This window comes from Actinospica sp. (assembly GCF_035552695.1).
Lineage (GTDB): Bacteria > Actinomycetota > Actinomycetes > Streptomycetales > Catenulisporaceae > Actinospica.
In genome coordinates, this window is the sequence record NZ_DASZKT010000029.1 from 1 (window position 1) to 111,351 (window position 111,351).

111 protein-coding genes and 1 pseudogene (1 of these 112 only partly in view) are annotated in these 111,351 nt (G+C 70.6%); 49 read left to right on the forward strand and 63 right to left on the reverse strand.

Annotation, left to right across the window (positions count from 1 at the left end):
• Positions 1-717 (reverse strand): glycosyl hydrolase family 18 protein (locus tag VG296_RS04625; protein WP_325563398.1); only part of this gene is annotated, 717 nt, incomplete at its 3' end.
• Between the two features lie 140 nt (positions 718-857).
• Here VG296_RS04625 and VG296_RS04630 point away from each other — a divergent pair.
• Positions 858-1,961: a LacI family DNA-binding transcriptional regulator gene (locus VG296_RS04630; RefSeq protein ID WP_325563400.1), complete on the forward strand. Its 1,104-nt coding sequence runs from the start codon at positions 858-860 to the stop codon at positions 1,959-1,961.
• Positions 1,962-2,000: 39 nt separating this feature from the next.
• Here VG296_RS04630 and VG296_RS04635 read toward each other — a convergent pair whose 3' ends face one another.
• A complete protein-coding gene (locus tag VG296_RS04635; RefSeq protein ID WP_349259461.1) occupies positions 2,001-2,456 on the reverse strand; it encodes a carboxymuconolactone decarboxylase family protein in 456 nt (151 codons plus the stop codon).
• Positions 2,457-2,620: 164 nt separating this feature from the next.
• On the opposite strand from VG296_RS04635, the gene panD reads away from it, so the two are divergent.
• Complete coding sequence (gene panD, locus VG296_RS04640) at positions 2,621-3,034, forward strand: aspartate 1-decarboxylase (RefSeq protein ID WP_325563404.1); 414 nt, start codon at positions 2,621-2,623, stop codon at positions 3,032-3,034.
• Between the two features lie 26 nt (positions 3,035-3,060).
• Here the strand turns inward: panD and VG296_RS04645 are convergent, their stop codons facing one another.
• Genes VG296_RS04645 through VG296_RS04655 form a run of 3 tightly spaced genes read right to left on the reverse strand, consistent with a single transcriptional unit; the run spans position 3,061 to position 9,320 of the window.
• Positions 3,061-3,843 (reverse strand): hypothetical protein, encoded by a 783-nt coding sequence (locus tag VG296_RS04645; RefSeq protein WP_325563406.1) that lies wholly within the window; start codon positions 3,841-3,843, stop codon positions 3,061-3,063.
• A gap of 54 nt (positions 3,844-3,897) precedes the next feature.
• Positions 3,898-5,223, reverse strand: a complete 1,326-nt coding sequence (locus VG296_RS04650) for a M1 family metallopeptidase (RefSeq protein ID WP_325563408.1) — start codon at positions 5,221-5,223, stop codon at positions 3,898-3,900.
• An 11-nt stretch (positions 5,224-5,234) separates the two neighbouring features.
• A complete protein-coding gene (locus VG296_RS04655) occupies positions 5,235-9,320 on the reverse strand; it encodes a Pls/PosA family non-ribosomal peptide synthetase (RefSeq protein ID WP_325563410.1) in 4,086 nt (1,361 codons plus the stop codon).
• A gap of 188 nt (positions 9,321-9,508) precedes the next feature.
• Here VG296_RS04655 and ppk2 point away from each other — a divergent pair, with 188 nt between their 5' ends.
• Positions 9,509-10,483: a polyphosphate kinase 2 gene (gene ppk2, locus VG296_RS04660; protein ID WP_325563412.1), complete on the forward strand. Its 975-nt coding sequence runs from the start codon at positions 9,509-9,511 to the stop codon at positions 10,481-10,483.
• A 31-nt stretch (positions 10,484-10,514) separates the two neighbouring features.
• Here the strand turns inward: ppk2 and VG296_RS04665 are convergent, their stop codons facing one another.
• From VG296_RS04665 to VG296_RS04680, 4 genes are all read right to left on the reverse strand, one after another.
• Entirely contained in the window at positions 10,515-12,308 is a 1,794-nt protein-coding gene (locus VG296_RS04665; RefSeq protein ID WP_325563414.1) for an alpha-amylase family glycosyl hydrolase, read from the reverse strand.
• Positions 12,309-12,503: 195 nt separating this feature from the next.
• Positions 12,504-12,668, reverse strand: coding sequence for a helix-turn-helix domain-containing protein (locus tag VG296_RS04670; protein ID WP_325563671.1), 165 nt, complete (start codon positions 12,666-12,668; stop codon positions 12,504-12,506).
• Positions 12,669-12,845: 177 nt separating this feature from the next.
• Complete coding sequence (locus tag VG296_RS04675) at positions 12,846-13,757, reverse strand: AAA family ATPase (RefSeq protein WP_325563416.1); 912 nt, start codon at positions 13,755-13,757, stop codon at positions 12,846-12,848.
• Positions 13,678-14,325 carry an AfsR/SARP family transcriptional regulator gene (locus VG296_RS04680; protein ID WP_325563418.1) on the reverse strand — a complete coding sequence of 216 codons (648 nt, stop codon included), beginning with the start codon at positions 14,323-14,325 and terminating at the stop codon, positions 13,678-13,680. The genes VG296_RS04675 and VG296_RS04680 overlap by 80 nt, the downstream gene beginning before the upstream one ends.
• On the opposite strand from VG296_RS04680, the gene VG296_RS04685 reads away from it, so the two are divergent.
• Positions 14,302-14,451, forward strand: coding sequence for a hypothetical protein (locus VG296_RS04685; protein WP_325563420.1), 150 nt, complete (start codon positions 14,302-14,304; stop codon positions 14,449-14,451). The two genes, VG296_RS04680 and VG296_RS04685, sit on opposite strands and share 24 nt — an antisense overlap.
• A 218-nt stretch (positions 14,452-14,669) precedes the next feature.
• On the opposite strand, the gene VG296_RS04690 is transcribed toward VG296_RS04685, so the two are convergent.
• Together VG296_RS04690 and VG296_RS04695 are read right to left on the reverse strand one after the other, a co-directional pair.
• On the reverse strand, positions 14,670-15,239 hold the full coding sequence (locus VG296_RS04690; RefSeq protein ID WP_325563422.1) for a phosphoribosyltransferase family protein: 570 nt from the start codon (positions 15,237-15,239) through the stop codon (positions 14,670-14,672).
• A gap of 111 nt (positions 15,240-15,350) precedes the next feature.
• On the reverse strand, positions 15,351-15,875 hold the full coding sequence (locus VG296_RS04695) for an NUDIX hydrolase (RefSeq protein WP_325563424.1): 525 nt from the start codon (positions 15,873-15,875) through the stop codon (positions 15,351-15,353).
• A 49-nt stretch (positions 15,876-15,924) separates the two neighbouring features.
• Here VG296_RS04695 and VG296_RS04700 point away from each other — a divergent pair, with 49 nt between their 5' ends.
• The gene (locus VG296_RS04700) at positions 15,925-16,566 is read left to right on the forward strand and encodes a hypothetical protein (RefSeq protein ID WP_325563426.1); all 642 of its coding nucleotides are present in this window, start codon (positions 15,925-15,927) and stop codon (positions 16,564-16,566) included.
• A 48-nt stretch (positions 16,567-16,614) separates the two neighbouring features.
• Here the strand turns inward: VG296_RS04700 and VG296_RS04705 are convergent, their stop codons facing one another.
• The 4 genes from VG296_RS04705 to VG296_RS04720 all read right to left on the reverse strand — a co-directional run bounded on the left by VG296_RS04705 (position 16,615) and on the right by VG296_RS04720 (position 20,117).
• On the reverse strand, positions 16,615-17,385 hold the full coding sequence (locus VG296_RS04705) for a PIG-L deacetylase family protein (RefSeq protein WP_325563428.1): 771 nt from the start codon (positions 17,383-17,385) through the stop codon (positions 16,615-16,617).
• Between the two features lie 147 nt (positions 17,386-17,532).
• The gene (locus VG296_RS04710) at positions 17,533-18,240 is read right to left on the reverse strand and encodes a VOC family protein (protein WP_325563430.1); all 708 of its coding nucleotides are present in this window, start codon (positions 18,238-18,240) and stop codon (positions 17,533-17,535) included.
• Positions 18,224-19,459 (reverse strand): MFS transporter, encoded by a 1,236-nt coding sequence (locus VG296_RS04715; RefSeq protein WP_325563432.1) that lies wholly within the window; start codon positions 19,457-19,459, stop codon positions 18,224-18,226. Before VG296_RS04715 ends, VG296_RS04710 begins: the two co-directional genes overlap by 17 nt.
• 115 nt (positions 19,460-19,574) lie before the next feature.
• Positions 19,575-20,117 (reverse strand): TetR/AcrR family transcriptional regulator, encoded by a 543-nt coding sequence (locus VG296_RS04720; protein ID WP_325563434.1) that lies wholly within the window; start codon positions 20,115-20,117, stop codon positions 19,575-19,577.
• Positions 20,118-20,189: 72 nt separating this feature from the next.
• Here VG296_RS04720 and VG296_RS04725 point away from each other — a divergent pair, with 72 nt between their 5' ends.
• Together VG296_RS04725 and VG296_RS04730 are read left to right on the forward strand one after the other, a co-directional pair.
• On the forward strand, positions 20,190-21,125 hold the full coding sequence (locus tag VG296_RS04725) for a TIGR03619 family F420-dependent LLM class oxidoreductase (RefSeq protein WP_325563435.1): 936 nt from the start codon (positions 20,190-20,192) through the stop codon (positions 21,123-21,125).
• Between the two features lie 73 nt (positions 21,126-21,198).
• Positions 21,199-21,321, forward strand: a complete 123-nt coding sequence (locus tag VG296_RS04730) for a hypothetical protein (protein WP_325563436.1) — start codon at positions 21,199-21,201, stop codon at positions 21,319-21,321.
• A 51-nt stretch (positions 21,322-21,372) separates the two neighbouring features.
• Here VG296_RS04730 and VG296_RS04735 read toward each other — a convergent pair whose 3' ends face one another.
• The 5 genes from VG296_RS04735 to VG296_RS04755 all read right to left on the reverse strand — a co-directional run bounded on the left by VG296_RS04735 (position 21,373) and on the right by VG296_RS04755 (position 25,958).
• On the reverse strand, positions 21,373-21,855 hold the full coding sequence (locus VG296_RS04735) for an SRPBCC family protein (RefSeq protein ID WP_325563673.1): 483 nt from the start codon (positions 21,853-21,855) through the stop codon (positions 21,373-21,375).
• 5 nt (positions 21,856-21,860) lie between these two features.
• Positions 21,861-22,205 carry a metalloregulator ArsR/SmtB family transcription factor gene (locus VG296_RS04740; RefSeq protein ID WP_325563437.1) on the reverse strand — a complete coding sequence of 115 codons (345 nt, stop codon included), beginning with the start codon at positions 22,203-22,205 and terminating at the stop codon, positions 21,861-21,863.
• 69 nt (positions 22,206-22,274) lie between these two features.
• Entirely contained in the window at positions 22,275-23,693 is a 1,419-nt protein-coding gene (locus VG296_RS04745; RefSeq protein ID WP_325563439.1) for a long-chain fatty acid--CoA ligase, read from the reverse strand.
• Positions 23,694-23,724: 31 nt separating this feature from the next.
• Complete coding sequence (locus VG296_RS04750; RefSeq protein ID WP_325563441.1) at positions 23,725-24,936, reverse strand: acyl-CoA dehydrogenase family protein; 1,212 nt, start codon at positions 24,934-24,936, stop codon at positions 23,725-23,727.
• Between the two features lie 5 nt (positions 24,937-24,941).
• On the reverse strand, positions 24,942-25,958 hold the full coding sequence (locus VG296_RS04755) for a phosphotransferase family protein (RefSeq protein ID WP_325563443.1): 1,017 nt from the start codon (positions 25,956-25,958) through the stop codon (positions 24,942-24,944).
• 152 nt (positions 25,959-26,110) lie between these two features.
• Here VG296_RS04755 and VG296_RS04760 point away from each other — a divergent pair, with 152 nt between their 5' ends.
• Complete coding sequence (locus VG296_RS04760) at positions 26,111-26,725, forward strand: TetR/AcrR family transcriptional regulator (protein WP_349259463.1); 615 nt, start codon at positions 26,111-26,113, stop codon at positions 26,723-26,725.
• Here the strand turns inward: VG296_RS04760 and VG296_RS04765 are convergent.
• A complete protein-coding gene (locus VG296_RS04765) occupies positions 26,714-27,469 on the reverse strand; it encodes an SDR family oxidoreductase (RefSeq protein WP_325563445.1) in 756 nt (251 codons plus the stop codon). The genes VG296_RS04760 and VG296_RS04765 overlap by 12 nt on opposite strands.
• A 158-nt stretch (positions 27,470-27,627) precedes the next feature.
• On the opposite strand from VG296_RS04765, the gene VG296_RS04770 reads away from it, so the two are divergent.
• Positions 27,628-28,398: an SDR family oxidoreductase gene (locus VG296_RS04770; RefSeq protein ID WP_325563447.1), complete on the forward strand. Its 771-nt coding sequence runs from the start codon at positions 27,628-27,630 to the stop codon at positions 28,396-28,398.
• 71 nt (positions 28,399-28,469) lie between these two features.
• Here the strand turns inward: VG296_RS04770 and VG296_RS04775 are convergent, their stop codons facing one another.
• The 8 genes from VG296_RS04775 to VG296_RS04810 form a co-directional block, all read right to left on the reverse strand.
• Positions 28,470-30,221: a sialidase family protein gene (locus tag VG296_RS04775; protein WP_325563449.1), complete on the reverse strand. Its 1,752-nt coding sequence runs from the start codon at positions 30,219-30,221 to the stop codon at positions 28,470-28,472.
• Between the two features lie 712 nt (positions 30,222-30,933).
• Complete coding sequence (locus VG296_RS04780) at positions 30,934-32,118, reverse strand: 4-hydroxybenzoate 3-monooxygenase (protein WP_325563451.1); 1,185 nt, start codon at positions 32,116-32,118, stop codon at positions 30,934-30,936.
• On the reverse strand, positions 32,115-33,296 hold the full coding sequence (gene pcaC / locus VG296_RS04785) for a 4-carboxymuconolactone decarboxylase (protein WP_325563452.1): 1,182 nt from the start codon (positions 33,294-33,296) through the stop codon (positions 32,115-32,117). The genes VG296_RS04780 and pcaC overlap by 4 nt, the downstream gene beginning before the upstream one ends.
• Before the next feature lie 11 nt (positions 33,297-33,307).
• Positions 33,308-34,699, reverse strand: a complete 1,392-nt coding sequence (gene pcaB / locus VG296_RS04790) for a 3-carboxy-cis,cis-muconate cycloisomerase (RefSeq protein ID WP_325563454.1) — start codon at positions 34,697-34,699, stop codon at positions 33,308-33,310.
• Entirely contained in the window at positions 34,686-35,264 is a 579-nt protein-coding gene (gene pcaG, locus VG296_RS04795; protein WP_325563456.1) for a protocatechuate 3,4-dioxygenase subunit alpha, read from the reverse strand. Before pcaG ends, pcaB begins: the two co-directional genes overlap by 14 nt.
• Positions 35,261-36,001, reverse strand: a complete 741-nt coding sequence (pcaH, locus tag VG296_RS04800) for a protocatechuate 3,4-dioxygenase subunit beta (protein ID WP_325563458.1) — start codon at positions 35,999-36,001, stop codon at positions 35,261-35,263. The genes pcaG and pcaH overlap by 4 nt, the downstream gene beginning before the upstream one ends.
• Before the next feature lie 6 nt (positions 36,002-36,007).
• Positions 36,008-36,655 (reverse strand): CoA transferase subunit B, encoded by a 648-nt coding sequence (locus VG296_RS04805; protein WP_325563460.1) that lies wholly within the window; start codon positions 36,653-36,655, stop codon positions 36,008-36,010.
• On the reverse strand, positions 36,655-37,458 hold the full coding sequence (locus VG296_RS04810; protein WP_325563462.1) for a CoA transferase subunit A: 804 nt from the start codon (positions 37,456-37,458) through the stop codon (positions 36,655-36,657). The genes VG296_RS04805 and VG296_RS04810 overlap by 1 nt, the downstream gene beginning before the upstream one ends.
• 141 nt (positions 37,459-37,599) lie before the next feature.
• Here VG296_RS04810 and VG296_RS04815 point away from each other — a divergent pair, with 141 nt between their 5' ends.
• Both VG296_RS04815 and VG296_RS04820 read left to right on the forward strand, forming a co-directional pair.
• Entirely contained in the window at positions 37,600-39,312 is a 1,713-nt protein-coding gene (locus VG296_RS04815) for an IclR family transcriptional regulator domain-containing protein (protein ID WP_325563464.1), read from the forward strand.
• Between the two features lie 155 nt (positions 39,313-39,467).
• On the forward strand, positions 39,468-40,190 hold the full coding sequence (locus VG296_RS04820; RefSeq protein WP_325563466.1) for a hypothetical protein: 723 nt from the start codon (positions 39,468-39,470) through the stop codon (positions 40,188-40,190).
• Between the two features lie 40 nt (positions 40,191-40,230).
• On the opposite strand, the gene VG296_RS04825 is transcribed toward VG296_RS04820, so the two are convergent.
• Positions 40,231-40,626, reverse strand: a complete 396-nt coding sequence (locus tag VG296_RS04825) for a hypothetical protein (protein WP_325563468.1) — start codon at positions 40,624-40,626, stop codon at positions 40,231-40,233.
• A gap of 10 nt (positions 40,627-40,636) precedes the next feature.
• Here VG296_RS04825 and VG296_RS04830 point away from each other — a divergent pair, with 10 nt between their 5' ends.
• From VG296_RS04830 to VG296_RS04840, 3 genes are all read left to right on the forward strand, one after another.
• Complete coding sequence (locus tag VG296_RS04830; protein ID WP_325563470.1) at positions 40,637-40,969, forward strand: hypothetical protein; 333 nt, start codon at positions 40,637-40,639, stop codon at positions 40,967-40,969.
• Positions 40,970-41,014: 45 nt separating this feature from the next.
• The gene (locus VG296_RS04835) at positions 41,015-41,707 is read left to right on the forward strand and encodes a TetR/AcrR family transcriptional regulator (protein WP_325563472.1); all 693 of its coding nucleotides are present in this window, start codon (positions 41,015-41,017) and stop codon (positions 41,705-41,707) included.
• Positions 41,708-41,813: 106 nt separating this feature from the next.
• Positions 41,814-42,995, forward strand: a complete 1,182-nt coding sequence (locus VG296_RS04840; RefSeq protein ID WP_325563675.1) for an NAD(P)/FAD-dependent oxidoreductase — start codon at positions 41,814-41,816, stop codon at positions 42,993-42,995.
• A 73-nt stretch (positions 42,996-43,068) separates the two neighbouring features.
• Here the strand turns inward: VG296_RS04840 and VG296_RS04845 are convergent, their stop codons facing one another.
• Positions 43,069-44,001, reverse strand: a complete 933-nt coding sequence (locus VG296_RS04845) for an aminoglycoside phosphotransferase family protein (protein WP_325563474.1) — start codon at positions 43,999-44,001, stop codon at positions 43,069-43,071.
• A 23-nt stretch (positions 44,002-44,024) separates the two neighbouring features.
• Entirely contained in the window at positions 44,025-46,265 is a 2,241-nt protein-coding gene (locus VG296_RS04850; protein WP_325563476.1) for a transglycosylase domain-containing protein, read from the reverse strand.
• A gap of 200 nt (positions 46,266-46,465) precedes the next feature.
• Here VG296_RS04850 and VG296_RS04855 point away from each other — a divergent pair, with 200 nt between their 5' ends.
• Positions 46,466-47,869: an NAD(P)/FAD-dependent oxidoreductase gene (locus tag VG296_RS04855; RefSeq protein ID WP_349259464.1), complete on the forward strand. Its 1,404-nt coding sequence runs from the start codon at positions 46,466-46,468 to the stop codon at positions 47,867-47,869.
• Positions 47,870-48,025: 156 nt separating this feature from the next.
• Positions 48,026-49,213 (forward strand): response regulator, encoded by a 1,188-nt coding sequence (locus VG296_RS04860; RefSeq protein WP_325563480.1) that lies wholly within the window; start codon positions 48,026-48,028, stop codon positions 49,211-49,213.
• A gap of 33 nt (positions 49,214-49,246) precedes the next feature.
• Here the strand turns inward: VG296_RS04860 and VG296_RS04865 are convergent, their stop codons facing one another.
• The 3 genes from VG296_RS04865 to VG296_RS04875 form a co-directional block, all read right to left on the reverse strand.
• On the reverse strand, positions 49,247-49,756 hold the full coding sequence (locus VG296_RS04865; RefSeq protein WP_325563482.1) for a hypothetical protein: 510 nt from the start codon (positions 49,754-49,756) through the stop codon (positions 49,247-49,249).
• A 242-nt stretch (positions 49,757-49,998) separates the two neighbouring features.
• Positions 49,999-50,832, reverse strand: coding sequence for a SigB/SigF/SigG family RNA polymerase sigma factor (locus tag VG296_RS04870; protein ID WP_325563484.1), 834 nt, complete (start codon positions 50,830-50,832; stop codon positions 49,999-50,001).
• A gap of 51 nt (positions 50,833-50,883) precedes the next feature.
• Complete coding sequence (locus VG296_RS04875; protein ID WP_325563485.1) at positions 50,884-51,213, reverse strand: hypothetical protein; 330 nt, start codon at positions 51,211-51,213, stop codon at positions 50,884-50,886.
• Between the two features lie 121 nt (positions 51,214-51,334).
• Between VG296_RS04875 and VG296_RS04880 the strand changes: the two genes are divergently transcribed.
• Positions 51,335-51,676 carry an STAS domain-containing protein gene (locus tag VG296_RS04880; protein ID WP_325563489.1) on the forward strand — a complete coding sequence of 114 codons (342 nt, stop codon included), beginning with the start codon at positions 51,335-51,337 and terminating at the stop codon, positions 51,674-51,676.
• A 55-nt stretch (positions 51,677-51,731) separates the two neighbouring features.
• On the opposite strand, the gene VG296_RS04885 is transcribed toward VG296_RS04880, so the two are convergent.
• The 4 genes from VG296_RS04885 to VG296_RS04900 all read right to left on the reverse strand — a co-directional run bounded on the left by VG296_RS04885 (position 51,732) and on the right by VG296_RS04900 (position 56,736).
• Positions 51,732-52,166, reverse strand: coding sequence for an ATP-binding protein (locus VG296_RS04885; RefSeq protein WP_325563490.1), 435 nt, complete (start codon positions 52,164-52,166; stop codon positions 51,732-51,734).
• 178 nt (positions 52,167-52,344) lie between these two features.
• A complete protein-coding gene (locus VG296_RS04890) occupies positions 52,345-54,018 on the reverse strand; it encodes an acyl-CoA dehydrogenase family protein (RefSeq protein WP_325563492.1) in 1,674 nt (557 codons plus the stop codon).
• 79 nt (positions 54,019-54,097) lie between these two features.
• Entirely contained in the window at positions 54,098-56,080 is a 1,983-nt protein-coding gene (locus VG296_RS04895; RefSeq protein ID WP_325563494.1) for a serine/threonine-protein kinase, read from the reverse strand.
• A gap of 83 nt (positions 56,081-56,163) precedes the next feature.
• Positions 56,164-56,736 carry a DUF5655 domain-containing protein gene (locus tag VG296_RS04900; protein WP_325563496.1) on the reverse strand — a complete coding sequence of 191 codons (573 nt, stop codon included), beginning with the start codon at positions 56,734-56,736 and terminating at the stop codon, positions 56,164-56,166.
• A gap of 84 nt (positions 56,737-56,820) precedes the next feature.
• On the opposite strand from VG296_RS04900, the gene VG296_RS04905 reads away from it, so the two are divergent.
• Genes VG296_RS04905 through VG296_RS04925 form a run of 5 tightly spaced genes read left to right on the forward strand, consistent with a single transcriptional unit; the run spans position 56,821 to position 61,988 of the window.
• Positions 56,821-58,224 (forward strand): efflux RND transporter periplasmic adaptor subunit, encoded by a 1,404-nt coding sequence (locus tag VG296_RS04905; protein ID WP_325563498.1) that lies wholly within the window; start codon positions 56,821-56,823, stop codon positions 58,222-58,224.
• Positions 58,221-58,949 carry an ABC transporter ATP-binding protein gene (locus VG296_RS04910; protein WP_325563500.1) on the forward strand — a complete coding sequence of 243 codons (729 nt, stop codon included), beginning with the start codon at positions 58,221-58,223 and terminating at the stop codon, positions 58,947-58,949. Before VG296_RS04905 ends, VG296_RS04910 begins: the two co-directional genes overlap by 4 nt.
• Positions 58,946-60,130: an ABC transporter permease gene (locus VG296_RS04915; RefSeq protein ID WP_325563502.1), complete on the forward strand. Its 1,185-nt coding sequence runs from the start codon at positions 58,946-58,948 to the stop codon at positions 60,128-60,130. Before VG296_RS04910 ends, VG296_RS04915 begins: the two co-directional genes overlap by 4 nt.
• 11 nt (positions 60,131-60,141) lie before the next feature.
• Positions 60,142-60,930: a DeoR/GlpR family DNA-binding transcription regulator gene (locus VG296_RS04920; protein WP_325563504.1), complete on the forward strand. Its 789-nt coding sequence runs from the start codon at positions 60,142-60,144 to the stop codon at positions 60,928-60,930.
• A gap of 26 nt (positions 60,931-60,956) precedes the next feature.
• Entirely contained in the window at positions 60,957-61,988 is a 1,032-nt protein-coding gene (locus VG296_RS04925; protein ID WP_325563506.1) for a magnesium transporter CorA family protein, read from the forward strand.
• Between the two features lie 412 nt (positions 61,989-62,400).
• Here VG296_RS04925 and VG296_RS04930 read toward each other — a convergent pair.
• Positions 62,401-62,640, reverse strand: a pseudogene (locus tag VG296_RS04930) (ATP-binding cassette domain-containing protein); the annotation flags it as partial.
• A 62-nt stretch (positions 62,641-62,702) separates the two neighbouring features.
• Here VG296_RS04930 and VG296_RS04935 point away from each other — a divergent pair.
• Complete coding sequence (locus VG296_RS04935; RefSeq protein ID WP_325563508.1) at positions 62,703-63,194, forward strand: GbsR/MarR family transcriptional regulator; 492 nt, start codon at positions 62,703-62,705, stop codon at positions 63,192-63,194.
• 7 nt (positions 63,195-63,201) lie between these two features.
• On the opposite strand, the gene VG296_RS04940 is transcribed toward VG296_RS04935, so the two are convergent.
• The gene (locus VG296_RS04940) at positions 63,202-64,008 is read right to left on the reverse strand and encodes an SDR family NAD(P)-dependent oxidoreductase (protein WP_325563510.1); all 807 of its coding nucleotides are present in this window, start codon (positions 64,006-64,008) and stop codon (positions 63,202-63,204) included.
• A gap of 64 nt (positions 64,009-64,072) precedes the next feature.
• Here VG296_RS04940 and VG296_RS04945 point away from each other — a divergent pair, with 64 nt between their 5' ends.
• Together VG296_RS04945 and VG296_RS04950 are read left to right on the forward strand one after the other, a co-directional pair.
• Positions 64,073-64,921, forward strand: coding sequence for an MOSC domain-containing protein (locus VG296_RS04945; protein ID WP_325563512.1), 849 nt, complete (start codon positions 64,073-64,075; stop codon positions 64,919-64,921).
• A 20-nt stretch (positions 64,922-64,941) separates the two neighbouring features.
• Entirely contained in the window at positions 64,942-65,325 is a 384-nt protein-coding gene (locus VG296_RS04950) for a DUF488 domain-containing protein (protein ID WP_325563514.1), read from the forward strand.
• Positions 65,326-66,066: 741 nt separating this feature from the next.
• On the opposite strand, the gene VG296_RS04955 is transcribed toward VG296_RS04950, so the two are convergent.
• Positions 66,067-66,927 carry a helix-turn-helix transcriptional regulator gene (locus tag VG296_RS04955; RefSeq protein ID WP_325563516.1) on the reverse strand — a complete coding sequence of 287 codons (861 nt, stop codon included), beginning with the start codon at positions 66,925-66,927 and terminating at the stop codon, positions 66,067-66,069.
• A gap of 127 nt (positions 66,928-67,054) precedes the next feature.
• Here VG296_RS04955 and VG296_RS04960 point away from each other — a divergent pair, with 127 nt between their 5' ends.
• The 3 genes from VG296_RS04960 (at position 67,055) to VG296_RS04970 (ending at position 69,450) form a co-directional block, all read left to right on the forward strand.
• Positions 67,055-67,942 carry an NAD-dependent epimerase/dehydratase family protein gene (locus VG296_RS04960; RefSeq protein ID WP_325563518.1) on the forward strand — a complete coding sequence of 296 codons (888 nt, stop codon included), beginning with the start codon at positions 67,055-67,057 and terminating at the stop codon, positions 67,940-67,942.
• 89 nt (positions 67,943-68,031) lie between these two features.
• Entirely contained in the window at positions 68,032-68,598 is a 567-nt protein-coding gene (locus VG296_RS04965; RefSeq protein WP_325563520.1) for a YceI family protein, read from the forward strand.
• Positions 68,599-68,658: 60 nt separating this feature from the next.
• Positions 68,659-69,450, forward strand: a complete 792-nt coding sequence (locus tag VG296_RS04970) for a nuclease-related domain-containing protein (protein ID WP_325563522.1) — start codon at positions 68,659-68,661, stop codon at positions 69,448-69,450.
• A 61-nt stretch (positions 69,451-69,511) separates the two neighbouring features.
• On the opposite strand, the gene VG296_RS04975 is transcribed toward VG296_RS04970, so the two are convergent.
• Complete coding sequence (locus VG296_RS04975; RefSeq protein WP_325563524.1) at positions 69,512-70,303, reverse strand: isocitrate lyase/phosphoenolpyruvate mutase family protein; 792 nt, start codon at positions 70,301-70,303, stop codon at positions 69,512-69,514.
• Positions 70,304-70,350: 47 nt separating this feature from the next.
• Positions 70,351-70,986 carry a class I SAM-dependent methyltransferase gene (locus VG296_RS04980; RefSeq protein WP_325563526.1) on the reverse strand — a complete coding sequence of 212 codons (636 nt, stop codon included), beginning with the start codon at positions 70,984-70,986 and terminating at the stop codon, positions 70,351-70,353.
• Between the two features lie 287 nt (positions 70,987-71,273).
• Here VG296_RS04980 and VG296_RS04985 point away from each other — a divergent pair, with 287 nt between their 5' ends.
• Positions 71,274-71,888 carry an alkaline phosphatase family protein gene (locus VG296_RS04985; protein WP_325563528.1) on the forward strand — a complete coding sequence of 205 codons (615 nt, stop codon included), beginning with the start codon at positions 71,274-71,276 and terminating at the stop codon, positions 71,886-71,888.
• A 37-nt stretch (positions 71,889-71,925) separates the two neighbouring features.
• Here VG296_RS04985 and VG296_RS04990 read toward each other — a convergent pair whose 3' ends face one another.
• Positions 71,926-72,903 (reverse strand): pirin family protein, encoded by a 978-nt coding sequence (locus VG296_RS04990; protein WP_325563530.1) that lies wholly within the window; start codon positions 72,901-72,903, stop codon positions 71,926-71,928.
• Between the two features lie 91 nt (positions 72,904-72,994).
• On the opposite strand from VG296_RS04990, the gene VG296_RS04995 reads away from it, so the two are divergent.
• On the forward strand, positions 72,995-73,321 hold the full coding sequence (locus tag VG296_RS04995; protein ID WP_325563532.1) for a GNAT family N-acetyltransferase: 327 nt from the start codon (positions 72,995-72,997) through the stop codon (positions 73,319-73,321).
• A gap of 98 nt (positions 73,322-73,419) precedes the next feature.
• On the opposite strand, the gene VG296_RS05000 is transcribed toward VG296_RS04995, so the two are convergent.
• Positions 73,420-74,160 (reverse strand): GntR family transcriptional regulator, encoded by a 741-nt coding sequence (locus VG296_RS05000; RefSeq protein ID WP_325563534.1) that lies wholly within the window; start codon positions 74,158-74,160, stop codon positions 73,420-73,422.
• Between the two features lie 332 nt (positions 74,161-74,492).
• On the opposite strand from VG296_RS05000, the gene VG296_RS05005 reads away from it, so the two are divergent.
• Positions 74,493-75,056 (forward strand): ATP-binding protein, encoded by a 564-nt coding sequence (locus VG296_RS05005; RefSeq protein ID WP_325563678.1) that lies wholly within the window; start codon positions 74,493-74,495, stop codon positions 75,054-75,056.
• Between the two features lie 7 nt (positions 75,057-75,063).
• Here VG296_RS05005 and VG296_RS05010 read toward each other — a convergent pair whose 3' ends face one another.
• The 3 genes from VG296_RS05010 to VG296_RS05020 are packed head-to-tail and all read right to left on the reverse strand — an operon-like array spanning position 75,064 to position 77,367.
• Positions 75,064-75,894, reverse strand: a complete 831-nt coding sequence (locus VG296_RS05010; RefSeq protein WP_325563536.1) for a nucleotidyltransferase family protein — start codon at positions 75,892-75,894, stop codon at positions 75,064-75,066.
• A 19-nt stretch (positions 75,895-75,913) separates the two neighbouring features.
• Entirely contained in the window at positions 75,914-76,261 is a 348-nt protein-coding gene (locus tag VG296_RS05015; protein ID WP_325563538.1) for a MoaD/ThiS family protein, read from the reverse strand.
• 20 nt (positions 76,262-76,281) lie between these two features.
• Complete coding sequence (locus VG296_RS05020) at positions 76,282-77,367, reverse strand: hypothetical protein (RefSeq protein WP_325563540.1); 1,086 nt, start codon at positions 77,365-77,367, stop codon at positions 76,282-76,284.
• 119 nt (positions 77,368-77,486) lie between these two features.
• Between VG296_RS05020 and VG296_RS05025 the strand changes: the two genes are divergently transcribed.
• Positions 77,487-78,365 carry an alkaline phosphatase family protein gene (locus tag VG296_RS05025; RefSeq protein ID WP_325563542.1) on the forward strand — a complete coding sequence of 293 codons (879 nt, stop codon included), beginning with the start codon at positions 77,487-77,489 and terminating at the stop codon, positions 78,363-78,365.
• A 55-nt stretch (positions 78,366-78,420) separates the two neighbouring features.
• Entirely contained in the window at positions 78,421-79,548 is a 1,128-nt protein-coding gene (locus tag VG296_RS05030; protein ID WP_325563544.1) for an MFS transporter, read from the forward strand.
• Here the strand turns inward: VG296_RS05030 and VG296_RS05035 are convergent.
• Positions 79,534-80,052 (reverse strand): MarR family winged helix-turn-helix transcriptional regulator, encoded by a 519-nt coding sequence (locus VG296_RS05035; protein WP_325563546.1) that lies wholly within the window; start codon positions 80,050-80,052, stop codon positions 79,534-79,536. The genes VG296_RS05030 and VG296_RS05035 overlap by 15 nt on opposite strands.
• Positions 80,053-80,133: 81 nt before the next feature.
• Between VG296_RS05035 and VG296_RS05040 the strand changes: the two genes are divergently transcribed.
• The 3 genes from VG296_RS05040 (at position 80,134) to VG296_RS05050 (ending at position 82,247) form a co-directional block, all read left to right on the forward strand.
• Positions 80,134-80,640 carry a YceI family protein gene (locus VG296_RS05040; RefSeq protein ID WP_325563548.1) on the forward strand — a complete coding sequence of 169 codons (507 nt, stop codon included), beginning with the start codon at positions 80,134-80,136 and terminating at the stop codon, positions 80,638-80,640.
• Between the two features lie 78 nt (positions 80,641-80,718).
• The gene (locus VG296_RS05045; protein WP_325563550.1) at positions 80,719-81,498 is read left to right on the forward strand and encodes an alpha/beta hydrolase; all 780 of its coding nucleotides are present in this window, start codon (positions 80,719-80,721) and stop codon (positions 81,496-81,498) included.
• A gap of 95 nt (positions 81,499-81,593) precedes the next feature.
• The gene (locus VG296_RS05050; protein WP_325563552.1) at positions 81,594-82,247 is read left to right on the forward strand and encodes a class E sortase; all 654 of its coding nucleotides are present in this window, start codon (positions 81,594-81,596) and stop codon (positions 82,245-82,247) included.
• 54 nt (positions 82,248-82,301) lie between these two features.
• Here the strand turns inward: VG296_RS05050 and VG296_RS05055 are convergent, their stop codons facing one another.
• The 5 genes from VG296_RS05055 to VG296_RS05075 form a co-directional block, all read right to left on the reverse strand.
• Complete coding sequence (locus VG296_RS05055; protein WP_325563554.1) at positions 82,302-82,850, reverse strand: hypothetical protein; 549 nt, start codon at positions 82,848-82,850, stop codon at positions 82,302-82,304.
• Positions 82,851-82,994: 144 nt separating this feature from the next.
• Entirely contained in the window at positions 82,995-83,633 is a 639-nt protein-coding gene (locus VG296_RS05060; protein ID WP_325563556.1) for a TetR/AcrR family transcriptional regulator, read from the reverse strand.
• A 10-nt stretch (positions 83,634-83,643) separates the two neighbouring features.
• Entirely contained in the window at positions 83,644-83,865 is a 222-nt protein-coding gene (locus tag VG296_RS05065) for a DUF2277 family protein (protein ID WP_325563558.1), read from the reverse strand.
• Positions 83,866-83,912: 47 nt separating this feature from the next.
• Positions 83,913-84,386: a GNAT family N-acetyltransferase gene (locus VG296_RS05070; protein WP_325563560.1), complete on the reverse strand. Its 474-nt coding sequence runs from the start codon at positions 84,384-84,386 to the stop codon at positions 83,913-83,915.
• A gap of 37 nt (positions 84,387-84,423) precedes the next feature.
• Entirely contained in the window at positions 84,424-85,188 is a 765-nt protein-coding gene (locus VG296_RS05075; RefSeq protein WP_325563562.1) for an alpha/beta hydrolase family protein, read from the reverse strand.
• A gap of 78 nt (positions 85,189-85,266) precedes the next feature.
• On the opposite strand from VG296_RS05075, the gene VG296_RS05080 reads away from it, so the two are divergent.
• Positions 85,267-86,313 carry a hypothetical protein gene (locus VG296_RS05080; RefSeq protein ID WP_325563564.1) on the forward strand — a complete coding sequence of 349 codons (1,047 nt, stop codon included), beginning with the start codon at positions 85,267-85,269 and terminating at the stop codon, positions 86,311-86,313.
• Here the strand turns inward: VG296_RS05080 and VG296_RS05085 are convergent.
• Entirely contained in the window at positions 86,298-87,593 is a 1,296-nt protein-coding gene (locus VG296_RS05085; protein ID WP_325563566.1) for an MFS transporter, read from the reverse strand. The genes VG296_RS05080 and VG296_RS05085 overlap by 16 nt on opposite strands.
• A gap of 74 nt (positions 87,594-87,667) precedes the next feature.
• Between VG296_RS05085 and VG296_RS05090 the strand changes: the two genes are divergently transcribed.
• Positions 87,668-89,425, forward strand: a complete 1,758-nt coding sequence (locus tag VG296_RS05090; protein WP_414641051.1) for an MFS transporter — start codon at positions 87,668-87,670, stop codon at positions 89,423-89,425.
• On the opposite strand, the gene VG296_RS05095 is transcribed toward VG296_RS05090, so the two are convergent.
• Complete coding sequence (locus tag VG296_RS05095) at positions 89,383-90,489, reverse strand: ABC transporter ATP-binding protein (protein ID WP_325563572.1); 1,107 nt, start codon at positions 90,487-90,489, stop codon at positions 89,383-89,385. The two genes, VG296_RS05090 and VG296_RS05095, sit on opposite strands and share 43 nt — an antisense overlap.
• Before the next feature lie 284 nt (positions 90,490-90,773).
• On the opposite strand from VG296_RS05095, the gene VG296_RS05100 reads away from it, so the two are divergent.
• Both VG296_RS05100 and treS read left to right on the forward strand, forming a co-directional pair.
• A complete protein-coding gene (locus VG296_RS05100) occupies positions 90,774-91,979 on the forward strand; it encodes an ROK family transcriptional regulator (RefSeq protein ID WP_325563574.1) in 1,206 nt (401 codons plus the stop codon).
• A 117-nt stretch (positions 91,980-92,096) separates the two neighbouring features.
• Entirely contained in the window at positions 92,097-93,815 is a 1,719-nt protein-coding gene (gene treS / locus VG296_RS05105) for a maltose alpha-D-glucosyltransferase (protein ID WP_414641053.1), read from the forward strand.
• 66 nt (positions 93,816-93,881) lie between these two features.
• On the opposite strand, the gene VG296_RS05110 is transcribed toward treS, so the two are convergent.
• Genes VG296_RS05110 through VG296_RS05125 form a run of 4 tightly spaced genes read right to left on the reverse strand, consistent with a single transcriptional unit; the run spans position 93,882 to position 98,351 of the window.
• A complete protein-coding gene (locus tag VG296_RS05110) occupies positions 93,882-95,174 on the reverse strand; it encodes an MFS transporter (protein WP_325563578.1) in 1,293 nt (430 codons plus the stop codon).
• Between the two features lie 41 nt (positions 95,175-95,215).
• Entirely contained in the window at positions 95,216-96,103 is an 888-nt protein-coding gene (locus tag VG296_RS05115; RefSeq protein WP_325563580.1) for a carbohydrate ABC transporter permease, read from the reverse strand.
• Complete coding sequence (locus VG296_RS05120) at positions 96,100-97,065, reverse strand: sugar ABC transporter permease (RefSeq protein WP_325563582.1); 966 nt, start codon at positions 97,063-97,065, stop codon at positions 96,100-96,102. Before VG296_RS05120 ends, VG296_RS05115 begins: the two co-directional genes overlap by 4 nt.
• Positions 97,065-98,351, reverse strand: coding sequence for an extracellular solute-binding protein (locus VG296_RS05125; protein WP_325563584.1), 1,287 nt, complete (start codon positions 98,349-98,351; stop codon positions 97,065-97,067). Before VG296_RS05125 ends, VG296_RS05120 begins: the two co-directional genes overlap by 1 nt.
• A 470-nt stretch (positions 98,352-98,821) precedes the next feature.
• On the opposite strand from VG296_RS05125, the gene VG296_RS05130 reads away from it, so the two are divergent.
• From VG296_RS05130 to VG296_RS05165, 8 genes are all read left to right on the forward strand, one after another.
• The gene (locus VG296_RS05130) at positions 98,822-99,916 is read left to right on the forward strand and encodes a hypothetical protein (RefSeq protein ID WP_325563586.1); all 1,095 of its coding nucleotides are present in this window, start codon (positions 98,822-98,824) and stop codon (positions 99,914-99,916) included.
• A gap of 111 nt (positions 99,917-100,027) precedes the next feature.
• Positions 100,028-102,247 carry an ArnT family glycosyltransferase gene (locus VG296_RS05135; protein ID WP_325563590.1) on the forward strand — a complete coding sequence of 740 codons (2,220 nt, stop codon included), beginning with the start codon at positions 100,028-100,030 and terminating at the stop codon, positions 102,245-102,247.
• A gap of 116 nt (positions 102,248-102,363) precedes the next feature.
• Positions 102,364-102,570 carry a DUF5302 domain-containing protein gene (locus VG296_RS05140; protein WP_325563592.1) on the forward strand — a complete coding sequence of 69 codons (207 nt, stop codon included), beginning with the start codon at positions 102,364-102,366 and terminating at the stop codon, positions 102,568-102,570.
• 70 nt (positions 102,571-102,640) lie between these two features.
• Complete coding sequence (locus VG296_RS05145; RefSeq protein WP_325563594.1) at positions 102,641-103,156, forward strand: PH domain-containing protein; 516 nt, start codon at positions 102,641-102,643, stop codon at positions 103,154-103,156.
• On the forward strand, positions 103,153-104,748 hold the full coding sequence (locus VG296_RS05150) for a PH domain-containing protein (RefSeq protein ID WP_325563596.1): 1,596 nt from the start codon (positions 103,153-103,155) through the stop codon (positions 104,746-104,748). The genes VG296_RS05145 and VG296_RS05150 overlap by 4 nt, the downstream gene beginning before the upstream one ends.
• Before the next feature lie 18 nt (positions 104,749-104,766).
• Positions 104,767-105,339: a YdeI/OmpD-associated family protein gene (locus VG296_RS05155; RefSeq protein WP_325563598.1), complete on the forward strand. Its 573-nt coding sequence runs from the start codon at positions 104,767-104,769 to the stop codon at positions 105,337-105,339.
• 41 nt (positions 105,340-105,380) lie between these two features.
• A complete protein-coding gene (locus VG296_RS05160; protein WP_325563600.1) occupies positions 105,381-106,220 on the forward strand; it encodes a class I SAM-dependent methyltransferase in 840 nt (279 codons plus the stop codon).
• Positions 106,221-106,298: 78 nt separating this feature from the next.
• Positions 106,299-107,078 (forward strand): VOC family protein, encoded by a 780-nt coding sequence (locus VG296_RS05165; RefSeq protein ID WP_325563602.1) that lies wholly within the window; start codon positions 106,299-106,301, stop codon positions 107,076-107,078.
• Positions 107,079-107,097: 19 nt separating this feature from the next.
• On the opposite strand, the gene VG296_RS05170 is transcribed toward VG296_RS05165, so the two are convergent.
• On the reverse strand, positions 107,098-108,231 hold the full coding sequence (locus VG296_RS05170) for an LLM class flavin-dependent oxidoreductase (protein ID WP_325563604.1): 1,134 nt from the start codon (positions 108,229-108,231) through the stop codon (positions 107,098-107,100).
• Between the two features lie 256 nt (positions 108,232-108,487).
• The gene (locus tag VG296_RS05175) at positions 108,488-110,623 is read right to left on the reverse strand and encodes an alpha-galactosidase (RefSeq protein ID WP_325563606.1); all 2,136 of its coding nucleotides are present in this window, start codon (positions 110,621-110,623) and stop codon (positions 108,488-108,490) included.
• Positions 110,624-110,739: 116 nt separating this feature from the next.
• Between VG296_RS05175 and VG296_RS05180 the strand changes: the two genes are divergently transcribed.
• Positions 110,740-111,351, forward strand: partial view of a hypothetical protein gene (locus VG296_RS05180; RefSeq protein ID WP_325563608.1) — the 5' portion only. Its footprint extends 375 nt past the window's final position; the window shows 612 of its 987 coding nt (coding positions 1-612); its start codon is at positions 110,740-110,742; the stop codon falls past the right edge of the window.

Consider the following 111,351-nt stretch of genomic DNA (forward strand, 5'->3'; position numbering starts at 1 on the left):
GGCGTCGCTGAGCACGGGCTGACCATCGTAGAAGTCCATCGTCATGATGTTGACCACGGACACCTTCACACCGTTGTTCTTCGCGTCCTGCAGCAGCGCGTACTCCGAGCCGCTGCCGGTCGGCAGCCCGTTCGACGCGACCGCGAGAGTGAAGTCCACCTGCACCGCCGGATCCTCAGCCTGCAGAGCGGCCAGCGCCTGATCGCGGCGCGTTGTGGCGGCGGTGTCGGACAGGACGCTGCCCTCGATGTCGAAGTCGAGGCGGGTGACACCGTAGGTGTTGACCACGTTCAGATAGGCGGCGGTCAGCGAGGAGACGCTGGTGCACGTCTGCGCGATCTCGTTCGGCGTGCTGCCGTTGGGCTCACCGCCGAAGGAGATGATGACGTTGCCGCCGCCGCTCTGGATCGAGCCGACCTGCGAGGTGAAGGCGTTCATCGCCTCGCCGCCGTCCTCCCACTGCGGGGTGCAGCCGGACTGCGGGGTGAGGAAGGCGAGCGTGTAGTACTTCAGGCCGGTCGCGGACTTGTCGGCGGACATGTCCCCGACGTCGGAGCCGTTGACCTGCAGGTAGGGCGCCGCGTAGTGGGCGGGTAAGGCGGCTCCGGCGGCGGTGGCAGGGGCCGCCGCGACGAGCCCGAGGCCGCCCGCGGCAAGCAGCGCGGCGGCGGCCAGCGACAGGGCGCCGGCTGTTCGGGGTCTTATCCTGATCTTCATCGTGTGTGGGTGATCCCTTCGATTGCGACTGAAACAACATCGAAACAACCGCGATCGCGATTGCAGCAGTACACTCGGCCGGGGGTCAATCACCTGCAGGACAATTGGTCCATACCACAGAGGATTGTTATGGGGAAGCGATGAAACAAGACTCTGTTTCAGGCATAGGTTCCGGGAGAGGAGGTTCCGGAACCATCGGCGCGAGCGCGGGCCGGGTCACCGTGCGGGCGATCGCGGCGGAGACCGGGCTGTCGATCGCGACCGTCTCGCGGGTGATCAACGGTGGTGACAACGTGGCGGCCGACACCCGCGAACGGGTGCTGGAGGTCGTCGACCGGCTCGGCGATCGGGCGCCGGAGCCGCGGAAGCAGCGGGCGCGGCTGCAGATAGTACGCCCCCCGGTGTTCGTGCGCTGCCCCTACCTGCTGACGGATTATTTCGGGCACATAGTCACGTCGATCGCGGAGACGCTGGCGCTGCACGGCCAGGAGATGGTGCTCAGCGCGGGCGACGCGGCCGCGCGCTCGACGTCGTTGCGCGAACTGCCGCAGCGGCGGGACGCGCGCGGCGCGGTGCTGATCCTGCCGCCGGAGCCGCGCGCGGACCTGGAGGCGCTGGCCGCGCGCAGTTACCCCTTCGTGGTCGTGGACCCGCGGATAGACGTGCCGCGCGGCACGGTCTCGATCTCGGCGGCGCACTTCTCCGGGGCCCGGGCCGTCACCCGGCACCTCGTGGACCTGGGGCATCGGCGGATCGGCGTGATCACGGGGCCGACGTACTGGCACACCCGCGACGACCGGGTCGGCGGGCATCTCGCCGCGCTCTCCGAGGTCGGCGTGCTCGGCGATCCCGAGCTGATGCGGCACGGCGAACCCGCGACGAACACGGGCCTGCGCGCGGGCGGCGAACTGCTGGACCTGCGGCCGCGGCCGACGGCGGTCGTCTGTTTCAACGACAAGGTCGCGATCGGCGTGCTGGCGGCGGCGAGCGCGCGCGGGCTGCGCGTGCCGGAGGACCTGTCGGTGACCGGTTTCGACGACATCGACGTGAGCCGGGCCTCGACGCCGCGGCTGACGACCGTGCGGCAGCCGCTGCAGGAGATGGGCCGGACCGCCGTCACCATGTTGATGCGCCAGCTCGACGGTCACGCGCACGAGGCGCTCAGCATGGAGCTGGCGACGCAGCTGATCGTGCGGGAGAGCACCGGACCGGCGCCGGCCCCTGGAACAACTGGAACAGACTGAGTGGAGGGCCTGCCGCGGCAGGCCCTCCCGCCGGGCAGCTCAGCCCCAGTTGCCCGGAATCTGCCGAGTCGTCGCGTTGATCCGGTTGAACATGTTCGTCATCGCGATCGTCAGCACGATCCCGGCGAGCTGCTTCTCGTCGAAGTGCTCGGCCGCCTCGTCCCACACCGCGTCCGGCACCGGGTCGGACTTGTCGGCCAGCCGCGTCGCGTGCTCGGCCAGGTTCAGCGCGGCACGCTCGGCGTCGGTGAAATACGGCGCCTCCCGCCAGGCCGCGATCAGCGCCATCCGCTCGTCCGTCTCGCCGGCCTTGCGCAGACCCTGCAGTCCGTAGGTCACGCAGACGCTGCACCCGTTGATCTGGCTGGCCCGCATGTGCACCAGCTGCACGATCAGCTCGGGCACGCCCGAGGCCGCGGTCTGCGCGTTGATCTCCTGGATCGGCTTCATGACGCCGGGCAGCAGGACTGCGGGGTTCTTCATCCGGGCTTCCATCGTGGTTCCTTCCGTCGTTCGGCTCTCACCCTGATGACGGATGCCGAAGGGGAAGTGTGACGAACGGCCGGGATGACTCTGATTACATGTCCCCGATTACTATGTCCCCGGCCACTGAATCGTCCGGTACCCGCGAGGGACTGGAACGGACCCGGGAGCGACCGATGTACCGCACCATGCTCAAATCCAAGATCCACCGCGCCACGGTGACGCACGCCGACCTGGACTACGTCGGCTCGGTGACCGTGGACCGCGACCTGATGGACGCCGCCGACCTGCTGCCCGGCGAACTCGTCGCCATCGTGGACGTGACGAACGGCGCTCGGCTCGAGACGTACGTCATCGAGGGCGAACGCGGCTCCGGGGTCATCGGGATCAACGGAGCCGCCGCGCACCTCGTGCACCCCGGCGATCTCGTGATCCTGATCAGCTACCTGCAGGTCGCGTACGGGCAGGAGCAGGAGTATCAGCCGCGCATCGTGCACGTGGACGCGGCGAACCGCATAGTCGAGCTCGGCGCGGACGCGTCGTCACCGGTGCCCGGCAGCAGCCAGGTGCGGGCGCCGCTGGCCGTCTAGACTCGCCTGACTCGCCTGCTCGCCTGCTATCCCGCGAAGGCCGGAGCGGGCAGGGTGAGCACGACGTAGGGGGCGCCGAGGACGGGCTGCGAGACGTTGTAGACGGGGACGCCGCCGAGGGTGCGGGCGACGTGCGTGCCGCGGCGCGCCATGGCGTGCACGGCCACGTCGGCGCCGGCCGCGTCGATGCTGCTGCCGAGAATCTGGTTGCCGAGGTTCGCGCGGATGGTCTCGCGCTCGCCCTTGAGGGTGCCGGGGGCGGGCGAGTAGTGCGTGAGCGCGACGCGGAAATCAGCGCCCTGTTCCGCGAGCTCGGCGAGGGCGTTGCCGAAGCGCGCGTTGCTGACCTGCTCGCGGTCGGCCTGCCGGTGCTCGCGGACCACGGACCAGAGCTGGTAGTCGATGCCGAAACCGCCCGGGAAGCCGGTGGTGCCCGCGACGCCGAGGCGCATGCCGCCCATGTCGAGCACCACCGAACTGGCCTCGAGTACCGTCCAGCCCATCGAGGTGAGCGCGCCGCGCATCAGCGACTCCTGGCCCACCTCGTGGTCGCGGGCGCCCAGGACGGCGACGATCGGGATGCCGATGCCGTCGAGCTCGTCGGCGAGCGTCTCGGCCTCGGAGACCAGGCCCGAGGCGGTCAGGCCGCCAGCGAGCAGCAGCACGTCGGCGGACTCGACGACGGACGCGTACCGGGGACGCAGCGCGCCGCGCTGCTCGACGGCCATGCGCAGGTCGCCCACTGCGGCGAGGCGGATCGTGCCCGCGTCGCCGGAACCGTTCCCACCGTCTTCATCGCGCTTGGGCACGAACCGCAGCGTAGCACCGGTGTATCGCTGTTCGTATTCACTTGTGCCCGCATGTCACACGGGCGGCAGCGGAGGCAGCTTCGGCGATTCGAGCCAGCGTTCGAAGAAGACCTCCGGACGGGTCATCACAGGGGTCTCACTCGCCGTCACGAGCTTCACGAAGTCCGCCGTGCGCACGCCGCCGAGCCGGTGGGCGGCCGTCCACTGACGCATGGTCCTGAGGAAGGCCACGTCGCCGATGGTCAGCCGCAGCGCGTGCAGGGTGAGGGCGCCGCGCTTGTACACGCGGTCGTCGAACATGTCCGCCGGGCCGGGATCGCCGAGCACCAGGTTCTGCGGCCGCTTCGTCAGCCGCTGGTGCCAGCGGCGCGCGTGCTCGTCGGCCGAGCGCTGGCCGGAGACCTCGGACCAGAGCCACTCCGAGTACGCGGCGAACCCCTCGTGCAGCCATATGTCGCGCCAGTCGAGGATCGTCAGGCTGTTGCCGAACCACTGGTGGGACAGCTCGTGCGCGATCAGCCGCTCGTTCTCCCAGGCCGCCGCGAGGTGGTTCACGCCGAAGATCGACATGCCCTGCGCCTCGATCGGGATCTCCAGGTCGTCGTCCGCGACCACGGCCGTGTATCCGCCTTCGAAGGGATACGGACCGTAGAACCTTTCGAAGACCTCGATCATCCGCGGCTGGTTGGCGAACGCCGTCTTCGCGCGGCTGACGAAGCGCGGCGGGACGACCAGGCGCTGCTGTACGCCGCGATTCGACAGTTCGACGCTGCGGTACTTGCCGATCTGCACGCTCGCCAGGTAGGTCGCCATCGGCTCGTCCTGCCGGTACGTCCAGGTCGTGTTCGAGCCGCCGCCCACGCGGCTGACCAGCACGCCGTTGGCCACGACGTGGTACGCCGACTGCGTGGTCACCGTGATCCGATACGAGGCCTTGCGGTCCGGGCGGTCGTCGCACGGGAACCAGGAGGGCGCGCCGATCGGCTGGCTGGCCACGAGCACGCCGTCGGTCAGCTGCTCCCAGCCGAGCGTGCCGAAGCGGCTGTTCATCGGCTTGGGCGTGCCGCTGTACCTGATCTCTATCTTGAACGTGTGCCCGGCGGCCAGCGGCTCGGCCGGCGTGACGCGCAGCTTGTCGGCACGCTGGGTGTGCCGGGCGCGGGTGACCCGGTGCTCGCTGTCGATGGCGACGCGGTCCACGCGCAGCGCGCTCGACAGGTCGAGGACGAGCTCGCGCAGCGGCTCGGGGCCGGTCGCCGTGGCGGTGAGCACCGCGCCGCCGTCCAGCCGGTTCGACGAGACGCGGTAAACGAGCCCCAGTTCGTAGCGGGTGATCAGATAGCCCTCGTTGCCGCGCTGTGGGAAGTACGGTTCAGCCATCGCTCTGTGTGTCAGTTCTCTTCGTCGCCGGCGTGCTCGGTCCAGGGCGCGATCGGGTTCCCGGCCCAGCGGGTGCGGGCCGGCACCCCCTCGCCGCGCATCACCAGCGAGGCCGGACCGACGGTCGCCGCGGCGCCGATGCTCGCGGCGGGCAGGATGACGCACTGCGGTCCGAGCGTGGCGCCCGCATGCAGGGTCACGACGTCCATGCTCATCACGCGGTCGTGGAACAGGTGGGTCTGCACGACGCAGCCGCGGTTCACGGTCGCGCCGTCCTCGAGCACGATCAGGTCGGCCTCGGGCAGCCAGTACGTGTCGCACCACACGCCGCGGCCGATCTTCGAGCCGAGTGAACGCAGCCACAGGTTGAGCGGCGCGGTGCCGAGCCAGGACTCCGCGAACCAGGGCGCGGCGATCAGCTCGATGAAGTTGTCGGCGAGTTCGTTACGCCAGACGAATGAACTCCACAGCGGCTGGTCCTCGGCCTTGATCCGGCCGACGAGCGCCCACTTGGCCGCCGAGGACAGCGCGGCGGCGAGCGCCCCGACGCCGAGGATCACCGGTCCGCCGAGCACCGTGGCGACGACGAGTCCGGCATTCGCGGCGAGCTCGACCTCGATCGCGGCGGCGAGCAGCAGCAGCGCGGCCGTGCACGCGGCCGGGATCACCCGGCACACTTCGACGGCGGCACGCGCGGCCTTGAGCTTGCGCGGCGGGTCGTAGGTGAGCGAACTGTCGGTGTCCTGATTCGCGCGACGCAGCCGTTCGGGTGGCATGCCGAGGTAGGACTTCCCTCGTTTGGCCTTACGCGGCGCGGCGGAGAGCACCCCGACGAGGCTGCCCTTGGGCAGCTTGCGGCCATGCCCGACCATGCCGGAGTTGCCGACGAACACACGCTTGCCGATGCGCACCGTGCCGACGCTCAGCCGTCCGTCGGACAGCTCGTAGGGCGCGATCATCGTGTCGTCGGCGAGGAAGGCGCCGTTGTCCACGCTCGTCATCGCGGGCACGGCGAGCACCGTGGACAGCTCCACGTCGCGCCCGACCTTCATGCCGAGCAGGCGCAGCCAGGTCGGCGTCGCGATGGACGCGTAGAGCGGGTACAGCCAGACGCGGGCCATTCCCATCAGCTGCGTCGTCGTCCAGACGCGCCACGCCGCGGGGCTGTGCAGCGGGTAGTCGCCGGGCCGCATGCCGATACTCAGGGCCCGTACTCCGAGGAGAAGGAGCAGTCCGAAGACCAGGAAGAACACGAGGACGGCCGGAAGCACGCCCGGAATCGCGTCGCCGAGCGCCGCCCACGCGCTGCCGCTGCCGCTCGTGAAGGAGCCGAGGACGGCGAGCGCCGGGACGGCCGCCGCGAGCGGGATCAGGCCCAGCAGCGACGCGGTGAGGCCGTAGACGACGGTCCAGTGCCGCGTGTACGGCGCACGCACGACTCCGCGCTCGCTCTTGCTGAGCTTGCCGACGCGCTTCGCGGGCGATCCGGCCCAGTGCTGGCCGCCGGGCACCTCGCCGTCGACCGCCGAACCGGGGGCGACGCGCGCGTGCCGGCCGATGCGGGCGCCGGGCAGCAGTGTGGAGCGGGCGCCGACCGAGGCGTTCGCGTCGACGCGGATCTCGCCGACCCGCACCGTGCCGCCGTCGATCCAGTGTCCGGACAGGTCCACCTCGGGCTCGATCGCGGCACCTTCAGCCAATCGGAGCATTCCGGTGACCGGCGGGGGCGAATGCAGTACCGCGTCCTTGTGAATGCGGGCGCCGAGCGCGCGGGCATAGAGCGGTATCCACGGCCCGCTCGCGATGCTCACGACCGCCGTGTGCAGGGAAAGCTGTTCGGCCGCCCACAGGCGCAGGTGGACGCCGCCGCCGCGCGGGTACTCCCCCGGCTGCAGGTCGCGCAGCAGGGCGCGGGTGCCCAGCGCGGTGACGGCGATTCGCCCGGGCGGAGTAACGAAGAGCACGAATCCGACGGCGATCCAGGCCCACGCGACGTGCGGCGCCCAGGTCGGCGCGAGGATGTCGGCGAGCGCGGCCAGCACCGTCAGCCAGCGCATCGAACCGATGATGCTCAGCGGAATCATGGCGCCGACCTGCGCCCACTGGAACCAGCGCGGAACCGGCGTGACGACCACGTCGTTCTGCGGCTGGGCCGTGGTGGCGGTCTTCGTCGGCGTCAGCTCGGTGAGCCGAGCCGACAGTCCGCCGAACGAGGGATTGTCGTACACGTCGCGCACGGTCACGGTCGGGTGTTGCGCGCGGAGCACGGACACGAAGCGCGCGGCCGCGAGGCTGCCGCCGCCGGCGTCGAAGAAGTCGGCGGCGAGGGACGGCGGGCGCTCGCCGAGGACCGCCGCCCACTGCTCGGCCAGCGCTTCCTGCCGCGGCGTCAGCTCGACGGCTTCCGTGGCTTCGATCTCGATACCGGAATCCGGCAGCGGCCAGGGCAGCGCGTTCCGGTCGACCTTGCCCGAGGTGCGCGTGGGCAGCGCGTCGACGATCGCGATCCGCGGCACGAGCGCGGCCGGAAGCTTCGCGATCAGCAGGGAACGTGCCTCGACCGCGTCGAACGGGATCGGCCCGAAGTCCGCGCTCTCGTCCAGCGAGTCCGGGACGGGCTCGCTGGGCACCACGTACCCGATCAGCACCTGCCCGCCCGCCGGACCCCTCACCGCGGCCGCGGCCGCCGCGACACCCGGCAGCGCCTGCAGCGCGGCGTCGATCTCGCCGAGCTCGATGCGGCGGCCGCCGAGCTTGATCTGCTCATCCGCGCGGCCGAGGAAGACCAGGCCCTCCGGATCCGCGCGGACCAGGTCGCCGCTGCGGTACGCGCGGTCCCAGCCGACCGAGGGCAGCGGCGCGTACTTCGCCGCGTCCTTCTCGGGGTCCAGGTAGCGGGCCATGCCGGCGCCCGCGATCACCAGCTCGCCGGACTGGCCGGACGCCACCGGCCGGCCCTGCGGGTCGATGACGGCGAGCTCCCAACCGTCCAGCGGCAGGCCGATGCGCACCGGGCCCTCGCCGGTGAGCGGCGCGGCGGTGGCGACGACGGTGGCCTCGGTCGGGCCGTAGGTGTTCCACACCTCGCGGCCGTCCACCGCGAGCCGCTCGGCGAGCTCGGGCGGGCAGACCTCGCCGCCGAAGATCAGCAGCCTGACGTGGTCCAGGGCCTCGACGGGCCAGAGCGAGGCGAGCGTCGGGACCGTGGACACGGCCGTGATGCCGTGCTCGACCAGCCACGGCCCGAGGTCCACGCCGCTGCGCACCAGCGAGCGCGGCGCCGGGACCAGGCAAGCGCCGTGCCGCCAGGCGAGCCACATCTCCTCGCAGGACGCGTCGAACGCGACCGAGAGGCCGGCGAGCACGCGGTCGCCGAGGCCGAGCGGCGCGTTGCGCAGGAAGATGCGGGCCTCGGCGTCCACGAACGCGGCGGCGCCGCGGTGGGTGACCGCCACGCCCTTCGGGGTGCCGGTCGAACCGGAGGTGAAGATGATCCACGCGTCGTCGCCCGGCTCGGGCGCCGCGGCGTTGGACTCAGCGGCGGTGGACTCAGCGGCGTTCGGCTCAGCGGCGGGTTCGTGGTCGCCGGGCTCGGTCGCGGGCGCCGACGGCGCTACGTCCAGGGCCAGGTCCAGGGCCACGTCCGACGACACGTCCAGGTACACGTCCGACAACACGTCCACGGCCGCCTCGCCGCGCAGCTCGATGCTCAGCCCCTCGCCGATCACGGCCCGCACCGCCGCCTCGCCGAACACGAGCCTGGCCCGCTCCTCGGGGTCGTCCACGTCGACCGGGACGTACGCGGCTCCGGCCGCGAGGACTGCCAAGATCGCTATATAGAGGTCCGCACTTCCGGACGGAATGCGCACGCCGACGCGGTCGCCGCGGCGGACTCCGGTCCGCGCGAAGCGTTCGGCCAGTTCGGTGACCTCCGCGCGGAGCGTCGCGTAATCCAGTCGGCGGACACCGTCGTCCAGGGCCGGCGACTGCGGGTGCAACGCGACCGTGGCGTCGAGGATCGACAGCAGCGTGCGGGCGGGTGGCGCGGCGGCGGCGGAGCCGTAGCGCGCGGCGCCGGCGAGCAGCTGTTCGGGCATGGGGATGCCTGGATCCTTGACGGTCGACGGTGGCTGGATGCGTGAGGAAAGTACCGATCAGCGTAACAGACGTGTCCCGCATCAGCCGATTCCGTGCTATATGCTTTGATATTCGATATAGATCGTCCGACTGGGAGTCATCGGCCACGACGACGTCGTGGCCTGCGGCGGAAGGAGCCGGAGTCGGTATGCACGAGGAGCACCCTCGACTGGATCCGCGCGAGGTCCGCTACCCGCTGGTCGATCTGGAGACGATCGACGGACATTTGAGCGACTGGGTGCGGGAATACCGTACGCACGCGGATCTCCGAGTGGAGTACCCCGACGGCTACGACCCGATCCTGATCCGCCCGGACGGCCGCGAGGTGGACACCTGGCGGCAGGACTACCCGTATGACAGCCTGCTGCGACGTATCGAGTACGACCCGACGAAGCGCGCTCTGCAGATCGAACTGCTGAAGCTGCAGACGTGGGCGAAGAACACCGGCGCCCGGCTCGTCGTCGTATTCGAGGGCAGAGACGCGGCAGGCAAGGGCAGCACCATCAAGCGGTTCATTCAGCACCTCAACCCGCGCGGCGTGCGCGTCGTGGCGCTGAACAACCCGAACCGGCAGGAGCGGACGGCGTGGTACTTCCAGCGCTACGTGGCGCACCTTCCGTCGGCCGGGGAGATCGTGCTCTTCGACCGGTCCTGGTACAACCGGGCGACGGTCGAGCCGGTGATGGGCTACTGCTCGACGGCGGAGTACGAGCTGTTCCTGAAGCAGGCGCCGATGTTCGAGCACATGATCGCGGATGACGGCGTCATCCTGGTGAAGTTCTGGTTCTCCGTCTCCCGCGCCGAGCAGCTGACGCGCTTCGTGATCCGCGACGTCGACCCGGTGCGCCGCTGGAAGCTCAGCCAGCACGACCTCGCGTCGCTCGACCGCTGGGACGCCTACACGATGGCCAAGGAGGCGATGTTCGCGGCGACGCACCGGGACTGGGCTCCGTGGACCGTCGTGAACGGCAACGGCAAGCGGCTGGCCAGGATCGAGGCGATGCGCTTCGTGCTGTCACAGGTGCCCTACGAGGGCAAGAACGACGACCTGGTCGGGCGGGCCGACCCGCTCATCGTCGGCCCGCCGTTCCTCGCGCGGTCGCGCATCTCTCCCGACGAATAGGCCAACGGCTTTACAAATCAGTGACTATAAATCAGCATCCGTTCAACCCGCCCCAGTCGGTGACGGTGTCAGACGCCGTATGACTGCTGTCCGCTCCGTTGAAGTAGAAGTTTCGGTTGGCTTCGTTCGCGCAGCTCGCGGCCTCTTCGACGTTCGTCCAGGTGCCGTTGAGGTCGAACTTGTACTGCAGCGTCGTGCCGGACGCGGCGTGCACGACGGCCTGCCACTCGTCCGTGCCGGTGCGCGTCATCGGATGCAGGCCGGGTTCCCAGTCGGTGCCGGACGGAATCCCGGTGCCGAGCGCCGAGAAGTCGCCCGCGATGTAGACCGTGTCGCTGCTGGGGGAACTCGACGGCACGGTCACGTCGATGACCGCGGTCGCGTTGCCGATCACGGAGTTCGCGTCGATCGCCACCGAGCCGTCGGCCGGGACCGTGACCGTTGCCTGGCCATTCGCGACGACGATGCCGCTGCCGCTGCACGTCCCGTTGCTGTATGTGTCCGCGATGATGTCGCAGTACGAGCCGTCCGGCAGCCCGGTCGCAAAAGTGGCCGTCTCAGCGGCGCTCCCGTTGTTGATCGCGATCCAGGCGGCATCGCCGCGCGAGAAGGCGATCAGGTCGTTGCCGTCCGTCGCCCAGTTCGCCACGGCCCCGCCGTCGGTCAGCGCGAGGTTGTGCCAGCCGACCATGGCGTCGATCGCGGAATTCCGCTCCATGCACTCCCAGGCACCGGTCCCGCAGACGGTGTCGGTGACGTCGCCATTGGACGCGTCGGGCGGCGCCTGGTCGTAGCTGCCGTATTCGAAGCTTGAGAAGATCTGCGGGCTGCCGTATCCGTACGCGAGCAGGAACTCGTCGGCCAACACGTACTCGGAGCCCTTCGCGTAGGACAGGCTCGGGCTGCTCGCGCGCTCGGTGTCCTGGTTCGTGACGAACGTGGACGCGGACGCGCTCGGCAACTCCGGCGAATAGCCGTCGAGGGCGGCGAGATCCCCGTTCTCGAAGTCGTCGGTAATCGCATACGTATAGTCGATGGCCGTCACCGAACCGTCGCCCTCGAACGACGTCGGATTCAGCCGCGAGTCCTGCCCGCTCGACCCCGGATAGACCTCCTGCGTTATCGCCACCGGTCCGCCGCTGGTCGTATCGGCGTCAAGCTTCATTTCGATCGCCGCGATATCCGTCGCCCCGATCTCCGTCGCCGAGTCCAGCCGGAACCCGTCGACCCCCATCTCGATCATGCTGTTGAGATAGGCGGCCTCCGCATCGCGCACGGCGGTCGTGTCGGTGGCGAGATCGGGCAGTCCGTCGAGCCGGCACTGTGTGACCTCGGTATAGCTCAGCCAGTTGACGATGCTGTCGCTCGGCTCCGGGCAATTGGCCGGATAGCTATGAAAGTCAGCCGACGTATACGAGGGGGATGCGGGATACGTCAGCGTCCCCGAATCAAAACTCTGCCCGTCGTAACTCGTGTCCTGGCCGCCGGTCCCGGCCGCCATGTGGTTCAGCACCGCGTCCACGTAGACCTCGACCCCCGCCGCGTGACAAGCGCTGATCATGCTCTCGAACTGCGCCTCGGTCCCGAGCCGTCCCCCGATGCTGTAGTCCGCGGGCTGATACACGTCCCACCAGGAGTGGCCCGCCTGGTCGTACGAGTCCTCCGGCGGCGCCACCTGCACCGCGCCGAACCCGTCCGGCCCGAGCACATCGGTGCAGTCCGTGGCGATGGAGTTGAAGTCATACTCGAATAAGTTGGCCGTGACATCTTTCTCGACACTCGACGCGTGGCCCTGATTCGTACCCAGCGCGGCCGGCGAAAGCACGACAGCCGCCGCGAGAGTGGGTGTGAGCAGTACGGAGATCCCGAGTCGACGCCATTGACGACACGAAGGGGACATCGCGGTCCCTCCAGACAGGATATGGGTTATGGTTGATCGAAAAACAAAGCGCTGATCTGTCGTGGACCATAACCGAGATCCCCCAAGACCGCCATGGGGATGCGCACGCCTCTCATTGCGTCATTGCGCGGCGATTGCCTCCAGAGCGTCGCGCAGGGCCGCCCGGGAGGACACTCCCAACTTCGGGAAGAGTTTGTAGAGGTGGCTCGAGACGGTGCGCGGCGAGAGGAACAGCTTCTCGCCGATCTGCTTGTTGGACAGGCCTCCGGCGGCCAGGCGTGCGATCTCCCACTGCTGGGGGGGTCAGGCTGACGGTCGCGGGCCGGCCCGGGGTGAGCGCGCGGCCGCCGCACGCACGCAGTTCCTGGCGGGCGCGCTCGGCCCAGCGGTCGGTGCCCAGCCTGGAAAAGGCCTGCACGGCGGCGAAGAACTGCTCGCGGGCCTGCGCGACTGCCTCGGTGGTCAGCGACGTGTACGCCGCCGTGAACGCCGCTCTGACCTCGTTGACCTGGTGGGGACGGATGCCGGCCGTGAAGACGTCGAGGCAGTTCGCTTCGTCGCCGAGCTCCCGGCGAACCGCCTCGAGCGCGAAGTCCGGGCCGGCCGCGATGCGGGCCGCCACGGCGGCGATCGCGACAGGCAGGCCGCCGCACGCCGACACGATGCCTCGACCGCTTCGGGATCGAGGCGATCCGGGTCGCCGACGCGGGAGAGCAGCATCCGCCGCGCGTCGAAGGCGTTCAGCCGGTCGATCGTCAGCACACTGGCTCCGGTGGCCGCGACGAAACCGGTCAGGCCGTCCCGGCTGGTGCGGATCACCACGCAGCCGGGCGCGTCGGGGAGCAGTTGGCGGAGCTCGTCGCCGTCGCGGACGTCGTCGAACACCAGCAGGACCTTCCGGTCCGACATCAGTGTCCGGTACGCGCCGACGAGCGTCGGCATGTCCTCGCCGTCCGGAACCGCCGCGGACAGCGCCCGCGCGAAATGGCGGAGAACCGAATTTGCGTGCGCGGTGGTCGGATGCGGCCGCGCGAAGAGCTGGCCGTCGGGGAACTCCTCGGCGACGGCGTGCGCGACGTGATTGGCGAAGGCCGTCTTGCCGACGCCCGGAGTCCCGCGCACCACCAGGATCGGCATGCGTCCGCGCCGTAGTTCGCTGAACCGGCGGATCACGGTCGTCACCGCCTCGCCGTGGCCTATGAAGACGGGCAGTCGGGGCGGCAGTTCCTTCGGCGCCGGCGGCTTGGGTGTGCGGGCGACCGGGGCGGGTGCCGTGTCCTGGCGCAGCACCCGTTCATGGGCGGTGCGCAGCTCGGCACCCGGGTTGACGCCCGAGGTCCTCGGCGAGTCGTCGGCGCAGGTCCCGGTAGCCACTGACGGCTTCGGCCTGCTTGCCCTCGGCGGCCGGCAGGAGCAGCAGCCTGGCGCGGATCCGCTCGTCCCACGGGTTGCGCTCGGCGGCGGTGCGCAGCGCCGCGAGCACGGCGCGGGCCTTGCCGACCGACAGCGCGGCGTCGGCGGCTTCGAGCGCCGCCGAGGAGAACTCCTCCGCGATCCCGGCGAAGACCGGAAGCGCGCCGAGCAGGGGCTCGAGTCCGGCGGCGACCGGACCTGCCCACGGTTCCAGAGCGGCCGCGTACAGCGGCAGCGCGGTCCGGGGATCCTCGCCGGAGCGTCCGCGTGCCCGGTCGGACAATTCGCGGAACCTGAGCAGATCGAGGGTTCGCGCATCGGCGCGCAGCCGGTAGGCCCCGCCCTGCCGCAGCAGCCAGGATCCCGATGCCCTGGGCGGCAGGTCCGGCTCCATCAGGCGTCGAAGAGAACTGACGTAGCGGTGCAGGATGTTCGTGGCGCTGGCCGGCGGCTCCGTCGGCCACAGCATGGCCACCAGCTCGTCGTATGTGACCGGACGATTCGCGTGGACCAGCAAGAGGGCGAGCACGGCCTGCTGCTGCCGGGGGCCGAGGTCGAGATCCTCGCCGCCGCGACTGACCCGCAGCGAGCCGAGCAGCGCGAAGCGCAGCCCGCGTTCGTCGACCCCGCTCGACGAACGCGTCGATATCAGTAACCATAGTTGGGCCCGTCCTGTGCCGGTGTGCCACTCAACGCTATGGCGACCGTCCGCCGCACCGCTTCTGTCAAATGACGGATCTCGCCAGGCGCCCGCGGCCCGCGCCGACGTACGTCGCATGCCTCGTCTTGGATCTGGCGTACTTGACGGCGGTGATCCTGGTACGCCGCAACGAGAACGTCGGCATGATCGATAACGGGTTGCGACTCCTCTGATCAGCCCTCGGGGGCGACCATCTCAGACTCCTCATCCGCCGGGAGCTCGCCGGCGTCGAGCACCGCGTGGATGGGTCCGAGCGCCTCGCGTGCCGAGGTTTCGCAGAGTTGGTCGACGAGGACGGAGCAACCGACCCAGGTGCCGCCGCACTGCTCGACCAGGCCCCTTACGGTGAGCGCCTGGTTGCCGGTCTCGATCCAGTCGTCGACGAGCAGAATGCGGTCCTTCTCGGCGACGGCCGAGCGCTGGAGGCGGAGGGTGTGGCGCAGGCCGCGGTAGTCGGGGGCGGTCTGGCCGAAGGTCTTCTCGCCGGGGAAGAGGCCGGTGCCCTTGCGGACGGGGAGGAAGCCCGCGCCGAGCTCGACGGCCACGGCGGCGCCGAGCAGGAAGCCGCGGGCCTCGACTCCGCAGACGGCGTCGACACCGCCCTCCTTGAACGGCTCGGCCAGCGCGGCGACGACGGCGGACAGCGCCTTGGCGTCGCGGAAGACGGACCAGACGTCGGCGTGGCCGCTGACCCAGCGGAAATGCTCAAGCGCGAGCTGCCGGGCGGGAGAGGGTGCTGACATGGCGCGAAGTGTGCACCGCCGGGGTGGCGCGCGTCCAGCGAAATGGTGAGGACGCAGGTCAAGCTTGGGTCTAGAGTCCGGCGCGGGACGCGGCCACGGCTCGGGCCACGGTCACCGCATCGTGTCGACGCCCGCGCGGAGATGCCCGCGGGCCGCGCCGGGGGCGTATCCGTTCTCGAGTTCCGCGACGCCGCCGACCGCACGCTGGATCAACGCGGCACGCACGCGACGGGCCAGGGTGCCGCGTAACGCGTCGTCGAGTTCGTCGGCGGGGAAGAACCGGTGCTCGGAGAGCTCGTCCGCGGGGAGACGGATCGCAGACTGCTGACGCTCGTCCAGCGTGCCGCCGTCGAACACGTACATGATGCTCGGCCGCGGACGCTCCGGGCGCGCGAGGCAGAAGTCGACGACGAGCACGGGCCCGGGTTCGAGCTCGAAGCCCAGCTCCTCCACCAACTCCCTGCGCAGGGTCTCGCGCGGGTACTCGTGCGGGTCCATCGAGCCGCCCGGGATCTCCCAGCCGGGCTTGTACGTCGGCTTGACGAGCAGGATCTCGTGCATCGCGTTGGTGACCAGGGCGCCCGAGCCGACGTAGACGGCGGGCAGCCGGGACAGGAAGTCGGTGTCGGAGGCCATCTCTCATCCCGTCTTGAAAGTTAGGTAAGCCTAACCTAAACTCCATCTCGTGAACGATCATCTACCGACCGCACTCGCGGACATACCCACCGCGGCCGCCGCCGCCACGCCCACCGCATGCACCGCACGCACCCCCGCGCCATTCGTGCTGCGCGCCCCCTGCCCCGCGGAGCGGCTACGGCTCGCCGCGGCGGCCGCGGGAGTCACCGCGCTGTGGGCGATCGTGCTGATCGCCTCGCAGCGGTTCACCATCAGCCGCGGATTTCACCATCCCGTCGTGGCGCTGCACCTGATCTCACTGACCGTCGGCTTCGGCGCGGTGCTGGCGGTGGACGTCTGCGCGCTGAACGGGCTGCTGCGGCGGCACGATTTCACGCTGGCGGACGCGCTGAAGGCCGCGGCCGTCGTCGATCCGCTGATCTGGGTCGGCTACGCCGGGCTGATCCTCTCCGGACTGCTGCTGCATCCGGACCTGACCGAGCCGCTGATGTGGGTCAAGCTCGTCGCCGGCCTCGCGGCGGGTATCAACGGCGTCAACGCGAAGGGTCTGCCGGCGGCGCTCGCCGACCTGCCACGGGCCACGCGGCTTTCCGACCTGCCCCGGCCCTTCGCGGTACGCGCCGTCGCCGCGGCCACCTTCTCCCAACTCGCCTGGTGGACCGCGATCCTCATCGGTTTCTTCGGTATCTGACGGCGAATCTGACGGCGGATCAGGTCACGGATCAGGTCACGAGCCAGGTCAGTCCAGCCAGCCGCTCGGCGTGCCGACCTCCACGTAGTACTCGCGGCCGAAAAGCAGGCCGAAGACCGGCAGCGGCAGCCGCGTCATGAGGCAGAACAGGCGCGCGGAACGACCTGTACCGGCTGTTTGCGACGCGTGGCACGCGAGCGCCGCGCGCTTCTTGTCGGCGTATCTGCGTACGTCGATCCGATGCGTGATCTCGCCGCGTGCGGTGAACGAACAGCGAACGTCCGCACCGTTGTACCGCCGGAGCAATCTCAGCGTGCTGACCACGTTGTACGCACGCAGAATCGGCTCGCGCGGCAGCGTCGCCTCCATGAGCCGGGGCGTGCCGGCCGACCGCGCCGCGCGCAGGGCGACCTCGTGCACGCGGATGTGGTCGCGGTGCCGGTAGCCGCCGTTCGGGTCGTAGCCCACGAGGATCTCGGCGCGCTCGTCGCGCAGCACATCGGCCAGCCGCTCGGCCGCCTCGTCGGGCGACGCGCTGACGAAGCGGGCCCGGTCGGACGGGTCGGGGTGGAGCAGCGGGCCGTGGCCGCTGTCGGCATAGCCGAGGTGGACGACGCGGGAGACGCCGAGGACGCAGGCGCTCGCGCGCAGTTCGTCGAGCCGGGTGGTGCCGCCGCCCGGCCGGGCCTCGCCCATCTCGCCGTCGCAGGCCACGACGAGCACGACGCGATGCCCCTCCGCGACCAGGCGCGCGAGCGTGCCGCCGGTCAGCAGGGCTTCGTCATCCGGGTGCGCATGGAACGCGACGACGGTGGCCATGGGCGAATGCTTCCATGAGTAGTTCTCATGAAACCAGGAACGCGACCGGATCGTTTCGTTATCACGACATTATCCACACCCAAAGCAGGCACCTGTGTCACATGCGTGCACTTTGGCAACAGACTCTTGATATAATTTACGAGCCGCTCAGGAGACCCCGAACTCGTTCTGCTCGGGGTCGAGCAGCAGGCCGTCCGCGCGGCGGGCGCCCTCGATGACCAGGCGGCTGGTCTCGACGGCGACGTGCGAGCCGGGGTTCGGCGTGACGCGCAGGTAGACGCGGTTCTGGCCGGCCTTCTCGGCGAGCGGCGGCCCCAGCACCAGCATCGGGCAGCGGATGTCGTCGGCGTGCCGCATGGCCAGGCCCCAGTCGCCCTCGGCCACCACGTTCCAGGCCGGGCCGGCCGCCGCCGTCCAGAACTTGCTCTGCGCCTGCGGGTCGGCGGCGTCCTGGCACACGGCCGCCCAGTGCACGCCGATGCCGACGGCGCGTCCGTACCAGTCGTCGTCCGAGTCGGGCACCGAGCGCGGGACCGGCGCGGTGACCGCGCCCGAGCCGAGGACCGCGCCGCCGTCCAGCTCGTCCACCGGGGTCGGCGGCTGCAGGCAGAACTCGTTGCCCTCCGGGTCGGCCAGCACCTCCCAGGGCACGTCGCCCTGCCCGATGTCGGCGCGCACGGCACCGAGCTCCAGCAGCCGCTCGAGCTGCTCGGGCCCGCCCTTCAGGTCGAGGTGCACGCGGTTCTTCGCCTGCTTCGGGCCCGCGGCCTCGACGAAGCGCAGAGCAAGACCGTTCGCGCCGTCCATGACGTCCTCGCCGAGGACGCGCGTCCAGAACTCAGACAGCGACCTCACATCTGACGCCTGGATCACCACTCCGCTCAACCGCGTCGCCATGGTTACCCCTGTCCTCTATGTGCCGACCCCGAGGAACGAACCTAGCACTCAGAGCGATCGCGACGCAGACTCCGATGACAACTGCGTACCCGATTCGCATCGAGGTGGCCGCGCTGACGAATCCGATCACGACCGGCCCGAGCAGCAGGCCGCTGTAGCCGAACGTGCTCGCGGCGGCGATCGCGCGCTCGGTGTCGGCGCCGCCGGCGGCTCCGGCCAACGACATGGCGAGCGGGGTCACCACGCACACGCCGAGACCGACGAGGGCGAAACCGGCCAGCGCGAGTGTGGGAGTCGGCGCGAAGACCACGAGCGCGAACGCGGCGGCCGCGACCACGCCCGCCGACATGATCAACGTGCGCGCGCCGAGACGCGTGGTGAGCCGGTCGGCGAACATCCGGCCGAGGAACATCGAGGCCTCGAACATCGGATATCCGAGCGCCGCGACGGTCTCCACCGATCCGAGCGAGTCACGCAGGTACACGCCGCTCCAGTCGGCGATGGAGCCCTCGGTGAGGTAGCTGCAGAAGACGAGCGCGCCGAACAGGTAGACGAGCAGCGGGAGACGCGGGCGCGGGGACTCGGCGTGCCCGGCGGACGAGGTACGCGCGGACTCGGGCAGGTAGAGCGGGCCGACCGCGAGCGTCAGCGGCAGGCCGACCACGGCGAAGAGACACAGCGCGCCGGTGAATCCGAAGCCGAGCCACGCGGTGGCCGCACCGACCAGTCCACCGGCGACGGCGCCGAGCGACCAGCCCGCGTGCATGCCGCCCATCAGCGGACGTCCGTAGGCGCGCTCGACGGTCGAGGCCTGCGTGTTCATCGCGACGTCGACCAGGCCGAAGCAGAGCCCGAATACCAGCCCGGCGGCGATCAGCAGTGCGTAGTTCGGCGCGAGGCCGACCAGCGCGAGACAGAACGCCGTGCCGGGCAGCGCGAACCGCAGCACGTTCCGGCTGCCGTGGCGGCCGATGATCCGGCCCGCGATGGTCATCGTGATCAGCGCGCCGACGCCCCAGCCGAGGACCTCGAGGCCGAGCTGCGCGTCGGTGAGGTCGAGTTTCTGCTTGAGCGCGGGCATGCGCACCGTCCACACCGCGCACAGCGCGCCGGCGAGGGCGAAGGTGGACAGGATGCCGAGTCGGGCTCGGCCGAGGCGACGACGGTCGGGGGACATGGGTACCAAGCTCCTTGGTTCGGCGCACGGCGGCGCCGGGGTCAAGCACAGAATCGGGGGCACCGGCGGCGAGGCCTGCGCGGTGCGGTTCGGGTGCGGTGCGGACGGACGCCGGTCAGGACGCCGGGGAGGGCGCCGGCGCGAGCGCCAGCAACCGCTCGCGCAGGGCGCTGAGACGTTCGGGGCCGAGCAGCGACGGATCGAGCTCCGCGGCCTCCCACAGGCCGTCGGCGGCGAGCCGGGCGAGCTGGGAGAGATCGGGGTCGGGTTCCTCGGCGAGGCCGTCGTTCAGCCAGCGGCGCTGCGCCCGCGCGAACGGCTGCCGCAGCGCCGGGTCGGTGGCCGCGGCGCACGCGGCGGCCCAGCGGCGGCGGGCCACATCCGCGTCCTGCGCGGTCAGCACGGCGAAGGTCGCCTCGACGTACGCGCGGGTGTACCAGCCGGGGCGTTCGAGCCGGAAGGACTCGATGAGCTCGTCGAAGCCCGCGATCAGCCGCTCGATCAACGCGGTGATCAGCGCGTCCTTGCCGGCGAAGTGGTAGAGCAGGCCGCCCTTGCTCACGCCCGCCCGCGCCGCGACGGCCGCCAGGGTCAGCCCCTGGGAACCGTGCTCGGCGAGCACGGCCTCGGCGGAGTCGAGCAGGCGTTCGCGGACCATGCTCCTACTGTACCGTCCGGACGGTACAGTAGGCTAGTCGGTTTCTCCCCCGTATGCCTCTAAGCTGTGCCCATGGAGATCGGAATCGGCGCACCGGTGTCGGGGGCCTGGGCGGGACCGGCCGAGTTGGCGAAGTTCGGGGGCCTGGCCGAAGAGCTCGGGTACGCCTCGCTGTGGACGTTCCAGCGGCTGCTCTCCCCGGCCGACGGCGGCGGGGGCGTGGTGTATCAGAGCGTGCTCGATCCGCTGATCTCGCTCGCGTACCTCGCGGCGCACACCTCGCGCGCACGGCTGGGCGTGGCCGTCGTGAACCTGCCGTTCGTCTCCCCCACGCACCTGGCGAAGCAGGCCTCGACGCTCGACGTGCTGTCCGACGGCCGCCTCGACCTCGGGCTCGGCATCGGCTGGTCGCCGCTGGAGTTCACGGCCGGCAACGTCACGACCGCGCGGCGCGGGGCCAGGACCGAGGAGTTCGTCGCGGCGCTGCGCGCGCAGTGGGCTGATTCACCGGTGCACTTCGAGGGCGAGTTCTACACCGTGCCGGTGAGCCGGATGGATCCGAAGCCCGTGCAGCGCCCCGGCCCGCCGATCCTGCTCGGCGGCGCGGTTCCGGCGGCGATGGAGCGGGCCGGACGGCTGGCGGACGGCTGGATGAGCCGCAGCGGCACGGTCCTGGCGAGTATCGCGTCCGACGTCGCGATCGTGCGCGAAGCCGCCGAGCGCGCCGGCCGCGATCCGGACAGGCTGCGCATCATCACCCGCGGCGTCGTGCGCTACGACCCGACCGGCGCCGGCACCGCGGACGACGAGGGCAACCGCCTGCGGCTTTCCGGTTCCGCCGAGCAGATCCGCGAGGACGTGGGGTGGCTCGCCGAGCAGGGTGTGACAGAGCTCTTCTACGACCTCAACTGGGATCCGCGGATCGGCAACCCGGCGGCCGACCACGCCGCGGCGGTCGAGCGCGCCGAGGAGATCCTCCGCGCGCTCTCCCCGCGAACCGCCACGTAAACGGGACGTAGCTCACAGACTCCCCGCACCGGTCCTTACTGTTCGCTTAACAGTCGCTCGTCATGATCGATCCATGAGCTACGAACGACAGCTGCGCCGCGCCGAGACCGACACCCGGGTCCGGCCCAGGATCCTGCCCACGCTGGTCACGGGCATCGGCCTCGCCCTGGCACTCCTGCTGCTGCGCTTCGCATAAGCCGCGAGCAGGCGCTCCCCCTCGCGGATCGGGCCGCGGCCCACGCCGGGCTCAGGTCAGGTGGGCCAGCTCGCGCGCGACGCCCTCGAGCAGGACCAGCGCGTCCGCCAGGCCGTCCTCCATGCCCGAGCCGAGATGCATGTCCCGGCTCACCTTGCCGTCGTGCTCGATCAGCAGCTCCAGGTACGTCCGGCCGTCCTTCTCGGTGAAGGTGGTCGTGTTGAGCGCCGGGTGCTCCGGGGCGCCGGAGAACGTCTCGGTGCTGACCAGCCGCTCGTCCGGCACCACCTCGCGGTACTCGCCGTGGAACTCCATCTCGTAGCCGCCGCCCGCGCGGGCCGCGTAGCGGTACTTGCCGCCCACCCGCACGTCCATCTCGATCGCGGTGACCTCCGCCCGGTTCGCGTGCCACCAGCGGCGCAGCAGGTCCGGCTCGGTGAACGCCCGCCACACCAGGTGCCGCGGCGCGTCGAACTCGCGGGTGATCAGAATCTGCGTGTCGGTCGGGGTGCTCACCTGCATCTTCTTGCCCATCGTGCTCACTCCTGTCCTTCTTGTCGGTCCTTGAGTTCCTCCAGCACGGTGTCCAGGAGCTCGAAGCGCTCCTCCCAGAGGCGTTCGTAGTCCTTGACCCAGTCGTAGACGGCGCGCAGCGGCCCAGGGTCGAGCCGGTATATCCGCTGCCGGCCCTCGTCGCGGACCTGGACCAGCCCCACCTCGCGCAGCACGCGCAGGTGCTTGGAGACCACGGGCTGGGCCACGCCGAGCCGTTCGACCAGGGCGTTCACCGTGCTTTCGCCGCGCGCCAGGGCGTCCAATATCTCCCGCCGCCGCGGTTCGGCGACGGCGTTGAACGCGTCCGTGGTGGTCGCCGCTCTTGCCATGGCACCATCGTATGCCTATATCGGCATACGTCAAGAAGACACAGGATCGGAGTTGTCGGGCGACCGTTGTCAGGCGACCTGGCGCAGCTCGCGCTTGAGGACCTTTCCGGAGGCGTTGCGGGGCAGCTGGGCGACGAAGCGCACCTCGCGCGGGCACTTGTAGGCCGCGAGCGAGGTCCGGCAGAACTCGATGACCTCGTCGGCGGCCGGCTCGCTCGCATCGGGCTTGAGGACGATCACCGCGACGATCTCCTCGCCGAGCCGCTCGTCCGGGCGGCCGAGCACGGCGGCCTCGCGGATCGCGGGGTGCCGATATAAGACCTCCTCCACCTCGCGCGGGTACACGTTGAATCCGCCGCGGATGATCATGTCCTTGATACGGTCGACGATGTAGTAGAAGCCGTCCTCGTCCACGTAGCCGAGGTCGCCGGTGTGCAGCCAGCCGTCCACGAGCGTCTGGCCGGTCGCCTCCGGGTCGTCGTGGTAGCCGGTCATCACGACGTGCCCCTTCATCAGCAGTTCGCCGACGTGATCGGGCCCGGTCAGGCCCTCGGCGCCGGCTATCCGCGCCTGCACGCCCCACAGCGGCATGCCGATCGAGCCGACGCGACGGGCACCCGGCCGGTTCACGAAGCCCGCGGCGCCGGTCTCGGACATGCCGAAGCCTTCGAGCACTGTCACGCCGAACTTCTGTTCGAAGCCTTCTATCAGGGCCTTGGGCATCGGCGCTCCGCCGCAGGACGCGACGCGGAACGCGCTCAGGTCGCGGTCGCCGACGTCCGCCATCAGCAGTGCGTGGTACATCGTCGGCACGCCCAGGCTGATGGTCACGCCGTGCCTCGCCATCGCGTCGAGCACCGCGCCGGCCTCGAACTTGCGCACGAGGCTCATCGTCGAGCCGTACCGCACGACGCTGTTCAGGCTGCATGAGAGCCCGTATATGTGGAACAGCGGCAGGGCGGCGAGCGTGACGTCCTCGGGCATCGCGCCGAAGGTCTCGGAGGCGACCGTGCAGCTCATGTAGAGCTGGAAGTGGCTGAGTTCGGCGCCCTTGGGCCGGCCGGTCGTGCCGCTGGTGTAGATGATGACGGCCGTGTCCTGCGGGTTCGTGGCGGCGACGTCCGCCGCGTACTTGGCGGCGGCGCACAGCGAGACGACGTCCTCCGCGTCGTCGATGTGCTTGCGCGCGCCCGAGTGGCCGATCATGTACGCCGTCTCCGGCTCGGTGAGCAGCGGGTTCACCGGAACCACGACGCAGCCCGCCTTGAGAATCCCGTAGTACGCGACGAGGAACTCCGGCACGTTCGGCAGCTGCACGGCCACCCGATCGCCGCGCTCCAGGCCCTCGGCCAGCAGCGCGGCGGCGAACCGGCCGGCCAGCTCGTCCAGTTCGGCGTACGTGATGTCCCGCTCGGCCGTTCGGCAGACGTACTTGCCGGGGTGGCTGAGGGCTGATTCGCTCAGCGTCGTGGCGAGGTTGAAGACCATGGCGACTCCTTTGTCTTGGCCCGTACAGTCCTTACTTCCCCGCTCTTACCTGCCCGCGCGCCGCCGACTGCCGGGCGAGCTCGGTCTTGGCGAGAGAGCGGCGGTGCACCTCGTCCGGGCCGTCGGCCAGCCGCAGCGTGCGGGCCGCCGCCCAGAGCTCGGCGAGCACGAAGTCCTGGCTGACGCCGCCGCCGCCGTGCGCCTGGATCGCCTTGTCCAGCACCCATTCCGCCATCGAGGGAACGCCGATCTTGATGGCCTGGATCTCGGTGTGCGCGCCCTTGTTGCCGACCGTGTCCATCAGCCACGCGGTCTTGAGCACGAGCAGCCTGGCCTGTTCGATCCGCACCCGCGACTCGGCGATCCACTCGCGGATCACGCCCTGTTCGGCCAGCGGCCTGCCGAACGCGATCCGGGATTCGGTGCGCTCGCACATCAACGCCAGGCCGCGCTCGGCCATCCCGATCAGCCGCATGCAGTGGTGGATGCGGCCGGGGCCGAGCCGGGCCTGCGAGATCGCGAAGCCCTCGCCCTCCCCCGCGATCAGGTTCGCCGCCGGGACGCGCACCCCGTGGAAGCGGACCTCGGCGTGGCCGCCGTGCCACTCGTCGCGGTAGCCGAAGACCTGCATCGGCCGCACGATCTCGACCCCGGGCGTGTCCCGCGGCACCAGGATCATCGACTGCTGGCGATGCCGGGCCGCCTCCAGGTCGGTCTTGCCCATGACGATGAATAGTTTGGCGTTCGGGTTCATCGCCCCCGACGCGTACCACTTCCGGCCGTCGATGACGTAGTCCTCGCCGTCCTTGCGGATCCGGGTCTCGATGTTCGTCGCGTCGGAGGAGGCGACGTCGGGCTCCGTCATGCAGAACGCGGAGCGGATCTCGCCGCCCAGCAGCGGCTCGAGCCACCGCTCCTTCTGCTCGGGCGTGCCGAACTGCGCGAGCACCTCCATGTTGCCGGTGTCCGGCGCGCTGCAGTTCACCGCCTCGGGCGCGAGCTTCGGGCTCCAGCCGGTGATCTCGGCGAGCGGCGCGTAGGACAGGTTCGGCAGCTCGCAGAAGAAGTTCCACAGCCCGCGCTCCCGCGCCGCCGACTTCAGCTCCTCGATCAGCGGCGGCGTCGAGAAATCAGTGGACTGAGACTGCTCCATGCGCTGCTCGGCCGGATAGACGTGCTCGTCCATGAATTCCAGGAGCCGGGAGCGAAGCTTCTCGGTCTCGGCGTCGAAATTGAAGTCCACGGGTATCAGACTCCTTCGGTGAGGATCGCGTGGCCGCGCTCGACGAGTACCGGGACGGCATCGCCGATGCGCTCGAACCCTGCGCCGACGGTCTGGCCGGCGCGGAAGCGGAAGTGGATGCCCTCGGAGATGACCGCGAGCTTGAAGGTGGCGAACGCCAGGTACCAGCGCAGGTGGTCGAGCTCGGCGCCGCCCGCCGCGACGTAGCGCTCGGTGAAGGCCTCGGGCCCGGGGAACTCGGCCCCGGGCGGGACCGCGCCGAACATGCCCTTCCCGGAGACCAGCAGCTCCCAGTAGAGCAGCAGCGCGCCGATGTCGGTGAGCGGATCGCCGAGCGTGGCCATCTCCCAGTCCACGACGGCCGCGATCCGGTCGTCGTCGCCGAAGATGACGTTGTCGAGCCGGTAGTCGCCGTGCACGATCGTGGCGCGCGGAGACTTCGGCAGCTCGGCGGCGAGCCGGTCGCGCAGCTCGTCGATGCCGGGCAGCTCGCGGCTGCGCGAGGCGGCGAGCTGCTTGCTCCAGCGGGCCAGCTGCCGTTCCAGGTATCCGTCGGGGCGGCCGAACGCGCCGAGGCCGACGCTCTCCGGATCCACCGAATGGAGTCGGGCCAGCACCTCGGCGAGCTCTCCGGCGAGCGTCGTCAGGCGCGGCAGGCCGAGCGCGGCCGCCGATTCCGCGGTCCGGTAGACCTGGCCGACGACGTTCTGCATGAGGTAGAACGGCGCGCCGAGCACCTCGGGGTCTTCGCAGAGCTCGTATGTCTCGGGGACCGGCACCTCGGTCGGCGCCAGCGCGGTCATCACCCGGTACTCGCGGGCCATGTCGTGCGCGGTGGCCAGCACGTGGCCCAGCGGCGGGCGGCGTACGATCCAGGAGCGGCGTTCGTCGCACACGAGGTACGTCAGGTTGGACCGGCCGCCGGAGACGAGCTCGCCGGACAGCGGGCCGCGGCCCAGATACCCGGCGAGGGCGGCCAGGTCGAGCCCGGGGAGCGCTCTCCCGCTATTGTCTTCCGTCATGACGCGCCCTTTCCGCTCATCCTTCGCGCCGAGCTAAGCGCTTGCTTACACTGGTGTGCGGCGGCGTGTCCGCCGAACGGAAGGAGCACAGCGAGATGTCCGAGGCGAGCACCGCGCGACTCGACGAGGCACAGGCCCGCGGCCTGGCCGAGATGTGGGACGACGGGACGGGCCACCTGGGCCCGGCCAGCGCCCGCCGGCTGCTGGTCGCGGCCGTGGACGCCTTCGCCGCGCGCGGCTACCACGGCACCTCGACCCGGGACATCGCCGACCGCGCGGGACTGAGCCCGGCCGGCGTGTACGTGCACTTCGCCTCCAAGGAGGATCTGTTCTACCGGATCACCCTGGTGGGCCACCAGCGGACGCTGCACAACGCGGTGCTCGCCGTGCAGGAGGTCGGCGACGGCGGTCCGGCGGCGCGGCTGCACGCGGTGATCGAGGCGCAGACCACGTGGCAGGCCAGGCACCACACCACCGCGCGGGTCGTCGAGTACGACCTGCCGTGCCTCTCGCCGGAGCACTACGAGGAGGTCTCCGCGCTGCGCCGCGAGATCACCGCGCTGGTGCGCGGCATCCTGCACGAGGGCGTGCGGGCCGGGGTCTTCGACGTGCCGAACGTGGACGGGACGACCCTCGCGCTGCTTTCGATGGTCACGGACGTGGCCCGCTGGTACCCGTCGAACAGCCGCCAGCCGCCCGAGGAGCTCGGCAAGCTGTACGCCGACCTCGCGCTGCGCATGGCCGCGCCGCATACCTCAGACTCCTGACTTGAGCAGCAGCCCGCCGTCCAGCACGAGGGTCTGCCCGGTGACCCAGCCGGCGTCCTGCGAGGCCAGGAAGGCCACCGCCCCGGCGATGTCGTCCGGCACGCCGAGCCGGCCGAGCGGATAGCCGGCGGCCACCTTCTCCTCGCGGCCCTCGTAGAGCGCGGCCGCGAAGTCGGTCTTGACGATCGCCGGGGCGACCGCGTTCACCCGGATCCGCGGGCTGAGCTCCTCGGCGAGCTGCACGGTCAACTGCATCAGCGCGGCCTTGCTGGCGCCGTAGGCCCCGATCATCGAGGCGGGCCCGAGCCCGGCCACCGACGCCACGTTGACCACCGCGCCGCCGTGCTCGCCCATCCACGCCTTGTGCGCCTCGCGCACCCAGGCCAGCGCCGAGATCACATTGACCTCGAACACCTTGCGGAAGGCGACCGGGTCGAGGTCGATCATCCGGCCGTAGACCGGGTTGATCCCGGCGTTGTTGACGAGGATGTCCAGCGAGCCGAAGGCCTCCAGCGTGCACGCGACGGCCTTCGCCTGGTGCTCCGGGTCGTCCGCCCGGCCCGCCACGGCGATCGCGTGCTCCGTGCCGCCGAGCGCCTCCACCGCCTCGACCAGCGCCTCGGTGCGCCGCGCCGTGACGCACACCCGGGCCCCCTCGTCAACGAGCCGGCGGGCGATCGCCAGCCCGATACCCCGGCTCGCCCCGGTGATCAACGCGGTCTTTCCGTGCAGGTCGCGCACCATCGCTCCGTTCGCTGTGTAAGTTCCCGCGCCGCTTCGCGCGCCCGCTTCCACGAGCACTAAGCGATCGCTTAGGATCTCGCCTAGAATGCAACCGCGGCCCCGGCCTGTCAATGACCCGGGCGGCGGCCGAGCAACGGCGGATGGTCGAGGAGGACCGGATGGGGCTGGATCTGAACGGCGCGGGCGTGGTGGTCACGGGCGCCGGTGCGGGCATCGGCGCGGCGATGGCGCGGCGGTTCGCGGCGGCGGGCGCGCGGGTGGTCGTCAACGACCTCGACGCGGACAAGGTCTCCGTCGTCGCGGCGGAGATCGGCGCGTTCGCGGTCCCCGGCGACGCCGCGTCGGCCGAGGGAGTCGAGGCCCTCGTGTCCGTCGCCGCCGGCCATCTCGGCGCCATCGACCTGTTCTGCGCCAACGCGGGCGTCGGCGGCGCGCCGTCGCTGGAGGACGAGGCGGGCTGGGAGCTCGCCTGGAACGTCAACGTGCTGGCTCACGTCCGGGCCGCGCGCGCCCTGCTCCCCGGCTGGCTCGAGCGTGGCCGCGGCCACTTCCTGGCGACGGTCTCGGCCGCGGGCCTGCTGACGATGCTCAGCGCCCCCGCGTACTCGGTCACCAAGCACGGCGCGCTGGCCTTCGCGGAGTGGCTGAGCGCGACGTACGGCGACAAGGGCATCACGGTCCAGGCGCTGTGCCCGCAGGGCGTGCGCACGGCGATGATGGCGTCCACCGGCAAGGCGGGCGAAGTGCTGCTCGCCCCCTCCGCGATCTCCCCGGAAGACGTGGCCGACACCGTCATGTCGGCCCTCGAGGACAGTCGCTTCCTGATCCTGCCGCACCCCGAGGTCGCCGAGTACTACGCCGCACGCGCCGCGTCCCCCGACCACTGGCTCGCCTCGATGCGCAAGCTTCAAGCCGCGATCGAGGCGTAGCGAGCAGTCGGGGGACGCGTCGTCCGAGATCAATGCGACGTCGGCGCGTCGCCGTTACCAGATCGGGGTCGCTACCAGATCGGGATCGCCTGCGTGTCCACGGTCTGATGCGGCGTGTCGACGCCCGGGTGGCCGCGGAAGTCGGTCCACACCGGGTGCAGCATGCCGTCCCAGCCGATGACGGCCGCCGAGTAGTCGCCGATGAACTCGCCCTGCAGCACGGTCCCGCTGACCAGGCCGGTGCCGACGAACTGGACCTGCGGGTTCGCCGACTGCGTGGTGATGCGGTGCTGCGACGAGGTCCGGCCGTTCCAGCCGATCGTCGTGTAGGCGTAGTCGAGGTCGATGCCCGACGGGTCGTAGGAGCGCGTGTAGTAGGTGACGGCGACCTTCCCGCCGAACGCGGCGACCGCCGGGAAGACCACGTCGCCGCCGGGCTCCGCGGCCGCCACCGGGCTCCAGTTCCGGCCGTCGGCGGACCCTGCGATGAACGCGGTGCCGTCGGTCTTCACCGACGCCCCGGTGGAGTCGTACTGCCCGTTGCGGTCGTCGGCCCAGGTGACGTAGAGGTGCTGGGTCAGCGGGTCCACCGTGAGCTGCGGATACGAGTTGATCCGGAAGTTCTCGCCGGTCAGCGTGTCATTGGCGACGTCCGGGTTGTACGGGAAGTCGTAGTTCTGCCCGACCTGCTCGTTCGTCCACGTCTTGCCGTGGTCGCGGGAGTACGCGATGACGGTCGCGTCGTGGTCGCTCGCGCCGTTGCAGGCCAGCGTGGCGCAGACGGTGCCTTCGTAGGCCACGTACACGGTGCCGTCGGCGGTGACCTGCGGGTTCGAACCCTGCGCGAACGCCGTCAGGCCGCCGGAGAAGTTCGTCGTCGTCGGGGAGATGCGGTAGGCGTCCGACCAGCTGCGGCCCTGGTTGTCAGAGGTCTTCACGACGATCGGCGACTCGACATAGTTGCCCGCCGAGTCGTACGTGAAGCGAGTCCAGGTCACGTACACCTTGCCGGTGCGCGGATCGACGGAGATCCAGTTCTTGTCGTTGAAGTAGTTCGTCGGCGTCGCGGTTCCGTCCGGCAGCACGCCGTCGAGCTGCACGACGCTCGGCGCACCCCACGTCAACCCGCCGTCGTGCGAGACCGAGACGGCGATGCCCGAGCCCGCATTGAGCCGCGAGAAGACGATGTTGGTGTAGTAGACGGTGTTGTGCGGCCCGAAAGCGAGCACCGGGTCGCCCGCCGAGTCCATATCGGACAGGGCGCCGGTCGCGCCGGTCTGGTACGTCAGGCCGGGCAGCTCAACGTTCTTCCACGTCCTCCCGCCGTCGAACGACGTGTACGCCCAGCCCGACGAGTCGTTGCGGCCCTCCCGCGAGTTGAAGACCCGGTAGTCGTTCGATCCGGCCACCAGGTTCCGGGGGTTCTGCGGATTGACCGCGACGGTCGTCTCGTTCTGCGCCGAGTAACACCCGGTCTGGCTACCGACGTTGACGACTGTGTCGCCATTGATCGCGTCCACATTCGGCGCGATCGAGTTGTACACGTGCGTATCACCCGCGTACGACTGGCACAGCGCCGAAAGCGCGGTCGAGTCGGGCTGGGGGTCCTGCTCACGCGGCAGCACGTAGCTGAGCAGCGGATTGTGCGAGGCCGTGTCGGCGATGACGGTCCTGGGCGTGGCCGCAGCCGCGGCACCAGCCGCCTTGGCATTGGCAGTCGCAGTGGCCGCCATCGCCGCCGGAGCCGCCACGAAGCCGCCGGCAACCAACGCCGTCGCCGCGACGAGCCCTCCCCACGCGCAACGAGCACGAGTTCTGATCATGCGGGTAACCCCTCCCTCGGTCCAGTGGGCAGGGGTGAAGCTAGGGCCGCCGACACCCTCTTGCCAAGACCCTGCCGAGGAAGAGACAGAACTTTAACTTTATCTAGCGAGTTCGATACACAGCCGTAGCCGGTGCGGCCGGACCCGACGACACGTGTCCGACCGCCGATCCGCGAGCTGCTATGGGATCTCTCACGCGCGGTGATTATCGCGATGCGCTATGCCAGTATGGGTTCGCGGGCGGTAGCGATGGTGAGGGGGATGGGTGCTGAGCATTCCACTGCGCGGAGACTTCCGGTACATCCACCAGCCGCTTCCGATCACCGACACGGCGATACCCGTACTCGGCCGCGAAGACCTGGCGAAGACCTGGCGGAGCGGATCGGCGATCGGCTCAGATATTCGCGCGGCGGAGCGTTCCTCGTCACCGGCTTCCGCGGAGTGGCTCCGGAGCAATTCTCCGGCGTGCGCTCAGGCATCGCGTCGGATGTCTTCGCTCTGGGATCGTTCTCTATGAGTGCCTTCACGGGACGCCGCCATGGTCTGGCGGTAGTTCGATGGCGGAGGTCGTCTACCGCGTCCTCCACGAGGAGGTCTCGGTCGACGAGCTTCCCGCGAGCGAACCGCTGAGAGCGCTCATACTGCCACCGTCATCGCGAACTCCAGCCGCGAAACGCGGTGAGCTGATCGACCGCAAGCCGCCGAAACTGCCCTAGAGCGCCACGCCGACGTAGTTCTCGGCCAGTTCGGCGGCGGCGTGGGGGGAGGATGCGATGCGGTCGAGTTGGGAGAGCTGGAGGCGGGCGTCGAAGGCGGTCTGGTCGGGGTCGGAGTGCAGGGTCGAGGTCATGAAGTAGGAGAAGTGCTCGGCGCGCCAGACGCGGCGGAGGCAGGTGTCGGAGTAGGCGGCGAGGGCAGAGTCGTCGCCGGTGGTGTGGAGTTCGATGAAGGCGCGGGCGAGGACGGTGACGTCGGCGGCGGCGAGGTTGAGGCCCTTGGCACCGGTCGGGGGGACGATGTGGGCGGCGTCGCCGGCGAGGAGGACTCGGCCCCAGCGCATCGGCTCGGTGACGCTGCTGCGGAGCGGCAGGACCGCGCGCTGGGTGATGGGGCCGCGCTGGAGCTTCCAGTCGGCATCGACGGCGAACCTGGCGTCGAGTTCGTCCCAGATCTGCTCGTCGGTCCACGCATTGGGGTCGGTGCCGTTCGGGACCTGCAGGTACAGTCGGCTGACCGTGTGCGAACGCATGCTGAGCAGGGCGAAGCCGCGCGGCGAGTGGGCGTAGATCAGCTCGTCGCTGGACGGCGGGACGTCGGCGAGGATGCCGAACCAGGAGAACGGATACACCCGCTCGTACGTGGTGAGCGCGCTTTCCGGGATCGCCTGGCGGGCGACGCCGTGGTAGCCGTCGCAGCCGACCACGTAGTCGCACGTCAGGGTTCGATCTTCGCCCTCGTACGTGTAGTGGATCGTCGGGCTCGCGGTGTCCGCGCCGGTGACGCCGGTCGCGGTCGCCTGGAACAGCAGCGGCGCGCCGTCGGCCAGCTGCAGCTTGATCAGGTCCTTGACGACCTCGGTCTGGGCGTAGACCCACACGCGCTTGCCGCCGGTGAGCTTCGGGAAGTCGATGCGGTGCCGGCGGCCGCTCCAGCTGAGTTCGATGCCGTCGTGCGGCAGGCCCTCGCGTTCCAGCCGCTCCCCCGCCCCGCTGGCGCGCAGCACGTCCACCGTGGACTGCTCGAGCACGCCGGCGCGCTGGCGCTGCTCGACGTACGGCCGGTCGCGCGTCTCGAGGACGACGCAGTCGACGCCCGCCTGGTGCAGCAGGCGCGCCAGCAGCAGCCCGGCGGGGCCCGCGCCGACTATGCCGACGGTGGTGCGCTTCGGTGCGTTCACGGTATCTCTCTCGTTTCCTGGGCCGCGGCGGCGGCCGTCTCGTCGAGGACGCGCTGCGCGACGGCGAAGGCCGCGTTCGCGGCGGGTACGCCGCAGTAGATCGCGGTCTGCAGCAGCACTTCGCCGATCTCGTCGGGTGTCAGGCCATTGGTACGTGCGGCGCGGACGTGCATCGCGAGTTCCTCGAGGTGGCCGTGCGCGACGAGTGCGGTCAGCGTGACGCAGCTGCGGGTGCGCCGGTCGAGGCCGGGGCGCGTCCAGATCTCGCCCCATGCGTAGCGCGTGATCAGGTCTTGGAAGGGCTGGGTGAACGGCGTCGTCCTGGCGATGGCGCGATCCACGTGCGCGTCGCCGAGGACTTCGCGGCGTACGGCCATTCCGGCGGCGTAGCGCGAGCCCGAGAAGTGCGTGAGCAGGGCGGCGGCGACCGCGTCCGGAGCCTCGTACGGGGCGAGGTGGCCGACGCCCGGAAGCTCGATGAGGCCGCTGCCCGCGATGCCGTCGGCGAGTTCGCGGGCGTGCGCGGGCGGGGTGGCGGGGTCACCGCGTCCCGCGATGACGAGCGTGGGGGCGGTGATGTCCGCCAGAGCGGGCGTGAGATCAAGGGCTGCGATGGCGTCGCAGCAGGCTGCGTAGCCGCGGGGATCGACGGCCCGGTGCGTGGCGATCAGTGCGGCCGTGGCGGGCGACGTGCGGGCCGGTGAGTCGGCGGGGAACCAGCGGTCGGGGGCGGTGTCGGCGAGTTCGGTCATCGCCCGGGTGCCTTCCGACCGGACCTTCTCCGCGCGGGCCCGCCAGTTTGCCGGGTCGCCGAAGTGCGCGGACGAGCAGCAGATCGCCAGCGACGCGACCCGGTCGGGGTGGTGCGCCGCGAGGTATGTGCCGATCGCGCCGCCGAACGAGTCGCCCGCGTAGTCGAACGCGCCGATGCCGAGGCTGTCCGCGAGGGCGAGTACGAGTGCTGCGAAGTCGGCGACCGTGGCCGAGCCGTCGCCGGGCACGAGGCCGGCCGGGCTGCCGCCGTGGCCGGGGAGGTTCCAGCGCACGACGGCGCGGTCCCGGGCGAGCGTGGGCACGACGGCGTCCCACAGCGCGCCGGTCGTGCCGATCGAGGCGCCGAGGAACAGCGGCGGGCGGGGCGACGCGGGGCCGTCGATCGAGTAATTGAGGGAGGACATAGGAAGGGCCCTTACTTGGTCTTGCGGGGGACGCGCCGGAGGGCGCGGTCGACGAGGTCCGGTGCGGCGCCGAGATACCGTGCCGGATCGAGCAGGTCGGCCAGTTCGTCCGGGCTGAGCCGGTCCGCGTCGACGAGCGCCCTGATCTCGGGCTCGTCGATGAGGGTCTCGGTCAGCGAGCTGCCCTCGGCCCCGGCCGCCTTGGAAGCCGCGGTGAGCACCTTGCGCGCCCCGGCGCGGCCGAGGAGCGGCTCGAGGGCGCCGGCGAGCCCTTCAGAGACGATGAGGCCGCCGCTCGCGGCCAAGTTCTCGGCCAGTCTCGCCGGCCGCGCGTCGAGGCCTTCAGCCAGCTCGGCCGCGAGTTCCGCCGCGGTGCCGACCTGCCGGAGCATCTGCCGCAGCGTCTCCCACTCGGCGTGCCACGCGCCGGCGGGCCGCTCGTCCTCGGCGACCATCGACGCGTACAGCACGCCGGCCAGCGCGGGAGTCTGCCGCGCGGCCGCGGCGATGAGCGTGGCGTTCACCGGGTTCGCCTTGTGCGGCATCGCGGACGAGCCGCCCGCGCCGCCGTTCCGCTGGCTGATCTCAGCGATCTCGGTGCGCCCGAGCACGAGCACGTCCGCGGCGAACTTGCCGAGCGCGCCCGCGGCCAGCGCGAGCGCCCCGCCGAGCTCCGCGATCGGCGTGCGCAGGACATGCCAGGGAAGGGCCGGAACGTCGAGTCCCGTTTCGGCGGCGAAGGACTCGATGAGTGGAAACACGGCGGCGGGGTCCTCGGACGGGACCAGCGCGGCCAACGTTCCCGCGGCACCGCCGAGCTGCGCGGGGAAGGAGAGCGCGGCGAGCCGGTCGTGCGCGTCCAGGGCGAGGCTGCGCCAGCCCGCCGCCTTGAGGCCGAAGGTGGTGGGCACGGCGTGCTGCGTCAGGGTTCGGCCGGCCATCGGGGTGCCGCGATGCCGCTCAGCGAGGTCGGCGAGCGCGGAGGCGACCCGGTCGAGATCGCCGAGGATGACGATGCGCGCCCGGTCCGCCACCAGCATCGTCGCGGTGTCGATGATGTCCTGGCTGGTGGCGCCGCGGTGGACGGAGGCGGCGACCTCCTCGGGCAGGGCCTCGCGCAGCGCCGCGACCAGCGGGATCACCGGGTTTCCGCCGGCGCGTGCGTCGAGGGCGATCTGCCGCAGGTCGAAGTCGTTCGCGAGCGCCGCCGACGTGATCGCCTCGGCCGCCCGCCTCGGCACGACGCCGGCCGTCGCCTGCGCCCGCGCGAGCGCCGCCTCCGCGTCGAGCAGGCTTTGGAGGTACGCGCCGTCGCCCGTCTCGGCCTCCACACGGCTCCCGGCACGTCCGGGGGCGAGCAGGCCCAGGTCGAGCGCCGAGGCGGCGCGCTCAGGCGAAGTCAAGGAACACCGTCTCCTCCGGCTCCTCCCCTTGGAGCCTGACGTCGAAGCGGTACGCGCGTCCGTCCTGCCGGGCGCGCAGCGTGCCGCGGCGCTCCGGTGTCAGGCTGCTGAGCAGCGCGTCGTCCGGCGTGCCCGGAAGATAGATACGAGTGTAAAGGTGATGCAACAACCCGCGGGCGAAGACGCCGACCGCGATGTACGGCGTGTCGGCCGCCGGGGGCAGCGTGTGCAGCGCCCAGTGGCCGTCGCCGGTCGTGGCCGCTCGGCCGAAGCCGGTGAAGCGCACGCCGTCCCGGCCCAGCAGTTCGCCGTTGGCCGCGTCCACCCGCAGCGAGCCGGGACTTCCCGCGCGCGAGCCGTCCGGCCCGGCCTGCCAGAAGTCGAGGATCGCGTCGGGGATCGGGCGCCCCTCGCCGTCGTAGACGTATCCGTGCACGGTGATCGTGTCCGGGTGCCCGGCCGGGGCCACGTCGGGGCCGCCGGGGAACGGCAGCGCGTAGCCGAAGAAGGGGCCGACCGTCTGCGAGGGCGTGGGCTCGAGCTTCAATTCATCCGTCGGGCTCACTGCGACTCCTCCTCGAAGTAGGTGGCGGACGGGCCGTCGAGCACGAGGTCGAAGCGGTAGCCGAGGGAGAACTCGGACACCGAGCGTTCGTGCTCGTACACGGCGATCAGACGCTGCTGCGCGGCCGGGTCGGTGACCGACTGGAAGATCGGGTCGTAGGCGAACAGCGGGTCGCCCGGGAAGTACATCTGGGTGACCAGCCGCTGCGTGAACGCGTTCCCGAACAGCGAGAAGTGGATGTGCGCGGGCCGCCAGGCGTTGACGTGGTTGCCCCACGGGTACGGACCGGGCTTGATCGTCGTGAACAGGTATTCGCCGTCGTCGTCGGTCAGCGTCCGGCCGGCGCCGGTGAAGTTCGGGTCCAGCGGCGCGGGGTGCTGCTCGCGGCGGTGCACGTAGCGGCCGGCGGCGTTGGCCTGCCAGATCTCGACGAGCTGGTTGCGCACGGGACGCCCGGCGCGGTCGGTGACGCGGCCGGAGACCGTCATCCGCTCGCCGATCGGCTCGCCGCTGTGCTGCCGCGTCAGGTCCGCGTCGAGCTCGGTGACGTCGCCGGTGCCGAATACGGGCGTCCACAACTCGATCGCGTCCGGATCGGCGACGAGCGCCAGCGGCTGCTTCGGGCTTCGCAGGATGCTGCTGCGGTACGGAGGCCAGTACCGCGGCGGGTGGCCGCCCGGCGCGGTCTGGCCGGCGTATTCGGCGATCTCCTTGTCGATCTCCTGCTGGGTGACCATCGTTGCTCAGTTCCCTTCGATGCTCGGCGCCAGTATCGGAGCGGCCGTCCTCTTGCGCAGCTCCGCCTCGTCGACCCCGGGCGCGGTCTCCACCAGCCGCAAGCCGTTCGGGGTCACGTCGAGCACCCCGAGGTCGGTGATGATCCGGTGCACGCAGCGGCGTCCGGTCAGCGGAAGCGTGCACTCGGGGAGGATCTTGGCATCGCCGTTCTTGGTGACGTGCTCCATCAGGACGATGACGCGCCGGGCGCCGTGCACCAGGTCCATCGCGCCGCCCATACCCTTGATCATCTTGCCGGGCACGGCCCAGTTGGCCAGGTCCCCGGTCTCCGAGACCTGCATCGCGCCGAGCATGGCGACATCCACGTGGCCGCCGCGGATCATGCCGAAGGACAGCGAGGAGTCGAAGAAGGCCGAGCCGGGCAGTACGGTGACGGTCTCCTTGCCCGCGTTGATCAGGTCGGCGTCGAGGTCCTCCGGGTACGGGTACGGTCCGACGCCGAGGATGCCGTTCTCCGAGTGCAGCGTCACGTCCACGCCCGCCGGCAGGTGGTTCGGGATCAGGGTCGGCAGGCCGATGCCGAGGTTGACGTACGCGCCGTCCGGCAGCTCGGCGGCCGCGCGCGCGGCCATCTGCTCACGAGTCCAGGCCATCAGGCGCACACTTCCTCGTCCATGGGAATCTCGTGTGCCGGGGTCGGGCGGACGCTTATGGTCCGCTTCTCGATGCCCTTGTCGGCGGCCTGCTCCGGGGTCAGCGCGAGCACCCGCTGCACGAAGATGCCGGGCAGGTGCACCGAATCCGGCTCGAGTTCGCCGGGTTCGACGAGTTCTTCCACCTCGGCGATGGTGACGCGTCCGGCCATCGCGGCGAGCGGGTTGAAGTTGCGCGAGGCCTTGCGGAATACGAGGTTGCCGTCGCGGTCGCCCTTCCACGCGCGGACGAGGGCGAAGTCGGTGCGGATGCCGCGTTCGAGCACGTACTCGACGCCGTCGAATTCGCGCACCTCCTTCTTGGGCGAGGCGACCAGCACGCTGCCGTCCGGGGCGTAACGCCAGGGCAGGCCGCCCTCGGCGACCTGGGTGCCGACGCCGGCCGGGGTGAAGAAGGCGGGAATCCCGGCACCGCCGGCGCGCAGCCGCTCGGCGAGGGTGCCCTGCGGGGTCAGTTCGAGTTCGAGTTCACCCGACAGGTAGCGTCGCGCGAACTCCTTGTTCTCCCCGACGTAGCTGCCGGTGACGCGGACGATCCGCCCGGCGCCGAGCAGGATGCCGAGGCCGCCGCCGTCCACGCCGCAGTTGTTCGACACGACGCTCAGATCCTCAGCGCCCCGCTCGAACAGCGCCTCGATGAGCACGTTCGGGACGCCGCTCAGGCCGAATCCGCCGACCGCCAGGGACGCGCCGTCCCCGATGTCCGCCACCGCGTCGGCCGCCGTGGCCACCGCCTTGTCCATGGAACCTCGCGCTTGTTCGCCAGATGAACTATATTTCACTCCTAGGGCGAGTCTGCTGTCCGCGCCGCCGCTTGTCAACGGCCCGAGCGAGGCGCGGCGGCTAGAGTTCGAGTCGCGAAGGAACGTGGCAGGAAGGCCGGCATGACGCAGACACCGCACCCGGACGAGAGCGTCGGGCCGCTGGAACGCGGTTTCGCGGTGCTGCGCGCGCTCGCCGCGGCGCCGGGCGGCCGGCTGCGGCCGAGCGAGCTGACCAAGGGCACGGGCCTGGCACGTTCGACGGTGGACCGGGTGGCGGCGACGCTCGCCGAGCTCGGCTACCTGCGCGCCGAGGGCGACGGCCGCGACCTGGTGCTGGCGCCCGCCGCGGCCCGGCCCGGCAACGCCTACCTGCGCGGATGCGGGCTGCCCGGGCTGCTGGCGCCGCTGGCCGAGGAGCTGTCGGCGCAGCTGGACGAGTCGGTCTCGCTCGCGGTGCCCGACCGGGAATCGGTGCGCTTCATCCTGCAGATCAAGCGCCGCAGGGCGCTCTCCGTGTCGTTCCGGGTGGGCGACGCGCTGCCCGCCGAACGCTGCGCGCCGGGGGCGATCTTCGCGCACGCCTGGGGCGACGCGCAGTTCGCGGCGTGGCAGGCGCGGCTGGATCAGGACCCTGGCTACGAGGGTTTCCCGGCGCTGCCCACGCATCGGCCGGAGAAGGAGTCGGTGGCCTCGTTCCGGCAGCGGATCGCCCGGGCGGCGAGAGTCGGCTGCGCGGAGGACGATCAGCTCATTGAGAAGGGTCTGATCGCGCTGGCGGTTCCGGTGTACGACGCGGCCGGGGACGTGGCGGGAGCGCTGAGCGTGGTCAGCCACACGAGCCGGCAGACCGTCGCGTCGCTGCGCGAGTCGGCGCTGCCCACGCTGCTGAAGACGGCGAAGGCGATGAGCATGCGGCTGGCCGAGTCGGTCTCGCTCGCGGCGCCGGAGGATCCGGGTGCTGATCCGGCCGCCGATTCCGGTTCCGCCGCGGATCCGGACCTTTATCCGGATCCTGCCGCGTTCGCCGCCGATCCGACCGCGGCGGCGAAGGAGCAGCTCGGTCCCGAGTATCTGCAGTCGCTCGCCCGCGGACTGAGTGTGCTGTCGGTCCTCGGCGAGGGCGGAACGCGCGGTCTGACGCTGTCCGAGGCGGCCGCGGCGACCGGACTGCCGCGGGCCACCGCGCGTCGTTCGCTGCTGACCTCCGTGCGGCAGGGCTACGTCGCGACGGACGGCAACCGATTCAGGATCCTGCCACGCGTGCTCGAACTCGGATACGCGCGACTCAGCCAGCTGACGCTCGGCCAGTTGGCGCTGCCGCACCTGGAGCAGGTCGCCCGGACCGTGCACGAGTCGGCGTCGATGGCCGTGCTGGACGGCGACGACGTGCGCTACGTGGCGCGGGCGGCGGCAGGCCGGATCATGAGCGTGGACATCTTGATAGGCACGCGTTTCCCGGCCTTCGCGACCTCGATGGGCCGCGTCCTGCTGGCGGACCACTCCCCCGCGCGGCGCGCGCGATTCCTCGAGTCGGCGCGCATCAGAGCACTGACCCGGCACACCGTCACCGATCCGGCCGCGCTGCTCCGCATCCTCGAGGGCGTGGCGAAAGACGGTTACGCGCTGGTGGACCAGGAGCTCGAAGAGGGCCTGCGGTCGATGGCCGTTCCGGTGCGCGACCCGTCCGGCGCGGCGGTCGCCGCCGTCAACGTCTCGATGCACGCCGCGCGGACGAGCGCGGCCGAGGCGCGCGCGTCCGTGCTGCCGGTACTGCGCGAAGCCGCCGCCGCGATCGCCGCTGATCTTGCGCTGCTGTCCTTCACGGCGCATTAGCTGCCATTCGCGGCGCGTTTGCCCCGTTTCGGGGTTACCATTCGGCTAGAACCGCGCGACGCGCGGATCTTGCCGGGACGACGCGACCGGGCAGTACGCATCGCCGCTCCAACCTCCGTTCGCCGTGACCTTGACCCGTCACGTGGAGGTGGACGATGGTCTTTTCGCATGCTCCCCATCGCAAGAAGGTGTACGATCCCGAGGCCCATCCGGAACTCGACCACAACCGGCCCGACCCGCGCGCCTGGCTGACTCCGCTGCTCGGCGTCGTCTTCGTCGCGCTGGTGGCTGTGTCCGCCGGCCTGAACTGGTCCATGCCGGACCATAACGCGTCCAACGCTTCAATCATCAACTACTACGCCGCGCACAGCGGCAGAGTGAAGACCTCCGCGATCATGGGCGCGATCGCGGTCCCGGCCGGCCTGTTCTTCTTCGGCCTGCTGCGCGAGCACCTGAGCGCCTCCCGGGCGGCACGGCCGTTCGCGGTCATCGCGCTGGCCGGCGCCGTCGTGTTCGCCGTCGGCGGCGCCATGTCCGCCGGCCTGTCGTTCACCCTGGCCGACGTGCCGACGAAGCTCTCCGGTGGCGCCGCGCAGGCGCTCAACGTGTTGAACAGCGATCTGATCGTGGGGCTGTTCATCGGCGGCCTCGCCACCATGCAACTCGCGTTCGGCGTCGCGTTCCTGGTCAGCAAGGCCTTCCCGACCTGGCTCGGCTGGCTCACCGTCGTCATCGGTGTGGTCTCGCTGCTCGGTCCGCTGTTCTTCTTCGGCCTGATCGCGACGGGCGTGTGGATTTTGATCGTCAGCGCGCTGATCTACCCGAAGCTGCGGGACCGCGGAAAGCCGCCGGCCGCCGAGGCGATGCCGATGGTGTGAAAGGCGGGTCCGGCGCGGCCGTCTGAGGTTCGCTCAGTTTTCACCGGAGGGTCGCGCCGCCCTCGCGGATCTCAACGAACTGCGTGGCATGTTCAAACCCGGCACGGTCGGGATCGACGAGGACGCGAAGCGGATCGTCATCCCGAACGGCGCGGTGCTCGACCGCGGACAGCCCTTCCAGCTTGCCGTGTTCCTGTCCGGGGCTTCGCACTCGGTCGAGGAGAAGGTGCTGGTCCGTGGGCGGTTGAAGTCCGGGAGGATCCTGCCCAAGCGCTCCAGGCTGCGCAGGCGCCTGGTGGCGGGCTTCCGAATTCGACTCCTGGCTCGGACTCGGCTCCTCGCTGCTCAACAGCGCCGAGCACTGCGGCTCGACGTCCTCGACGGTCACGGGCGACGATGCCGCGGCCACCGCGTCGGGCCTGTGCACGGTCGGCACGACAGAGGAGATGCTCACCTACGTCAACGCCGACCCGAACGCCATCGCCATCGGCTTCGCGGAGCTCGACGCGATCTCGCAGTACCGTATCTCGTACCCGTATCTCAGTGTTCTGGCTGTCGGCGGCGCCCTGCCGGACCGCACGGACGTGCTCAACGGCAGCTACGAGTTCGCCGTGCCCGAGGTGCTCTTCTACACCGCGAGCAACCCCTCGTCGCAGGTCTCGCACTTCCTCACGTTCCTGCAGAGCCGGTCGGAGACCACCGAACTCGCCGCCCTCGACGCGGGCTTCATCCCGTGCGCCGATCTGAACGGGGCGGTGGCCGGGGACCGCTCGTCGTAGCTCGAGAGGTTGTTCGTTACGAACACGTTCGGTAGATTCGGCGGCATGCCTGCACGTCGTGAACCGGTCAGCCGTAGGGAGCGTCCGGCAAAGCCGGCGCTCAGCCGCGGAGCAATCATCTCGACAGCCGTGCGGATCATGCGCGCTGAGGGGCTCGAGCGTGTCACGATGCGGCGGTTGGCGACGGAGCTGGACACCGGCCCGGCCTCGCTGTACGTGTACCTGGCCAACACCGCCGAGCTGCACGCGGCCATCCTCGAGGAACTGCTGGGCGAGGTCGACCTCGCCCCGGCCAGGGCCTCCGGTGACTGGCGCGATCGGATAGACACCGTCCTCGGTTCCTACGGTCGCGTGCTTCGCGAGAATCCGGGCCTGGCCCGCTCGGCGCTCGTCGCGCGTCCCTCGGGCCCGAACTACGTGAACCTCCTCGAGGCCCTGCTCGCGCTACTGAAGGAAGGCGAGGTCCCGGACGCGCAGGCGGCCTGGGGCGTGGACATCCTGCTGCTGATGGCCACGGCGCATGCGGTCGAGCACGCGGGCAAGACCAACGACGTGCCCGGCACCGGTCCGGAGTGGAATTCGCTCGCCGCCGCGCTGGACGACGCCTCGCCCGCCACCGCTCCGCACGTCGCCGCCCTCGGAGTCCCCCTTTTGCTGTCCGGCCCGCCGCACCTGCGCCGCACGTGGACCGTCCGGGTACTCCTCGACGGAATCCTGCACACGCCCATCGAGTCCTGAGCGAGCACTCTGCTCTCGAACGCATTCGTCACAAACTTGTTCGGAACGAACATGTTCGTTATGGTGGTGATGACGGACGTCCCGAGAGGAGTTTGGAGTGACCGACATGGCGACGGACACACCGCATCACCCGCACTACCCCATTGCGATCATCGGAGCCGGGCTCGGCGGGCTGACCGCCGCGCGCGTCCTGCACGTCCGCGGCGTCGACGCCGCGGTCTTCGAGCTCGAGGCGAGCCGAGGCACACGCACGCAAGGCGGCATGCTCGACATCCACGAGGATTCCGGACAGCGGGCGCTGCGAGCCGCCGGCCTGTTCGAGGACTTCGTCAAGATCATCCACGCGGGCGGCGAGTCGTCGCGCATTCTCGACCAGCACGCGACGGTGCTGTACGAGGACTTCGACGACGGGTCTTTCGAGCGCCCCGAGGTCGACCGCGGCCAGCTGCGTGACCTGCTGCTCGACTCGCTGCCGGACGGCATGGTCCGCTGGGGCTGCGCGCTCGCCTCCGTCCGCGCGCTCGACGAGGCTCCCGGGCGCCACGAGGTCACGCTCGCCGGCGGCGAGACCTTCACCACCGACCTGCTCATCGGCGCGGACGGCGCCTGGTCGAAGGTGCGCAAGCTGGTGACGGACGCGTGGCCGGAGTACACCGGCATCTCGTTCCTGGAAGTAGACCTCTTCGACGCGGACGAATGTCACCCCGAGGAGGCCGCCGTGGTCGGCGGCGGGATGTTCTTCGCGCTCGGCGGCGAGACCGGCATCCTCGGCCACCGTGAGACGGACGGCAGCCTGCACTGCTACCTGGCCCACCGCGCCGACGAGGGCTGGCTCGACACGATCGACTTCACCGATGTCGAGGCGTCGAAGACCGCGACGCTGCGCCTGCTCGACGGCTGGGCACCGCAACTGCGCGGACTCGTCGCCAACGCCGACGGCCGGATCACGCCTCGCCCCATCCACGCGCTGCCCGTCGGCATCACCTGGAAGCGCTCTCCCGGGGTGACGCTGCTGGGCGACGCCGCGCACGTGATGTCGCCGTTCGCAGGTGAGGGCGCCAACCTCGCCATGCACGACGCCTCCCAACTCGCCCTCGCGATCGCCGACAACCCCGGCGACGTGGAGAAAGCGCTCTCTGCCTACGAAGAGGATCTCTTCACCCGCGCCGAGATCGCCGCGGCCGACTCGGCCGAGAGTCTGGAGCTGACGTTCTCCGAGGATTCCGCGCGCAAGACGGCCGCATTGTTCATCGAGCGCGAGAACCAGAGTGGCGCGGAAGGCCGGTAGCACGGCAGTCCGGCGGTCCGGCAGTCCGGCGGTCCGGTGGTGCGGAGTTCCAGTACTGAGAGTTCCAGTACTACTAGTCGGCCAGTCGGGCGATGTCCTCGGCGATACTCGCCAAGGGCTCGGTCGTGCCGATCGAGCGGAACCAGTCCCACAGTTCGAGGGCGTGGTAGAGCCGGTAGAGATCGAGGCGTTCGGCGCTGTCGTCGGGAAGCGGCCCGTAGCCTTCGAGCAACGCCGCGCGCTCCGGTTCGGCGCGGCCGAGGGAGTAGTAGTCGGTCTTGGCCAGATCGATCAGCGGGTCGGCGGCGATCGCGTTCTCCACGTCGATCAGCCCGCTGACCTGCCAACCGCTCGGGCGATGGTCCACCAGCACGTTGCCCTCGTGCAGGTCGTTGTGGCAGAGCACCGCGGCCTTGCAGTTGTCGAACAAGCCACCGTCCTGCTCGATCCGCCGGGCGACCGCGTCACGCAAACGCCGGTCGCCGCCGAGGTCGTCGAACTCCTTGAGCTTCTTCGCGAACTGGTGACGCATGTACGACCCGTTGTCCGGCAGCGGATCGAGGATGCTCGTGGTCAGATAGCCGTACGCCTCCTGGCCGATCTGATGAATCGCAGACAGCGCGGCGCCCATCTCGCGGTACATCGCCGGAATCGACGCCGCGTCGTCCATATCCGCTGATGCTTCGGAGAGCGGCTGGCCCTCCAGCGGGCTCAGGATCGTGACCGCGCGACCGCAGGGCGAGATCGCGCCCGCCGCGTGATGCAGAACGGACGGCACCGGCAGCGCGGTGTGGCTCGCGAGCAGCCGATAGACGTGGATTTCCTTGGCCTGCTTCCAGGCCCACTCGTCCGCGTAGACCTTGAAGATCACGGAATGCGCGGGATCATCGCAGCGCACTTCGTAGACGGCGCTCAACTGACCGCCGGTCCGCGGCGCCAGCCCAGTGACGACGGCCCCGGGTATGACGTCCCGCAGGAGTTTCTCGGCCCACGACGCCTCGATCATCGCTCAAGGCTATGACGACGGGTCTAGTGTTTGCCCTTCATTTTCTTCGGAGCGCCCGGCGCCTTTCTCGTCCCCGGCAGGACGCTGATCGGCGTACGGCCCTTGCCCAGGGCCGTGGGCGAGGGGCCGACGATCGGGGAGCCGGTGGTCGGCTGGTCGGCCGGGAAGCCGGTCGGGGCGTTGAACGTGAGGGCCGGCTGGTTCGCCAGGGCGCCGTTCATGGCCTGCTGCCAGATGGGGGCGGAGATCGTGGCGCCGAAGATCTGGCCGGAGTAGTACTGTCCGCCCACGCTCATGTTGGCCATGACCTCGCCCTTACCGCCGCCGGAGTCGACGAAGCCGGTCCAGACGGCCGCCGCGAGCTGGGGCGTGTAGCCGTCGAACCACGTCGCCACCGAACTGTCCGTCGTACCCGTCTTGCCCGCCGAATCCCGGCCCGCCAGGCCGAGGCCGTCCGCCGTGGCCCCCTGCTGCGTGAGAACGCCCTTGAGCATCGACGTGAGCTCATTCGCCGTGTTGCCGTCGAGGACCTGCTTGCACTGCTGCTTCTGGCCCGGGTACTGCTTGCCGGTGATGGCCGCCGCGCCCGTGATCACGTACGGAACGCAGTAGACGCCCTGCGCGGCGACCGTCGCGTATGCGGCGGCCATCGCGACCGGGGTGATCTGGTTGGTGCCGAGGGTGAACGACGCGAATTGGTCCAGCGGCTTGCCTTGGCCTAGGTCGTTGTCCTGGGTGACGCCCATCGCCTCGGCGAGTTGCGCGGGGGCGCACAGGCCGGTCTGCGTCTCCAGCGTCAGGAAGTACGTGTTGACGGAGTACCAGAACGCCTGGTCCATCGGCACGAGGTACGAGTTCTTGTCGTCGTTCGTGGGCTGGTAGCTGCCCGGCCACGCGATCGAGGTCTGGCCGTTGGAGCAGGTGGTCAGGCGCGTTCCGCCGAGGGTGAGCGGCGATACGGCGTTGACCGGCAGGCTGGGATCGAAGCCCTTGTTCAGCGCCGCGAGGCCGGTGAAGATCTTGAAGGAGGATCCCGCCTGGTAGCCGAGGGTGCCGTTGTGCCGCGGATCGGCCGAGAGGTTGACGAAGGTCTGGCCGCGGCCGTTGCCCATCGGCCTCGACTGGGCCATCGCCTTGATGCGGCCGGTGCCGGGCTCGATCATCACGATCGCCGAGGCGACCTTGTCGGTGGAGTACGTGTGCTGCGAGACGGCGGTCGCCGCGGAGTTCTGCGCGACCGGGTCCATCGTCGTACTGATCTTCAGGCCGCCCTGCTGCCACAGCGCCTGGCGCTCGGCGGGCGTCGCGCCGAACTCCGGGTCGTTGAGGAACGTCGTGTAGACGAAGTTGCAGTAGAACTCCGCGGACGTGCTGGCCGCGATGCAGCCGCTGCTCTGCGTGGTCGGGGCGAGGCCGAGCGGGGCCTGCTCGGCCGCGGCCGCCTGCGTGGCCGTCAGATAGTGCAGCTCGGGGTCGGTCATCTTCTGCAGCACGAGGTTGCGGCGGGCCAGCGCGTTCTGCGGGTGGGTGAACGGGTCGTAGTACGCCGGGCTGTTGACGATCGCGGCGAGCAGCGCGGCCTGAGGCGCGGTCAGTTTGGCGGCGGTCGTGGAGAAGTACCGCTGCGCCGCCGCCTGGACCCCGTACGTGCCGTTGCCGAAGTAGACGAGGTTCAGGTAGTTCTCGAGGATCTGCTCCTTGCTCATCGCGCGCTCGACGGAGACGGCGTAGCGCAGCTCGGTGACCTTGCGGGCGATCGTGTCGGCGACGGCCTGCTGCTGGAGCTCCCGGTTCGTGCCCGCGTCGAGCAGCAGCACGTTCTTCACGTACTGCTGCGCGATCGTCGAGCCGCCCTGCGTACCGCCGCCGTTCGCGTCGTTGAAGAACGCGCGCACGGTGCCGGTCAGGTCGATGCCGCCGTGCTGGTAGTAGCGCGAGTCCTCGATCGCGATCAGCGCGTTGGGCATGTTCGGGCTGATCTGGCTCATCGGAACGACGACCCGGTTGCCGTAGTCGCCCCAGGTCTGCGCGATCGTCGAGCCGTCCGCGGCCAGGATCTGCGTGTGCTGCGGCAGGGAGGGGGTCTGGAACGCGCTCGGCAGGTCCTCGAAGTGGTCGGACGCGGCCTTGACGATCAGGCCGGAGGAGCCGACCAGCGGCAGCAGGAAGCCGGCGAGCAGCACCCCGGCGAGCACGCTGACGCCAAGGAATACGCCGAGGTGGCGCCAGCGCCGTACCGATCCCCGCTCCGTGCCCGTGACCATGACAGGAAATGTAGTTAGGACCGCGGCCGATCCCCCGCAGCCCGGGCTCGCTCGGCGTTTCGCGGCGGACGCGACGGGCCGGAAGCGGCGCGCCGAGCGGCGTGTGCGACGTGCCGGATGCCGCCGCGCGACACGTGCGGCGGCGTACGCGGAGGGGTCCGGCTCCGTTTAGACTTCGCAGCATGGGAAACGGGGCGCGCATGGACGCGAACGAACCTGCACCCACTCCGCTCGCCTGGGCCCCGGCCGCACGGCATCGAGTCCTGATCATCGGATCGGGGTTCGGCGGCCTGTTCGCGGCGAAGGCGCTGCGGCGGGCGGAAGTGGACGTCACCGTGCTCGCCGGAACCCCGCATCACCTGTTCCAGCCGCTGCTCTACCAGGTCGCCACCGGCATCCTGTCGCAGGGCGAGATCGCGCCCGCCACCCGGGAGATCCTGCGCCGCCAGCGCAACGCCCGCGTGCTGCTCGGCAGCGCCGTCGCCATCGACACGGCCGCGCGGCGGGTCACGGCCCGGGCCCCGGGCCGTACCGCGCCGTACTCGATCGGCTACGACAGCCTGATCGTGGCGACCGGCGCCAGCGGCTCGTACTTCGGGCACCCCGAGTTCGGCACGCACGCGCCCGGCCTGAAGAGCATCGACGACGCGCTCGACCTGCGCGGACGGATCTTCGGCGCCTTCGAGCTCGCCGAACTGGAGGAGGACCCGGCCGCGCGCGCCCGGCGGCTGACGTTCGTCGTGGTGGGCGCGGGCGCGACCGGCGTGGAGATGGCCGGCCAGATCGCGGAGCTCGCGCACCGCTCGCTGCGCGGCGAATACCGGCGGATCGACCCGCGCTCGGCCCGGATCCTGCTGGTCGACGGGGCCGACGTCGTGCTGCCCACGTTCGGCGCTTCGCTGTCCGCGCGCACGAAGAGCAAGCTCGCCGACCTGGGCATCGAGGTCCGGCTCAACACCATGGTCACCAACCTGGACGCGCGCAGCGTCACGCTCAAGCACGCCGACGGCAGCGAGGAACGCGTCGAGTCGATGGTGAAGGTGTGGGCCGCCGGTGTGGCCGCGTCGCCCTTCGCCGCCGAACTGGCCGCCGCGACGGAAGCGCCGACCGACCGGGCCGGGCGGATCCAGGTGCTGCCGGACTGCACCGTACCCGGCCACCCGGAGATCTTCGTCGTCGGCGACGTCATGGCGCTCAACAACCTGCCGGGCGTCGCGCAGGTCGCGATCCAGAGCGGCCAGTACGCCGCCGCGCAGATCACCGCGCGGCTGCAGGGGCACCCCGCCAAGCCCGAGTTCGAGTACCACGACAAGGGCTCGCTGGCGACGATCGCCCGGTTCAGCGCCGTGGCCAGCATCGGTCCGATCCGCGCGACCGGCCTGCCGGCCTGGCTGCTGTGGCTGTTCGTGCACCTGATGTACCTGGTCGGCTTCGAGCAGCGGGTGACGACGATGTTCCACTGGGCGGTCAGCTTCGCCGGACGCGGCCGCGCCGAGCGCGCCGTGACCGCGCGCCAGGTCTTCGGCAAGCAGGTGACCAGCACGGCCGACCGCGACGCGCTCAGCGCCGCCGGCCGCTACACGCCGCGCGACGACGGGGCCTGAGCCCGGACCCGCCCCCGGCCGGCCCCGCGGCGACGGCCGGCCCGCGCGACGTGGGAATCGGTGCCGACCGGCTGGTAGCTTCTGCTGTGCACCCGCAGTACCCGGAGCCGCTCCGTGCTCCGGCGGCGTTCGCCCACGCACAGCAGGAGGACCAGCTTGAGCGCCGCGCCCCAGCACGACCGCCTCGCCGGCCTGCTCGCCGCCATGCGCGCCTTCCGCGCCGGCGACACCTCCGCCCGCGCGCCGCAGGACGCCGAGCCCGGCGAGTCGGCGATCATCGCCGAACTGTGCACGCTGTTCGACGCCATCGCGGACCGGACGCAGGCGCTGGAATCGGAACTGCAGGCCGTCCGGCTGGGAGACGCGTCCGACGGGATCTCCTCCGTCTCGGCATCCGTTGAGGCCGTGTCCGACGCCGCCGGATCCGATGTGACCTCGCCTGACGAGATCCTCCCCGTCGAGCTGCCCTTCCTCACGGGCGAGCCGGACCGCGTCCGCGATCCCGCGATCCTCGTCGTCGAGGCGGATCCAGACGTCGTATTCGCCGCGGACGCCGCCGAGCCGATGCGGGACGCGGCGCAGACAGCGTTGCGCGGACTCGGCGGCGTCCGGGACCGGGCTGCCGTGCTGCGCGCCGACTCCGCCGCGGCCGTGCACGACGCCGTGGCCCGGCACCGCGTCGTCAGCGCCCTGATCGACGCACGCGGACCGCGCGACCTGCTCGACACCGTCCTCGACACGCTCGACGCGACCGTCCCCGGCGTGCCGCTGCTGTGCTTCGCCCCGGACGGCGACCCGGCCGCGTACGACCGGGCCGCCACCGTCACCCGCGGCCGTAACGGGGCCGAGGTGGTGCGGTCCGCCGCGCAGGCCGTCGAACGGCTCACGCTGCACTGGCTGACCCAGGCCCCCGTCGCCCCCGACCCGCTGGCCGAGCCCGCCGAATCCGGCTACGGCCCGATCCGCTTCGAGGGCGAGAAGGTGCTGGTCGTGGACGACGACGTGCGCAACGTCTTCGCCATGGTCAGCGCGCTGGAACTCTACGGCCTGACCGCCCTGACCGCGGACAACGGCCCCGAGGGCATCGAACTGCTGTTGCGCAACCCTGATATCAGCGTCGTGCTGATGGACCTGATGATGCCCGGACTCGACGGCTACGCCACCACCTCCCGCATCCGCTCGCGCCCCGAGTTCACCGACCTCCCGATCATCGCCGTCACCGCCCGCGCCGCCCCCGGCGACCGCGAACGCAGCCTCGCCGCGGGGACGAACGAGCACGTCACCAAGCCGGTCGAGATCGACCGCCTGCTCGCCCTGATCAGAAGGCTGATCAAGCGCGGATAGCCGCAAGGGTCCCGACCGGGGCCCCGGCGGCGGTCAGGACACCCGCGGCCGGACGAATCGCTTCGTCAGGGTGACGGTGCCGAAGCCGTCCTGCCGCGACCAGTCCAGGCCGTCCACCAGCGCGCCGAGCATGATCCAGCCGATGCCCTCGGTGTCCGGGGCGAACCCGGCCGGCACCGGGGCGCGCACGGTGACCTTCAGCTCCTCCCGGTACGCCGCGAACCGGCAGGCCAGGCCGATCGCGCCGCCGTCCGGGAACGCCGGGTGCAGCAGGAACAGCGCGCACGCCTCGTCAACGGCGAGGCGCAGGTCGGTCACGTCGGTGATGCCGAGGTGCAGCACGGCGCCGAGGTGCACGGCGGCGGAGCGGGCCAGCACCACGAACAGCCGGTCGGCCGGGATCTCGATGAAGACCTCGGATTCGGGCAGCAGTTCGGCGGACTCGGTGTCGGGCTTCTCCGGGGCCTGCGTCTCCCCCGCGCCGCGCGGTCCGTCGGCTCCGGCGAAACCCGCGTCCTCGTCGCCCGTCGTCTCATCCCGCATCGGTCGGCTCCCACTCCCGTCTCGCGTCACCTGCCCAGGTCGCGGCCGCGCCGCACCAGCCAGCCCATACCCTCTCGCCGGGTCCGTCACGCGAACGCCTCGGACAGGCTAGGGCACAGCCCGGTGTGCCGGTCCGCCGGGAGCGTGCAGTGACAGAACCGCGTGGCCTCCGGGTAACCCGGGCGACCGGCCGCAAACCCCGGCCAGGTGGGACGGAGGATCATCGTCACCATCACCAACCATCAGCCGAATCCGGCCCGCAGGTCACGCAGGATCCGGTTCAGCAGCCGGGAGATCTGCATCTGCGACACGCCGAGCTCCTCGCCGATCTCCGCCTGCGTCATGCCCCGGAAGAAGCGCATCAGCAGGATCCGCTTGTCCCGCGCGCCGAGCTCGGCGAGCAGCCCGGTGAGCACCTGACGGTCGATCACGGCCTCGAAGCGCTCGTCCTGCTCGCCCATGAAGTCCAGCAGGCTGGCGCTCTGCTCGTCCGTGTTGACCGGGTGGTCCAGGGACGCCGTGGTGTACGCGCCGGCCGCGTCGATCGCCTCGACGACCTCCTCCGGGTCGGCGCCGAGGTGCTCGGCGAGCTCGCCGATCGTCGGCTCGCGGCCGAGTTCGTGGGTGAGCGCGTCGGTGTCCTTGCGCAGCGCGCCGGAGAGCTCCTGCATGCGCCGCGGCACGTGCACGCCCCACGTCGCGTCCCGGAAGTAGCGCTTGATCTCGCCGATGATCATGGGGGTGGCGTAGCCGAGGAACCCGGTGCCGTACTCGGGGTCGAAGTTGTCCACGGCCTTGACCAGCCCGAGATACGCGACCTGCTCGAAGTCCTCGCCGCTCGTACCCGACGCGCCGGAAGGACCGTGCCCGCCGTAGCGCTGGGCGATGTGCCGCGCGTACGGCATGTGGTCCTCGATGACCTCGGCGCGCAGCCTGGCGCGCTCCGGATCGTCCTCGGGCAGCTCGGCAATCCGGCGCAGCACGCGCATCGTCTCGGCGCGCTGCTCCGCCCGCCGGTCGGAGACTTCAGGCGTAACAGGATTCGAATTCGGCTCGTCCGTCCCTTCGGACCGCATCGCACCTCCGTCCCGCCTCTGGCAGGTAACCGGTGCGCGGCCCGGCAAACCTCAGCGCGGCAGGAATGAACCCGGCCTGACCGGGTAGCCCGAGACAATGGACGCGATCAGCAAGCCGTCGCTGCCGAGGGGCGGACTGGATCCTGACCCGCGGCCCGCGCCGCCGCCGCTGCCCGATCCGCTGCCGAAGCCGGATCCATTGCCCGAGCCGCCGGCGCCGCCCGAACCGCCCGGCCCGTTACCGGTGCCGCCGGATCCCGGGCGCCCGCCGCAGCCCCCGCCGGAGCCGCAGCCCTGGCCGCCGATCCCGGAACCGGGGCCGGACATCCCGCCGCTGCCGGCGCCCGCCTGAACCGCATCGCCGCCCGCCGAATCCCGCACGCCGTTCCCGCGGTGACCCCCAGCCTCACACGGCCCACCGGGCGAGCGGCTACACTGTGCGCCGAGCGACCCGAAGCCCGACCCGCCCCACCCGAAGCCCCAAGGAGCGTGTTTCAGCACTATGGACCGCCTCGCTGTCGCCGTGGCGCCGGACGGCCCCGGCCGATACGTGGTCACGCTCGCGGGCGAGCTCGACCTGGCCGCTGCCGACGGGTTCTGGGCGGAACTGCAGCCGCTGATCGAACCGGCAGGGATGGTCGTGCTCGACGGCACCGAACTGAGCTTCCTCGACTCCAGCGGGTTGCGCGTGCTGCTGCTGGCCAACGCCCGGGCCAAGGAACTCGGCGCCAGGCTGCGGCTCGTCGCCCCGCACCGTGCCGTGCGCCGCACGCTGCAGCTCACCGGCGCCGACGACCTGGTCACCACCTGCGCGAGCGTCGACGAGGCCTTGGTCGCGGATTAGCACCGCAGACCACTGCCGCGAACCACGGCCGCGACCTGAGTCGGCGTCAGCCGGCTTAGCGCCCGGCCGCTTGATGCGGCAGCGTCATCTCCATCCGCACCGCCGTACCCGTGCCGGGCACGCTGCGTATCTCGAGCACATCGCAGGCCTGCCGCACGATCCAGAGCCCGGCGCCGCCGTGCCCCGACAGGTCCGGGCGACGCTGACCGGCCGCCGGATCCTCCAGCGCGCCGTGGTCGGCGACCTCGCAGATCAGGCTGTCCTGCTCGGCCCACAGCCGGAGCGTCCCGCCGCCATCGGTGTGCATGACGCTGTTCGCCGCCAGCTCGTGCGCGGAGAGCACGAAGTCGGGCACCCGCAGCGGATCGAGCCCCGCCGCCTCGGCCGCCTTGCCCACCTCGTGCCGCAGCCGCGGCAGGTCGTCCGGGTCGTCGAAGCGCAGCACGCACAGCGGCTCGTTCGCTGGCTCGGGAAACGCGTTCTGTGACATCAGGTCAGCCGACAGCTCTGGGTCGTGTCTCGTCGGGAATGGCGTCAGGACGCCAGCGGACAGCGTAGCCGCTCCGACGCCCGATGCGCGCCGGATCGGTTCGTGCGAATCCGGATACCCGGGGCGGCCCGGATTCATTCGCTCGACGTGATCAATGTCTTCGGCCGCGGGCCGCGAGCTACCCCTTCGTCGCGACGTCCCAGCTCAGCGCGGGCACGCGGGCGAGCACGCCGTCGAAATCGACACCGGACGATAGCGTGCCGAATGCCATCCCGTGGTCGCCCTCGAGCCGCGAAGCGCAGAATGCGTCCGCGACGGCGGACGGCGCGAACCGCACGAGCAGCGATCCCTGCAGCACCAGCGCCATCCGCTCGACGAGGCGGCGGGCACGCAGCTCGGCATCCTCGGTGAGCACGAGCTCGGCATCCAGCCGACGCCACGCCGCGTCCAACCGCGCGTCGGCTCCCGCGGCCGCGGCGACCTCGGCACGGAAGGCGGCGAGCGCCTCGGGCTCGCGGGTCAGGGCCCGAAGGACGTCGAGCGCGTTGACGTTGCCGGAGCCCTCCCAGATCCCGTTCAGCGGGGCCTCTCGGTACAGCCGCGGCATGCCCGAGGCCTCGTCGTACCCGTTGCCGCCGAGGCACTCCAGGGCTTCGGCGACGGCGGTGGGCTGCCGCTTGCACACCCAGTACTTGCCGACGGCCGTGGCCAGCCGCAGCAGCGCTCGCTCGCCCTCGTCCCCGCGCATCGCCCGGTCCGCGGCACCGGCCACCCGCAGCGCGAGCGTCGTCGCCCCCTCGGATTCGAGCGCGAGGTCCGCGACGACATTGCGCATCAAGGCCTTGTCGATGAGCCGCGACCCGAACGCGGAGCGGTATCGGACGTGGTGCGCGGCCAGGTTCAGCGCGGTGCGGGTGCCGGAGGCGGCACCGAGGATGCAGTCGAGCCGGGTCATCGTGACCATCTCGATGATGGTGCGCACGCCGCGGCCCTCGTCCCCGACGAGCCACGCGACGGTGCCGTCGAACTCCGGCTCACCGCTGGCGTTGCTGCGGTTGCCGAGCTTGTCCTTGAGCCGCTGGATCATGAACGTGTTCCGGGTACCGTCCGGCAGCACCCGCGGCACGAAGAAGCAGGACAGGCCGCCGGGCGCCTGCGCGAGAACGAGAAAGACGTCGTTCATCGGCGCGCTGGTGAACCACTTGTGGCCGCGCAGCCGCCAGGTCCCGTCGGGCCGTGGCGTCGCAGTGGTCGTATTCGTGCGCACGTCCGAGCCGCCCTGCTTCTCGGTCATGCCCATGCCGGCGAGCAGTCCGCGCTTGCCGAGCGGAGCGCGCAGGCCCGGATCGTAGACGCGGCTGGTGAGCAAGGGCTCGTAGTCGGCGGCGAGCTCGCGATTCGCGCGCAGGGCGGGGACGACCGCGTACGTCATGGAGATCGGGCAGCCGTGCCCCTGCTCGACGCTCGACCAGACCATGAATCCGGCCGCGCGGGCCACGTGCGTTCCCGGCTTGTGCTGGACCCACGGCGCCCCGGCCAGGCCCTCGCGCACAGCCACGTCCATCAGCGCGTGGTACGACGGGTGGAACCAGACCTCGTCGATGCGGTTGCCGTAGCGGTCGTGCGTCCGCAGCTCGGGCTCGTGCCGGTTCGCCTCGTCGGCCCAGCGCTGCACCTCCTCGGTCCCGGCGAGCTCGCCGATCCGGTGCAGATCCTCGGCGTACCAGTCGGCGCCCTCCCGCCGCAGGCCCTCCAGCAGCACCGGGTCGGCGGCGACGTCGTGCCCGACGAGCGGCGGGGCCTGGTTCGTGACCTCGTGGGTACGGGCTGCGCCATCCTGCTCGGGCGACACGGTCTCCACCTCCGGATCTGTTACCTGCGGGTAACTTGATCCTCCCACCGCGCGCGGGAATGCGGAAGGGCCGACTGGTTCAGTTGGATGACGCGGCGCTCGAAGCGCTGATGACCCGGGACCATACGGTCACGTCGGTGAGGATGCCGCTCCCGCTGTCCGCCTGCTCGTCGACCACCTTGATCAGGGCGACGCGCGCCATGGCGGTGATCACGCAGACCATCGTGCCGTTCGAAACCGTGACCATGTTCACGCCTTGACTCGACACCTGGTCGTAGCACTGGCTCCGGGTCGGCGTCGTCGACCCGGACCAGGCGGCGAGGGTCGCGCTCCCGAACGGCAGCGCGGTGAACTGGTACGGATCGCTCCCGAGCCCGCCCGAGGAGTCGTAGAGGCTGACCTGCGAATTCGCGCCGTTGTTCACCGGGACCGAGTCGAGGTCGACGTCGTTGGCGGTGATCAGGACCTGCCCCTGCCATTGGACGGCGTTGAGGCCGGACAACGCGGCCGACGTGGCCGCGGAGGCGGATCCGGACGCCGATGCGGCCCCGGTCGTCGCAGCACTCGAAGACTGCGTGCCGACGTAGTTCGCGGGCTTCTTGGTCGGCTGCCCGGTCGCGCCGGTTGTGGTGCCGTGCGGCCAGAGCAGCGCGGCGATGACGATCGCGACGACGGCCGTGACGAGCGAACTCACTCCCGCGGCCAGCGCCGTCCGGCCACGTCGAGCGCGCGGTGCGGGCGTCCCGTCAGCGGGGCCGGCGCCGGAAACGCGGCCGGCACCGGAAGCGGGACCAGAGACCGCCGGACCGCTCGCCATCGCGACCGGCGCACCTGGCGTACCCTCCGGAGTCACCGTCGTCATCGAGTGCACGTCCCGCCCGGTCGGCGACGCCGTCCCACCCACCGTGGAACCCGAAGTCTCACCCACCGTGGATCCAGACGTCCCACCCGCACCGGAGCCTGACGTCTCCCTCACCGTGGAACCCGACGCCCCACCCACAGCGGAACCCGTCGTCTCCCTCACCGTGGAACCCGACGCCCCACCCACAGCGGAACCCGTCGTCTCCCCCACAGTCGAACCCGACGCCTCCCCCACCCCGTCCCCGACTGTCGCGTCCTCGTCCTCCGTCTCCGTTTCCGCCACGCCCTTTGGGCCTGTTATTTTTGTGAGCGCCCGCATCCGGTCCCGGATCATCGCGCCGACCGCGTCCGGCAGCGGTGTCTCCGGTCCCGCGCCCGCCGCGCGGCAGCCCTCGACGATCCGCTGCGTGGACGGACGCTCCGCCGGGTCCTTGCGCAGGCAGACCCGGATCAGCTCCCTGACCTGCTCGGGGCACGCGTCGTAGTCCGGCTCGTCGTGGATGACCCGGTAGAGCACGCCGTCGGCGAAATCGGCGGAGAACGCGCTCTCCCCAGTGCACAGGTGGTAGAGCGTCGCACCGAGCGCGAAGACGTCGGTGGCCGGCGTGACCTTCTGCCCGCGGATCTGCTCCGGCGCCATGAACGGCGGCGAGCCGATGAACGTGCGGTGGCTCGACCGCCCGGTCGCCGTGGGTGTGGCCGCGCGGACGATGCCGAAGTCGATGACCTTGGGCCCCGACTCGTCGAGCAGGATGTTGCCCGGCTTCAGATCGCGGTGCACCATCCCGGTCGCGTGGATCGCGCCCAGCGACTCGGCGATGCGGCCGGCGAGCGCGAGCACGGTGTCAGACGGCAGCGGACCGTGCGCCGCGACGACTTGAGCGAGTGAGGGCCCTGCCACGTACGCGCCGGCCAGCCAGGGCACGCCGTTGTCCGAGCCGGCGTCGATCAGCTGCGCGATGTGGATTCCGTTGACCTGCTGCGCGATCGAGACCTCCCGCGCGAAGCGCTCCCGGAACTCGGGATCGGAGCCGAACTCCGAACGGATGATCTTGACCGCCACCGCGCGCCCGCCCGGTGTGAAGGACAGGTACACCCGCCCCATCCCGCCGGCGCCGATCCGCGCCCGCAGCACGTACCCGCCGACCGTCCGCGGGTCCCCCGGCTCCAGGGGCTCGAACTCGTACATCGTGGCGTCCACAGCCCCTACCCCACCCATCGACGGTTTCCGCAGCCGGATACTCTAACAGGACTCTGTCTCGATCCGGATTCGATCGTCGGCGGCTACGAATTCGCTGCGTAGGCGCGGCTGATCCAGCCGAGGACCTCGTCGTCGAGGTCGTCCACGGACTCGAGCGCGAGCCGCCGCGTGATCGTGTCGTTGCCGAGGCTCTTGGCGAGCAGCAGCCGCCCCTCCGGCTCGACGCCATCCAGTCGAAGACCGACGTCCACGCGCTTCTTGGTACTGGCCTGGACGATGCCGAAGGTGCGGCGCGGGGAGACGAGGGAGACGTAGGTCTTGCGGGCCTGGATCTCCGCGCCCTCGAACCCGCTGATCGCGGCCACGACGGCGTCGAAGATCGGGCGCAGGTCCGGCCGATCGGCGTACTGCGCGTCGACCAGCTCGTCGGCCGTCGCGGTCAGGAAGTCCGGGTAGCCGAAGGTCTCCCAGGCCAGCAGCATCGCCGGATAGCCGGTGACGCCGCGATCCGCGAGCCAGCCGCGCAGCGCTGGTTCGTCGGCCGGCGCGGCCGACTTGATCTTCCCGCTCCACGCCTCGACGCCCTCGCCGGTCTGCCGCTCGAGCTGGCGATGGATCTGGTCGCGCATCGCCTGCCAGGTACGCATTTCGGGCATCGGTCTCGTACCTCCTCTGCTCGCGGCGCCGCCACCACGACCCCGCACACCGTCCGCCATCGGGCTGGCTTTACGATATAACGCGTGCGGATACCAAGCCTGTCTCGCGCGGGAATCGCGCTCCCCGTCGTGCTCGCAGCGGCGACGGCCGGGCTCGCAGGGTGCAGCGGGGGCGGATCGAACGGGATCGCCACCGCGTCGGTCGGGTACGCGACCGTGTCTCAGGTCGTTCAGGCCTCCGCGAATCTTCTGCCGAAGGCGCAGGTCAGCCTCGGTGCGTCGTCGAGCGGCACGCTGGCCGGCCTCTCCGTGCGGGACGGGCAGCACGTCGCGGCCGGGCAGGTGCTCGGCGTGATCTCCTCCCCCACGGCCCAGCAGCAGCTCGCCGAGGCGCAGAAGGCGCTCTCCCAGTCGTCGTCCGCGACCGGCGGCATCCCGGACACCTCGTCGGGCTTCACGGAGGCCGCCGCGTCGGATCAGCGTTCCGCCGACTCGTCGTTCAGCAAGGCCCAGCAGGAGGCTGCGAAGGTACCGGACGCGGCGTTGCGCGCGGCGCTGCTGGCCGAGATCAAGGCGGCTGAGAGCTCGTACTCGTCGGCGATGGACTCGGTGAACGCGGCGGTGTCCGCGTTCCAGCAGGGGCTCGCATCCGCATCGCAGGTCCTCGACGCGCTCGGGCAGACGACGCGCACCCAGGACCAGGCGGCCGTGAACGCGGCGCAGGCGACGGTCAATGCCCTGACGATCACCGCGCCGATCTCCGGGACCGTGTCGCTCGGCAACGGCCAGTCCTCCGGCTCCGGGGTGAGCGGCAGCGAGGTCAGCCAGTTGCTGGCGGCCGCGCAGGGCAGCGGGTCCTCCGCGGGGCTCTCCGGTTCGTCGGCCGGGTCGCTCGGCGCGCTCGGCTCGGGTTCCGGCTCGGGCTCGAGCGGATCCGGCACGATGATCGCCGTCGGGGCGCCGGTGGATTCCGGCGGCACGATGTTCACGGTGACGGACGGCTCGGCGCTCTCGGTCGCCGCGCAGGTGGACGAGACCGACGTGCTCGACGTGCACCCCGGCGTCACGGCGTCGATCCAGCTCAACGCCGTGCCCGGCGCCTCGTATCAGGGCACGGTGACGTCGGTGGATCCGACCGCGACGACCTCCAGCCAGGGCAGCGTCACGTACACCGTGCGGCTCAGCCTCGGCTCCGGGCGGATGCAGGACGGTTCGGCCGCCCCGACCCCCCTGCCGGGCATGAGCGCCATCGCGGACCTCGATGTCCTCACCGCGAAACACGCGCTGAGCGTGCCGTCGTCCGCCTTGGTGATCAACGGCCAGGCGACGAGCGTCTGGGTCCTGACGAACGGCTCGGCGCACCTGAAGCGGATAGCGCTCGGCGCGCAGGGCGACACGCAGGTGCAGGTGCTCGCCGGGATCAGCGCGGGCCAGCGGATCGTGGTCTCCGGCGCGGACAAGGTGACCGACGGGGAGCAAGTGGGTTGAGCACCGAGACCCCGGCGCGCGCCGTGACTCATGCGCAGTACGCGATCGAGGCCGTGGACGTGCGCCGTTCGTACGCCATGGACGGCATGAAGGTCGAGGCGCTGCGCGGGGTCACGCTGGGCATCGCGGAGGGCGAGTACGTCGCGGTGACCGGGCCCTCCGGCTCCGGCAAGTCGACGCTGATGCATCTGCTCGGTGCGCTGGACCGGCCCAGTTCGGGTCGCCTGCTCATCGGCGGCCGGGACACGACGTCGCTGGACGACGCGGGCCTCGCGCGGGTGCGCGGCGCCGAGATCGGGTTCGTCTTCCAGGCCTTCCAGCTGCTCGCGCGCACCAACGCCCGCGACAACGTCGCGCTGCCCCTGGTGTATCGCGGCGTCGGAAAGGCGGAGCGGCGGCGCCGTGCGGTGGCCGCGTTGGAGGCGGTCGGGCTCGCGCATCGACTGACGCATCGGCCGACGCAGCTCTCCGGCGGCGAGCAGCAGCGCGTGGCGATCGCGCGGGCGCTGGTCGGCGAGCCACGCCTGGTACTCGCGGACGAGCCGACCGGAAATCTCGACTCGGAGAACGGCCGCGAGGTGCTGAACGTGCTGGAACGGCTGAACAAGGAGCGCGGCGTGGCGGTGGTGGTGGTCACGCACGACGCGGAGGTGGCCGCGCGGGCGAACCGCTTGATCCGGATGAAGGACGGCGTCGTGGTCTCGGATGAGGGTCAGCACCAGTGAAGCCCTGGGAGGCGCTGCAGCTGGCGAGCGAGGCGCTGCGGGCGAACCGGTTGCGCAGCCTGCTGACGATGGTCGGTGTGATCATCGGAGTCGCGGCGGTCGTGGTCCTGGTCGCGATCGGTGGTGGGGCGAAGACCGAGGTGGAGAACGAGGTCGAGGGCCTCGGCTCGAACATCGTGTTCATCGTGCCGGGCAAGTTCCAGTTCGGCACCACGCCCTCGCTCTCGCCGCTGCGGCTGACCGACGTGCAAGTGGCCTCGCGGATCTCCGGGTCGGCGCAGAACGTGACGGCGGTCGTCGACTCCGGGGAGAACGTGACGGCCGGTCAGAACAGCTTCTTCGCCACCGTGCAGGGCGTGACGCAGAACTTCGACGTCGTCTTCAACCGTCCGCTGGCCGAGGGCTCGTACCTCACTTCGGCGGACGTCACCACCTCGGCGCGCGTCGTCGTGCTCGGCGCGAACGTGGCCTCGACACTGTTCCCGAACGAGGATCCGGTCGGGCGCACTACCGCGATCGACGGCGTGTCCTTCCGGGTGGTCGGCGTGGCTCAGGCGCAGGGCTCGGCGTTCGGCGTCACCCAGGACAGCAACGTGGACATCCCGATCACCGAGGCTCAGCTGCTCTTCGGCGTCAACACGGTGCAGAGTATCGAGGTCAAGGCGCAGAACCCGGATCAGATCGGCGCGCTCTCGAACCAACTCGTCTCGACGCTGGAGAGCGAGTACACCGGCGTTCAGTTCTCGGCGGTGACGCAGTCGCAGATCCTCGGCACGATCGGGAAGATCCTCTCGCTGCTCACGCTCGTGCTGGCCGCGATCGCCGGGATCTCGCTGCTGGTCGGCGGCGTGGGCGTGTCGAACATCATGCTCGTCGGGGTGCGCGAGCGCACGCGCGAGATCGGACTGCGCAAGGCGCTCGGGGCGCGGCAGCGGGACGTGGTGCTGCAATTCCTGGTCGAGGCGGTGACGCTGACGGCCGTGGGCGGGGTGATCGGGATCGGTCTCGGGGTCGGCACGTCGGCGGCGGTCGGCGCGTTCAGCCCGTTGCCGACGTCCATCGCGTGGTGGTCGCCCGCGCTGGCGTTCGGCGTCTCGGTGTTCGTCGGCGTGGTGTTCGGAGTGATGCCGGCGCGGCGGGCCGGGAAGCTGGATCCGGTCACCGCGCTGCGGACGGATTAAAGTTTGCTCCCATGAAGCGGTATGAACGGCTGAACGCGATCCTCGAGCTGCTCGCCGAGGATTCGAAGCTGGATGTGGACACCGCCGCGCCGCGGCTCGGGGTGTCGGAGGCGACGATCCGCCGCGATCTCGAGTACCTCGCCGAGCAGCAGTTGCTCACGCGCACGCACGGCGGCGCCGTCGCGAACAGCACGTCGTACGATCTGCCGCTGCGCTTCAAGTCCAGCCGCCACCCGCAGGAGAAGCAGCGGATCGCGCAGGCGGCCGCCGCGCTCGTCCCGGCGGGCGGCATCATCGGCGTGAACGGCGGCACGACGAGCACCGAGACCGCACGGGCCATCGGCGCGCGGGCGGACCTGACGCCGAGCCAGGCCGACGGCGTGGCCCTCACACTCGTGACGAACGCGCTGAACATCGCCTACGAGCTCACCGTCCGCTCTCATATCAAAATCGTGGTGACCGGCGGCGTCGCACGGTCCAGCTCCTACGAGCTGACCGGCCCTCTCGCCTCGGAGATGCTGGATCAGCTGCACCTGGACGTCGCGCTGCTCGGCGTGGACGGGATCGACCCGGAACTCGGCGCGATGACGCACAACGAGGGCGAGGCGACGATCAACCGGCTGCTCGCGGACCGGGCGCGCACGGTGATCGTCCTGGCCGACTCGACGAAGCTCGGCAAGCGGGCGTTCGCCCGGATCCGGCCGATCGAGCGCGTCGACACCCTGGTCACCGACGACCGGGCCGACCCGGAATTAATCAAGCGGTTCACGGCGGCTGGGGTACGCGTCGTCATCGCGTGAACCGGCGCTCTGTAGACTCGGCAGACGTGGCGGAAGAAGCGGACGACGCAGCGCAGGATTCAGGGCAGGTCAAGGCGCCGAGCCCGAGGCGCAGCCGTGCCTATCGGTCCGGTCGGCTGGTCGCGGAGAATTTCCCGTTGGCCGACGTCTCGGACTGGATCGAGTACGAGGACGCGGCCGTCTGGTTCGACCTCGAGAGCCCGACGCCGGAGGAGCTCGAGCAGCTGCGCGAGGAGTTGGGCCTGCACTCGCTCGCGATCGAGGACGCCACGCACCTGAGTGAGCGCCCCAAGTGCGACCGCTACGAGAACCACCTCGTGCTGACCGCCTACCAGGTGAAGCTGGTCGGCGACGACGCCGGCGACCTCAACGCGTCGATGATGCTGGCCTTCATCACCCACCGCGCGCTGATCACCGTGCACGACCCGAACACGCTGGACATCGACGAGATCGTGCGCCGCTGGGACGAATCGTCCGATCTGCTCAAGCACGGCATGCCGTTTCTGGTCTACGGCCTGCTCGACTACATCGTCGACGGCTACTTCAACGCGCTGCAGTCCCTCGACGACGCGATCGAGAACCTCAGCGACCTGATCTTCGAGACTGCGGACGGCAGGGACTCGTCCGCCGTGCTGCGGCAGACCTTCGACCTGCGCCGCGGCCTGGTCACCGCGCGGCACGTGATCACCCCGATGCGCGAGGTGGTCAACGCGATAATGCGGTGGAACCACCTCCCGTCCGAACTGGCGCCCTACTACCAGGACGTCTACGACCACGTGCTGCGGACCGCCGACTGGGCGGACAGCCTCCGGGATCTGCTCGCGACCGTCCGGGAGACCCAGCTGACCATCCAGAGCAACCGGATGAACCTGATCATGAAGAAGGTGACCAGCTGGGCCGCGATCGTCGCCGTGCCGACGGCGATCACCGGCTTCTACGGGCAGAACGTGCCGTATCCCGCCTTCGGCACGGAGACTGGGTTCTGGACCTCGACCGGGCTGATCCTGGGACTCTCGGGGCTGCTCTACTTCGAATTCAAGCGACGCGACTGGCTCTGACGGCTCCGAGGTGCCCGGCCCCGGCCGTCAGCCGATGTCCCTTCGCCGGAGGCCGGCGAGGCCGAGGGCGAGCAGGGCCGCGCCGAGGGCCGTCATGATGAGCAGCGGTTCCGCGCCGACGGCGACGCCGGGGGCGCGCGGGACCTGCGCGAACGGCGAGATGTCCGTGATCCAGTGGCTGAGCTTGAGGATCGGGCCGAGTTCCTGGAGCAGGATGCAGACACCGACCGCGATCCAGCCGACGTACGCGCTGGCCCGCGGCGCGAACCCGTAGGCCGCGACGGTCAGCCCGACGACCACCCACACGGCCGTGACCTGGATCAGCCCGGCGCCGGTCAGCTGGGCGAGCTGGGAGCCGAGAGCGCCCGAGCGCCCGCCGTGCGCCAGACCCGCGCCCGCGCCGGCGATGACGAGCAGCAGCGCGGAGAAGCGCCACCGCGTCGCGCCACGGATCGCCGCCGAGCAGCCTGACCCGGCCGCCGTCCGCGCGCTGCAGGCCGAGGAGCACGCGCAGCGTCGTGGACTTGCCCGCGCCGTTGGGTCCGAGGAACCCGTGCACCTCACCGGAGCGCACGGCCAGATCCAGACCGTCCAACGCGACGGTCCGACCGAAGCTCTTGCGCAGCCCCGCCACCTCGATGATGTCCTCCATGCTTTCGAGGCTACACCAGTTTCACAAACTTGTGAAAGTTGTTAATCGCGTATAGTTGGAACATGAGTGAGATGCGGAGCGAGCTCGAGGTGCGGGCCTTCGTCGAGCAGATGGCCATGTTCCTGGCGGACTGGGGCTTCCCGCGGATGGCCGCGCGGGTGCTGATGACCTTGATGTCCGCGGACGAGGAGCGGCTGACCGCGGGCGAGCTGGCCGAGCGGCTGGACGTGAGCGCGGCGGCGATCTCGGGCGCGGTCCGCTACCTGCAGCAGCTCCATCTCATCGACCGCGTTCCGGTGCCCGGATCGCGCAGCGACGCGTATGAGGTGCCGCGCAACGCCTGGTACACCGCGGCGATCGTGAAGGGCGGCCTGTACAAGCGGCTCGCCGACCTGTCGGATCAGGGCGTCAACGCGCTCGATGAAGGCGGCGCGGCCCGGGAGCGGATCGCCGAGATGCGCGACTTCTTCCTGTTCCTCGACGACGAGGTCGGGCTGCTGCTCGACCGCTGGGTCGCCGAACGGGACGAGCGCCGCCAAGCGCGGTCCTGGTGAGCGGGGCTCAGACCGTGGGCGTGGCGCCGCCGTCCACGCGCAGCGTCGCGCCGGAGATGTAGTCCGCGAGCGGGCTGGCCAGGAAGCAGACGGCCGCGGCCACGTCCTCCGGTCGGCCGGCGCGGTGCACGGGCTGGTGGAACAGGTGCTTGATGGCGTACTCCTCGCCGACCCTCGGGTCCTGACTCCCCTGTTCCAGCGCCAACTGCTTGAACCAGGGCGCGGCCATCGAGGTCCAGATCATGCTGGGGGCGACGGCGTTCGCGGTGACGCCGCTGCCGGCGAGCTCCCTCGCCAGGCTGACCGTCAGGTTGCGCACGGCCGCCTTCGCCGCGGCGTACGGGCCGAACTCGGGGTCGGGCATCTCGGCGAGCCGCGACGCGATCTGGATCACCCGTCCCCAGCCGCGCTCGCGCATCGGCGGCACGAGGGCCTGGGCGAGTCGGACGGCGGGCAGCGCGTTCTGCCGATAGCTGCGCAGCCACTCGTCGCCCGGGGTGTCCAGCAGACCGTGCGCCGCCTCGACCGCGGTGCCGCCCGCGTTGTTGACAACGATGTCGATGCCGTCGAAGGCCGCTTCCGCCCCGGCGATCACGTTGCCGAGCTCGGTCTCCACGGTCAGGTCGCCGATCGCGGTGGCCGCGCGTCCGCCCTCGGCCGCGATCTCGGACGCCACCGCCTGCACGCGCTCTATGCTGCGCCCGTGCACCACGACGCGCACGCCCTCGCGGCCCAGCATCCGCGCGATCTCGGCACCGATCCCGGAGGAGCTCCCGGTCACCAGTGCCCGCCTGCCGACCAACCGTAGGTCCATACGGCGGACGCTATCAATCCACCGCGTAGTGTGGGGAGTGACACGCGACGGAGGGAGCGGGGCCGTGTGCGAGGTGGGCGCGATCGAGGAATTGTGGCGCTATCCGGTCAAGTCAATGCTCGGCGAACGGGTCGCGCGCGCAACGGTCGACGAGCGCGGAGTGCCCGGGGATCGGCGGCTCGCGCTCATCGACCGCGAGTCCGGGAAGGTCGCCAGCGCGAAGATGCCGCGGTTGTGGCGCGACCTGCTGAAATGCGTTGCCGTGATGGAGGATGGGGCGGGCGTGCGTATCGCGCTGCCGGGCGCGAAGCCGCTGTGGAGTACGGATGCCGATGCCGATGAGCGGCTGTCCGCGTACATCGGAAGGCCCGTCCACCTGGCCGACACGCCACCCGAGAACGCCACGCTCGACCGCTCGATCCCGGATGCGGTGCTGAGCGCGGGCGTGGCCGCCGAGGTCGAGGCGAAGGTCATTCACATCGGTTCCGACGACGCGCCCGAGACGTTCGTCGACTTCGCTCCGCTGCACCTGATCACGACGTCCACGCTGGATCGGATCGCCGAGCTCGGCCCGCGTGGCGCGATCGAGGTGCAGCGCTACCGGCCGAACCTGGTGATCCGCACGGCCGCGACCGCACACGGGTTCGTCGAGAACGACTGGCTCGGCCGCGAGGTCCGCATCGGTGCCGACCTGCGGCTGAAGATCATCGCGTCGACCCCGCGCTGCGCCGTTCCGACACTCGAGCACGGCACGCTGCGGAAGGACCCGATGGCCTTGCGCACGGTCGCCCTGCACAACCGCATCGCCCCGTTGGCCGACGTCGCGCCGGAGCCCTGCGCCGGTGCATATGCTCAGGTCATGGCGCCGGGCCGGATCGGACCGGGTGACAAGGTACTGGTCGCCGTGAACTGAGGTGAGGAGGCGTTGCGCGGATGCCGAGCGGATTTCGAGTCAAGCGGGTATACGAGCCCGTTGCCGAGGCGGACGGGACGCGCGTGCTGGTGGACCGCCTCTGGCCGCGCGGTGTGAAGAAGCAGACCGCGCATCTGGACGAATGGGCCAAGGACCTGAGCCCGTCGAACGAGCTGCGCTCCTGGTTCCACGCCGATCGCGAAGAGCGCTTCGAGGAGTTCTCGCACCGGTACGCCGCCGAACTCTCCGCGCCGGAGCAGCGGGAGCGGCTCGCCGAACTGCGAACGAAGGGCGAGTCCGGCACCGTGACACTGCTGACCGGCGCCGCCGACCCGTCGCACAGTCACCTGTCCGTACTGCTCGACGAGCTGACGGCGGAGAACGCGAAAAAGCCGGAGAAATAGCGAGGGTCCGCGAGCATCGGCGCCTGATGCCCACGGACCGTTCGAAGCGGCGGAATGACCCGTCGTCAGTTGTTGTGCGCGCGACGGCGGCGCAGCGCGAGCGCGCCGACACCGAGACCGGCCGCGGCCAGCGCGGTGCCCGCGGCCATGTTGCCGCCGGAGGACAGCATCGAGGCGCCGTCTCCCGCGCCCCGCCTCTGGGGGCGACGACGACCCAGCCGGTGAAGTTCTTGCCGCTGCAGGTCACGGTGACCTTGTAGGTACCGGGCTTGACCTTGGCGACCATGGTGCTGCCGCCGAGCATGTTGTCGAGCTGGCCGAGCATGGCCGAAGAGGTGAAGGCCTTGGAGCTGGCGGTACCGCTGGTGCCCGCGCACTGGTCGCCGTCCCAGACCCAGACGGTGCTGCCCGGCGAGGCCGGGTTCGGCTGGACCGAGACGACACCGAGACCGCTGGAGGCGGCCTCGGCTACGGAGCCTCCGGCCAGGGCCAGCGTCGCGGCGGCGAGTCCGGCGGCGGCGAGGCGTCTGGTACGGGGCATGGTGATTGCCTTCGGATGGTTCTGCGCCGCGGCGCACCCCACGCACGCTGCGGACACTCTTCGTAGTCGCTCGACTACGAAGAGCCAGATTTCATCCAACGGCTTGTATTACCGTCTGGTGACGCGTCAGTCCCCCGTTCGGCCGGGCACAATCACTCGTCCGGCAGTATCCGGCTCATTCCGACGCCTTCCGCCCGTGGTCAGCGGACTTCGTGCTGCTCGGCGAAGCTCTCGCGACCGAGGACGCGCAGGAGCTTGAGCCTCTCGGCGGTGTCCGTGCCGGGACGGCCGGTGAAAAGGATCAGGGACTGCTCGCCGGAGGGGGCGAGGAGGATTTCGCAGTCGAGGTCGAGGCGGCCGACCTCGGGGTGCAGGATCGTCTTCCTCGAACTGCGCAGCACGGCCACGTCGTGCCGGTCCCAGAGCTCTTGGAACTCCGTGCTCACCTCGAGCAGGTCGCGGATGAGGGCATTGACCTCGTCGTCATTCGGGCGGCGGGCGTGCACGGCGCGGAGGTTGGCGACGTGGTTCGCGAGGATGCCGGGGAGTTCCTCAGGGAGCACCCGTGGACGGGTGGCCGGGTTGGCGAACAGGTTCCAGATGGCGTTGCCGGCCCGTCCGGGGAGCGCGGGTCCGCCGAAGACGGCCTCGGCGAGGGCGTTGCGCGCGAGCAGTTGGCCGCTGTCGCTCATGACCTGCGCCGGGGCGTCGACGAGGCGGTCGAGGATGAGCAGCAGGCCGGGGCGCACGTAGCCGGACGCGGTGGTGCGCGCGTGGGTCTGGTAGCCGGCGAGGCGGTGCAGGTAGTCGCACTCGTCCTCGGACAGGCGCAGGGCGCGGGCCAGCGCGCCGATCACCTGTTCGGACGGATGCGCACCGCGTTGCTGCTCCAGGCGGGCGTAATAGTCCACCGAGATTCCGGCCAACTGGGCGACGTCCTCGCGGCGCAGGCCCGGGGTACGTCGGCGGCCGCGCGGCGGCAGGCCCACGGAGGTGGGCTCGACGCGTTCCCGGCTGCGACGTAGGAAGTCGGCCAGCGCCGCGCGATCGATCCCGTTCATGCTCCGATTCTCCCCCCGCCCCGGGACGCTAGCCAGGGACCGGCAGTCCGTGGCTACGCCGGTCTCTGCAATCCGGGCGCGCGCGGCGGCAGGCTGGTGGCCGAAGCCACAGGAAAGGAACACGACGATGGCGGAGAAGATCCTGGTGACCGGCGCGACCGGGAAGGTCGGGCAGCGGCTGGTGCCGCGCCTGCTGTCCTGGCGAGAGCCGGGCGACGAGGTGCGGGTGCTGGTGCGTTCGGCGGAGGCGGCCGTGCGGTTCGAGGCGGCGGGCGCGCAGGCGGTGGTCGGCGACGTGACCGACGCGGCGGCGCGCAAGCGGGCGCTGGACGGCGCGACCCTCGTCGTCAACAGCGCCGCCACCTTCCGCGACCCGGCCCGGATCGCCGCGGACATGTACGCGGTGAACCGGGACGCGGCGGTGACCCTCGCGCGGGAGAGTGCGGGCGCGGGAGTGCGCCGATTTGTGCAGATCAGCACGAATCTCGTCTACGGTCCGGGCGTGGGCCGTCCGGTGCGCGAGGACGACGAGCTACGGGCCGAGGCAAGCGAGGCGTTCAGCGCGTATCCGCACAGCAAGCGGGAGGCCGAGGAGCAGTTGCGGGCGCTGAGCGCGGAGTCGGGGCTCGACGTCATCACCCTGCGCCTGGCCTTCGTCTACGGCGAGGGCGACCCGCACATCGTGGAGAGCCTGCCGCGCTTCACGAATATGGCCGCGCAGCAGCAGTTGGCGATGGTGCACCACGCGGACGTGGCGCAGGGCGTGCAGCGTGCCATCAGGGCTCCGCGTCCTGGCGGAGGCTACGCGGCGTACAACATCGCCGGCGACGCGTCGTCCACCGCGGTCGAGCTCTTCGAGCTGGGCGGACAGAGCTTCGACCTCGAATCCGCCGCGGGGCGCGAGGTCGCCGACCCCTGGTTCGGCATCCCCGACGTCACCCGCGCGTACCGCGAGTTGGGCTTCCGGCCGATCTACCCGACCGCACGGGCCGCCTGGCGGGACGGGGCGCTGTAATGTAGCAGAACCCTCACACACCGCTGGACACTTCGGGCGGGTCGGGGAGAAGGTTGAGTACAGGTTTCTCCCCCTTTCAGGAGGCACAGATGACCGACCTGCCCGAAGTGCCGAACTACACCGCCGGAACGTGGACCGTCGACAACATCCACTCGTATGTCGGCTTCACGATCAGGCACATGATGGTCAGCAAGGTCCGCGGCCGGTTCACCGCGTTCACCGCGGAGTTCACCACCCGCGACAACCCGCTCGAGACCAGCGTCTCGGCGACCATCGAGGCCACGTCCATCGACACGAACAACCCGATGCGCGACGACCACATCCGCTCCGCGGACTTCTTCGACGCGGCCAACCATCCGACGATCACCTTCACCTCCACCGGCCTCCGCTTCGAGGACGGCGAGTTCCTGCTCGACGGCGACCTGTCGATCCGCGGCAACACCAAACCGATCACGCTCACCCTGGACTCCCCCGCCTTCGGGCCCGGCGCCCAGGGCGGGATGAAGGCGGGCTTCTCGGCCACGACCGAGATCAACCGGCACGACTTCGGCGTGAGCTACAACGGCCCGATCCCCGGCGGCGGCTCGGTCCTCGGCGACAAGGTGCAGATCACCATGGACATCGAGGCCGACCTGCAGGAGCCCAAGGCCGAATAGCGGCGCGGCGGGCCGGGTAGGAGCCGATCAAGAGGGGGTGTGTGCGGGATCATGACGCTGGTGGTGCAGCGATGGCAGCGCAACGGGCAGCACCGGCTGTACGTGAAGGACACCGACACGCGCGCCCAGCTCGGCTACTACGACGTACGGACCGGGAAGCTCTCGGTGAAGGACGACGCCCGCTCGTACGAGATCGTCAGCGTGCTGCGTCCGTTCCTGAGCGGTTCGGTGCCGGAGGGCCTGCTGCACCTGATGCCGCAGCGCCCCGCGACGCCCGCGGAGGTGCTGGCCGGGACGGAGGGGTACGAGACCTTCTCGGCCAGCGCGCCGCGTCCCCGGACCCGCGGGCCGCGGCGGATCACGCCCTGGCGCGGCTCGCGGGGCGAGCGGATCGTCGGACGGCGGCTTGCCGGGCTCGGGCGGGACGGCTGGGACGTGCTGCGCGCGGTCGAGGAGCACGGCGGCGACGAGATCGAGCACCTGGTCATCGGCCCGCCCGGCGTATTCACCATCAATACCCTGCATCATCGGGGCGCGCGGATCCGGGTGGGCAGCCAGGTCGTGTGGGTGGACGACTCGATCCGCGAGTACCTCAGGAACGCCCGGATCGCGGCGGCCTCGGTGACGCGCCGGCTCGGCGACGTGCTGGGCGACCTCGTCGTGCCGGTCATCCCGGTGCTGGCGTTCGTCGACGCCGCCGGGATCGACGCGCACGACGGCCATCCGGACGTGCTGGTCGTGGCCGGGGAACGGCTCGACGCGGAGCTGCGCGACTGCCGCGGCGAGCTGAGCCTGCCCGAGCGGGACCGCATCGTGGCCGCCGCGCACCGCGCCGGTCTCTGGACGATCTAGCGACGCTCCGGACGATCCAGCCGGGCTGGCCGATCCAGCTGAAGTAGCTGATGCAGCCGATCTAGCCGCTGAGCCGCTGCACGTCCGCGTACGACGGAGCGCTCTGGCCCGCGGTCCGCCCGTCGCGGATCGCCGTCGCGGCTTCCAGTGCCGCGCCGATCGCGACGCGAAAAAGCAGCGAGCCGAGGCTGACGCGTCGCACACCGAGGTCACCGAGTTCTGCGATATTCGGTCCGCCGGGCCGGTACAGCACGTTGAGCGGCAGCTCGAACCCGTTGGCCAGCCCGGAGATCTGCGCCGGATCGGACACTCCCGGCACGAACACGCCGTCGGCTCCGGCATCCCGATACGCCCTGAGCCGTGCCGGCGTCTCCTCGCGCTGACGATCGAGCCAGTATGTGTCCGTTCGAGCATTGACGAAGAGCTCCGGCGCCGCCTCCTTCACCGCGGCGATCTTCGCGGCGTGGACGGCCGGATCGGTGAGCGTCCCGCCGGGCCGTCCGTCCTCCAGGTTGATGCCGACGGCTCCGGCTTCGGCGAGCTCGCGTGCGTAGTCCGCGACCTCGGCGGGATCGTCGCTGTATCCGTCCTCGGCGTCGATGGAGACCAGGTGGCGATGATCGGCGCCGAGGATCTTGGCGATACGCAGGGTCTCGGCTCGAGTCGCACGCGCGCCGTCCGACAGGCCGGCGGCGGCTGCCACGCCGAGGCTCGTGGTGCCGACGGCGCGGAATCCGGCGTCGGCGAGCAGCGCAGCGGACGCGTGGTCCCAGGCGTTCGGCAGCAGCAGCGGCGTGTCGCCGTGGTGGAGTGCGGCGAACTCTCGCGCGTTCTCAGACTCGGAGTCGGGCATGGTCCCACGCTACGCGCCGCGACCGTTCGGCCCCGGCCCGCCAGACGTCACCCGCTCGGCTTGGTCCTCGGCTTGGTCCAGCGCAGCGAATAGCGGTAGTAGAGGCGGCGGCGGAAGTGCGCTTCGGGCAGCGTGCCGCGGGCCATTCGGGCGGTCTCGCGCCAGCCGAGCAGCGGCTCGACGGTCGGGAAGTCGCCGGGCGCGAAATCGGGCCTCAGGTCGTTGAACCAGACGACGGGCGCGCACAGGGCGCTGACGAGTTGCTCGGGCAGCGTGGTCGCGCGGGCCTGGCCTATGACGAGCAGGCGGCCGCCCGGGCGGAGTATCTCGGCGGCCTTCGCCAGGGCGCGGGCCTGGTCCATGTGGTGCAGGCTGGCCACGAAACAGACGAAGTCGAGGCTGTCGGCCGGTATCTCGCAGGCCAGGAAGTCGCCCTCGACGAATTCGAGCCCTGGCACGTCCTCGTGCGCGGCGCGGGCCGCGTCGACCATCTCGCCGGACGGGTCGAGGCCGATCACGTGCCGCCGGGAATCGCTCAGGGCCAGCGCGCGGGCCAGCCGGCCGCGACCGCAGCCGACGTCGAGCAGGTCGACACCGCCGGAGGGCACGGCGCGCCGGACGACGCCGTGGTACGCCACGTTGTGATTCCAGTGGCGGGACGACGCGAGGGGCTCGTCGGCCATGACCTCCATACCGTACATGACGAGTGACGGAGCGTAGAGGTTTCCCGTGCCGCGGAGAATTCACTCGACGGAGGCTTTCACCCAACGGCGCGGAACCTTACCTGGTAGTAACTTCTGCTCTGCATGCGCCACCCACCGGCCATCCTGGGGGACCCCGTCGTGTCCGAACCGCTGTCCAGCCGTTCTTCCGAAGGCAGCTCGTCCGAAAACAACTCGTCCGAAGGCGGCTCCTTCGAGAGCAGTACCGAGCCCTCGCGCTCCGGCTCCACCACGCGCCGCGGCCTGCGGTGGCCGAGTGCGAGCATCCGGCCGCGCCGCCCGCCTTCGGCGAGTACTACGTGCAGCAATTGCTCTCCACGCTGGTGTCGAACCCCGAGGTCTGGGCGCGGACGGCCGTCATCATCGTCTACGACGAGAACGGCGGCTTCTTCGACCACGTGGTCCCGCCGACCGCGCCGGAGGGCACCGCGGGCGAGTGGCTCAGCACCCTGCCGTCGGCCGCCGGCGGCGTGAACGGCCCGATCGGCCTCGGCTTCCGCACCCCGGCGATGGTGATCTCGCCGTTCACCGCGGGCGGCTTCCGGTACTCGGGGACGCTGGACCACACCTCGGTGCTGCGGCTGATCGAGACCCGCTTCGGCGTGCAGGCACCGAACATAGGCCTGGCGCCGCCAGACGGTCGGCGACTTCACCGGCGCCTTCAACTTCGCGCAGGCGCCGACGACGGCGTTCCCGAAGCTGCCGAGCACCAAAATCGGCAGCACTTCCGCGGCCGCGGAGGCGGTGCTTCAGGCGCTCGCGGGCACGCTCGACGTCGGCATCCCGTACCCGCCGCCGACCTCGAACTCCATGCCCGCCCAGGAGACCACGCCGGCCCGTCCGCAGGTGCCGTAGGCCTCTGATTCAGCGCACGCACCCTGACGCAACGCACCCTCTGATTCAGCGCACGCGTCCGCGTGCCTTGAGCGGAACACCCGGCAGCGGCGGCGCGGCGAGGCGGTCGCCCTGGTAGCCGTGCACCTCGCCGAAGCGCGCATCGGCGGCCTGCCACGCCTCGCGGTAGGCCGCCACCTCCTCGCCGGTGCGTCCGATGAAGTTCCACCACATGACGATCTCCTCCTCGAACGGCTCGCCGCCGAGGATCATCACCGCCCCGCCCTCGTCGCTGCGCAGTGCCAGTTCCCGCCTGCCGCAGCCGAGGTAGAGCATCGTTCCCGGCTCGATCGGCACGCCGTCCACCTCGACGCGTCCGGTCATCGCCAGCGCGGCGTATTCGAAGTCGAGCACGAGCGGGAGCGCGCCGATCGCGCCGGCCCGCAGGTCCACGTCGAGGCCGACGAGCGGCGAGTACGACGTGCCGGGCGATGCGGCGCCGTCGAAGCGGCCGAGCATCAGCCGCGCGCGCAGGCCACCCATCGTCGTGGCGAGCGGCAGCTCGTCGGTCGCGTGGTGCTGGAAGGCGGGGGCGGTCTCGCGGAAGGCGTCCGGCAGCGCGATCCACAGCTGCGCGCCGTGCAGCAGCCGCGGGTGCTCGACCGGGGACTGCTCCGCGTGAGCGATCCCGTGGCCGGCGGTCATCAGGCCTAACTCGTACGGCCTAATCGTCGCGATGCTGCCCTCGCTGTCCCGGTGCAGCACCTCGCCCTCGTGCAGCCAGCTGAGCGTCTGCAGGCCGGTGTGCGGGTGCGGCGCCACCTGCATGCCGGAGCCGTCCGCGATATCGTCAGGGCCGTAGTGGTCCACGAAGCACCACGCGCCCACCATCCGCCGATGGATATTCGGCAACAACCTTCTGACCTGCGTACTCTCGCCGAGCTGCACGGTCCGCGCGGTCAGCACCTCGCGCACCGGCGCGGCCGAGACGCGCTGCAGCCCGCCACGGACGGTGACCACGGGTGCCTGGTCCAGATTGCTCACGACGCTCCTGACGATCACTGTGTCGGATAGCCCTGTCATGATTGTGGTACACGGAGGGAAAGAGGGCGAGGCAGGCCTAGGAGGCAGTCTGATGAGTGAGCAGCAGAGTGAAGAGACGATTGAGGTTGTCGATCACCCCGAAGCGGAGCGGTACGAGGCGCACGTGAACGGCGTGCTCGCAGGTCGCGCGGAGTACCTGCGCGGGGCCGGGCAGATCTCCTTCACGCACACGGAGGTGGATCCGGCCTTCGGCGGGCGCGGTCTTGCCGGGCGGCTGGCGCAGAAGGCGCTCGACGACGCGAAGGCCTCCGGTCTCGAGGTGCTGCCGTTCTGCCCGTTCTTCCGCGACTGGATCCAGAAGCACCCGGACTACGCCGCGCTGGTCCCGGCGAACCGGCGCGCCGAGTTCGGGCTCTGAGAGGCAGTGCCGGGAGAGGCAGTGCCGGGAGAGACAGCGTTCTGAGAGGCAGCGCTCTGAGACGCGCCGAGATGAAAGCGGGCCGGTGACAGCGGGCCTCAGACGCTGAAGGAGAGGATCTCCTTCTCCCGGTAGACGGTTTCCACGTACTCCACCGGCTGGCCCTCGGCGTCCTCGCGCAGGGAGACCGCCGCGAGCACCGGATCGTCCGCTGCGGTGCCCATCAGCCGCGCCTCACGCTCGCTCGCGCGGCGGGCCGTGAGGTGCGTCTGTGCGCCGTGGCCGAACTCGATGCCCGCCTCGGCCAGCGCGGCGACCGTGCCCTGCATGATCGGCTCGGCGACCAGCAGCGCGGGTACGAGCTCGACGATCCGCGGCGGGTGCCAGGACACTGTCAGCGAGATCAGCCGCTTGCGCTGGTAGATGACGTATTCGCGGCGGGCGAGCATGACGTCCTGCGGCAGCTTGAGCACGTCGTACACGTCCTGATGCACGTGCTTGACGTGCCAGTCCTCGGTGTCGACCGCGGGCCCGGCCCAGCCCGCGTAGGTGATCTGCGCGCGCTCCATCGGCCGCAGCGCGCCGGCTCCGGCCAGCGCGCGCTCGAGCCGTTCGTCAGGGGTCGGTATCGACTGGAAGGGCGAGACGATCGTCCCACCGCGATAGGAACGCACCAGGCCACGGGCCTGCAGCTCGCGGATCGCGGCGTGCGCGGTCTTCGCGGACACCTCGTACCGTGCGGCCAGATCGCGCACCGAGGGAAGACGGCTGCCCTGAGCGAGTTCCTGTTGAAGGATCTCCTGAGCCATCCGGTCGGCGATGTCACGGTACGACGTCATGCTGTAGATCCTTCTGCCGCTCTTGGTCCTGAGTGTAGGTCTCTTCGGTCAAGATTCGGCTAAGACGGCCCACCATTGTGGTACCACAACCGAATCGGCGGTACACCTGTAGTACTACACATTCTGCGATCGGACCAACACCGCGGAGGCCTGATGAGCGCAGCCGTATGGAACGAGCCGTACGAGCCGGAGCCCCGTTGTAGGGACGCGCGCCGGCCCACCGGCGCTTCCCGGGATACCAGCGTCCTGACGACCACGAGGATCATCCGAGCTCCGCGTCCGCCCGGCGACCGCGACCCACGGGTCACCGGGACGACGGTCCGACGGTGACGATGACGATGCGCATGACAGCCCCGGCACCCACACCGAAGCCCACGCCCTCTCCCACACCGAAGCCCGCATCCCCGGAATCCTCGGCCCACGCACATTCGACGGCCGCGACGTCCTCGGGGCCTGATGCCGTCCCGGACCGCTATGCCGGCGCGGAACCGGTCTACGACTGGACCGCGCTCGCGCTCCCGGCCTCCCCGCAGGCCGCGGGCCGCTTCCGGCACCACGCGCTCGGCGCCGTCAGCCGCTGGGGACTGCACCGCGAGGCCGGCGAGACCGTCGAGGCCTGCGTCAGCGAACTGGTCACGAACGCGATCGTGCACGGCGTGGGCCGCGACGTGCTGATGATGCTCTACTACACCGGCGACAGCGTCCTGACCGAGGTCTTCGGCCACGCCGTGGACGAGCCCGCGATCCCGGCGACCGCCAGATCCGACAACGCCGAGAGCGGCCGCGGCCTGCTCATCGTCGACACCCTCGCCAAGGACTGGGGCAGCGAGCACACCGGCCTCGGCCTGCTGCGCGTCTGGGCGTCGATAGCCGTGCTCGGGGGCGAAGCCGCGTAGCAATGCTCTACCTCAGCTCGGCCTGCTGCCGCCGCTGCAGCGCGGCGAGTTCCCGGGCGGCGGTCTCGAGGTCCTTGGCCGTGTCGATGGCGCGCCAGTAGACGCCCTCGGGGATGAGGAATCCGGCGAGTTTCCGTTCGCGGGCGAGGTCCGGGAACGTGGTGCGCTCGTGGTCGCCGAGGTCGGGGAGCAGCGGGGTGAATTCGGGGGCGAAGACGTAGACGCCGGCGTTGACCGGCCACGGGGTGGGCGGGGATTCGACGAAGTCGGCGATGAGGCTGCCGCCGTGCACATTGTCAGCACCGCCGATGTCGCTGCCGTCGAGTTCGATGACGCCCCAGGGGATGCGCGGACGGGCGAGGGCGAGGGTGCCGAGCACGCCGGTCCGCGCGTGCAGCGCGGCCATGTCGCGCAGTGAGAAGCGCGTCCAGACGTCCGCGTTCAGCGCGTACCAGGGTTCTTCGGGGCGAGGCAGCTTGCGGGCCGCGAACTTGAGGCCGCCGCCGCGGCCGAGCTCGGTCTCCTCGACGGCGGTCGTGACGCGGACCGGCAGGACCGTGTCCGTGATCCACTGCTCAAGCACCTCGGCGAGATAGCCGCAGGACACGACGACGTCGGTCACGCCCTCCTCGGCGAGCCAGTCCAGCTGATGCTCGAGGATCGTGCGGCCGGTGCCCGGGATCTCGATCAGCGTCTTCGGCCGGGTGTCGGTGTGCGGGCGCAGCCGCGAGCCCTTGCCGCCCGCCAGCACGATCGCCTGGGTGACCGGGGCCCCGCTCCCGGCCTCCGACGCGGCGCCGGACGCCTCTGCGTGCTCTGACTCTGATCGCGTGGTCATCTGCGCAGGATATCCGGGCTCAGCCGCCGCTCACCGCGGCGATGATATGCACGGTCGCGCCGGGGACGATCACCGTGCCGAGTCCGCCGAGCTCGCGGATGTCCACGCCGTCCACGTAGATGTTCACGTGGCCGCGCACCTGGCCGCGCTCGTCCCGGATCCGGCGCTCCAGCGAAGGGACCTCGCGCTGGAGCTGGTCCAGGACGGCGGTCAGCGGCGAGCGCGGACCGCCGGCGGAGCCCTCGGTCACCTCGACACTGATCTGCGAGCGGCCGCCGGCGAAGCCGACGAGTGCGCTCGGGACGACGACCGTGGCCGTCGTGGTCTCCGCCTCAGCCGCGTCCACTGCTTCGGTGTGTCCGTACATGGCAGTTCCCGCCTCCGTCGTCAGTCGAGCACCGTCGCCCGGACCGAGAGGACGTCGGGCAGCCCCGTCGCCACGGTGGTCCACTGGTCGTCGGCGCACGCGTAGAGCTCGCCGGTCCGCGTGCCCAAGTACGCACCCGCCGGTTCGCCGTCGTCGGTACACAGTGCGTCGCGCAGCACCAGCCCGTAGAAGTCCTCGACCGGCAGGCCCTCGCTCACGCTCTGCCAGGCCTCGCCGCCGTCCTGCGTCCGGTAGACCCGGCGGCGGAACTCCGGGGTGAACCGGAACCCGTCGCTGGTCAGCGGGAACAGATAGGCGTGACCCGACTTGTGCTTGTCCGCGGCTACGGCGAAGCCGAACTCGCCCGGCAGGCCCTTCGCCGCCTCGGTCCAGGTCTGGCCCCAGTCTTGGGTGCGGTAGACGCCGTTGTGGTTCTGCAGGTACAACCGCTCCGGGTCGCCCGCGTCCGGCGCCACCTTGTGCACGCACTGGCCGAATTCAGGGTACTGCTCCCCCTCGGGCAGGAAGGTGCACTTGATGCCGGAGTTCGCCGGGTCCCAGCTCCGGCCGCCGTCCACGGTGCGGTAGACGCCGCCGGTGGACATCGCCACCAGCATCCGTTCCGGCCGACCCGGGTACGGCACGATCGTGTGCAGCGCCTGGCCGCCGAAGCCGGGTGCCCACTCCGGGCGGTGCGGGTGGTCCCACAGCGCCTGGTTCAGCTCGAAGTTGCGCCCGCCGTCCTCGGAGCGGAACAGTGCGCTCGGCTCGGTACCCGCGTAGACGACGCCGGGCTGGTCCGCGGGCCCCGGCTGGATCTGCCAGACCCGGCCGAGCGCGGTGCCCGTCTTCTCGGGGAAGGCCACCGGCGCGCGGTCCGGCTCCCCCCAGCTGCGGCCCAGGTCGTCCGAGTGCAGGACGGTCGGCCCCCAATGCTCGCTCGTCGCCCCGGCGAACAGCCGCGGCGCGGGCCCCCGCGTGTCGATGCCCACGGCGTAGATCGCCTGCATCGGCAGCTGGAGCGACTCGGTCTCCCAACTCCCGGCACGCTTTCGGGCCAGGACCAGGCCCTTGCGCGTTCCGGCCAACAGCAGTGTATCGGACATGGGACGACTCTAGACCCGGGGTCGGACATTTTCCTGGGAAGCGGTATTTACGTGCGTTTCGGCGGCCGATAGGCTCGGCGAACTGATCTTCGGATCTGGACGGGCAGGGGGAATCCAGGATGGACGAGCCACGCACCCGGCGCGTTCTGGTCGTCGGGATCGACGGGGTACGCCTCGATCTGCTCGACGCGCTCGCCACCCCGCACCTCGACTCCGTGCGGGACGCCGGCTTCCTCGCGCCGGTGCTGATCGACGAGCAGACGCCGACGATGTCCGGGCCCTGCTGGGCGACGATCGTGACCGGCGTGCACGTGGGCAAGCACGGCATCTGGAACAACGACTTCACGGGCCACCGGCTCGGCGTCTTCCCCGATTTCGCGACGCGTCTCGCGCGCATGCTCGGCCGCAAGACGTTCGTCGCGGCGGGCTGGGACCCGTTGGTGCTGGCGCGCGACGGCGGCCCGCTGTTCTCGGCACCGACGAGACTGCTCTACGTGAGCCCGGACGCGCACACGGCCGAAGCCTGGGAGCAGGCGGACGAGGAGATCACCGTGGACGCGGAGGTCGTGCTGCGCCGTGATCCGATCGACGCCGCGTTCGTCTACCTCGGCGCGGCCGACGAGACCGCGCATCTGCACGGCTGCGGCCCGCGCTACCGGGACTCCATCGAGAACGCGGACGCACGGCTGGGCCGCCTGCTCGACGCGGTCCGCGAACGGGCCGAGTACGAGCTCGAAGACTGGACGGTCGTCGTCGTCACCGATCACGGCCACGTAGATGAGGGCGGGCACGGCGCCCGGTCCGTGCCGGAGCGTACGGCGTGGATCGCGGCATGCGGCCCGGGTCTCGCGCCCGGCGTCGCTCCGGACCGCGAGCTGCGGCACGTGGACGTCGCCGCGCAGGTGTTCGCCGGCCTCGGTATCGAACCGGACCGGCACTGGACGCTCGACGGCAGGCCGTTCGCGACGGTGAGGGACGGCGAGACCGTCGCGCGCTAGCGAAGGCCCGCGGCTTTTCAGTACAACGGCGACGGTCGCGGCGTGCGCGGGCTTCGTGCTGCTCGGCGCGCTCCAGGCGTACTACGGCCCGTCAATCCCGGCGCTGCGGACCCGCTTCGGTCTCGCGCCCTCGGGAGCGGGCCTCGCACTGAGCATGTTCTACGGCGGCGCGGTCGCCGGAGTGCTGGTCGGCGGCACGATGCACCGTCGCCTGCGCAACGGCCGGCTGCTGCTCACGTCATTCCTGGTGATGGCGGCGGGCGGGCTCGGCTTCGCGCTGGCCGGGAGCTGGCCTCTCGCACTGGCCGCGAGCCTGATCAGCGGGTTCGGCGCGGGTGGCATGGACTACGGGCTGAATCAGCTGTTTTCCATCGGATTCGGCCGGCGCAGCCCCGCGATGCTCAGCATCCTCAACGCGCACTACGGCGTCGGCGCGGTCGCCGGGCCACTGCTGATCAGCGTGCTCGGCGCGCGCGACTATCCGTACGCGTTCGCCGGGACCGCCGTGCTCCTCGTGGCGACGGGGCTCGTCCTGCGAACGGTCGGGGACGGCGAAAGCGCGCGCGAAGCCGCGACGGAACGCCGATCGATCAGCACGACCCGGATCCTCGCACCGATCGTCATCGCGTTCCTCGCGCTCTACGCCCTCCAGGTCGCCGTCGAGACCGGAGTCGGCGCGTGGGAGCCGACGTACCTTCAGCTCCTCGGCCGCGGGCCGGAATACGCGGCGAACGCGACGTCCGGGTTCTGGCTGATGCTCACCGTCGGGCGCTTCCTCGTCGCGCCGTTGATGCTGCGCTGGAGCGAGCCGACGATCGTCTGCGTGAGCTGCATCGGGACCACGGCGTGTCTGGCGCTCGCGGCCCTCCCGTCGCTCGCGCCGTACGCGCTGGCCGGGGCGGGACTGTTCAACGCGCCGGTCTTCCCGGCCGGGCTGCCCTGGCTGAACCGTGCGGCGGCGGACGTGCGCTGGGCCGCGACGGCGGCGATCCTCGCGGCGAACGTCGGCGGCGTGGCCGCCGGACCGTTGCTGGGCCTGGCGATCGAGGTGTTCGGCGGCGGCTCCGTGGCGTGGTCGCTGACCATCGCCTCGACGGTCTGTGTCACGCTCGCGGTCTGGCTGCGCCGCGCGACCGGGGCAACTGCGATCGGCACGACTGTCGAGCCGTCAGCACTCGCCTGACTCCCCGAGCATCTCGAAGGCCTCGAGCAGTCCGGTCATCCGCTGCTCTCCGAGGCGGCCGAGGAAGCGGTCGCGCAGGGCGTCGGCGAGGATGCGCGCGGCGTTGGTCGCGGCGCTCTCCCCGGCGTCGGTCAGCTCGGCGAGGATGACGCGGCGGTCGGCCGGACCGGCGCGCCGCTCGACCAGGCCCATCGCGGTCAGCCGGTCGACCAGCTTCGTCGTCCCGGCGGTGGAGAAGTTGAGCAGCCGGGAGACCTCGTTCATCGGCGCGCGCCGCTCCGCCACGCCGTGCAGGTGCCAGAGCACCCGGAACTCGGCGGCGGCGAGTCCGCCGCTGCGTTCGACCTCGGCGAGCATGCCCGCGGTGACGTTCTGCATCCCGGAGTAGAGCTGGAACCAGGCGCGCAGCACCTCGTCGTCCGAGGCCGCCGCGCTCGGACAGGTCGCCCCGGGACTCGACCCGGGCGTCGACCCGGAGTCCGCCGTCGCTGTTGATTCCTTCACCTTGCCAAGCTTAGCCGAGCCGGTTAACATTTCGCCAGCAAGATAATATCTAGCTAGTAGATATCCGGAAAGGTGATCTCCATGCCCGCGCCCCTCTCAGGCTCCTTCACCCTCGACGCCGCGCGCAGTTCAGTCCGCTTCAAGCACAAGTCGATGTGGGGCCTGGTCACCGTCAAGGGCGGCTTCGCCGGGATCCGTGGCGGCGGCGCGGTGGCCGAGGACGGCTCGGGTTCGGGGACGCTCGTCGTCGAGAGCGCGACGCTGGACACGAAGAACTCCAAGCGCGACACGCACCTGCGCTCGCAGGACTTCTTCGACGTCGCGCAGTTCCCCGAGATAACTTTCTCCGGGACGCGGATCACCCCCGCCGCGGATGGGACGGCGCAGGTCGAGGGCGAGCTGACGGTGCGTGGCACGAGCCGGAAGCTGACGTTCCCGGTAAGCGTGGAGACGCACGACGCGGATTCGGTCTCCGTGCAGGGCGAGGTGAAAATCTCCCGCCACGACTACGGCATGGGCTGGAATCAGATGGGCATGCTGACGGGCACGGCGACGATCGTGCTCGACCTTCGCTTCACCGCCGCCTGACGCCCCACCAGAAACACCGAACGCTCCCGTACGGCGCGCCTGCAGCACAAAACGGCGCCAACGGGCATACTCGCCGTCATGGAGCTAATGGTGCAGACGGGCGGTGGCGAGGTCTGGGTCCGAGACAGCGGCGGCGAGGGTATTCCCGTCGTCCTCCTGCATCCCGGCTGGGGCGACTCGGGAATCTGGGACGAGATAGCCGGCGAGCTGGAGGATCAGGCGCGCGTCGTGCGCTACGACTCGCTCGGCTACGGCGAATCCTCGGCCCCGACCAAACGCTACACGGCGGTCGACGAACTGCGCGCGGTGCTCGACCAGCTCGGAGTGGCGCGCGCGGTGCTGGCCGGGCACAGCGGCGGCGGCGCGACGGCGCTGAGCCTCGCGGTCGCCGAGCCGGACCGGGTCGCCGAACTGCTGCTGCTCGCCCCGGGCGTCTCGGGCTATCCGTGGCCGGCCGACGACCCGTTCATGACCGAGATGACGGCCGCGGCCCAGGCGAAGGACGTGGAGAGCGCGGTCGAGATAGGCCTGCGCACCTGGGCGCGGGCCGGGGCCGGCGAGGCCGTCGAGACGCAGATACGCAGCGCCATCGCCGGAATGGAGCGGCAGGCGCCGTATCTCGACGAGGACCCGCCGGTCTACGAGCGGCTCGGCGAGATCGGGACCCCGGCCACCATGTTCGTCGGCGACCTCGAATACCCGATGGCCGTGGACTGCTGCCGGGCGATCGCCGAGCGCCTCCCGTCCTGCCGCGTGCTGAACATCCCGGGCAGCGACCACATGATCCCGCTCCGCGCGGCCGGCGCCGTGGCCGAACTCGCGCTCATGGCGGTGAACGCGGCGGAGACGCCGGCCTAGCGACTGTCGGGAAGCCCGCCCGATTTAACTCGTTCGGTTGATCTAACGCACCGAATGTCGGGAGTGCCGGAAATCTGATGGCATGATCCTTTGACATGTCAGGTCTTCGCAAAGCACTGCAGGGTACGGCCTCTGCCACGGGCGAGCTGTTGATCACGCTCGGATTGCTGGTGGGACTTTACATCCTCTACCTGCTGTTCTGGACCGGGATCGTCGCGCGCGCCGAGGCGCACACCGACCTGTGCACGCTGCGGCGCGAGTGGGCGGCCTCGGTGAGCGTGCAGCCGCGGACGGCGCAGCCCTTCGCGACGATCCAGATCCCGCAGATCCGCAATCCGGAGGTCTGGCCGATCCTGGACGGCACCCAGCAGACGGAGCTGAGCCAGGGCGTCGGCTGGTACCCGGCGAGCGACCTGCCGGGGCAGCAGGGCAACTTCGCCGTGGCCGCGCACCGGCGGACCTGGGGCGACATGTTCCGCTACCTCAACGAGGTCAAGGCCGGCGACACGGTGATCGTGCAGGACGGGAACACCACGTACACCTACCGCGTCATCGAGAACCCGGTCTACGTGCCCGCGAATCAGGGCGACGTGCTGGATCGGGTCCCCGGACACTCGGGGCTGGCGAAGCCGGGCCGCTACATCACGCTGACGACCTGCGACCCGGTGTACGACGCGTTCCGCCGCCTGATCGTGTTCGGCGAGCTGGTCTCGCGGCAGACGGTGCAGCAGGTCTCGAAGGCCTGCTGACCCGCGGTCAGCCGCCGGCCGGGCTGCCGGGTCAGACCGGCGGCAGCCCGCGGGTCACGCGGCCGGGGAACTCGTCGCGCTGACGATCGTGCCGCCGAGCGCCGAGCTGACCTGCTGCGCGTACGCGGTGTCGTCCGGCACGAGCACGACCCAGTTCCGGCCGACCACGGCGCGCTCCGACTTGCCGCTGATCAGCAGTCCCGAAGCCTGCGAGGACGTCAGCAGGGTCGCATAGGTGAGCGCGTCGGTGTGATTGTCGAACACGGTCGCGGTGACGGAGCTGCCGGATGAGGACGAGCCGGACGACGCGATCGTGCACGCGGCCACGCTCTGCAGGCCCGGCGCCTTGAGGTTCGTGTCGTCGCTGTTCGAGACCGGCGTGCACGGATGACCGGCCGTCCTCAGGGCGCTGATCACGTCGGAGCCGGACGAGTAGCTGCCGCCGTCGGAGGGCTTCGCCGAGGCGGTGCCGGAGACGCCGGTCGTCGATCCCGGGCCCGGCTGAGCCTGTGAGGAAGAGCTCGTACAGGACGCGAGCGCGAGTGCGAGCGTCGCGGCGGTCACAGCGCACGCCGCGGCACCGCGGTTGGATATCGAACGCATCGGGCCTCCCGGCTAGTCCAGAAGCGGTTCGCTTCGGCAGAGGGTACTCGCGGGTAACTTCGCTGGGAAGGACCAATCGGAAATGCGGATCGTCAGACCGGCGCCGATGCTTCGGCATCCTGCTCAGTCTGCTGCCGTGCGCGCTCAAGCCTCCGGCTCAGAACTCGGCCCAGCATTCCTGAAGAGCCTTTGGAGCTGCGGCAGGAAGGCCTCGCGGAAGGCGGCCGGATCCGCGCCGTACGAGCCGCGTACCAGTTGCGGAAGGGCGACCGGGGTCATCATCGCGGCCCAGGACACGATCATGATGAATTCGGCGTCGTACTCGGACGTGAGTTCCCCGTCGCGCTGGCACCGGCGGATGTCTTCGAGTACGGACTCAGTGTCTGTGTCAGTGTCGTTCTCGTCGTCGGGCTGGTCGTCGGGCTGGTCGTCGAGCGCCTGCCAGAGCAGCAGCCGGGCGCGAGCGGGGTTCTCCAGGATCGTGTCGAGGTATCCCTCGAGCCGCTGCGCGTACGGCACGTCGTCCGGCGCGATGCGGGCCTCCTCGGCCAGCCACTGCTTGCGCAGCGCGTCGTAGAGCCCCTGCTTGCCGTCGAAGTAGTACGAGATCAGCTGCTGGTTGAGCCCGGCCCTGGCGGCGATGCTGACGACCCGGGCGCCGGCGAAGCCCTTCTCCCCGAACTCCTCGACCGCCGCGGCCAGGATCTTCTGCCGGCTGCGCTCCGCGTCGCGCTGCCGCTCGCCCGGCTCGGGCGCCCGCCGCGGCCGCTTCTCGCTGCTCATGCGCCCGAGTCTAGGCGGACGCCGGCGCGGGCCTGACTTCGAGTTCGTCCAGCAACTGCTGCGTCGCGGCGGCCACGGCCTCGACGGCGGCGTCGAAGGCGGCGCGGTTGCGAGCGGACGGGGCGCGGAAGCCGGAGATCTTGCGGACGTACTGCAGCGCGGCGGCCTGCACGTCCTCGGGGCCGACTTCGGTCGCCATCGGCGGGCGGAGGGTCTTGATGCTTCGGCACATAAGGGCAGTCTCCCTCGCGCCACCGACAACGGGCCACCGGCAAACGGCTAGAGCGCGACGGCCAGCAGCGGCAGCACGCGTCCCTCGACGGCACCGGAGGGCACCCCGCCGATCCGTACCGCGCCCTTGGCCAGGTAGAACGGCTCGGCGTTCGGGTCCGCGGCGATCGTGAGGCGGTGGAATCCGAGTCCGAGGGCCATTTCGGCAAGGTGCGAGTAGAGCGCGCCGCCGACGCCCGTGCCGATCGCGGGCGGGTCGACGAAGAGCATGCCGAGCTCGCCGGCCGGGGGCTCGCCCTCGATCGTGCCGAAGCCGAGGAGCCGGCCGTCGTTCTCCGGCTCCCGGGAGACCGCGACCTGCGTGCGCCGATGCACGATCTGCTCGGGCGAGAGCGTCAGCTCCTGCCGGGACGCCTCCAGGAAGGCCGCGTCGTAGCCCCAGTGTGCCTTCGAGCGCAGCGCGAGCGCGCTGAGCTGCGCGGCCTCGTCGGGCCGGGCCGCGCGGATCGCGAAGTCTGTCATTCGCTCAGCGTACGTCCGATAAGCGGCGCCGGCCCGGTCACGCGCCGAGCAGCTTGGTGAGTTCGGCGACCGTGCGGAGCCAGGAGGCGTGCGCGGGCTCGATCAGCTCGAAGTGGCCCATCCCGTCGAACGCGGCCAGTTCGGCGGAGTCGCCGCCCGCCCGCGCCGCCGCGACGTAGTCGACGCCCTGCTGGAACGGGACGCGGTCGTCCGCGTCGCCGTGCACGACCAGCTGATGCACGGACGGGCCGAGCGGCAGGATCTCGATCGGCGAGGCGAGCGCGTAGTCGGGCACCTCGACCGGCAGGCCGCCCATGAACTCCACGGCCGCCGGGAGCCGGCCCTCGCCGCCGTCCAGCTCGGCCAGCGCCGCGGCGCGCAGGTCGGCGATCCCGGCCTGGGAGACGACGAGGCGCACCGGGGTCGGTGCGTGGCGCGCGGCCCACAGCGCGAGGTGGCCGCCCGCGGAGTGGCCCACGAACGCGAGCCGGCCGACGTCCAGCCGCTCCGCCGTCGCGCGGAGCGCCGCGACGGCGTCCTCGCAGGTCCCGGGCCAGCCGCCGCCCGCTTCGCCCAGCCTCCGGTACTCGACGTTCACCGCGACGAAGCCGCGCGCGACCAGATCGCGCGCCAGCGGCTCCATCAGCGTTCGGTCCCAGGGCAGCCGCCAGAACCCGCCGTGGATGAGCACCACGACCGGGCGCGGACCGTCGGCCTCCGGCCGGTGGATCTCAATGAATTGCGACGGATGGTCCCCGTAGGCGACCTGGTCCGCGGTCGCTCGATCTGATGAATTCGGCATCACGCGCAGAGTACCGGGCTCCGGATAGGCCGTTAGAGATCCGTGCGCGCCGACAACCGAACACCACTCCCCCAGCAGATGCACGGCGAAGTCCGGATCGTCTATCACGCCGACGGCTCGGCCACGGTCAACGGCGTGCCCGTGGCGGTCGAGCCGGGCCGGGACGTGCGGGACGCGGCATATCAGGCGGCGGTCGAACTGGTGGCGTCCTCGGGGATCACGGATCCGATTCCGGCGACGAGCGTCGAGCCGGACGGCGCGGCGTATCAGGTGACGCTGTATCCGACCCGGACCGTGCTCGCTGCGGACGCGGCCGTGGCCGGCGCGGCGGGCCTCGCGGGCTCAGCGGGGGCCGGCGGAGTCGGCGCGGCGAGTGCGCTCAACCGGGTACGCCGCGCCTGGTACCGCCCGACGCTGAGCGTGAGCTGGCTGGCCGCGGCGGCGTGCGCATGCGTGCTGCTGTCGGTGCTGGCCACGGTGCTGTTGCGGGAGAACGGTCCGTCGGTCGTGCGGCTGTCGGTGGACACGGAGAACGACCCCGGCCACTCCTCCGCGGCGCGGACGACGGGCCGGGCGATCGCCACGGCGCCGGGCGTCATGAGTACGGCGTCCATCAGGGCATTGGCGAAGAAGGCGGCCGCGGCCGAGCCCAGCCTCTCGCCGACCCCAGTGCGGCCGCACGCGAGCACGGCGCCCGTCCCCGGCATCGGAGTCCAGCCGACGACCGGTCTGCCGCCCGAACCGCAGCCCTCGAAGACCGTTCCGACGCCCACACCCACGCGGAGCCCCAAGCCCACACCGACGCCCTCCAGCGCGAAGCCCGTCGCCGTCACGAATCTGACCCTGGCCCTGGTCGGCGGGGACGACACGGACCAGAGCATCGCGTTCGTCGCCACGGCCTCGACGAACAGCACGGCGCCGGTCACGCTGACCTACACGTACGCCGGGAGCAAGGGCCGCGCTCCCGTCACCCAGACCGTGCCCCTGTCCGGACACACCGACTACGTGATCGCGGACCTGATCCCGGCTCAGCCGTACTGCGGCGGCCCGGTGACGATGACCGTCTCGACGTCCCCCACGGCGAAACCCGGCAGCGTGACCGAGACGACTCAGCCCGGCTGCTGAGCCGGAGTCTGCTCGAAGGTCGTCTGCTCGACGGCTGCCGGCTCGACCGCCGGCTGCCGCTCGATCGGCGCCGTCGCGGCCGGGCGGCGCGGCCGCGTATACAGCACCGCGCCGGCCGCCGCGACCAGGCAGGCGACGCCGCCGACGGCCAGCCCGGTGCGCGGATCCGAGATCGCGATGATCCAGCCGACGAGCGGGCCGCCGATCGGCGTCGTGCCCTGGAACGCGACCTGCCAGAGCGCGATCACCCGGCCGCGCATCTCCGGGCGGGAGGCGAGCTGGATCGTCGAGTTGCCGATGGATATGAACGACACGCTCGCCCAGCCCGCGAACAGCATCGCGACGTAGACCACCGCGAGGTTCGGCGCGTAGGCGGTCAGCAGGATCGTGCAGCCGAACGCTACGGACGAGAAGACCATCGAGCGTATGCCGGTACGCGCGAACGACGCCGTGATCAGGCCGCCGATCACCGCGCCGACGCCCATCGAGGAGGTCATGAAGCCGAGCACCTCGGCGCCGCCGTTGAAGGTGCGCTGCGCGAGAACCGGCAGCGAGACCTGGAACTCGTAGGCGAGCATGCCGACGAGGCCCATCATGGCGAGCGGAACCATGATCTGCCGCGTGCCCATCGCGTACTTGAAGCCCTCGCGCAGCTGGCCCTTCGCGCGCGGCGTCGGCTCGCTCGGCCGCAGCTGGCCGCGATTCATCATGAGCAGCGAGGCGACGACGGCGACGAAGCTGGCCGCGTTGATCAGGAAGCAGATCCCGACGCCGACGCCCGCGATGAGGATTCCGGCGACGCCGGGGCCGACGGCGCGGGCCGCGTTGACGGTGACCGTGTTGAGGGTGATCGCGTTGCGCAGCTGGTCGGCGCCGACCATCTCGCGGATGAAGGACTGCCGCGGCGAGTTCTCGAAGGCGTTGTTCATGCCGAGGAAGACCGCGAGCGCGCAGATCTCCCAGAAGCGGACCGCGTGGAAGACCGTGAGCAGGCCGAGCACGAGCGCCTGCACGCCCATGATCGCCTGCAGCACGGTCATGAGTTTGAGCTTGTCCGACCGGTCCGCGATGACCCCGCCGTACGGGCCGAGCAGCAGCACGGGCAGCGTCTGCAGCGCGGTGACCAGGCCGAGCGCGGTGGCCGAGTGGGTGAGTTCGAGGACCAGCCAGGACTGGGCGGTCATCTGCATCCAGGTGCCGACGAGCGAGATGCTCTGACCGGCGAAGTAGCGCCGGTAGTTCGGGATCTTGAGTGAGGAGAACGTGGCCTTGCCGTTCATCGGGCCTCCTCGCGTCTGAGAATTACTGAGTCTTACTCAGCATAGCACCCTTTCATTAGCGCCACTAAGGAATTATGCTCGGCAGTGGAACAGCGGCAAGTGGAGGACGAAGGCGAAGGGGGTACGCAGTCGTGTCCGACGACCGGTACAAGTGGGTCGCGCTGTCGAACACCACACTCGGCATGTTCATGGCCGTGGTGGACGCGTCGATCGTGATCATCTCGCTGCCCGCGATCTTCCGCGGCATCGACCTCGACCCCTTCGGCGCCGGGAACATCAGCTACCTGCTGTGGATCATCATGGGATACCTGCTGGTCACGGCGGTACTGGTGGTCACGCTCGGGCGGCTCGGCGACATTCTCGGCCGGGTGCGCATCTACAACCTGGGCTTCGTGGTCTTCACGCTAGCCTCGATCGCGCTCTCCCTCGACCCGGCGCACGGGGCGGGCGGCGCGATGTGGCTGATCATCTGGCGGCTGGTCCAGGCGGTCGGCGGAGCGATGCTGATGGCCAACTCCGCGGCGATCATCACCGACGCGTTCCCGGCCGAGCAGCGCGGCATGGCGCTCGGCGTCAACCAGATCGCCGCGCTCGCCGGCCAGTTCATCGGGCTGGTGCTCGGCGGCGTGCTCTCGGTCTGGGACTGGCGCGCGGTGTTCTGGATCAACGTGCCCTTCGGCGTGTTCGGCACGATCTGGGCGTACCGCAGCCTGCGCGAGGTCGGCGAGCGGCGTCCGGCGCGCATCGACTGGTGGGGCAACCTGACCTTCGCGGGCGGCTGCGCATCGCTGCTGGCCGCGATCACGTACGGCATCCAGCCGTACGGAGGCCACTCGATGGGATGGACCAACCCCTACGTGCTCGGCGGCCTGATCGGCGGCGTCGTGCTGCTGGTGCTGTTCGGGTACATCGAGCAGCACGTGCCGCAGCCGATGTTCCGGCTCGCGCTGTTCCGCAACCGGGCCTTCGCGGCGGGCAACGCGGCCTCGCTGCTGGCGTCCATAGCCCGCGGCGGCATGCAGTTCATGCTTATCATCTGGCTCCAGGGCATCTGGCTGCCGCTGCACGGATACAACTACGCGGACACCCCGCTGTGGGCGGGCATCTTCCTGCTCCCCCTCACGGCCGGATTCCTCCTCGCCGGGCCGCTGTCGGGCTATTTGTCAGATCGGTACGGGGTCTTCTACTTCACGACCGGCGGCCTGACACTGTTCGCGCTCAGCTTCATCGGGCTGCTGTTGCTGCCGCTGAATTTCCCCTACTGGGCATTCGCGCTGCTCATCCTGCTGAACGGCTTCGGCTCCGGCATGTTCTCGGCCCCGAACACCTCGGCCATCATGAGCAGAGTCCCGGCGGCCGATCGCGGCGCGGCGTCGGGCATGCGCTCGACCTTCCAGAACTCGGGCACGTCGCTCTCGATCGGCGTCTTCTTCTCGCTGCTGATCGCGGGCCTCGCCGGGCAGCTTCCCGGCGCGCTCTCCTCGGGCCTGACCGCGCAGGGCGTGCCCACCGCGGTCGCGCAGCACGCGGCGCAGCTTCCTGCGGTGTCGACGGTATTCGCGGCCTTCCTCGGCGCGAACCCGATGCAGACGCTGCTCGGTCCGACCGGCGTGCTGAACACGCTCTCGCCGCAGGCCAAGGCGACGATCACCGGGAACACGTTCTTCCCGAACCTGATCTCCGGACCGTTCCACCACGGCCTGACGATCGTGTTCGCCGTGGCGGCCGCGATGGCGCTGCTCGCCGCGACCGCGTCGATGCTGCGCGGCGCCTCACCCGTTCAGGACAGTCAGTCCGGCAACCTGCGCCCGGTGCCCGCGTCGAAGAGGTGAGCGGCCGCGGCGTTCGCGGTGATCAGCAGATTCTCTCCGCGCACGGGAGGGGCGCCGCGCTGCTGGCGGACGACGAGATCCACCGGGCCGTCCGGGCCGTCCATCCGCGCGTGCACGAGATATTCGCGCCCGTCGTCCCTGATCAGCACGGCCACGGCGGTCAGCGCGCCGCCGGTCGAACCGTCGCCGATCGAAGCGTCGCCGCCGAGATTCAGCTCCTCGGGCCGCAGGCCGATCAGTACCCTGTCGCCGGTCAGCGCCTCGGCCTGCGCTGAGCCGACCTTCACGCGCAGCCCGCCGACGTGCGCGAAGCCGTCGCGGTGCACGGCCGGAATGACGTTCATCGGCCACTGGCCGACGAACCCGGCCACGGCCACCGTCTCCGGGCGCTCGAAGACCTCTGACGCCGTACCCACCTGCTGCACGACGCCGCGGTCGATCACGGCGATGCGGTCCGCGATGGCGAGGGCGTCGGTCGAGCTGCACGTCGCGTAGAGCATGGTCACGCCGAACTCGCGTTGCAGGGTGGCGATCGGGGTGCGGGCGCGCATCATCATCGGGACGCCGGAGCCCGCGAGCGGTTCGTCGACGCAGACGGCCAGCGGTTCGTTGACGAGCGCGCGGGCCATCATCGCGCGCTGCCGGAGGTCGAAGTTGAGCGCTTCCGGCCGGGCCGAGAGGTAGTTCGCGACGCCGCAGCGTTCGGCGATGGCCGCGACCCTGGCCGCGACCGCCTTCTGCGAGTTCTTGCGCATGGTGAGCGGAAAGGCGATGTTGTCCCGCACGCTCAGCTGCGGAAACAGCGCGAAGCCCTGGGCCAGCATGGACACGCCGCGCTTGTCCGGGGCGAGTTCGGTCACGTCCTTGCCGTCGATCAGCACCCGGCCGGAGATGGTCTCGTCGGCGCCGGCGAGCGCCCGCAGCAGCGCGGACTTGCCGCTGCCGGAGGCTCCCGTCAGGACCATGAGCTCGCCGTCGCGCACCCGCAGATCGACGCGCTCGAGGACCGGCCGCCACATCCCCCGCTGCACGCGCGTGACGTCGACGAATTCGATCCCGGCCACTGCCGTAGCGCTCCTCCCACCCGGTGAAACCTCCGGGTGCCCACGATATCCGCTGGTGACCCGCTGCGGCCCGCCCGGAGCGGGGCGGCGCCCCAGGCGAACCGGCAGGAGAGTCGCAGTCCGGATCTCCGTGCTCTGCGGCAGACGTTAGACCCGAGCTAATAGCCCGTCAAGAACAAGATGAATAAGTGATTTTCGAACTAATCAGTCCGAAGTAATGCGACAGTCAGGGTGTCATTATTTCGATACTTGACGAATCGTTGGACAAGCCCGATCCTCGTGCCATGACGCAGCAGCAGGCCCGGGGCGAGCAGGGCCGCAACCAGCGCAGCCGGCAGGCCGTCATCCGGCTGCTGCGCGAACGCGGCACGCTCAGCAGGGCGGAGATAGCGCGGGTGGTCGGGCTCTCGCCGTCCACCGTCTCCACCCTGGTCGGCTCCCTCGTCGCGGAGGGGATGGTGATGGAGCTCGGCGGCCAGCTGCCGCCGGCCGGCGGACGGGCCGGCCGGCCGGGCACCGCGGTGATGCTGAACCCCGCCAGCGGCGAGGCGATCGGCATCGACTTCGGCTACCGGCACGTGCACGTGATCATCGCGGACGTGACGCACGCCGTGCAGATCGCGAAGTCGGCGCCGTTGCCCGCGGACTACGACCCGAGCCACGGCCTGGACGCCGCGACCGACCTCGTGCGGGCGGCGATGGACGAGGCCGGCACGGACCCGGCGCGCATCCTGGGCGTCGGCGTGAGCCTGCCCGGGCCGTACAACCGGGCGAGCGCGCTGCCGAACTCCGGGCTGATCCCCACCTGGTCCGGCATCCCGGTCGCCGCCGAACTCGGCCGCCGGCTGCACCTGCCGGTGGTCGCCGACAACGACGCGAACCTGGGCGCTCTGGCGGAGCGTCAGTGGGGGGCGGGTGCGGACATCGACGAGCTCGTGTACGTGAAGCTGCACAACACGGTCGGCGCGGCGTTCGTCAGCAACGGCCGCCTCACCCGCGGCGCCGTCGGCGGAGCCGGGGAGATCGGCCATCTGGTCATGGACGACAAGGGCCCGCTGTGCCGCTGCGGCAACCGCGGCTGCCTGGAGTCGTACGTGGGCCTGCCGAACGTGATGCGCTCGCTTGAGCCCGGATACGGGGACCGCATCACCCTGCGCGACGTGATCACCAAGGCGTGGCAGGGCGACCGCGGCTGCATCAGGGCGCTGGCCGAGGCCGGGCGGACGGCCGGGCGGGCGGTCGGCATGCTGTGCACGATCCTGGACCCGGCCGCGGTGGTCGTCGGCGGGGCGCTGGCCGCGGCGGGCGAACTGGTGCTGGCCCCGCTGCGCGAGGCGGCCACGGCGGTGAACCTGCCTGCGGCGGGCTCCGAGCTGCGAATAATACCCGCCGCGCTCGGTGCGCAGGCCTGCGCGCTGGGCGCGGTGGCGCTCGTCCTCGGCCAGACCGGGGACCCCGCGCTGACGCCGACCGGGAGTCCGGTCGCATGACATAGAGCCCGTTGACTGATCCGACCGCGCGCCCGAGCGTCAGCTCCTCACGGCGAGCGTCTGCGAAGGAAGAGCCCTACGTTGTCCGACATCACCACAGCGGGGGCGCTTCAGGCCCTGCCGATCGAGCCGGTCGCCGACTCTCCGTTGGACCTGCCCAGCAGCGAGCGGGACCCGAACTGGTTCAAGCGCGCCGTGTTCTACGAGGTCTTCGTGCGCACCTTCTTCGACGCGAACGGGGACGGCACCGGCGACCTGACCGGCCTCACCAAGCGACTCGACTATCTGCACTGGCTCGGCATCGACTGCATCTGGCTGCCGCCCTTCCTCAACTCCCCGCTGCGGGACGGCGGCTACGACGTGTCGGACTACACCGGGATCCTGCCGGAGTTCGGCGACCTCGGCGACTTCGTGCAGTTCGTGGAGGCGGCGCACGCCCGCGGCATCCGGGTGATCATCGACTTCGTGATGAACCATACGAGTGATCAGCACCCGTGGTTCCAGAGCTCGCGTGACGATCCGCAGGGCCACTACGGCGATTTCTACGTCTGGGCCGACGACGACAAGGGCATGGCCGACGCGCGGATCATCTTCTCCGACACCGAGACGTCGAACTGGGCCTTCGACACCGTGCGCCGCCAGTACTACTTCCACCGCTTCTTCTCGCACCAGCCGGACCTGAACTACCACAACCCGAAGGTGCGCCGGAAGATGATGGCGGCGCTGCGCTTCTGGCTGGACCTCGGCATCGACGGCTTCCGGCTCGACGCGGTCCCGTACCTGTACCACGAGGAGGGTACGAACGGGGAGAACCTGCCGATGTCGCACGAGTTCCTCAAAGAGGTGCGTGCGATGGTCGAGCGGGACTATCAGGACCGGGTGCTGCTGGCCGAGGCGAACCAGTGGCCCGCGGACGTGATCGACTACTTCGGCGATCCGGAGGCCGGCGGCAACGAGTGCCACATGGCCTTCCACTTCCCGGTCATGCCGCGCATCTTCATGGCGGTCAAGCAGGAGTCCGCGAAGCCGGTCGCGGAGATCCTCGCGCAGACTCCGCCGATCCCGGACGGCTGCCAGTGGGGCATCTTCCTGCGCAACCACGACGAGCTCACGCTCGAGATGGTCACGGACGAAGAGCGCGCCTACATGTACGAGCAGTACGCCAAGGACCCGCGGATGAAGGCCAACGTCGGCATCCGGCGACGGCTGGCCCCGCTGCTGGACAACGACCGGCGGCAGTTGGAGCTGGTCAATGCCCTGCTGCTGTCGCTGCCCGGCAGCCCGGTGCTGTACTACGGCGACGAGATCGGCATGGGCGACAACATCTGGCTCGCCGACCGCGACGGCGTCCGCACCCCGATGCAGTGGAACCCGGACCGGAACGCCGGCTTCAGCCAGTGCGATCCCGGCAGGATGTACCTGCCGGCGATCATGGATCCGGTCTACGGCTATCAGCGCACGAACGTCGAAACGCAGATGAAGGACACCTCGTCCCTGCTGCACTGGACCAAACGGATGATCCAGCTCCGCAGGGAGAATCCCGCGTTCAGCCTAGGCAAGTACACCCAGATCGAGTCCACCAACGACGCCGTACTCGCCTTCGTTCGCCAACTCGAGGCGGGGAAGTCCCCCGACGGCAAGGAATCGATCGTGCTCTGCGCGATGAACCTCTCCCGCTACCCCCAGCCCACGGAGCTGGACCTGGCGCAGTTCCAGGCCACCGAGCCGATCGAGCTGCTCGGCGGCATCCCCTTCCGCAAGATCGGCGACGTCCCCTACCCGCTGACCATGTCCGGGCACGGATTCTTCTGGTTCAGACTGGACGAAAGGGACTGATCCGCCGTCGCCGTCGCCGCCTGCGGCCCGGTGCTTCGCGAGTTCCGCGCCGAGCACCGGGCCGACTCAGCCCTCAAACGAGGTGGGGAGCTCGCGCAGACGCCGATACGGCGAGAATACGAGCAGGGCGCCGGTGGCGACGAGTCCAGCGGACATGATCCAGAGCGCGGCACGGACACCCACGAACGAGCCGAGTGCGCCGGCCAGGACCGCGCCCACCGGCATACAGCTGTAGGCGATCGTGCTGCCGCTCGCCGCGATGCGCCCCATGACCTCAGGCGGACTGTACCGCTGGACGAATCCGTCATAGATGATGTTCCCGGCGACGATACCCGCTCCCGTCACCCCGTATCCCGCGAACAGCGCGAGGCCGACGCCCGTGCCCGTGAGAGGAACGAGGAGCATGAACGGCAGCCCGACGACGTAGCAGCACAGCACCGCGCGCCCGGTGCCGAGCTTGTCGGCCAGACGCCGCGCACACAGGGCGCCGATCAGCCCACCGACGCCCACCGCCCCCATCAAGGCTCCGGCGACGCCCGCGCTTACCCCGACGACCCGGACGAGAAAGAACACCAGCAGCGACTCGACCCCGGTCAGAAAGAGGTTTCCGAGAGCGGCGGCGATGGCCACGGGCCGCAGGTAGCGATCGCCGAGCAGGAACCGCACGCCCTCTGCCACTTCGGTGCGTACTCCGCGCCGTTCCCCGCTCGGCTGCGTATCCGGCTCGTCGGCACCGATGAAGCGCAGGCACGCTGCCGAGACCGCGAAGCTCACCGCATCGGCCAGCAGGGCCGCCGCGACGCCGGCAAGAGCCGCGATACCACCCGCGAGCCCCGGCCCGCCGATCTGCGCCGCGGCCTGGCTGCCTTGAAGCTTGGCGTTGGCTTCCACCAAGTCGTGGCCATCGACGAGGACGGGCAGGTAGGCGTAGTAAGCGCTGGTGAAAAAGACCGAGGACACCCCGGCCAGCACCGCGACGGCCAGAAGCTGCCCAATCGTCAGTACGCCGCACCAGTCAGCAACCGGCGCACTGGCGAGCACCAGCATCGAGACGATGTCGCAGGCCAGCATCAGCCGACGCTTCGGCCACCGGTCGACCCACGCGCCCGCGAGCAATCCGATCAGGAGCCACGGCAGCCACGTAGCCGCCGTGAGGAGCGCCACCTCGAACGCGCCGGCGTGCAGACTCTCCACCGCCAGGAGCGGCAGCGCGACCGTCGTCACCGCGCTCCCGAACTGGCTGGTGGTCTCCCCTATCCACAGCAGCCTGAACGTACGGCGCCGGAAGAGGCTGCCACCCCATCGCCGGGCGAGAGCGCCCCGCACGCGCCCGGCGACAAGGGTGATCAATTTCAGCACGTGCCGACACTAGCGACTCAGTGCCGTCTGCCGGGACGCATTTATTTCGTCGAGCCCGAGGTGAAGCCGGATACGATGCGCCGCTGTGCCATCAGGACGAGCAGCGCGATGGGGATCGTGACGACGACGACCGCGGCGTCGATCATGTTGGGGAAGACCTGGAACTGGCTGTGCCCCAGGTTGTTGATGGCCAGTGGAGCCGTGTACTTGCTCGGGGTCTGCATGAAGCTGAGCGCGAAGGTGAAGTCGTTCCAGGCCAGGATGAAGCTCAGGATCGCCGCGGTGAGCACGCCGGGCATCGCCACCGGGACGATGACGCGGAACAGGGCCCTGAATCTGGTCAGGCCGTCGACGACGGCCGCCTCCTCGATCTCGACGGGGATCTGGGAGAAGAAGTTGGCCAGGAACCAGATCGCGATCGGCAGCGTGTAGACGAGATAACTGAGGATCAGGGTCCAGAAGCTGTCGATCGCGTTGACGTGCGTGAACGTGAGGAACAGCGGACCGACCATCGCCATGACCGGGAAGAACCCCGCGACCAGGATGAAGCCGAGCATGATCGGCCGTCCGCGCATCCTCGTCCTGGCGAGCGCGTAACCCGCGGCGCTGGCGACGACGATGGTGATCGCGGTCGTGCTCACGGCCACGATCGCGCTGTTGAGCACGTTGTGCCAGTAGTCGTACTGGGAGAAGTCGGCCTTGTAGGCGCTCCAGCTCCAGGAGGTCGGCAGCAGGCTGTGCGTGCCGCGCGCGAGGTCCGCGTTCGTCTTGAAGGACGTGATCACGATCCAGTAGAACGGGAACAGCGAGACCAGCACGAACAGCGACAACAGCACCGTGCGGCCGACGGACGCCGGGCGCACGGAGCGGCGGCGCGGGACCGTGAACTGCGCCGAGCGGCCGTCCTGGGTGATCGTCAGGGTACTCATGCTCTCTCCCGGAAGATCCGCGTGTAAGCGCCCGCGATCAGCAGGCAGAGCACGATCAGCACCAGTGAGATCGCGCCGCCGTAGCCGTAGTCGTTGTCCACGTGGAAGGCGTTGAAGTCCAGGTAGGCGAGCGTCTCGGTGGAGGTGCCCGGGCCGCCGTTGGACATGATGTAGATGACGTCGAACACCAGGAACGCCGAGAGCGTGCGGAAGATCAGCGCGACCATCAGCGCCGGCTTGAGCAGCGGCAAGGTCAGTCTGCGGAACTGCCGCCAGGGCGAGGCGCCGTCGATCCTGGCCGCCTCGTAGATCTCGGCCGGGATCACCTGCAGGCCGCCGATCAGGATGATGGCGACGAACGGGGTGTTCTTCCACGCGTCCGCGATGAACAGCGCCACCCAGGACGTGTCCGTGTTCGCGAGCCACGTGGTCGTGCCGCCGGGCAGGTGCAGCAGCCTGAGCGCGTAGTCCACGAAGCCCTGCTGCGGGTCGAACATCTCCTTCCACACCTCGGCCGAGACGACGGTCGGCACCGCCCACGGGATGAAAACGGCCGCGCGCACCAGCCCGCGGCCGCGGAACGACTTGTTCAGCGCGAGCGCCAGCACGAGGCCGATCGCGACCTCGATCACGACCGACACGACGGTGAAGACCACCGTGTGCAGCAGCGCGGGCATGAACGTGCTGCCGACGGAGAACATCCGCCGGAAGTTGGCCAGGCCGGCGAGCTTGCCGTTGATGAACGGGATGTCGGGGACGGCGTAGTGGAACGAGTTCCAGATGTTGTAGACGAGCGGATACGCCGTGATCCCGAGCAGCAGGACGATCGCCGGGGCGGTCAGTCCGTAGCCGAGCCTGCGGTCCTGGCCGAGCAGCGTGCCACGCCGCGGTTTCGCGCTCTTCTTTCGCGGCCTCGGGTCCGGGGCGGGCGCGCCGCCCCGGACTTCGTCGACGGTGGCCATCAGGCGGTGTAGCCCGGGATCTGCTGGATCTGCGACTGCGCCGAGCTCAGCGCCGCGCTCGGGCCGGACTGTCCGGCGAGCACGGAGGAGATCATCGTCTGCAGCACCTCGGAGATCTGCGGATAGACCGGGGAGCTCGGCCGGGAGACGGTGTCCGCGAAGACGGCCTGCTCGGCCTTGAAGTACGGGGCCGCGGCGTAGAGCGTGTCGTTGTACGCGCTCTTGTCACCGGGCGGGTCGCCGGCGGTCTGGGCACGCTGCTGCTCCGCCGCGACCGACGTCAGGTACTTGACGAACTCCACGTCGGCCGCCTGGTGCGCGCTCTTGCTCGCGACCATCAGGTCGTCCCCGCCGAGGGCCGCGGCGGGCGTGCCGGCGGTGGAGGGGAACGGGATCCAGCCGATGTCGCTCTTCAGCGAGGCGAGCTTCAGCGTGCTGGCGTATTCGTACGGCCAGTTGAGCGCGAACGCCGTCTGCCCGGACTCCCAGGCGCTCTGCACGTTCGACTCCTGCCAGGAGCTCGCGGCCTGCGGGGTGACGGCGTCCTTGTGGATCGTGTCGTACATGAACTGCAGGGCCTGCTGGTTGGCCGCGGTGTTCAGGTTCGACAGGTCGAGCTTGCCGCCGAAGCCGCCGAGGAAGTCGATGAACGCGCAGACGGCGCCCTCGTACTTGTCGCCCTCCCAGGCGAAGCCCTCCTTGAGCGCGGAGTCCGACTTCATCGCGGCCTGCGCGTCGGAGACGAGTTCGGTGGCGCTGGTCGGCGCCGTCTTGACCAGGTCGGTGCGGTAGTAGACGCCCTCGGCGTTGATGTACCAGGGCACCCCGTAGAGCGTGCCGTTGTACTGGGCCGAGGCGACCTGGCCGGGGAAGTACTGCGAGGTGTCGAAGCCGGCGGACGAGAGGTTCTTGATGTATCCGGCCGCGGCGAACTGCGGGGCCCAGGTCACGTCGCCGTCCACCACGTCGAGCCCGGTCCCGGCCTGGAAACGCTGCTCGAGCTGGGTCAATTGGTTGGTGGATGACGCGTCCAGGTTGAAGACCTGGACTTTGATGTTCGGATACTGCTTCTCAAAGCCGGCGATGGCGGCATTCGTGGCCTGCCCCTCGGCGCCTAGTCCGTGGGTGGCGAAGACGATGGTCTGCTGCGCGTTCGCGGAGGCCTGCGCGGCCGGCGTGCCCGAGGAGGAGCACGCGGCGGCCGTGCCGAGCAGGGCGGCGAGGGCGGCGGTATAGGCGGCGTTGCGGGCGAGGCGCCCGGGCTGCGCCTTCGAGAGGACGGTCATGCGGAGAAACACCTCACAGGTCAGGCCCGCCGCGCCGTTGCGTCGGTACCGCCGGGGGCGTAGCGCCCGGCGCGGCGAGATCGGATGGCGAAAGCTCGTCAGATCTCTGTCACGGGTGGTGCTGGGATCGTGCGTGGCGTCCGTTCCGGGCACGCGCCGCCACCCGCCCGGGGCGGTACAAGTCCTGACGCCGCTTCAGCGCTTCTCAGGACCGTGCACGGGAATAACCGGAATGTAGTACCGGCGAAAATATCCCGTCAACCACGTTGCCGGATCGTGACTTCGCAAGAAATCGTTCGTTTTCAAAGTAATCCTCGGATAAGGGCTCAGAGCTACTGGGCACTTCCTGTGATTTCGAAGTAATCACGTACCGCACGAACTCCCACCGGGACGTCCGGCGGATCCCGCCCGCCCCCTAGGAACTCTCAGCCGCGTAGTGCACAATCTCCGCAGAAAGGAAGGACCGGCCCGTGACCATGCACGACTCGCGGACCCAGCCGCGGCCAGCTGCCCCTCACCCCATGCACTGGCTCGGCTACGCGGCGCTGTCCGGATGGCTGACCGGCCCGCTGCTCGCCTCGGGCTACTGGATGGCGAGCGGCGACGCGGACGACGGGCAGATCTCCTTCGGGCCGACGAGCTACCTGCTGCCCTTCGGCGGGCTGCTGCTGGTGTGGGCGGCGTTCGTGTGGATGACGCACAGCACGCTGGAGACCGGCTGGCGGGTCGCGGCGCGGCGGGCGACGACCGTGCTCGGCTTCGGCAGCGCCGGCTGGCTGCTCGCGCAGTTCCTCGGGCTGCCGGTCGGCTCGTCGATCAACGAGCTGGTCCTGGAGTGGGGCGCGCTGACCCTGCCGTACCCGGCGGCGGCCGCGATCGTGCGGTGGCGCGCGGCGCGGCCGGCGGTGGCCGTGGCGGCCGCCGGCGCGGGCGCAGTCGCGGGCGCGGGGGACGCCGTGGTGCTCGCCTCGGCGAATCCGCGCTGGATCCGGCGCTACCGGACGCACGCGGTCGGCGCCGCCTGCCTCGCGATCATCGCGGGCGCCCTGGCGATCGAGAGCGTCGGCAACGGCCAGGCGCGCGCGGCGGACATGCCGGTCCGCGCCGCGAACGCGGAGCCCGCGGCCCCGGACGCGATGCTGCTGCTGGCGAAGGCCCCCAGCCGCTACCTGCCGAGCTCCTACAGCTACGTCGGCGGTGTGGCCACGATCAGCTACACGGGCCACGACACCCCCGCTCCGGCCGTCGACGACCTCGAGGTGATCGTCTCGCCCGGCAAGAACTCACCGTGCGCGATCGACTGGGCCTCGGCGGATTTCTCAGCGGGATCCGGCGACCAACTCAGCTGCGCGCAAACCGCGAGCGATCTGTGGGTGGCCACTGATGACAGCGGTAATTATCTCTACATCGGCGAGCACGGCGGATACGACATTGCGCTCGCGGTGAACTCCGAGTCCGACGACCCGGTCTCGCCCGCCACGCTGCCGCAGCTCTTCGCCACGTTGCACGCCGCGGACTCCAGCCAGCGCGCGCTGCTCAACGCTGAAGAAGACACTCAATTCTGACGGGTCGATATTTACCTCTACTCACATTTTGAAAACATTCAATCCGCATTCGGACGGCCGATTAACAACGCCCTCATGATTGTCTAATCCCGCGCCGACAGCCTGGTCGGCATGGCGATCACGGCAACGGAAAACACCACGACCTCGGCGGGCGAGCCGCCGGGGCACACCCGATCCCGGTCCGTCCGTGCCTGGTTGTTCCCCCCGGACCAACCAGGCTGGGCCAGACCGGGCCTGCTCGCGGTGGCCGCGCTGGCCGCGCTCGTCTTCACCTGGGGCGCGTTCCACACTGCCACCAACAACTTCTACGCGGCGGACGCCCGCAGCATGTCGATGAGCTGGAAGAACCTCCTCTACGGCTCCTTCGACCCTGCGGGTTCGGTCACCATCGACAAGCTCTGGGGCTTCCTCTGGCCGCAGGCGATCTCGATCAAGATCTTCGGCTATCACGCCTGGGCGCTGGCGCTGCCGGAGGCGATCGAGGGCGTCATCAGCGTCCTGGTTCTCTACCGGCTGGCCCGGCGGTGGACCGGACGCTGCGACGTCGCGCTGCTGTCGGCGGGGCTGTTCACCCTCACCCCGATCGTGGCGGCCACCTTCGGCCACTCAGGTCTCGAGGACAACGCCCTGACGATGTGTCTGATCCTGGCCACCGACGCGTTCCAGCGCGCGGTGAACGAGGGCAGGCTCAGGGCTCTCGCGCTTTCCGGGTTCTGGATCGGCATGGCCTTCCAGACGAAGATGGTGCAGGCCTGGACGGTCGTGCCGGTCTTCGGACTGGTCTACCTCATCTGCGCGCCGCATCCGCTGCTCAGGCGGATCAAGCACACGCTGGTCTTCGGCGCGGTCACGGTCGTCGCCTCGCTCTGGCTGATGGTCATCGTGCAGCTGACCCCGGCGGCGGACCGTCCGTTCATCGACGGATCGAACGGCACGAACAACATCTTCACGATGGTGTTCGACTACAACTTCACCTCCCGGTTCGGCTCGGTCACCGGCACCACGAGCGGCGGCAGCTTCGGTGGCGGCGGCAACGACTGGGGCAAGCTGTTCGGCGCGAGCTTCGGCTCGCAGATCGGCTGGCTCTACCCGCTGGCCCTGATCGCGCTGGTCTTCGGCCTGATCAAGGCGCGCGGCGCCGGACGGGCCGACGGCGTGCGCGCGGGCTACCTGATGTGGGCCGGCACGCTCGGCATCACGGCGCTCGCGTTCAGCGCGGGCACCATCCCGCACTCGCAGTACATGACGGTGCTCGCTCCCGGCCTCGCCGCCCTGGGCGCGGCCGGCATCGTCGGACTGTTCCGGGCCTTCCGGGACGACGACAGGCTCGGCTGGCTGCTGATCGTGGCGATCGCCGCGACGGTCGCCTGGGCCACGCACCTCTCGTACGAGAACACCGTGTTCCTCGGCTGGCTGCCGCCGCTGGTCATCGCGCTCGGCCTGGCCTCGATCCTGCTGCTGGTCGCGTACCGGATCAAGCGGATCGGCAAGGTGCTGGCCGTGGGCATCGTGCTCGGCACCATGGCGATGGTCGCGACCCCCGCCGCCTGGGCGCTGTCCACCCTCGACACCTCGGCCGGGTACAACGGCACGTCGATCAACGCGGCGGCCGGCCCGTACTCCGGTCAGTTCGGCAGCGCCGGACGCACCGGCGGCGGAGGCGGCGGCACGCCCGGCGGGTCGAGCGGCTCCGGCGGTCCCGGCGGCACGACGGGCCGGTTCCCCGGCGGTTCGGGCAGCGGCAGCGGCGGCGCACCGAGCGGCGGCTTCCCCGGCTCCTCGTCGAGCGGTTCGGGCTCGAGCAACTCGAACAGCGGCGCCCCCAGCGGCGGCCTCCCCGGCTCGTCCAGCAGCTCCGGCTCCGGCAGCACGTCCGGCCGTACCGGAGCGCCGAGCGGCGGCGGAGGGGGCGGAGGGGGCGGAGGCGGCACGCCGGGCGGCAGCGGGAGCACGCTCACCAGCTCCGAGCAGCAGCTGGTGACGTACCTGAAGGCCCATCAGGGCAGCGCCAAGTACCTGTTCGCGGTGATGAGCTCGGGTGACGCCGAGGACTACATCGCCAACGCGGGCGCCTCGGTCCTGCCGGTCGGCGGGTTCAGCGGCAACAACGGCTACCCCTCGCTGGCCCAGTTCAAGGAGCTGGTCGCGAACGGCGAGCTGAAGTACGTCCTGATCAGCAGCTCCGGAGGCATGGGCGGCGGCATGGGCGGCACGAGCTCGACCGCCACCTCGGCGATCGAGTCCTGGGTGAAGGCCAACTGCAAGACGGTCTCGTCCTCGGCCTACGGCGGTTCGAGCGTGGGCACGCTGTACGTGTGCGGCTCCGGCTGAGCCGCGAGCGGTAGTCGGCGTTGACGGCGGGCGGCCGAGGGTCGCCCGCCGTCGGCGTTCGCCGGGAATCGGGATAAATCGTGGCCGCGGGGTCCCGCGTATGCCACTCTTGGCGCATGAGCGAAGCTGAACACGATCAGGCCGAGCCGGCCGATTCCGCGGAGACCGAGCAGGACGAGGTCAAGCGGAAGTTCCGGGAGGCGCTGGAGCGCAAGCAGGCACTGCGGCATCGCACCGAGACGGCCGCCGGGACCTCCGGCAAGGCGCACGGGGCCCACGGACAGGCGGGCGGCAAGCGCTCCTTCCGCCGCAAGTCCGGCTGAGGCCCGGGCAGCGGGTCGGCGGGCCAGCGGGCCCGCGCACTGGGAAAACCCCCTGTGGCACGCTGAATCCATGACGGAGACAGGGGTGGCGGCTCAGGAGACACCGCCGGGTCTGCGCGCGCCGCGCAACCTGGTGAGCCGCCGGGCGATCTGGTACTGGACGACGGTCTCGACGATCGGGGCCGTCGTCCTCGTCGGTATCGAGACCGGGATCGCGGCGTTGTGCGGCTTCGGTTCGGCCTGGTGGATCGCGATCGGGGCCACCGCGTTCCTGCTGGCGGTCCGGGTGCTGGTGATGCCGCGCTGGCGCTACCGCGTGCACCGCTGGGAGGTCACCCAGGACGCGCTCTACACCCGGACGGGCTGGTTCTCCGTGCGCTGGCGGATCGCGCCGATCAGCCGGATCCAGACGATCGACACCGAGCGCGGCCTGCCGGAGCGGATCTTCGGGCTGGCCAACGTGACCGCGACCACGGCGTCCGCGGCCGGGCACATCAAGATCCACGGCCTCGACCTGGCGACGGCGGAGAAACTGCAGGCCGAACTCTCCCTCGTCACCGCCGGCATCCCGGGCGACGCGACGTGAGCGCCGAGACGATCGCGGTTCCCGCTCCACCTCAGGGCGTTCCCTCCCCCGACGCCTGGCTGCGGCTGAGCCCGCGCGCCCTCGCCGTACGCCCGATCACCGACCTGCTGCGCTCCGCACCCGTGCTGATCGGCCTGCTCTACGAGGGCACGCGCGGCGGCCACCAGAACTACTGGGGGCTGTGCGTCGGCGCGTTCGCCGTGCTGGCCGGGATCTGGCGCTGGTTCGGTACGAAATACCAGGTCACCGACGATCGCGTGTACATCAGGCGCGGCCTGCTCTCGCCGCGGGTGCTCTCGGCACCGCGCGCCGGCGTGCGCAGTGTGGATCTGACGGCGCATGTGATGTACCGGCTGCTCGGCGTCGCCCGGGTGAAGATCGGCACGGGACGCAACGACCGGCGCGAGGGCGAGAACTTCCACCTCGACGCGCTGAGCGTCGCCGACGCCGAGGCCCTGCGCTCACTGCTGCTGGCCGCCCCGCGAACGCGCGGCGCGGCGCGCGTCTCCGTCGGAGACACCGACGCCGACACCGCCACTGCCGCCCGTGCCGTCCCGCCGCCCGAGTCCGAGATCGTCCGGCTGCGGGCCTCCTGGATCCGCTTCGCGCCACTCACGTTGACCGGCCTGGTCATCCTCGGCGTGCTGGTCGGTTTCGTGACGAACGCCGAGCACGACGCGGGCGTGGACCTGGCCGCGCTCGGACCGGTGCATTCGGGCATCCACGACGTGACACGCATGTCCTTGGCCGAATCGATACCGGTCGGCAGCCTGGCGGTCGTGCTCGGCCTGGTGACCGTCTCAGTGCTCGGATACATCGCGGTGTTCTGGAACTTCCGCCTCGTGCGCACCGGGACGGGCTCGCTGCGGGTGACGCGCGGGCTGCTCTCCACGCGTGCGACGACGATCGACGAGGCCCGGCTGCGCGGCGTCGAGATCAGCGAGCCGCTCTCGCTGCGGGCGGCGAAGGGCGCGCGCTGCATCGCGATCACCACCGGCCTGCGCGCGGGCGGCGGCGCCGAGCGCGGTGGTTCGGTGCTGTTGCCGCCCGCGCCGCGCGCGGTCGCGGATCGGGTCGCGGCCGAGATCCTGGGCGTGCCGGCCGAAATCTGCTCGATGGAACTCCCCGCACACGGCCGCGCGGCGCTTCGGCGACGGGAGACTCGGGCCGTCGCGCCGATCCTCGTGCTCTACGCCGCTTCGCAGACAACACTGCTCGCCCTCGGCGTTCGCCTTCCCTACTGGGCGCTTGTGATCCTCGTCATAGCGCTGGTCCTCGGATTCCTCATCGCACGGGACCGGTACCGCGGGCTCGGGCACCGGCTCGTCGGTGACTGGATCGTGCTGAGCACCGGCAGCCTCGTACGCCGCCGCAGCATCCTGAACGTGCGCGGCGTGATCGGCTGGCAGTTGCGGCAGACGTGGTTCCAGCGCAGGCGTGATCTGGTGACGATGACCGTGACGACCGCCGCGGGCAAGCAGCGCTACTCAGTCGCCGACGTGCCGATGACCGAGGCGCTGGCCTTCGCCGCCGCCGCAACGCCGGATCTGGTGCCGCAGTTCCTGGCTCCGTACGCAGGCCACGCGGCTTAGGCTGCTAACGTGGGTCCCATGTTGCTCTTCGCCACCGCGGGGGAATGGGAAAGCTGGCTCGAGAACCAGCCGGCCGATTCGCCGGGCCTGTGGCTCAAGCTCGCGAAGAAGGGCAGCGAGACACCGAGCATCGACTACGCGACCGCGCTGGAATCGGCGCTGTGCTTCGGCTGGATCGACGGTCAGAAACGTCCGTACGACGAGTCGTTCTGGCTGCAGCGCTTCACCCCGCGCACGGCGCGCAGCAAGTGGTCGCGGATCAACCGGGACCGTGCGACGGCCCTGATCGAGGCCGGGCGGATGCGGCCGGGCGGGCTGCGCGAGGTGGAGCGGGCGCGCGAGGACGGCCGCTGGGAGGCCGCGTATCCGAGCCAGAGCGGGGCCACCGTGCCGGAGGACCTGCAGGCGGCGCTGGATGCCGAACCGCGTGCCGCGGAGTTCTTCGCGACCCTCGACAGCGCCAACCGGTACGCCGTGCTCTACCGCGTGCATGCGGCTAAGCGCGCTGATACGCGGGCCAAGCGCATCGAGAAGTTCGTCGCGATGCTGAACGCGCACGAGACCATCCATCCGCGCCGCGACGCGAAATAAATCCGTGGCGCTCCGCTCCCCCGGGACGGAAAAATCAGTTCATGGACACCTCTTCCGTTTCCGTGGACCCTGACCTGCCCGAGGACCTGCCCGAGTTCGACGCGCACATCGACGGCTGGTATTCGGACCATTACAACGAGGTCGACCGGCTGAGCGTGAACGCCTACGGCCGCCTCGAGCTCGAACGCACCAAGGAACTGCTGCTGCGGTTCCTGCCACCGGCTCCGGCGCGCGTTCTGGATGTCGGCGGCGGCCCCGGCGTGTACGCGGCCTGGCTCGTCTCGCTCGGTTACCGGGTCACGCTCGTCGACCCGGTGGCGCGGCACCGCGAGCAGGCGAGCGCGCACGGTACCTTCGCGGTCGAGGACGGCGACGCCAGAGCCCTGACCGCGCTCGACGCGTCGGTCGACGCCGTGCTGATGCTGGGCCCGCTCTACCATCTCGTCGACCCGGCCGACCGCGCCCGCGCGCTCGCCGAGTCCCGCCGCGTGACCCGAGGGGGCGGCGTGATCGCGGCCGCCTTCATCTCGCGGCACGCGCCGATCATCGACCTGGCCGCGAAGGCGCGCATCAACGACGACGAGATGGTCGAGCACCTTCGTCGGCTGAGGCACACGGGAGACAACGATCCGGCCACCGGCTTCACCGTCGCGTACTTCCACACGGTGGCGGAGATCCGCGCGGATTTCGGCGCGGCGGGGCTCGGCGATCCGGCGGTCTACGGGATCGAGGGCCCGCTGGTGCCGCTGCTGGCGAGCGGTCTCGTCGAGGACCGGCCGGAGTTGTTCGAGTCGGCCGTGCGCGCCGCGCGCCTGGTGGAGGACGACCCGGCCTTGCTCGCCGCGAGCTCGCACCTGCTCGGCGTTGCCCGTGCCGTTTGACGCACCGTCAGGCGCGGCCGGCCGCCGGCCAGCGTCCGTATCCTGGACCGAGTCTCAGGGCCGTGGCACCCTGATGAGATGAGCCTTCGCATCAGGCACATCACATTCGACTGCGCCGATCCGTACCTTCTCGCCCGCTTCTGGGCCGAACTGCTCGGCTACCGCGAGGATCCGCGGGACCCGAACCGGCCCGGGGCGGCGGCGGCGCTCATCCTGGACCCGCGGGGGACGGCGGGCCTGCTGTTCATCCGGGTGCCCGAGCCGAAGGCGGTCAAGAACCGGGTGCACTTCGACGTGTGGCCGGACGCGGCCGACGGCGCGCAGCCGACCAGGGATCAGGCGCTAGTGCGGATGCTGGAGCTCGGCGCGGGACTCGTCGAGGACCGCCGCGAGCCGGACGGCACCGGCTGGGTCGTGCTCGCGGATCCGGAGGGCAACGAATTCTGCCTGGAACGCTCCCGCACCGAGCGTTCCGCGTCGCTCGAGTCCGCCGCCGACGAGCACCTGCGCACCGAACTCGATCACGCGTACGACAGCCAGCTGCGCCTGCTCGGCCACGCCCGCCGCCGCCTCGCCGAGATCACCGCCCAGCGCAGGCGCATCGACCGCGAGCTGTCCGTCCTCGCCGCCCAGACCCCCGGCCACTCCGGCCTCGAAGCCCTCCGCGCCAAGGCTCGCGAGCGCGCCCGTGCCGAACAGCGCACCCAGGCCCTCGTGCACGAACTCCAGGCCGAGGTCAGTTCCTTCCGCGCCGAGATCGAGCGGCACCGCACCGACCCCGAGGTCGGCCAGACCCAGAACTCCCTCGACCAACTCAATGCCCTGCTGGACACGCTGCCGGGAGTGGGCGGCGACTGAGCGCGTCGGCGACCGTCGGCTACGCCGCGCAGCTGCGCCGGTCTCCCGGGTCGGCGACGCCGCGGGTGCCGCCGGCGGCCCGCGCCGCGTCGCGTTTGGCGACCTCCTCGCGGACGATCGGGATGACGTGCCGGCCGAAGTCGATCGCGTCCTCGAGCAGGTCGTAGCCGCGGGCCGAGAAGATCTCCGCGCCGAGGTCGTAGTAGTCAAGCAGCGCCTGCGCGACGGTCTCGGGCGTGCCGACGAGGGCGTTGGACGCGTCGGCGCCCTCGGTGGCGAGGGCGGCGGGGGTCCACAGGGCGCGGTCGAAGCGCTCGCTGTGGCCGGCCAGCGCGCTCAGCCTCCTGCTTCCGGTGCTCTGCGCGGGCACCAGGGAGAGCCGGCGGCGCCGGTTGCCCTTGATGTCGGAGACGATGCGGTACGCCTTGTCCCAGGCCGCTTCCTCGGTCGGGGCGATGATCGGGCGGAAGGACACCTGGATGCGCGGCGGGATCTCGCGGCGCGCCTCGTCGGACGCGGCGCGGATCGCCTCGATCTGCTCGAAGGTGCGCTCCAGCGGCTCGCCCCACAGGCAGTAGACGTCCGCCTGGGCCGCGCCCACCGTGTACGCCTCGGGGACGCAGCCGCCGAGCGAGACCAGCGGGCAGTGGTCCGCGGCGGGGAACACGTCGCTGACGAAGGAGTCGAAGTCGAAGTACCAGCCGTGGTGGCTGAACGGCTCGCGCTCGGTCCACGCGCGCTTGACGATGTCGATGTACTCGCCGGTGCGGGCGTAGCGCTCGGCCATGCTCAGGAAGTCGCCCTCGCGCGCCTGCTCCGTGTCGTCCCCGCCGGTGATGAAGTGCACCATGAGCCGGCCGCCGCTGATCCGGTCGAGCGTGGCGAAGGTCTTCGCGGCGTACGTGGGGTACGAGACGTTCGGGCGGTGCGCGAGCAGCAGTTGCAGCTTCTGGGTGTGCGAGGCCACGTAGGCCGTGGCGGCCGCGGGGTCGGGGCTGCCGGAACCGTAGGCGAACAGCACCCGGTCCCAGCCCCAGTCCTCGTGCGCGCGGGCCAGCCTGATCGTGTAGTCGGGGTCGAAGCTGGGCCCGGTGCGCGGATGGGTCTCCGAGCCGTCATTCGTGGCGGCGTAGCCGAGAAACTCGACGGGCATGGCGGATCCACTCTGCAGGACGGGGGGCGGCGGCGGTCGTGGGGGAAGGAACCGGCCGTGGCACTAGCCCTACGGCGATTCTAACCGTCCAGGGCAACACGAGGCGGACCACACCCGCCCGTAGTCGATGTGGCCCCGCTTCGTCAGCGCGATCCGCTTCACAGATCTTTCATATCAGCCGGTCGGAGCATGGTCAATGAATTCCGGCGGAACACCAGATTCCGCCGCGAATCCATACCGGACGATGGTCCGCGCTTTACTCAGAAACCCGCCGGAGATGGAAAATCCCGGCCGCGTAGTCCCCGGACAGGCCCGTGGCCAGGCCGTGCTGCCGCAGCAGTGCGCCGGAGTATTCGAACCCTGTTTCCAAATCCCGGTAACGGGCCGCCGGATCGAGCGCCGCGAGCCGCAGCGGGCCCGGCGCCGCCGCGAAGGCCTGCGCGCCGAGCCAGGCGAGCACGACGGTCTCGTCGCCGCGCACGAACTGCACCGCCGTGAGGCCCTCGCCCGGCGGGCGCAGCCGGTAGAGCTCGCCGTGCTGCACCACGTGCCGCAGCTTCTTGTACCGGGCCACCCACCCGCGCGCCTCGTCGAGCTCCGCGTCGCTCCACTCGACCAGGTTGCCGCCGAGGCCGAGCAGCCCGGCCATCGAGCTCACGAAACGGAATTTGAGCGGCGTCACGCGGCCGGTCACGACGTTCGGGCTGTCGGTGACCCAGGCCGAGGCGACGCGCGCCGGGTGCAGCTGACTCAGTCCGTGCTGGATGCGCAGCCGGTCCAGCGGATCGGTGTTGTCGGAGACCCACACCATGTCGGTGCGCGCGAGCACGCCGAGGTCGATCCGCCCGCCACCCGCCGAGCAGGACTCGAACGCGACCGTCGGGTGCGCGGCCCGCAGCCGGTCGAGCAGTCCGTAGAACCCGTACACGTGCTCGAGCCCGAGCCGCTCCGGGTACGGTTCGCCGGGCCAGCCGGGCTCGGCGAAGCTGCGGTTGAAGTCCCACTTCACATAGTCGATCGGGGCCGAGCCGAGCAGCGTGTCGAGCTGGCCGAAGAGGTACTCGCGCACCTCGGGCAGGCCGAGGTTGAGCACGAGCTGATTGCGCCACTGCGTGCGCCTGCGGCCCGGATAGTGCTGCGCCCACTCGGGATGCGCGCGGTAGAGGTCGCTGTCCGGGTTGACCATCTCCGGCTCGACCCAGATGCCGAACTGCATGCCGAGGCCGTTCACGTGCTCGGCCAGCGGGCGCAGGCCGCCCGGGAACTGCTCGGGCGACGGGGTCCAGTCGCCGAGCCCGGCGCGGTCGTCGCGGCGTGCGCCGAACCAGCCGTCGTCGAGCACGAACAGTTCGACGCCGAGGTCCGCGGCCCGGTCGGCGAGCTTGCGCTGGCTCGACTCCGAGACGTCGAAGTGCGTGGCCTCCCAGGAGTTGTAGAGCACCGGGCGCAGCTGCTCCGCCTTCGGTATCACGCAGGCGAGCTGGTACGCGTGCCAGGCGCGGCTGGCCCCGCCGAAGCCGTCCCCGGTGTAGAGCGCCGCGAAGACGGGGCTCTCGTACGACGCGCCGGGCGCCAGCTCGATCAGGCCCGACTCGTCCCCGCCCGCGCCTCCGGTCACCTGCACGCGCCCCATCGGCAGCAACTGCACCGTGAAGCGCCAGTTGCCGGACCAGGCGAGCGCGCCCGTCCAGACCTGGCCCCGCTCCTCGGTCGCCGAACCGTCGTCGAGCGCGAACCAGGGCAGGTGGTTGTGCGACGTGTGGCCGTGCCGGGAGCCGTAGACGTGCTCCCCGTGCATCAGCGTGCCACGCTCGAGCTGCGACTCACCGACGAAGCGTCCGTGCAACTCGGAGAGCCGCCACTGATCGCGCAACGGAAGCGTCCAGGCCGCGGCGTCGGCACGGAGCAGCTCGACCGGTTCCGCGGCATCGGCGGCGCAGGCGATGGTGGCCCAGCGTTCCAGCAGGTCGAATTCGGCACGCAGCCGGTAGTGCAGCGTGATCTCCAGCGAGAGCAGCGCGTCCACGAAGCGCAGGTGCAGCTCGGCGTCGGACCCGGACACAGACCCGGACAATTCCTCGTCGCAGCCCGCGAACGTCCACTCGGTGCCGCGCACGACCGCGTCCGCGGTACGGCCGCGGACCGAGAGCGCGGGGCGGGCGAAGCGCAGGCCGCCCTCGACCGGGTACTCCTCGAAACCGTCGGCGGCCCCCTCGAACGCGTGCGCGTGCGGCTCCGGCGCGCCGGCCAGCTCGGCGGCGTCGGCGAGTGAGATCCGCGGACCCCAGTGCAGGTTGACCAGCCCGTCGTCCGAGGTCAGGCCGATCGCGTAGCTGGAGCGGGCTCCGGAAAGCAGCCAGTAGCGGCCCGACCCGCCGGTCTCGATCGGCATGGTGCTCCTCATCCAGGTCATGTTCACGTAAACACCAGCAGCTTACGAGAAGTGGATAGGCTGCCGCCAGCGATCGGCGCGGGTTGGACGGCCCGGCCCGGACCGGAGAGGACGAAGTGACAGTGGTGGACACCGGGACGAGGTTCCAGCGGCAGCCGCTGATCGGAGCCGGCGGCGACCTCGTCGCGGACGTCGAGGCCTGGCTGGGGTCCGAGCCCCTGCGCGTCCTCGTGACGGAGTTCGGCGGCGACCCGGCCGCGTTCACCCGCCCCGAGCTCCCCCTCGCGGCCCGCCTCGCCGCCCTCGACACGTTCACCGAACTCTGGGACACCCGCCGCGGCCTCGAACGGAACCTCGCGACCGAACTGGGCCTGAGCGAGACCCGGCAGAGCCGCGTCATTGACGCCGCGAACGCCCTCGGCCTGCGCGGAGACCCGCCGCGTCACCGGCACTACGACCACATGCTGATGCTCGGCGGCCTCGTCCGCGCCTGCGTCGCCCGCCCCTCGTACGCCGCGCACGTCATCCGCGAACGCGAGATAACCGCGGGCGAGGTCACCACGCTCGGCGCCCACCGCCCGTTCGTCGGCAACGAATTCGAGCAGGCCGCGGAACTCGGCTGGGGCGACCTCACCGAGGAATACGAGGCCCTCGACGCCGGAACCCGCCGCGCCTTCGACCTCGGCGACCCGGAATTCGAGGAGGGCGAACGCTTCGAGGACATAGGC

What these genes read in the sequence shown, in the direction of transcription:
- VG296_RS04630 (WP_325563400.1), top strand. Translation starts at nt 858, where the DNA reads ATGAAACAAGACTCTGTTTCAGGCATAGGTTCCGGGAGAGGAGGTTCC.
- VG296_RS04635 (WP_349259461.1), bottom strand. Translation starts at nt 2,456, where the DNA reads ATGGAAGCCCGGATGAAGAACCCCGCAGTCCTGCTGCCCGGCGTCATG.
- panD (WP_325563404.1), top strand. Translation starts at nt 2,621, where the DNA reads ATGTACCGCACCATGCTCAAATCCAAGATCCACCGCGCCACGGTGACG.
- VG296_RS04650 (WP_325563408.1), bottom strand. Translation starts at nt 5,223, where the DNA reads ATGGCTGAACCGTACTTCCCACAGCGCGGCAACGAGGGCTATCTGATC.
- VG296_RS04655 (WP_325563410.1), bottom strand. Translation starts at nt 9,320, where the DNA reads ATGCCCGAACAGCTGCTCGCCGGCGCCGCGCGCTACGGCTCCGCCGCC.
- ppk2 (WP_325563412.1), top strand. Translation starts at nt 9,509, where the DNA reads ATGCACGAGGAGCACCCTCGACTGGATCCGCGCGAGGTCCGCTACCCG.
- VG296_RS04690 (WP_325563422.1), bottom strand. Translation starts at nt 15,239, where the DNA reads ATGTCAGCACCCTCTCCCGCCCGGCAGCTCGCGCTTGAGCATTTCCGC.
- VG296_RS04695 (WP_325563424.1), bottom strand. Translation starts at nt 15,875, where the DNA reads ATGGCCTCCGACACCGACTTCCTGTCCCGGCTGCCCGCCGTCTACGTC.
- VG296_RS04705 (WP_325563428.1), bottom strand. Translation starts at nt 17,385, where the DNA reads ATGGCCACCGTCGTCGCGTTCCATGCGCACCCGGATGACGAAGCCCTG.
- VG296_RS04715 (WP_325563432.1), bottom strand. Translation starts at nt 19,459, where the DNA reads ATGTCCCCCGACCGTCGTCGCCTCGGCCGAGCCCGACTCGGCATCCTG.
- VG296_RS04720 (WP_325563434.1), bottom strand. Translation starts at nt 20,117, where the DNA reads ATGGTCCGCGAACGCCTGCTCGACTCCGCCGAGGCCGTGCTCGCCGAG.
- VG296_RS04725 (WP_325563435.1), top strand. Translation starts at nt 20,190, where the DNA reads ATGGAGATCGGAATCGGCGCACCGGTGTCGGGGGCCTGGGCGGGACCG.
- VG296_RS04730 (WP_325563436.1), top strand. Translation starts at nt 21,199, where the DNA reads ATGAGCTACGAACGACAGCTGCGCCGCGCCGAGACCGACACCCGGGTC.
- VG296_RS04735 (WP_325563673.1), bottom strand. Translation starts at nt 21,855, where the DNA reads ATGGGCAAGAAGATGCAGGTGAGCACCCCGACCGACACGCAGATTCTG.
- VG296_RS04740 (WP_325563437.1), bottom strand. Translation starts at nt 22,205, where the DNA reads ATGGCAAGAGCGGCGACCACCACGGACGCGTTCAACGCCGTCGCCGAA.
- VG296_RS04745 (WP_325563439.1), bottom strand. Translation starts at nt 23,693, where the DNA reads ATGGTCTTCAACCTCGCCACGACGCTGAGCGAATCAGCCCTCAGCCAC.
- VG296_RS04755 (WP_325563443.1), bottom strand. Translation starts at nt 25,958, where the DNA reads ATGACGGAAGACAATAGCGGGAGAGCGCTCCCCGGGCTCGACCTGGCC.
- VG296_RS04760 (WP_349259463.1), top strand. Translation starts at nt 26,111, where the DNA reads ATGTGGGACGACGGGACGGGCCACCTGGGCCCGGCCAGCGCCCGCCGG.
- VG296_RS04765 (WP_325563445.1), bottom strand. Translation starts at nt 27,469, where the DNA reads ATGGTGCGCGACCTGCACGGAAAGACCGCGTTGATCACCGGGGCGAGC.
- VG296_RS04770 (WP_325563447.1), top strand. Translation starts at nt 27,628, where the DNA reads ATGGGGCTGGATCTGAACGGCGCGGGCGTGGTGGTCACGGGCGCCGGT.
- VG296_RS04775 (WP_325563449.1), bottom strand. Translation starts at nt 30,221, where the DNA reads ATGATCAGAACTCGTGCTCGTTGCGCGTGGGGAGGGCTCGTCGCGGCG.
- pcaC (WP_325563452.1), bottom strand. Translation starts at nt 33,296, where the DNA reads ATGTCCTCCCTCAATTACTCGATCGACGGCCCCGCGTCGCCCCGCCCG.
- pcaH (WP_325563458.1), bottom strand. Translation starts at nt 36,001, where the DNA reads ATGGTCACCCAGCAGGAGATCGACAAGGAGATCGCCGAATACGCCGGC.
- VG296_RS04805 (WP_325563460.1), bottom strand. Translation starts at nt 36,655, where the DNA reads ATGGCCTGGACTCGTGAGCAGATGGCCGCGCGCGCGGCCGCCGAGCTG.
- VG296_RS04810 (WP_325563462.1), bottom strand. Translation starts at nt 37,458, where the DNA reads ATGGACAAGGCGGTGGCCACGGCGGCCGACGCGGTGGCGGACATCGGG.
- VG296_RS04815 (WP_325563464.1), top strand. Translation starts at nt 37,600, where the DNA reads ATGACGCAGACACCGCACCCGGACGAGAGCGTCGGGCCGCTGGAACGC.
- VG296_RS04820 (WP_325563466.1), top strand. Translation starts at nt 39,468, where the DNA reads ATGGTCTTTTCGCATGCTCCCCATCGCAAGAAGGTGTACGATCCCGAG.
- VG296_RS04830 (WP_325563470.1), top strand. Translation starts at nt 40,637, where the DNA reads ATGCTCACCTACGTCAACGCCGACCCGAACGCCATCGCCATCGGCTTC.
- VG296_RS04835 (WP_325563472.1), top strand. Translation starts at nt 41,015, where the DNA reads ATGCCTGCACGTCGTGAACCGGTCAGCCGTAGGGAGCGTCCGGCAAAG.
- VG296_RS04840 (WP_325563675.1), top strand. Translation starts at nt 41,814, where the DNA reads ATGGCGACGGACACACCGCATCACCCGCACTACCCCATTGCGATCATC.
- VG296_RS04845 (WP_325563474.1), bottom strand. Translation starts at nt 44,001, where the DNA reads ATGATCGAGGCGTCGTGGGCCGAGAAACTCCTGCGGGACGTCATACCC.
- VG296_RS04850 (WP_325563476.1), bottom strand. Translation starts at nt 46,265, where the DNA reads ATGGTCACGGGCACGGAGCGGGGATCGGTACGGCGCTGGCGCCACCTC.
- VG296_RS04855 (WP_349259464.1), top strand. Translation starts at nt 46,466, where the DNA reads ATGGACGCGAACGAACCTGCACCCACTCCGCTCGCCTGGGCCCCGGCC.
- VG296_RS04865 (WP_325563482.1), bottom strand. Translation starts at nt 49,756, where the DNA reads ATGCGGGATGAGACGACGGGCGACGAGGACGCGGGTTTCGCCGGAGCC.
- VG296_RS04870 (WP_325563484.1), bottom strand. Translation starts at nt 50,832, where the DNA reads ATGCGGTCCGAAGGGACGGACGAGCCGAATTCGAATCCTGTTACGCCT.
- VG296_RS04880 (WP_325563489.1), top strand. Translation starts at nt 51,335, where the DNA reads ATGGACCGCCTCGCTGTCGCCGTGGCGCCGGACGGCCCCGGCCGATAC.
- VG296_RS04885 (WP_325563490.1), bottom strand. Translation starts at nt 52,166, where the DNA reads ATGTCACAGAACGCGTTTCCCGAGCCAGCGAACGAGCCGCTGTGCGTG.
- VG296_RS04900 (WP_325563496.1), bottom strand. Translation starts at nt 56,736, where the DNA reads ATGCCCGAAATGCGTACCTGGCAGGCGATGCGCGACCAGATCCATCGC.
- VG296_RS04920 (WP_325563504.1), top strand. Translation starts at nt 60,142, where the DNA reads ATGAAGCGGTATGAACGGCTGAACGCGATCCTCGAGCTGCTCGCCGAG.
- VG296_RS04935 (WP_325563508.1), top strand. Translation starts at nt 62,703, where the DNA reads ATGAGTGAGATGCGGAGCGAGCTCGAGGTGCGGGCCTTCGTCGAGCAG.
- VG296_RS04940 (WP_325563510.1), bottom strand. Translation starts at nt 64,008, where the DNA reads ATGGACCTACGGTTGGTCGGCAGGCGGGCACTGGTGACCGGGAGCTCC.
- VG296_RS04950 (WP_325563514.1), top strand. Translation starts at nt 64,942, where the DNA reads ATGCCGAGCGGATTTCGAGTCAAGCGGGTATACGAGCCCGTTGCCGAG.
- VG296_RS04955 (WP_325563516.1), bottom strand. Translation starts at nt 66,927, where the DNA reads ATGAACGGGATCGATCGCGCGGCGCTGGCCGACTTCCTACGTCGCAGC.
- VG296_RS04960 (WP_325563518.1), top strand. Translation starts at nt 67,055, where the DNA reads ATGGCGGAGAAGATCCTGGTGACCGGCGCGACCGGGAAGGTCGGGCAG.
- VG296_RS04965 (WP_325563520.1), top strand. Translation starts at nt 68,032, where the DNA reads ATGACCGACCTGCCCGAAGTGCCGAACTACACCGCCGGAACGTGGACC.
- VG296_RS04975 (WP_325563524.1), bottom strand. Translation starts at nt 70,303, where the DNA reads ATGCCCGACTCCGAGTCTGAGAACGCGCGAGAGTTCGCCGCACTCCAC.
- VG296_RS04980 (WP_325563526.1), bottom strand. Translation starts at nt 70,986, where the DNA reads ATGGCCGACGAGCCCCTCGCGTCGTCCCGCCACTGGAATCACAACGTG.
- VG296_RS04995 (WP_325563532.1), top strand. Translation starts at nt 72,995, where the DNA reads ATGAGTGAGCAGCAGAGTGAAGAGACGATTGAGGTTGTCGATCACCCC.
- VG296_RS05000 (WP_325563534.1), bottom strand. Translation starts at nt 74,160, where the DNA reads ATGACGTCGTACCGTGACATCGCCGACCGGATGGCTCAGGAGATCCTT.
- VG296_RS05005 (WP_325563678.1), top strand. Translation starts at nt 74,493, where the DNA reads ATGACGATGCGCATGACAGCCCCGGCACCCACACCGAAGCCCACGCCC.
- VG296_RS05010 (WP_325563536.1), bottom strand. Translation starts at nt 75,894, where the DNA reads ATGACCACGCGATCAGAGTCAGAGCACGCAGAGGCGTCCGGCGCCGCG.
- VG296_RS05015 (WP_325563538.1), bottom strand. Translation starts at nt 76,261, where the DNA reads ATGTACGGACACACCGAAGCAGTGGACGCGGCTGAGGCGGAGACCACG.
- VG296_RS05020 (WP_325563540.1), bottom strand. Translation starts at nt 77,367, where the DNA reads ATGTCCGATACACTGCTGTTGGCCGGAACGCGCAAGGGCCTGGTCCTG.
- VG296_RS05025 (WP_325563542.1), top strand. Translation starts at nt 77,487, where the DNA reads ATGGACGAGCCACGCACCCGGCGCGTTCTGGTCGTCGGGATCGACGGG.
- VG296_RS05040 (WP_325563548.1), top strand. Translation starts at nt 80,134, where the DNA reads ATGCCCGCGCCCCTCTCAGGCTCCTTCACCCTCGACGCCGCGCGCAGT.
- VG296_RS05045 (WP_325563550.1), top strand. Translation starts at nt 80,719, where the DNA reads ATGGAGCTAATGGTGCAGACGGGCGGTGGCGAGGTCTGGGTCCGAGAC.
- VG296_RS05050 (WP_325563552.1), top strand. Translation starts at nt 81,594, where the DNA reads ATGTCAGGTCTTCGCAAAGCACTGCAGGGTACGGCCTCTGCCACGGGC.
- VG296_RS05055 (WP_325563554.1), bottom strand. Translation starts at nt 82,850, where the DNA reads ATGCGTTCGATATCCAACCGCGGTGCCGCGGCGTGCGCTGTGACCGCC.
- VG296_RS05060 (WP_325563556.1), bottom strand. Translation starts at nt 83,633, where the DNA reads ATGAGCAGCGAGAAGCGGCCGCGGCGGGCGCCCGAGCCGGGCGAGCGG.
- VG296_RS05065 (WP_325563558.1), bottom strand. Translation starts at nt 83,865, where the DNA reads ATGTGCCGAAGCATCAAGACCCTCCGCCCGCCGATGGCGACCGAAGTC.
- VG296_RS05070 (WP_325563560.1), bottom strand. Translation starts at nt 84,386, where the DNA reads ATGACAGACTTCGCGATCCGCGCGGCCCGGCCCGACGAGGCCGCGCAG.
- VG296_RS05075 (WP_325563562.1), bottom strand. Translation starts at nt 85,188, where the DNA reads ATGCCGAATTCATCAGATCGAGCGACCGCGGACCAGGTCGCCTACGGG.
- VG296_RS05080 (WP_325563564.1), top strand. Translation starts at nt 85,267, where the DNA reads ATGCACGGCGAAGTCCGGATCGTCTATCACGCCGACGGCTCGGCCACG.
- VG296_RS05085 (WP_325563566.1), bottom strand. Translation starts at nt 87,593, where the DNA reads ATGAACGGCAAGGCCACGTTCTCCTCACTCAAGATCCCGAACTACCGG.
- VG296_RS05090 (WP_414641051.1), top strand. Translation starts at nt 87,668, where the DNA reads ATGCTCGGCAGTGGAACAGCGGCAAGTGGAGGACGAAGGCGAAGGGGG.
- VG296_RS05100 (WP_325563574.1), top strand. Translation starts at nt 90,774, where the DNA reads ATGACGCAGCAGCAGGCCCGGGGCGAGCAGGGCCGCAACCAGCGCAGC.
- VG296_RS05115 (WP_325563580.1), bottom strand. Translation starts at nt 96,103, where the DNA reads ATGAGTACCCTGACGATCACCCAGGACGGCCGCTCGGCGCAGTTCACG.
- VG296_RS05120 (WP_325563582.1), bottom strand. Translation starts at nt 97,065, where the DNA reads ATGGCCACCGTCGACGAAGTCCGGGGCGGCGCGCCCGCCCCGGACCCG.
- VG296_RS05125 (WP_325563584.1), bottom strand. Translation starts at nt 98,351, where the DNA reads ATGACCGTCCTCTCGAAGGCGCAGCCCGGGCGCCTCGCCCGCAACGCC.
- VG296_RS05135 (WP_325563590.1), top strand. Translation starts at nt 100,028, where the DNA reads ATGGCGATCACGGCAACGGAAAACACCACGACCTCGGCGGGCGAGCCG.
- VG296_RS05140 (WP_325563592.1), top strand. Translation starts at nt 102,364, where the DNA reads ATGAGCGAAGCTGAACACGATCAGGCCGAGCCGGCCGATTCCGCGGAG.
- VG296_RS05145 (WP_325563594.1), top strand. Translation starts at nt 102,641, where the DNA reads ATGACGGAGACAGGGGTGGCGGCTCAGGAGACACCGCCGGGTCTGCGC.
- VG296_RS05155 (WP_325563598.1), top strand. Translation starts at nt 104,767, where the DNA reads ATGTTGCTCTTCGCCACCGCGGGGGAATGGGAAAGCTGGCTCGAGAAC.
- VG296_RS05160 (WP_325563600.1), top strand. Translation starts at nt 105,381, where the DNA reads ATGGACACCTCTTCCGTTTCCGTGGACCCTGACCTGCCCGAGGACCTG.
- VG296_RS05165 (WP_325563602.1), top strand. Translation starts at nt 106,299, where the DNA reads ATGAGCCTTCGCATCAGGCACATCACATTCGACTGCGCCGATCCGTAC.
- VG296_RS05170 (WP_325563604.1), bottom strand. Translation starts at nt 108,231, where the DNA reads ATGCCCGTCGAGTTTCTCGGCTACGCCGCCACGAATGACGGCTCGGAG.
- VG296_RS05175 (WP_325563606.1), bottom strand. Translation starts at nt 110,623, where the DNA reads ATGCCGATCGAGACCGGCGGGTCGGGCCGCTACTGGCTGCTTTCCGGA.